At 67.1% G+C, this 82,490-nt stretch carries 85 protein-coding genes; 69 read left to right on the top strand and 16 right to left on the bottom strand.

Annotation, left to right across the window (positions count from 1 at the left end):
• Positions 1-50 precede the first annotated feature (50 nt).
• Both HF877_RS04600 and HF877_RS04595 read left to right on the top strand, forming a co-directional pair.
• Positions 51-6,098 (top strand): non-ribosomal peptide synthetase, encoded by a 6,048-nt coding sequence (locus HF877_RS04600; protein WP_169619978.1) that lies wholly within the window; start codon positions 51-53, stop codon positions 6,096-6,098.
• 254 nt (positions 6,099-6,352) lie between these two features.
• A complete protein-coding gene (locus HF877_RS04595) occupies positions 6,353-7,291 on the top strand; it encodes an alpha/beta hydrolase family protein (RefSeq protein ID WP_240952023.1) in 939 nt (312 codons plus the stop codon).
• 80 nt (positions 7,292-7,371) lie between these two features.
• On the opposite strand, the gene HF877_RS04590 is transcribed toward HF877_RS04595, so the two are convergent.
• From HF877_RS04590 to HF877_RS04580, 3 genes are all read right to left on the bottom strand, one after another.
• A complete protein-coding gene (locus HF877_RS04590) occupies positions 7,372-8,217 on the bottom strand; it encodes an ABC transporter permease (protein ID WP_169619976.1) in 846 nt (281 codons plus the stop codon).
• Between the two features lie 4 nt (positions 8,218-8,221).
• Positions 8,222-8,980: an ABC transporter permease gene (locus tag HF877_RS04585; protein ID WP_296551777.1), complete on the bottom strand. Its 759-nt coding sequence runs from the start codon at positions 8,978-8,980 to the stop codon at positions 8,222-8,224.
• A gap of 95 nt (positions 8,981-9,075) precedes the next feature.
• Positions 9,076-10,122 (bottom strand): ATP-binding cassette domain-containing protein, encoded by a 1,047-nt coding sequence (locus HF877_RS04580; RefSeq protein ID WP_169619974.1) that lies wholly within the window; start codon positions 10,120-10,122, stop codon positions 9,076-9,078.
• 264 nt (positions 10,123-10,386) lie between these two features.
• On the opposite strand from HF877_RS04580, the gene HF877_RS04575 reads away from it, so the two are divergent.
• The 25 genes from HF877_RS04575 (at position 10,387) to map (ending at position 25,232) form a co-directional block, all read left to right on the top strand.
• Entirely contained in the window at positions 10,387-12,042 is a 1,656-nt protein-coding gene (locus tag HF877_RS04575; protein WP_346765058.1) for an amidase, read from the top strand.
• A gap of 463 nt (positions 12,043-12,505) precedes the next feature.
• Positions 12,506-12,811 carry a 30S ribosomal protein S10 gene (gene rpsJ / locus HF877_RS04570; protein ID WP_003938093.1) on the top strand — a complete coding sequence of 102 codons (306 nt, stop codon included), beginning with the start codon at positions 12,506-12,508 and terminating at the stop codon, positions 12,809-12,811.
• A gap of 28 nt (positions 12,812-12,839) precedes the next feature.
• On the top strand, positions 12,840-13,493 hold the full coding sequence (gene rplC / locus HF877_RS04565; RefSeq protein WP_169619973.1) for a 50S ribosomal protein L3: 654 nt from the start codon (positions 12,840-12,842) through the stop codon (positions 13,491-13,493).
• Positions 13,490-14,170: a 50S ribosomal protein L4 gene (gene rplD / locus HF877_RS04560; RefSeq protein WP_169619972.1), complete on the top strand. Its 681-nt coding sequence runs from the start codon at positions 13,490-13,492 to the stop codon at positions 14,168-14,170. Before rplC ends, rplD begins: the two co-directional genes overlap by 4 nt.
• Entirely contained in the window at positions 14,167-14,472 is a 306-nt protein-coding gene (gene rplW, locus HF877_RS04555; protein ID WP_072813738.1) for a 50S ribosomal protein L23, read from the top strand. The genes rplD and rplW overlap by 4 nt, the downstream gene beginning before the upstream one ends.
• A 38-nt stretch (positions 14,473-14,510) precedes the next feature.
• Positions 14,511-15,344, top strand: a complete 834-nt coding sequence (rplB, locus tag HF877_RS04550) for a 50S ribosomal protein L2 (RefSeq protein ID WP_169619971.1) — start codon at positions 14,511-14,513, stop codon at positions 15,342-15,344.
• Between the two features lie 19 nt (positions 15,345-15,363).
• Complete coding sequence (gene rpsS / locus HF877_RS04545) at positions 15,364-15,645, top strand: 30S ribosomal protein S19 (RefSeq protein WP_072699610.1); 282 nt, start codon at positions 15,364-15,366, stop codon at positions 15,643-15,645.
• Positions 15,642-16,040: a 50S ribosomal protein L22 gene (gene rplV, locus HF877_RS04540; protein ID WP_169619970.1), complete on the top strand. Its 399-nt coding sequence runs from the start codon at positions 15,642-15,644 to the stop codon at positions 16,038-16,040. Before rpsS ends, rplV begins: the two co-directional genes overlap by 4 nt.
• Entirely contained in the window at positions 16,040-16,837 is a 798-nt protein-coding gene (gene rpsC / locus HF877_RS04535) for a 30S ribosomal protein S3 (protein WP_072699608.1), read from the top strand. Before rplV ends, rpsC begins: the two co-directional genes overlap by 1 nt.
• 3 nt (positions 16,838-16,840) lie before the next feature.
• Complete coding sequence (rplP, locus tag HF877_RS04530; RefSeq protein WP_072699607.1) at positions 16,841-17,257, top strand: 50S ribosomal protein L16; 417 nt, start codon at positions 16,841-16,843, stop codon at positions 17,255-17,257.
• Positions 17,257-17,493 (top strand): 50S ribosomal protein L29, encoded by a 237-nt coding sequence (gene rpmC, locus HF877_RS04525; protein ID WP_072699606.1) that lies wholly within the window; start codon positions 17,257-17,259, stop codon positions 17,491-17,493. Before rplP ends, rpmC begins: the two co-directional genes overlap by 1 nt.
• Positions 17,490-17,774: a 30S ribosomal protein S17 gene (gene rpsQ / locus HF877_RS04520; protein WP_169619969.1), complete on the top strand. Its 285-nt coding sequence runs from the start codon at positions 17,490-17,492 to the stop codon at positions 17,772-17,774. Before rpmC ends, rpsQ begins: the two co-directional genes overlap by 4 nt.
• Positions 17,775-18,072: 298 nt before the next feature.
• Positions 18,073-18,441, top strand: coding sequence for a 50S ribosomal protein L14 (rplN, locus tag HF877_RS04515; RefSeq protein ID WP_072699604.1), 369 nt, complete (start codon positions 18,073-18,075; stop codon positions 18,439-18,441).
• Entirely contained in the window at positions 18,441-18,758 is a 318-nt protein-coding gene (rplX, locus tag HF877_RS04510; RefSeq protein WP_072699603.1) for a 50S ribosomal protein L24, read from the top strand. The genes rplN and rplX overlap by 1 nt, the downstream gene beginning before the upstream one ends.
• A 1-nt stretch (position 18,759) precedes the next feature.
• The gene (rplE, locus tag HF877_RS04505; RefSeq protein WP_169619968.1) at positions 18,760-19,326 is read left to right on the top strand and encodes a 50S ribosomal protein L5; all 567 of its coding nucleotides are present in this window, start codon (positions 18,760-18,762) and stop codon (positions 19,324-19,326) included.
• 4 nt (positions 19,327-19,330) lie between these two features.
• Positions 19,331-19,516, top strand: coding sequence for a type Z 30S ribosomal protein S14 (locus HF877_RS04500; RefSeq protein WP_006554598.1), 186 nt, complete (start codon positions 19,331-19,333; stop codon positions 19,514-19,516).
• A gap of 165 nt (positions 19,517-19,681) precedes the next feature.
• The gene (rpsH, locus tag HF877_RS04495) at positions 19,682-20,080 is read left to right on the top strand and encodes a 30S ribosomal protein S8 (protein WP_169619967.1); all 399 of its coding nucleotides are present in this window, start codon (positions 19,682-19,684) and stop codon (positions 20,078-20,080) included.
• A 14-nt stretch (positions 20,081-20,094) separates the two neighbouring features.
• Positions 20,095-20,634, top strand: a complete 540-nt coding sequence (gene rplF, locus HF877_RS04490; RefSeq protein ID WP_169619966.1) for a 50S ribosomal protein L6 — start codon at positions 20,095-20,097, stop codon at positions 20,632-20,634.
• A gap of 2 nt (positions 20,635-20,636) precedes the next feature.
• On the top strand, positions 20,637-21,044 hold the full coding sequence (gene rplR / locus HF877_RS04485; RefSeq protein ID WP_169619965.1) for a 50S ribosomal protein L18: 408 nt from the start codon (positions 20,637-20,639) through the stop codon (positions 21,042-21,044).
• A 31-nt stretch (positions 21,045-21,075) separates the two neighbouring features.
• Complete coding sequence (rpsE, locus tag HF877_RS04480; protein WP_169619964.1) at positions 21,076-21,732, top strand: 30S ribosomal protein S5; 657 nt, start codon at positions 21,076-21,078, stop codon at positions 21,730-21,732.
• Entirely contained in the window at positions 21,732-21,911 is a 180-nt protein-coding gene (gene rpmD / locus HF877_RS04475) for a 50S ribosomal protein L30 (protein ID WP_006554593.1), read from the top strand. Before rpsE ends, rpmD begins: the two co-directional genes overlap by 1 nt.
• Positions 21,912-21,913: 2 nt before the next feature.
• Entirely contained in the window at positions 21,914-22,357 is a 444-nt protein-coding gene (rplO, locus tag HF877_RS04470; RefSeq protein WP_169619963.1) for a 50S ribosomal protein L15, read from the top strand.
• A gap of 203 nt (positions 22,358-22,560) precedes the next feature.
• Positions 22,561-23,874 carry a preprotein translocase subunit SecY gene (gene secY / locus HF877_RS04465; protein ID WP_169619962.1) on the top strand — a complete coding sequence of 438 codons (1,314 nt, stop codon included), beginning with the start codon at positions 22,561-22,563 and terminating at the stop codon, positions 23,872-23,874.
• On the top strand, positions 23,871-24,416 hold the full coding sequence (locus tag HF877_RS04460) for an adenylate kinase (RefSeq protein ID WP_169619961.1): 546 nt from the start codon (positions 23,871-23,873) through the stop codon (positions 24,414-24,416). The genes secY and HF877_RS04460 overlap by 4 nt, the downstream gene beginning before the upstream one ends.
• Positions 24,417-24,434: 18 nt before the next feature.
• Positions 24,435-25,232, top strand: coding sequence for a type I methionyl aminopeptidase (gene map, locus HF877_RS04455; protein ID WP_169619960.1), 798 nt, complete (start codon positions 24,435-24,437; stop codon positions 25,230-25,232).
• Between the two features lie 9 nt (positions 25,233-25,241).
• On the opposite strand, the gene dtd is transcribed toward map, so the two are convergent.
• Positions 25,242-25,679 carry a D-aminoacyl-tRNA deacylase gene (gene dtd / locus HF877_RS04450; protein ID WP_169619959.1) on the bottom strand — a complete coding sequence of 146 codons (438 nt, stop codon included), beginning with the start codon at positions 25,677-25,679 and terminating at the stop codon, positions 25,242-25,244.
• A 184-nt stretch (positions 25,680-25,863) separates the two neighbouring features.
• On the opposite strand from dtd, the gene infA reads away from it, so the two are divergent.
• From infA to HF877_RS04400, 10 genes are all read left to right on the top strand, one after another.
• Positions 25,864-26,085, top strand: coding sequence for a translation initiation factor IF-1 (gene infA, locus HF877_RS04445; protein WP_005140011.1), 222 nt, complete (start codon positions 25,864-25,866; stop codon positions 26,083-26,085).
• A 90-nt stretch (positions 26,086-26,175) separates the two neighbouring features.
• Entirely contained in the window at positions 26,176-26,289 is a 114-nt protein-coding gene (rpmJ, locus tag HF877_RS04440) for a 50S ribosomal protein L36 (RefSeq protein ID WP_003938068.1), read from the top strand.
• A 212-nt stretch (positions 26,290-26,501) separates the two neighbouring features.
• Positions 26,502-26,870, top strand: coding sequence for a 30S ribosomal protein S13 (rpsM, locus tag HF877_RS04435; protein ID WP_072699592.1), 369 nt, complete (start codon positions 26,502-26,504; stop codon positions 26,868-26,870).
• Positions 26,870-27,283: a 30S ribosomal protein S11 gene (gene rpsK, locus HF877_RS04430; protein WP_072699591.1), complete on the top strand. Its 414-nt coding sequence runs from the start codon at positions 26,870-26,872 to the stop codon at positions 27,281-27,283. The genes rpsM and rpsK overlap by 1 nt, the downstream gene beginning before the upstream one ends.
• A gap of 26 nt (positions 27,284-27,309) precedes the next feature.
• A complete protein-coding gene (rpsD, locus tag HF877_RS04425; RefSeq protein ID WP_169619958.1) occupies positions 27,310-27,915 on the top strand; it encodes a 30S ribosomal protein S4 in 606 nt (201 codons plus the stop codon).
• A 99-nt stretch (positions 27,916-28,014) separates the two neighbouring features.
• On the top strand, positions 28,015-29,076 hold the full coding sequence (locus tag HF877_RS04420) for a DNA-directed RNA polymerase subunit alpha (protein ID WP_169619957.1): 1,062 nt from the start codon (positions 28,015-28,017) through the stop codon (positions 29,074-29,076).
• A gap of 30 nt (positions 29,077-29,106) precedes the next feature.
• The gene (gene rplQ, locus HF877_RS04415; protein ID WP_169619956.1) at positions 29,107-29,658 is read left to right on the top strand and encodes a 50S ribosomal protein L17; all 552 of its coding nucleotides are present in this window, start codon (positions 29,107-29,109) and stop codon (positions 29,656-29,658) included.
• 5 nt (positions 29,659-29,663) lie between these two features.
• On the top strand, positions 29,664-30,581 hold the full coding sequence (gene truA, locus HF877_RS04410) for a tRNA pseudouridine(38-40) synthase TruA (protein WP_169619955.1): 918 nt from the start codon (positions 29,664-29,666) through the stop codon (positions 30,579-30,581).
• Positions 30,582-30,714: 133 nt separating this feature from the next.
• Positions 30,715-31,296, top strand: a complete 582-nt coding sequence (locus HF877_RS04405) for a hypothetical protein (protein WP_169619954.1) — start codon at positions 30,715-30,717, stop codon at positions 31,294-31,296.
• Positions 31,289-31,609 carry a transcriptional regulator gene (locus HF877_RS04400; protein ID WP_169619953.1) on the top strand — a complete coding sequence of 107 codons (321 nt, stop codon included), beginning with the start codon at positions 31,289-31,291 and terminating at the stop codon, positions 31,607-31,609. The genes HF877_RS04405 and HF877_RS04400 overlap by 8 nt, the downstream gene beginning before the upstream one ends.
• Positions 31,610-31,646: 37 nt before the next feature.
• Here the strand turns inward: HF877_RS04400 and HF877_RS04395 are convergent, their stop codons facing one another.
• Positions 31,647-32,789, bottom strand: coding sequence for an acyl-CoA dehydrogenase family protein (locus HF877_RS04395; protein ID WP_169619952.1), 1,143 nt, complete (start codon positions 32,787-32,789; stop codon positions 31,647-31,649).
• Between the two features lie 56 nt (positions 32,790-32,845).
• Between HF877_RS04395 and HF877_RS04390 the strand changes: the two genes are divergently transcribed.
• Positions 32,846-33,427 carry a TetR/AcrR family transcriptional regulator gene (locus HF877_RS04390; protein ID WP_169619951.1) on the top strand — a complete coding sequence of 194 codons (582 nt, stop codon included), beginning with the start codon at positions 32,846-32,848 and terminating at the stop codon, positions 33,425-33,427.
• Between the two features lie 20 nt (positions 33,428-33,447).
• Positions 33,448-34,023 carry an NAD(P)H-dependent oxidoreductase gene (locus HF877_RS04385; protein ID WP_169619950.1) on the top strand — a complete coding sequence of 192 codons (576 nt, stop codon included), beginning with the start codon at positions 33,448-33,450 and terminating at the stop codon, positions 34,021-34,023.
• 9 nt (positions 34,024-34,032) lie between these two features.
• Here HF877_RS04385 and eccE read toward each other — a convergent pair whose 3' ends face one another.
• Complete coding sequence (gene eccE / locus HF877_RS04380; RefSeq protein ID WP_169619949.1) at positions 34,033-35,661, bottom strand: type VII secretion protein EccE; 1,629 nt, start codon at positions 35,659-35,661, stop codon at positions 34,033-34,035.
• A 104-nt stretch (positions 35,662-35,765) separates the two neighbouring features.
• Here eccE and eccB point away from each other — a divergent pair, with 104 nt between their 5' ends.
• On the top strand, positions 35,766-37,217 hold the full coding sequence (gene eccB / locus HF877_RS04375) for a type VII secretion protein EccB (RefSeq protein WP_169619948.1): 1,452 nt from the start codon (positions 35,766-35,768) through the stop codon (positions 37,215-37,217).
• A 4-nt stretch (positions 37,218-37,221) separates the two neighbouring features.
• Here the strand turns inward: eccB and mycP are convergent, their stop codons facing one another.
• Both mycP and eccD read right to left on the bottom strand, forming a co-directional pair.
• On the bottom strand, positions 37,222-38,595 hold the full coding sequence (gene mycP / locus HF877_RS04370) for a type VII secretion-associated serine protease mycosin (RefSeq protein ID WP_169619947.1): 1,374 nt from the start codon (positions 38,593-38,595) through the stop codon (positions 37,222-37,224).
• A gap of 4 nt (positions 38,596-38,599) precedes the next feature.
• Positions 38,600-40,057, bottom strand: coding sequence for a type VII secretion integral membrane protein EccD (eccD, locus tag HF877_RS04365; RefSeq protein WP_169619946.1), 1,458 nt, complete (start codon positions 40,055-40,057; stop codon positions 38,600-38,602).
• Between the two features lie 250 nt (positions 40,058-40,307).
• On the opposite strand from eccD, the gene eccCa reads away from it, so the two are divergent.
• From eccCa to HF877_RS04320, 9 genes are all read left to right on the top strand, one after another.
• Positions 40,308-44,294, top strand: coding sequence for a type VII secretion protein EccCa (eccCa, locus tag HF877_RS04360; protein ID WP_169619945.1), 3,987 nt, complete (start codon positions 40,308-40,310; stop codon positions 44,292-44,294).
• Complete coding sequence (locus HF877_RS04355; RefSeq protein ID WP_169619944.1) at positions 44,276-45,772, top strand: type VII secretion-associated protein; 1,497 nt, start codon at positions 44,276-44,278, stop codon at positions 45,770-45,772. The genes eccCa and HF877_RS04355 overlap by 19 nt, the downstream gene beginning before the upstream one ends.
• Before the next feature lie 139 nt (positions 45,773-45,911).
• Complete coding sequence (locus tag HF877_RS04350; protein WP_296551762.1) at positions 45,912-46,277, top strand: WXG100 family type VII secretion target; 366 nt, start codon at positions 45,912-45,914, stop codon at positions 46,275-46,277.
• Between the two features lie 36 nt (positions 46,278-46,313).
• On the top strand, positions 46,314-46,619 hold the full coding sequence (locus HF877_RS04345) for a WXG100 family type VII secretion target (protein ID WP_169619943.1): 306 nt from the start codon (positions 46,314-46,316) through the stop codon (positions 46,617-46,619).
• 258 nt (positions 46,620-46,877) lie between these two features.
• On the top strand, positions 46,878-47,321 hold the full coding sequence (gene rplM, locus HF877_RS04340; RefSeq protein WP_169619942.1) for a 50S ribosomal protein L13: 444 nt from the start codon (positions 46,878-46,880) through the stop codon (positions 47,319-47,321).
• Complete coding sequence (rpsI, locus tag HF877_RS21255) at positions 47,318-47,833, top strand: 30S ribosomal protein S9 (protein ID WP_169619941.1); 516 nt, start codon at positions 47,318-47,320, stop codon at positions 47,831-47,833. The genes rplM and rpsI overlap by 4 nt, the downstream gene beginning before the upstream one ends.
• 193 nt (positions 47,834-48,026) lie before the next feature.
• Entirely contained in the window at positions 48,027-49,370 is a 1,344-nt protein-coding gene (gene glmM, locus HF877_RS04330; RefSeq protein ID WP_169619940.1) for a phosphoglucosamine mutase, read from the top strand.
• 139 nt (positions 49,371-49,509) lie between these two features.
• Positions 49,510-49,869, top strand: a complete 360-nt coding sequence (locus HF877_RS04325; protein ID WP_169619939.1) for a hypothetical protein — start codon at positions 49,510-49,512, stop codon at positions 49,867-49,869.
• A complete protein-coding gene (locus HF877_RS04320) occupies positions 49,866-51,242 on the top strand; it encodes a hypothetical protein (RefSeq protein WP_169619938.1) in 1,377 nt (458 codons plus the stop codon). Before HF877_RS04325 ends, HF877_RS04320 begins: the two co-directional genes overlap by 4 nt.
• A gap of 49 nt (positions 51,243-51,291) precedes the next feature.
• Here the strand turns inward: HF877_RS04320 and HF877_RS04315 are convergent, their stop codons facing one another.
• Positions 51,292-52,137 (bottom strand): dienelactone hydrolase family protein, encoded by an 846-nt coding sequence (locus HF877_RS04315; protein WP_169619937.1) that lies wholly within the window; start codon positions 52,135-52,137, stop codon positions 51,292-51,294.
• Positions 52,138-52,298: 161 nt separating this feature from the next.
• Between HF877_RS04315 and glmS the strand changes: the two genes are divergently transcribed.
• Genes glmS through tsaD form a run of 8 tightly spaced genes read left to right on the top strand, consistent with a single transcriptional unit; the run spans position 52,299 to position 60,688 of the window.
• Positions 52,299-54,164, top strand: a complete 1,866-nt coding sequence (glmS, locus tag HF877_RS04310; protein WP_169619936.1) for a glutamine--fructose-6-phosphate transaminase (isomerizing) — start codon at positions 52,299-52,301, stop codon at positions 54,162-54,164.
• A gap of 44 nt (positions 54,165-54,208) precedes the next feature.
• Entirely contained in the window at positions 54,209-55,678 is a 1,470-nt protein-coding gene (locus HF877_RS04305; protein WP_169619935.1) for a bifunctional ADP-dependent NAD(P)H-hydrate dehydratase/NAD(P)H-hydrate epimerase, read from the top strand.
• A gap of 58 nt (positions 55,679-55,736) precedes the next feature.
• Complete coding sequence (alr, locus tag HF877_RS04300; RefSeq protein ID WP_169619934.1) at positions 55,737-56,918, top strand: alanine racemase; 1,182 nt, start codon at positions 55,737-55,739, stop codon at positions 56,916-56,918.
• The gene (locus HF877_RS04295) at positions 56,915-57,973 is read left to right on the top strand and encodes an alpha/beta hydrolase (protein WP_169619933.1); all 1,059 of its coding nucleotides are present in this window, start codon (positions 56,915-56,917) and stop codon (positions 57,971-57,973) included. Before alr ends, HF877_RS04295 begins: the two co-directional genes overlap by 4 nt.
• Entirely contained in the window at positions 57,966-58,448 is a 483-nt protein-coding gene (gene tsaE / locus HF877_RS04290; RefSeq protein WP_169619932.1) for a tRNA (adenosine(37)-N6)-threonylcarbamoyltransferase complex ATPase subunit type 1 TsaE, read from the top strand. Before HF877_RS04295 ends, tsaE begins: the two co-directional genes overlap by 8 nt.
• Positions 58,449-58,479: 31 nt before the next feature.
• A complete protein-coding gene (gene tsaB / locus HF877_RS04285; RefSeq protein ID WP_169619931.1) occupies positions 58,480-59,145 on the top strand; it encodes a tRNA (adenosine(37)-N6)-threonylcarbamoyltransferase complex dimerization subunit type 1 TsaB in 666 nt (221 codons plus the stop codon).
• Positions 59,142-59,624, top strand: a complete 483-nt coding sequence (gene rimI, locus HF877_RS04280) for a ribosomal protein S18-alanine N-acetyltransferase (protein ID WP_169619930.1) — start codon at positions 59,142-59,144, stop codon at positions 59,622-59,624. The genes tsaB and rimI overlap by 4 nt, the downstream gene beginning before the upstream one ends.
• A 35-nt stretch (positions 59,625-59,659) precedes the next feature.
• Positions 59,660-60,688 carry a tRNA (adenosine(37)-N6)-threonylcarbamoyltransferase complex transferase subunit TsaD gene (gene tsaD, locus HF877_RS04275; protein ID WP_169620011.1) on the top strand — a complete coding sequence of 343 codons (1,029 nt, stop codon included), beginning with the start codon at positions 59,660-59,662 and terminating at the stop codon, positions 60,686-60,688.
• Positions 60,689-60,704: 16 nt separating this feature from the next.
• Here the strand turns inward: tsaD and HF877_RS04270 are convergent, their stop codons facing one another.
• On the bottom strand, positions 60,705-62,294 hold the full coding sequence (locus HF877_RS04270; protein ID WP_169619929.1) for an Hsp70 family protein: 1,590 nt from the start codon (positions 62,292-62,294) through the stop codon (positions 60,705-60,707).
• 317 nt (positions 62,295-62,611) lie between these two features.
• Between HF877_RS04270 and groES the strand changes: the two genes are divergently transcribed.
• Positions 62,612-62,914, top strand: coding sequence for a co-chaperone GroES (groES, locus tag HF877_RS04265; protein WP_006550071.1), 303 nt, complete (start codon positions 62,612-62,614; stop codon positions 62,912-62,914).
• An 87-nt stretch (positions 62,915-63,001) separates the two neighbouring features.
• On the top strand, positions 63,002-64,618 hold the full coding sequence (groL, locus tag HF877_RS04260) for a chaperonin GroEL (protein ID WP_169619928.1): 1,617 nt from the start codon (positions 63,002-63,004) through the stop codon (positions 64,616-64,618).
• Positions 64,619-64,775: 157 nt separating this feature from the next.
• On the opposite strand, the gene HF877_RS04255 is transcribed toward groL, so the two are convergent.
• The gene (locus tag HF877_RS04255) at positions 64,776-65,069 is read right to left on the bottom strand and encodes a WhiB family transcriptional regulator (protein ID WP_072699558.1); all 294 of its coding nucleotides are present in this window, start codon (positions 65,067-65,069) and stop codon (positions 64,776-64,778) included.
• 534 nt (positions 65,070-65,603) lie between these two features.
• Between HF877_RS04255 and HF877_RS04250 the strand changes: the two genes are divergently transcribed.
• The 3 genes from HF877_RS04250 to HF877_RS04240 all read left to right on the top strand — a co-directional run bounded on the left by HF877_RS04250 (position 65,604) and on the right by HF877_RS04240 (position 68,229).
• The gene (locus HF877_RS04250) at positions 65,604-66,521 is read left to right on the top strand and encodes a hypothetical protein (protein ID WP_240951972.1); all 918 of its coding nucleotides are present in this window, start codon (positions 65,604-65,606) and stop codon (positions 66,519-66,521) included.
• A gap of 120 nt (positions 66,522-66,641) precedes the next feature.
• The gene (locus tag HF877_RS04245; protein ID WP_169619927.1) at positions 66,642-67,220 is read left to right on the top strand and encodes a sigma-70 family RNA polymerase sigma factor; all 579 of its coding nucleotides are present in this window, start codon (positions 66,642-66,644) and stop codon (positions 67,218-67,220) included.
• Positions 67,213-68,229: an anti-sigma-D factor RsdA gene (locus HF877_RS04240; RefSeq protein ID WP_169619926.1), complete on the top strand. Its 1,017-nt coding sequence runs from the start codon at positions 67,213-67,215 to the stop codon at positions 68,227-68,229. The genes HF877_RS04245 and HF877_RS04240 overlap by 8 nt, the downstream gene beginning before the upstream one ends.
• Positions 68,230-68,311: 82 nt before the next feature.
• Here the strand turns inward: HF877_RS04240 and HF877_RS04235 are convergent, their stop codons facing one another.
• Entirely contained in the window at positions 68,312-68,722 is a 411-nt protein-coding gene (locus HF877_RS04235) for a DUF5319 domain-containing protein (protein WP_169619925.1), read from the bottom strand.
• A 297-nt stretch (positions 68,723-69,019) separates the two neighbouring features.
• Between HF877_RS04235 and guaB the strand changes: the two genes are divergently transcribed.
• The 5 genes from guaB (at position 69,020) to HF877_RS04210 (ending at position 76,809) form a co-directional block, all read left to right on the top strand.
• Positions 69,020-70,543, top strand: a complete 1,524-nt coding sequence (guaB, locus tag HF877_RS04230; protein WP_169619924.1) for an IMP dehydrogenase — start codon at positions 69,020-69,022, stop codon at positions 70,541-70,543.
• 72 nt (positions 70,544-70,615) lie between these two features.
• Positions 70,616-71,755, top strand: coding sequence for a GuaB3 family IMP dehydrogenase-related protein (locus HF877_RS04225; RefSeq protein WP_169619923.1), 1,140 nt, complete (start codon positions 70,616-70,618; stop codon positions 71,753-71,755).
• Between the two features lie 204 nt (positions 71,756-71,959).
• Positions 71,960-73,690 carry a GMC family oxidoreductase gene (locus HF877_RS04220; protein ID WP_169619922.1) on the top strand — a complete coding sequence of 577 codons (1,731 nt, stop codon included), beginning with the start codon at positions 71,960-71,962 and terminating at the stop codon, positions 73,688-73,690.
• Between the two features lie 57 nt (positions 73,691-73,747).
• Complete coding sequence (guaA, locus tag HF877_RS04215) at positions 73,748-75,319, top strand: glutamine-hydrolyzing GMP synthase (RefSeq protein WP_169619921.1); 1,572 nt, start codon at positions 73,748-73,750, stop codon at positions 75,317-75,319.
• Between the two features lie 161 nt (positions 75,320-75,480).
• Entirely contained in the window at positions 75,481-76,809 is a 1,329-nt protein-coding gene (locus tag HF877_RS04210; protein ID WP_169619920.1) for a hemolysin family protein, read from the top strand.
• 30 nt (positions 76,810-76,839) lie between these two features.
• Here the strand turns inward: HF877_RS04210 and HF877_RS04205 are convergent, their stop codons facing one another.
• Both HF877_RS04205 and HF877_RS04200 read right to left on the bottom strand, forming a co-directional pair.
• The gene (locus tag HF877_RS04205; RefSeq protein WP_169619919.1) at positions 76,840-77,079 is read right to left on the bottom strand and encodes a hypothetical protein; all 240 of its coding nucleotides are present in this window, start codon (positions 77,077-77,079) and stop codon (positions 76,840-76,842) included.
• Positions 77,072-78,493: a PspC domain-containing protein gene (locus HF877_RS04200; RefSeq protein WP_169619918.1), complete on the bottom strand. Its 1,422-nt coding sequence runs from the start codon at positions 78,491-78,493 to the stop codon at positions 77,072-77,074. The genes HF877_RS04205 and HF877_RS04200 overlap by 8 nt, the downstream gene beginning before the upstream one ends.
• Before the next feature lie 130 nt (positions 78,494-78,623).
• Here HF877_RS04200 and HF877_RS04195 point away from each other — a divergent pair, with 130 nt between their 5' ends.
• Together HF877_RS04195 and HF877_RS04190 are read left to right on the top strand one after the other, a co-directional pair.
• Positions 78,624-79,892, top strand: coding sequence for an ATP-binding protein (locus tag HF877_RS04195; RefSeq protein WP_296551772.1), 1,269 nt, complete (start codon positions 78,624-78,626; stop codon positions 79,890-79,892).
• Positions 79,889-80,575, top strand: coding sequence for a response regulator transcription factor (locus HF877_RS04190; RefSeq protein WP_169619916.1), 687 nt, complete (start codon positions 79,889-79,891; stop codon positions 80,573-80,575). The genes HF877_RS04195 and HF877_RS04190 overlap by 4 nt, the downstream gene beginning before the upstream one ends.
• Positions 80,576-80,582: 7 nt before the next feature.
• Here HF877_RS04190 and HF877_RS04185 read toward each other — a convergent pair whose 3' ends face one another.
• On the bottom strand, positions 80,583-81,071 hold the full coding sequence (locus HF877_RS04185; protein WP_346765057.1) for a hypothetical protein: 489 nt from the start codon (positions 81,069-81,071) through the stop codon (positions 80,583-80,585).
• Between the two features lie 100 nt (positions 81,072-81,171).
• A complete protein-coding gene (locus HF877_RS04180; protein WP_169619915.1) occupies positions 81,172-82,377 on the bottom strand; it encodes a serine/threonine-protein kinase in 1,206 nt (401 codons plus the stop codon).
• Positions 82,378-82,490: the final 113 nt, after the last annotated feature.

Genomic DNA, 82,490 nt, shown 5'->3' with positions numbered 1-82,490 from the left:
CGACGAGCCTGGAGCTGCCGGGTCTGACGGTGTCGGGGTTGGATGCGCAAGTGCAGACCTCGCAGTTCGACCTGCATCTGGTCGCCGCGGACCGTTACCACGAGGACGGGTCTCCGGCGGGGATCGGTAGCGTGTTGACGTTCGCGACGGATCTGTTCGACAGGTCGACGGTGGCGGGGATCGCGGAGCGGTTCGTGCGAGTGCTCGAGCAGATCGTCGCCGAGCCGGGGCTTCCGGTGGGAGACCTCGATATTCTCGGGGTCGAGGAGCGGAACCTGGTGCTGGAGGAGCACAACCGCACGAGCTGCCCGCTCGGGGCGCCGGTGACGTTGGTGGACTTGTTCGACACTCAGGTACGGCGTGATCCTGCGGCGACCGCGATTGTGTTCGAGGGCTTGTCGCTGTCCTATCAGGAGTTCGATGCTCGGGTGAACCGGCTTGCCCGTCATTTGATTTCGGTGGGGGTTGGGCCGGAATCGACTGTGGCGCTGGCGATGCGGCGGTCGGTCGAGCTGCTGGTGGGTATGTATGCGGTGGCCAAGACCGGTGGTGCGTACGTGCCGCTGGATCCGGACCAGCCGGCCGAGCGCACGCATTACATTGTGTCGGTGGCGGCTCCTGCGGTGGTCTTGACCACCGCGCGTGACGAGTTCGATGTTCCCGAGGGCGTGGGTTCGGGGATCGTCGTCGTTCGGCTCGATACCGCTAGCCTCGATGGGTACTCGGGTTTGCCGGTGAGGGACGTCGATCGGCTTGCGCCGTTGCGGCCGGAGAACACGGCGTATGTCATTTTCACGTCGGGTTCGACCGGTCGGCCCAAGGGTGTGGCGGTGTCCCATGCGGCGATTGTCAACCAAATGCTGTGGATGCGGGACGAATACGATCTCGGGCCCGATGATGCGCTGTTGCTGAAGACCGCTGCGACGTTCGATCTGTCGGTGTGGGAGTTCTGGTCGGCGCTTGTATCCGGTGGCCGTGTCGTTGTTGCGGCGCCGGACGGTCATCGTGATCCGGCGTATCTCAACGATCTTGTCGCGTCGGAGGGTGTGACGACTCTGCATGTGGTGCCGTCGATGCTGACGGCGTTGATGACGGACAGGGACGGTGTTCTGCCGTCTTCTTTGCGCCGGGTGCTCGCTATCGGTGAGGCGTTGCCTGCGTCTACAGCGCAGCGGTTCCTTGCCGGCAATGAGGCCCGGTTGGACAATCTTTACGGTCCGACCGAGGCTGCGGTGTCGGTTACCGATCACACTGTCGAGGTGTCCGATGTGGTGTCTGTGCCGATCGGGTCGCCGCAGTGGAACACCCGGTTGTATGTGCTCGATGCGCGCTTGCAGCCGGTGCCGGTGGGTGTTCCGGGTGAGTTGTATCTTGCGGGTGCGCAGCTTGCTCGTGGGTATTTCGCCCGGCCTGATCTGACGGCGGAGCGGTTTGTGGCGTCGCCGTGGGGTGACGGCGAAAGGTTGTACCGCACGGGTGATCTGGTGGCGTGGACGAGTGACGGTGAGCTCGAGTATTTGGGTCGTACGGATTTCCAGGTGAAGGTTCGTGGTTTCCGGATCGAGCTCGGTGAGATCGAGTCGGCGCTGCGGCGGATGGATGGCATTCGTGATGTGGCTGTGGTTGCTCGTGGCAGCGAGCGTGTGGGTACTCGTGTGGTTGCGTATCTGGTGCCTGGGCCTGATGTGGTCCTCGATACCGGGGAGGTTGCATTCGCGCTGGGCCGAAGTGTGCCGGCTTATATGGTGCCGTCGGCTTTTGTGGTGCTCGAGGGGTTGCCTCTCAACGCTAATGGCAAGCTGGATCGTAGGGCGTTGCCGGATCCGGTGTTCGAGGTCACGGAGTTCCGGGCTCCGGCTACCTCTGCCGAGCAGGTCGTGGCGTCGGTGTTTTCCGAGGTATTGGGCGTCGAGCGGGTCGGGCTCGATGATGATTTCTTCGCTTTGGGTGGTAACTCGCTGATTGCGACCCAGGTGGTCGCGCGCCTGGGTGCGGCACTCGATACTCGGGTGCCGGTGCGCGTGCTGTTCGAGGCGTCCACCGTCGGGGAACTGGCGGTGCGGGTGGAGCAGGTGTCCGGTGGGGGTGCCGGGGTTCCGTTGGTTGCGCGGGTGCGTCCGGCACAGATTCCCCTGTCGTTGGCGCAGCAGCGGATGTGGTTCCTCAACCGGCTGGATCCAGAATCTGCAGTCAACAATATTCCGGTGGCGATCAGGTTGTCGGGCTCGTTGGATGTCGATGCGTTGCAGGCGGCGGTGTCGGATGTGGTCGCGCGACACGAGTCGTTGCGGACGGTGTATCCGGAGATCGACGGGGTCGGATTCCAAGAGGTCCTGCCCGCATCGGACTCGATCGTCGAGGTACGTCCGGAAACTGTCGCGGCCGACGAGGTCCCGGCACGTGTCACGGAGGTTGTGGCTGCCGGTTTCGATGTGACGCAGCAGGTTCCGATCAGGGTGCGGCTGCTGCGAATCACGCCGGAAGAGCATGTGCTGGTGGTCGTGGTCCATCACATCTCCGGCGACGGGTTCTCTATGGCGCCCCTGACCCGGGATGTGGTCGCCGCGTACGTGACACGGGTGGAGGGCAAGGAACCCGCTTGGGCCGAACTCGAGGTGCAGTACGCGGATTACACGTTGTGGCAGCGTGAGGTCCTCGGCGACGAGTCCGATCCGGAGTCGTTGCTCGCGCGGGAAACCGAGTTCTGGCGCACTGCTTTGGCGGACCTGCCGGAGGAGTCGACGTTGCCGTCCGACCGGCCCCGCCCGGCGGTGTCGAGTTACCGGGGTGCCTCGCACGGATTCACGATCGATCGGCGCGTCCGTTCCGATCTAACTGATCTCGCACGCCGCAGTGGTGCAACGGAATTCATGGTCGTGCATGCAGCTCTAGCGGTGCTGCTGTCACGGTTGAGCGCCCAGTCCGATATTGCGATCGGGACGCCCGTCGCGGGTCGTGGTGAGGCTGCGCTCGATGATCTCGTGGGTATGTTCGTCAACACGCTCGTATTGCGGACGTCGGTTGATGGTGGGGTGTCGTTCGGGGACTTCCTCGATGAGGTCCGCCGGGTGGATCTCGATGCGTTCGCGCATGCGGATGTGCCGTTCGAGCGGTTGGTGGAGGTGCTCGATCCTGCGCGTTCGCAGGCGCGTCATCCGCTGTTCCAGGTGATGCTGACTTTCCAGAATTTGGCGGCTGCGGAGCTCGAGCTGCCCGGTCTGAGTGTCTCGGGTGTGGACTTCGATGCGCAGATCGCCAAGTTCGATCTGCAGTTGACGTTGTCGGAGGGGTTTGCGGAGGACGGTTCGCCGGCCGGTTTCCGTGCGGAGTTCACCTATGCCACCGAGCTGTTCGATGCTTCGACGGTGGAGACGTTCGCGGATCGGTTCGTGCGGATCCTCGAGGCGGTGGTGGCCGATCCGGCGCTGCGGGTCGGCGATATCGATTTGCTGGGCGCCGATGAGCGTATTGCGGTGCTCGAGCGGTGGAACGATACGTCGCATCCGGTGCCGGAGTCGACGTTGCTGGACCGGTTCGATGCGCAGGTCCTTTCGAATCCCGACGCGATTGCGGTGGTGTTCGAAGACGAGTCGTTGACGTATGCGCAGTTCGATGCGCGGGTCAATCGGCTTGCGCGGTATCTGATCTCGCGGGGTGTGGGTCCGGAGACGACGGTGGGGCTGGCGGTGCGCCGGTCGTTGGATCTGCTGGTGGGGATGTATGCGATCGTGCGGGCGGGCGGCGCCTATGTGCCGATCGATCCGGATCAGCCTGCCGAGCGGAATGGTTTCATTGTGGAGTCGGTGTCGCCGGTGTTGGTGGTGTCGACGTCGCGGGACGGGTTCGAGCTTCCCGGTTCCGATTCCGGGTCCGGGTCGGTGCCGGTGGTGTCGATCGACACGCTGGATCTTTCGAGCGTTGCGGCCGGTCCGGTGTCCGATGAGGAGCGGATTGCGCCGGTGCGGCCGTCGAATACGGCGTATGTGATTTTCACGTCGGGGTCGACGGGCCGGCCGAAGGGTGTGGCGGTCTCGCATGGGGCGATTGTCAATCGTCTCGAGTGGATGCAGCACGAATACTCGCTCACCCGAGATGATGTGGTGTTGCAGAAGACGCCGTTTACGTTCGATGTGTCGGTGTGGGAGTTTTTCTGGCCGTTGGGTGTGGGTGCGCGGTTGGTGATGGCTGCTCCGGACGGTCATCGGGATCCGGCCTATCTGGCGACGGTGATGGCCGAGCGTTCGGTGTCGGTGGCGCATTTTGTGCCGTCGATGTTGGCGGTGTTCGTAACCGAGGCCGGGGTCTCGGATCTGTCGGGTCTGCGCTACGTGTTTGCTTCGGGTGAGGCGTTGTCGCCGTCGTTGGCGGCGCGGACGCGTGCGATGCTTCCGGATGCTGCTGTGCACAATTTGTATGGTCCGACCGAGGCTGCGGTGGATGTGACGTTCCACGAGGTGTCCGATGCCGATGTGGTGTCGGTGCCGATCGGTGTGCCGGTGTGGAATACGCAGGTGTTTGTGCTCGACGGTCGACTGGCGCCGGTGCCGGTGGGTGTGGCGGGTGAGTTGTATCTGTCGGGTGTGCAGTTGGCTCGGGGGTATGTGGGTCGGCCGGATTTGTCGGCGGAGCGTTTTGTGGCGTCGCCGTTCGGTGTGGGTGAGCGGTTGTATCGCACGGGTGATCTGGTGCGGTGGTCTGCTGATGGGGAGTTGGAGTACATCGGTCGTACCGATTTTCAGGTGAAGTTGCGGGGGTTGCGGATCGAGCTCGGTGAGATCGAGGCGGCGTTGGTGTCGCACGAGTCGATCAGCCAGGCTGCGGTGGTGGTGTCGGCCTCTGATCTCGGGGATCAGCTGGTGGGTTATGTGGTTCCTGTTGCGGGCGAGACTGTGGATCGTGACGAGTTGGCGGGGTTCGTCTCGGGGTTGTTGCCCGCGTATATGGTGCCGTCGGTCTTGATGGTGCTCGATGAGTTGCCGGTGGGTTCGTCGGGCAAGTTGGACCGCAAGGCGTTGCCTTCCCCTACCTTCGAAGCTCGCGAGTTCCGGGCGCCGCAGACAACCGTCGAACAGAGTGTGGCGTCGACGTTTGCGGATGTGTTGGGTCTCGAGCGGGTCGGTCTCGACGACAACTTCTTCGAGCTCGGTGGCAACTCCCTGGTCGCGACGCAGGTCGCCAGCCGGCTGCAGAAGGAGACGGGGGTCGAAGTTCGGGTCCAGTGGTTGTTCACCGACTCCTCGGTAGCTGCACTCGCGCACCGCATCGAAACCGATGCCGGGAGCGAGGAGGACTTCGATCCGCTCACGGACGGCGCCGTACAGGTTCTGCTGCCGTTCCGTACGCACGGTTCCGGAAACCCGTTGTTCTGCATCCATTCGATGTACGGACTCGCGTGGACCTACTCGGGCCTGACCGGATTCGTGGACGATCGGCCCCTGTACGGGATACAGACGCGCGCACTGTCGGACAACGACTACCTTCCCGGAACCATCGCGGAGATGGCGGACGACTATCTCCGGGAGATCAGGACGGCGCAGCCCGAGGGACCGTACAACCTGATGGGATGGTCGCTCGGAGGAGTGGTGGCACACGAAGTCGCCGTGAAGTTGCAGAAGCAGGGCGAGTTCGTGGAAAGCCTCGTGATGCTGGACAGCCACTGGGATCTCGAGGCAGCGGAGTTCCGCCGTGCCATTCGCGCCAACCTCGCACAGATCGGCGTGATGCTCGAGGACTCGGACGATGTGGCTGCCCTGTCCGACGAACACATCCGAAGACTCTGGGACACGATGGCACAGGACGTGACTGCGCTCAGCGCGCTCACCCTCGAGCGTTTCCGCAACTTGTACCGAAGCGCCGTCCGATCGGGACAACTGATCGCATCGCATCTCCCGGGAACGTTCGACGGTGACATCCTGTATTTCAGTGCAGCCAACCATCCGCCCGCCCGGCACGGAGCGGCGAAGCGGTGGGCTCACCTCGTGACCGGACATGTCACCGATGTACCGATCGACTTCAGCCACGACGACATGACCTCGACGGAGGCGCTCGCGGAGATCGGCCCCGTGCTCGACCACTACCTCAAACGGAATGTGGTGTAACAAGTTGCCGCTGGAATGCGACGCATGTAACTGTACGTAGGCTGCGATCGGGTACGTTCCGTTCGTACTCGCCTCGGACGAGGCGCCGTTGATGTCGACCACGCTGTCCAACCCGAAAAAGGTGAAAGAACCGTATGAAGCATCCGAGACGAGGATCCGGACGACTTCGCGTCCTGACTGCAGGCGCAGCATGCGCGTTGTTCTCTTCCGCTCTGCTGGTCTCCCCGGCAGCGGCTGATCCGGTCGCGGACACCCTGCAGCCGCTCGAGTCGGTGACGAGCGAGAACGGATCGCACATCAGCCGCATCGAAAAGTACGACGAGCAGCAGTTGCTGGTCTACGTTTACTCGGCCTCGATGGACAAGGAAATCCTGCTCGACGTATGGCGTCCGGCAGACATCAGTGAACCGCGCCCCACGCTGTACCTGCTCAACGGTGCCGGTGGCGGAGAAGACAGCGCGACGTGGCGTTACCGTACCGACGCCATCGACTTCTTCAAGGACAAGAATCTCAACGTCGTCTCGCCGGTCGGTGGTAAGTGGAGCTACTACACCGACTGGAATCAGGAGGACCCGGCCCTCGGCGTGAACAAATGGGAGACCTTCCTGACCAAGGAGGTTCCTCCGCTGATCGATGCGGCGCTGGGAACCAACGGTGTGAACGCGATCGCCGGTTTGTCCTCATCGGGTACCTCGGTGCTCCAGCTCGCGATCGCGGGCGGGGGTCTCTACAAGGGTGTGGCCGCCTACAGCGGATGTGCGCAGACCTCCGATCCGATCGGGCAGGAGTTCGTCAAGATCACCACCGAGGTGTGGGGCGGGGGCGACACTCGCAATATGTGGGGTGAAACCGACGATCCGACCTGGGTGGAGAAGGACCCGTACGTCAACGCCGAGAAACTTCGGGGTCTCGAGCTCTATATCTCCAACGGCAACGGACTGCCCGGACAGTACGACACCCTCTACGGCCCGGAGATCGACGGCAAGGTGGAGATTCTCGCCAATCAGGTGGTCGTGGGCGGTGTCATCGAAGCCGCGACGAATTACTGCACTCACAATCTTCGCGACCGGCTCGACGAGCTGGACATCCCCGCGACCTACAACTTCCGTGACTCCGGCACTCATTCGTGGAAGTACTGGCAGGACGACCTGAAGGATTCGTGGCCTGTGCTGCAGAAGGCCCTCGGCATCTGACATCGGCTGTGAACGCGTGAAGCCTCTCCCACCTGTGGGAGAGGCTTCACTGCTTTCTGCCGCCTGGACTGCCCGGTTCGTCAGCCGTTCTGCGCCGCGCGCCGGTACCCTCTGATCGCCGGAACGAGGAACACCGCCACGGTTCCGAGCGACCACGCAAGCGTTTTCACGAACGGTTCGGCCACCGGCCCGCCGATCGCCAGCGCGCGCATCGTGTCGATTGCGCACGACATCGGCTGGTTGGCCACGATCGGCTGGAGCCAGGTCGGGTAGGCCATCACCGGCACGAATCCCGAGTTGAAGAACATGAGCATCGTGCAGACGATCGACACCAGTTCCACCAGGGGAATTCGTCCGGGAACGGTTGCCAGCACCGTCACCATCATCGCGAAGCCGATACCGAAGATCAGCGGCACCACGAAAAGCAGGACGGAAGCGCCGAGGCCCTGGGTGAACCGGAAACCCATCACCATCCCCGCGGCGACGATCACGAGCGAGGTCACGAAGACTCGTATCGTCTCTGCCATGAGGCGGCCCACGAGGCCGGCCGAACGATGGATCGGCAGGGTGTAGAAGCGTCCCAGCAGTCCGGAGTCGCGCTCGGCGCGCAGCCCGACCGCGCTCACCACCGACCCGAACATCGCGCCCACCAGCACGATCATGGGAACGGTACCGAAGATCGACGATTGCCCGGTCGCGGCGGTGATGCTGTCCCCGAGCACGATCCGGAACATCACCAGCGTCAGCGCCGGGTAGATCAACGCCTGGATCAGAGTTACCGGATCGCGCGCCCACCGCAGCAGGAGGCGCCCGCACTGCAACCGGCTGTGCTCCCACAACGCGGGGAGAGAGTTCTCGTCCCGCGCATGGTCGGCTGCCGGGTACACAACCGTGCCGTTCGGGCGTGATTCGACGGTGTCGCTCATCCGCTCACCCCCTCCTCGTCGTGGCCCAGAGAGCTGCCGGAAGACAGACCACAGCGAGCCCGATCATCCAGAACGCACTCGGCCTGAAGACTTCCCATGTCACGCCGTCCTGCGCCATGTCGCGCATCGCGAAGGAGAACTGCGAGATGGGCTGGTTGCGGACGAACGGCCTGATCCATTCGGGAAAGCCGCTCTCGGGCACGAATCCGCACGAGAGCATCCCGAGGATCAGTTGTGGGAGTGTCAGCGCCTGAGACGTCGCCTCCGGGCTCTTGGACAGGCTTCCGATCGCGTCGGCGCCCAGGCACAGCAGAACACTGATGGCGAGTGCGGTCGCGCAGAACAAGGCCGCCTGGCCGAATCCCGCCGAGAACCGGAAACCGATCGCATAGCCGAATCCGATGGCCGCAATCAGCGACACGATCGACCGGACCGTCCCGGCCGCCAATCTGGCCAGCATCGGTATCCCAGCCACCACCGGCATCGTCTGCATTCGTGTCGTCAGTCCGGTCGATGCCTCCGACGCAGCAAGCTGAGCCGCGGAGATCGCGGTGAACGCCATGGACTGCAACACGATGATCGGCATCAGGAACTGCGCGTAGTCGATGCCCTGGAGCTGCATCACGAACTTGAGAGGTAGGTAGAACCCGAGTCCGAAGACGACCGGCGCTATCACCGCGACCACGAGTTCGCCGTTGCGCGCCATCGTCCGCAGCGCGCGCGTGGTCAGCACCCACCATTGCTTCGAGGCGGCGGGCGCGATCCGGCGATGGTCTCCTCCGGGGCTGTCGCCCGAACCCGGAGTGGACGAGCCGGTCGACGGAGGGTCGGGGAGCGGCGCCCGATCGGTGCGTGTCGTCACGGTAGTTCCCCCGCCACCGCCGCCTCCGGTCGTTCTCCGGCGGACGGGTCCGCTGGCGACTCACCCGGTACGGGCGTCGCGGTGTGTCCGGTGAGACGCAGGAACACATCGTCGAGCGACGGCCTCCGAAGCCCGATATCTGCGAGGTCCACGTCGAGCGGTTCGAGGCGCCGAAGAGCCTCGGTGAGGGTCGCGGCGCCGTCGGGTGCCGGGATCGAGATCCTGTCCTCGTCTCCTTCGGTCCCGAGGGGGAACGCCGCGCGAGCGTCCGGCGGCACCATGTCACCGAGCGCCTGCGCGATGGCCGGGAGGGCGCGGGGCTCGACCGGCACGATCTCGCAGAAGCTGCCTCCTGCCGATGCCTTGAGCTGGTTGGCTGTGCCCTCGGCGATGACGGTGCCCTTGTCGATCACGATGATGTTGTCGCTCAGTACATCCGCCTCTTCGAGGTACTGGGTCGTCAGGAGCACCGTGATCCCCTGGTCCTTGAGCGCCGACACCAGCGCCCACACGCCCTGCCGGCTCCGCGGATCGAGTCCCGTGGTCGGCTCGTCGAGAAAGACCACCTCCGGGCGGACCACCAGTCCGCAGGCGATGTCGACGCGGCGTCGCATGCCGCCGGAGTAGCCTTTCACCGGGCGGCGAGCGGCTTCGACCAGATCGAACTGGCGGAGGAGGTCGTCGGCGCGCCGCTTCGCCGATGCGTTGTCGAGACCCATCAGCCGGCCGAAGAGCACGAGGTTCTCCCGGCCCGTGAGCGTGTCGTCGAGCGCCGCGAACTGGCCGGTCATCATGATGGATCGGCGCACCGCCGCAGCGTCGGTGACGACGTCGTGTCCCGCAACGACCGCTCGCCCGGAAGTGGGGCGCAACAACGTCGACAGGACCTTGACCATCGTGGTCTTTCCGGCTCCGTTGGGTCCCAGAATGGCGAGGACACGCCCCGCAGCGGCAGTGAAACCGATCCCGTCGAGGGCCTCGACATCGCCGAAAGACTTGTGCACGTCCTCCACGAGGACTGCCTGATCATGACTGTTCAGCATCACACTCCACCGTCGAACTCGGTCCCGCCCTGCATCGGGACTTCGTCTTCCCGCCGGCGGCGGTGCCGCCGACCATGACGGATGCGCTGCCGTCGAGAGGCGATGTTACCGGCGTCACTGCAACGAGGCGGGTCCAATGGTGTATCGGCGGGCCTCTGGCAACGGATGGTGGGAGGAATCGAGCCGCCGCGCCGTTTTCGAGACAAGATCACAACGGGACACCCCCGACCGGCGAATCCGGCCGATCCGTGGTCTTCTGGGGGCGTGGCAGTCCCAGTAACGCGTCGGCAGTTGATCGGGGGAGCGGCGGGCGGACTGGTCGCCTGGGGTTCGGTCTCGGCCGCTACCTCTCGGGCAGCTCGGCACAGACTGCCGGAGCCGGAGACGGTCACCGCCGGCGATCCGGCGCTGATGAGCGCCGTGGACGCCGCTGCACTTCTGCGCGCCGGCCTGTTGCATCCCCGCGAGTTGCTCGAGTCGTGCCTCAGCCGCACCCGCGCCTTCGACGGTGACGTCGGTGCCTGGGTGCGGCTCTATCCCGAACTCGCGTACGAGGCGGCCGATGCGGCGGGGGAGCGTCTCGCCCGCGCGCGACGCGAGCAGACGCACATCTCCCCGTTGTGCGGGCTGCCGATCGCGCTCAAGGACATCTTCGCGGTATCCGGTCTGCCGTTGACCGCGTCGAGCCGGGTGCTCGAGGGCAACATCGCAGCCGGTCACTCGGGGGTGTGGCGGAGGCTCGACGCGGCCGGCGCGGTACTCATGGGTCACACGCACACCGACGAGTTCGCGATGGGGGTCACGACCCCACAGGTCGGCAACCCCTGGAACACGAGATTCTCGCCCGGGGGCTCTTCGGGAGGCAGTGCAGCCGCTCTCGCGGCGCGCTTCGTGCCCCTCGCTCTGGGCAGTGACACCGGAGGCTCGGCACGACTGCCCGCCAGTGCCTGCGGAGTCTCGTCGATCAAACCCACCTACGGGGCGATCACGTCGTACGGCATGATCCCGCTCACCTGGACCCGAGACCATGTCGGGCCGATGGCGCGCAGTCTCGGAGACGCGGCCCTGCTCATGTCCGTGCTCGCGGGATCGGACGCCGACGATCCGATCACGTCCCTCGGGCGCCCGGTTCCGGAGGGCGGATACCCGCTCGCTGCTCGCGGCGGAGCGGCGCCTCTCTCCGGAATCAGGATCGGGGTACCGGTCGATTCCCGTCCCGCACCCGTGGCCGCGGTGCAGCGGGTCGTCGACGGATTCCTCGACGTCGTACGTTCGCTCGGCGCTGTGACCGTGCCGGTGACCATGCCGCCTCTGCCGTCGTCGCTCGCGACGGGCGATCAGGTGGAGATGGGCTCCTACCATCAGCAGTTCGCAGATCGGCTCGGGCTGTACCGGCCGGACAAGGCGGTGCTGGTGTCCGCGGCCGTCGCGTCGCTGGGGGTGCCCGTCGGTGACTACTTCCAGTTCGAACGCGACCGGCTTCGCTACCAATCGGAGTACAACCGGATGTTCGCCGATCAGGATCTCGATGCCATTGCGGTGGCGGGGTCGGCGGTCGACGGTGCGCGTCGCGACGAGTTCCTCGGCGTCAGCGTCACGGCGGGTGTGGTGGGCGACGTGCGGTGGGCGAACTACGCGGGCGCGCCCGTGGTGACGCTTCCGGCGGGGCGGTCGGGGGACACGGGGATGCCGGTGGGGGTGCAACTCGGCGCGCGCCCCTGGCAGGATGCCGAACTCATCGCGCTCGGCCTGGAAGTGCAAGCAGCACTGCCGGTTTGGCGTGACGAACCGGTACTCGTACCGGCGATCGCTCGTGTTCCCGAGGTGGGGAGGGTGCAGCCGGGGCGAGGGCCCGATCCCACCAACACCGTCGGCGCGGCGGCGCCGTTGCGCACGCCCGCGATGAATCCGGTGGGGTAGCCGGCACCGGTTGCCGGGTGAGCGAGACCACGAAGGGCGCCGAGTTGAACTCTCGCGTGGACTCCTGCATACTGGTCGGGTTGCCTTGACCGGGCCATGGGTTGTTTCGCGGCTCGGATCGGGAAATCGTGACAGTCGCTGATCGGCCCGAGGGTTGGTTGCGGCCACAATGCAAGACGGAAGCAGTACCAGCGTGCGCTCGTATGAGTGCATTCGGTCCCGTTCTTTGCGGTGTCGAAGCCCAGAGCTTCGTCGCCGGGGAATGAGCGACTGGGCGACACGCCCGACCGCGTGGACCGGAGAACAATGACAGATGAACAGCGGCAGCGGATCGGGTGACCCCGGCTCGCAATGTGTATTCCAGTGCTGTTCTCTGTCGCCGTTCCCCTGGGGAACTGTGCAGACGAGGTGGTTCCCGGCTTGATCGGGTGCTACGAAACGCGGCAAGAAAAGGACACTAAGCGTGGCGGGACAGAAGATCCGCATCAGGCTCAAGGCCTATGACCACGAGGCGATCGACGCATCTGCGCGCAAGATCGTCGAGACGGTCACCCGTACGGGTGCCCGCGTGGTCGGCCCGGTGCCGTTGCCTACAGAAAAGAACGTGTACTGCGTCATTCGTTCGCCGCACAAGTACAAGGACTCGCGCGAGCACTTCGAGATGCGTACCCACAAGCGGCTGATCGACATCCTCGACCCGACGCCGAAGACTGTCGACGCGCTCATGCGCATCGACCTTCCGGCGAGCGTCGATGTCAACATTCAGTGAGCTTCGGAAGACGCAGCGGAGATAACACATGACTAACCAGATCAAGGGAATCCTGGGCACCAAGCTCGGCATGACCCAGGTCTTCGACGAGAACAACCGGGTCGTTCCGGTGACCGTCGTCAAGGCCGGACCGAACGTGGTCACGCAGGTTCGCACCGAGGAGCGCGACGGTTACAACGCCGTGCAGCTCGCGTTCGGTGCCATCGCGCCTCGCAAGGTCAACAAGCCCGTCCGCGGCCAGTTCGACAAGGCCGGCGTGACCCCGCGCCGCCACCTCGTCGAGCTTCGCGTCGAGGACACCTCGGACTACGAGGTCGGCCAGGAGCTCACCGCAGAGGTTTTCGAGGACGGCGCATTCGTCGACGTCACCGGCACCTCCAAGGGCAAGGGCTTCGCCGGCACCATGAAGCGTCACGGCTTCGCGGGCCAGGGTGCCTCGCACGGTGCGCAGGCTGTGCACCGTCGTCCGGGTTCCATCGGTGGCTGCGCCACCCCGGGCCGCGTGTTCAAGGGCACGCGCATGTCCGGCCGGATGGGCTCCGACCGCATCACGACGCAGAACCTCTCGGTCCACAAGGTGGATGCCGAGAACGGTCTGCTCCTGATCAAGGGCGCGATCCCCGGCCGTAAGGGCGGCCTCGTGATCGTCAAGACTGCAGTGAAGGGTGGTGCACGGGCATGAGCACCGAGACCGCAACCAAGCTGACACTGGACGTCAAGGCGCCCGGTGGCCAGTCCAACGGCACCGTCGATCTCCCCTCGGAGATCTTCGACGCTCCCGCGAACATCGCGTTGCTGCACCAGGTCGTCGTCGCACAGCTTGCGGCGGCTCGCCAGGGCACGCACTCCACGAAGACTCGTGGCGAGGTCCGCGGCGGCGGCAAGAAGCCGTACCGCCAGAAGGGCACCGGCCGCGCCCGCCAGGGTTCGACCCGTGCACCGCAGTTCGTCGGTGGCGGCGTCGTCCACGGCCCGCAGCCGCGCGACTACTCGCAGCGCACCCCCAAGAAGATGAAGGCTGCCGCTCTCCGCGGTGCCCTCTCCGACCGGGCACGCAACGAGCGCATCCACGTGATCACCGAACTCGTCGCGGGTCAGACCCCGTCGACGAAGAGTGCTCGCACGTTCCTCGGCGAAATCAGCGACCGCAAGAAGGTCCTGCTCGTCGTCGGCCGTGAAGACGTGGCGGCGTGGAAGTCGGTGCAGAACCTTCCGAACGTCCACGCGCTCGCGCCGGATCAGCTGAACACCTACGACGTGCTCTACAGCGACGACGTCGTGTTCAGCGTCGAAGCGCTGAACGCGTTCATCCACGGCCCGGCAGAGTCCGGCCAGGAATTCAAGGAGGAGACCAAGTGAGCACGATCGCCGATCCGCGCGACATCCTGCTGGCTCCCGTCATCTCCGAGAAGTCCTATGGACTGATGGAAGACGGCACGTACACCTTCCTGGTTCACCCGGACTCGAACAAGACGCAGATCAAGATTGCCGTCGAGAAGGTCTTCGGCGTCAAGGTGACCAGCGTCAACACCGCGAACCGTCAGGGCAAGCGCAAGCGGACCCGCTCCGGTTACGGCAAGCGCAAGGACACCAAGCGCGCGCTCGTGACCCTGGCCGCCGACAGCAAGCCCATCGAGATCTTCGGAGGCCCGGTCGCGTAGCGATCGGAACTCTCGAGAGATAGAGGACGAGAAGACTCATGGCAATCCGTAAGTACAAGCCGACTACGCCGGGCCGTCGTGGCGCCAGCGTGTCGGACTTCGCCGAGATCACTCGGTCGACGCCCGAAAAGTCGCTGGTTCGCCCGCTTCACGGTCGTGGTGGACGTAATGCGCACGGTCGCATCACCACCCGGCACAAGGGTGGCGGCCACAAGCGCGCCTACCGCCTGATCGATTTCCGTCGCAACGACAAGGACGGAATCCCGGCGAAGGTCGCTCACATCGAGTACGACCCCAACCGCACCGCTCGCATCGCGCTGCTCCACTACGTGGACGGCGAGAAGCGCTACATCATCGCCCCCAAGGGCCTGATGCAGGGTGCTCCGGTCGAGTCCGGCCCCACGGCCGACATCAAGCCGGGTAACAACCTGCCGCTGCGCAACATCCCGACCGGTACCACCATCCACGCAGTCGAGCTGCGTCCGGGTGGCGGCGCCAAGATGGCACGTTCCGCCGGCGCGAGCATCCAGCTCCTCGGTAAGGAAGGCACCTACGCCACGCTGCGTATGCCGTCCGGTGAAATCCGTCGCGTCGACGTGCGCTGCCGCGCCACCGTCGGCGAGGTCGGCAACGCCGAGCAGTCGAACATCAACTGGGGTAAGGCCGGCCGTATGCGGTGGAAGGGCAAGCGCCCGACCGTCCGTGGTGTCGTGATGAACCCGGTCGACCACCCGCACGGTGGTGGCGAGGGCAAGACCTCGGGTGGTCGCCACCCGGTCAGCCCCTGGGGTAAGCCGGAAGGCCGTACCCGCAAGAACAAGGCGTCCGACAAGCTCATCGTCCGTCGCCGCCGTACCGGTAAAAAGCGCTAGTCAAGGAGGGAGTTAGAGAATGCCACGCAGCCTCAAGAAGGGCCCGTTCGTCGACGACCACCTCCTGGCGAAGGTCGACGTCCAGAACGAGAAGGGCACCAAGCAGGTCATCAAGACCTGGTCGCGCCGTTCCACGATTCTGCCGGACTTCATCGGTCACACGTTTGCCGTCCATGACGGACGCAAGCACGTGCCGGTGTTCATCTCGGATTCGATGGTCGGCCACAAGCTCGGTGAATTCGCACCGACCCGTACGTTCAAGGGCCACATCAAGGACGACCGGAAGAGCAAGCGTCGATGAGCACTGAAACCACAACCAACAGCGCTCGGGCTGTTGCGCGCCACGTGCGCGTAACCCCGATGAAGGCGCGCCGCGTCGTCGACATCGTTCGCGGTAAGTCCGTCGAGGAAGCCCTCGCAATCCTCAAGTTCGCGCCGCAGGCCGCGGCCGAGCCGGTCGCCAAGGTGATCGCCTCTGCTGCTGCGAACGCGCAGAACAATTACAACCTCGACCCCAGCACGCTCGTCGTCGCGACGGCGTATGTGGACGAGGGTGCGACCCTGAAGCGGTTCCAGCCGCGTGCCCAGGGCCGTGCGTTCCGAATCCGCAAGCGGTCGAGCCACATCACCGTGATCGTGGAAAGCGTCGCATCTCGGTCGGGTTCGACTCGCAACCGCCGGAAGGGAGCTCAGTAGTGGGCCAGAAGATCAACCCGCACGGCTTCCGTCTGGGCATCACCACCGACTGGAAGTCGCGTTGGTACGCAGACAAGCAGTACGCGGAATACGTCAAGGAAGACGTCGCGATCCGTAAGTTCCTGGCCTCCGGCCTCGAGCGTGCAGGCATCGCGAAGGTCGAAATCGAGCGCACCCGTGACCGTGTGCGTGTGGACATCCACACCGCACGCCCGGGCATCGTCATCGGTCGCCGCGGCGCCGAGGCCGATCGCATTCGCGCCGAGCTCGAGAAGCTGACCGGTAAGCAGGTTCAGCTGAACATCCTCGAGGTCAAGAACTCGGAGTCCGAGGCTCAGCTGGTGGCGCAGGGCGTCGCCGAGCAGCTCTCGAACCGTGTTGCCTTCCGTCGGGCGATGCGCAAGGCCATTCAGTCGGCCATGCGTCAGCCCAACGTCAAGGGCATCCGCGTGCAGTGCTCGGGCCGCCTCGGTGGCGCCGAGATGTCGCGCTCGGAGTTCTACCGTGAGGGTCGGGTTCCGCTGCACACGCTGCGTGCGGACATCGACTACGGCCTGTACGAGGCCAAGACCACCTTCGGTCGTATCGGCGTGAAGGTCTGGATCTACAAGGGCGACATCGTTGGTGGCCGTCGTGAGCTCGCTGCTGCTGCAGCTGCTCCCGCCGACCGTCCGCGTCGTGAGCGTCCCAGCCGCCCGCGTCGTTCCGGCGCGTCGGGCACCACGGCGACGAGCACCGACGCCGGCCGCGCAGCCTCGGCCGACGCCCCCGCTTCGACTGAGAACAAGGAGGGCTGACGCATGTTGATCCCACGGCGGGTCAAACACCGCAAGCAGCACCATCCGAGCCGTACGGGTGCCGCCAAGGGCGGAACCCAGGTGACCTTCGGTGAGTGGGGCATCCAGGCTCTCGAGCCGGCCTACATCACCAACCGGCAGATCGAGTCCGCTCGTATCGCCATGACCCGGCACATCAAGCGTGGCGGCAAGATCTGGATCAACATCTTCCCGGATCGCCCCCTCACGAAGAAGCCGGCCGAAACCCGCATGGGTTCCGGTAAGGGTTCCCCCGAGTGGTGGGTCGCGAACGTCAAGCCCGGTCGGGTCCTGTTCGAGATGAGCTACCCGAACGAGGAGATTGCTCGCGAGGCCCTGCGTCGCGCGATGCACAAGCTCCCCTGCAAGTGCCGCATCGTGACGAGGGAGGAGCAGTTCTGATGGCTACCGGTACCCCCGCCGCGGAACTCCGCGAGCTGAGCGACGCAGAGCTGGCCGACAAGGTCCGTGAGTTCAAGGAAGAGCTGTTCAACCTGCGCTTCCAGATGGCCACCGGACAGTTGGACAACAACCGTCGGCTGCGTGTCGTTCGCAACGAGATCGCACGTATCTACACGGTGCTGCGCGAGCGTGAGCTCGGACTGGCCACCGGCCCGAACACGGGTGATGTGGCATGAGTGAGGAAAAGACAGTGAGCACAAACGAAGACCGCGCGAGCCGCAAGGTTCGCATCGGCTATGTCGTCTCGGACAAGATGGAAAAGACCATCGTTGTCGAGCTCGAGGATCGTGTGAAGCACCCGCTGTACGGCAAGATCATCCGCCGTACCACCCGGGTGAAGGCACACGACGAGAACAGCCTCGCCGGCGTCGGCGACCGCGTGCAGCTGATGGAGACCCGTCCGCTGTCCGCGTCGAAGCGGTGGCGTCTGGTCGAGGTGCTCGAGAAGGCCAAGTAGGCTTCCGGCATCGTCGGTGAAGTACCTCGACAGCACCCCCGGCACCCGATCACTCGGGTGGTGGGGGTGCTGTTCTTCGCCGTAGTGACGTACGGAACGGGCCGGCACAGCCGGACCCGGGGCATGGGACCGAGCACACGGTTCGCTAATTTGCCCTGGGTACGGTATATGGCCTACTCTGGACGGGTTGCTCACGGGACCCGTGCGCCCAGCGTATGTGCGCCGCGAGCAAACGACGACCGCGTACGTCCAGGTCGGAAATCTGACGTACATACCAATCCAGGTCAAGGAGAAGTAAGTGATCCAGCAGGAGTCGCGACTGCGCGTCGCCGACAACACGGGTGCCAAGGAGATTCTCTGCATCCGCGTTCTCGGTGGCTCGTCCCGTCGCTACGCCGGTATCGGTGACATCATCGTCGGCACCGTCAAGGAGGCGATCCCCGGCGGCAACGTCAAGCGTGGTGAGGTCGTCAAGGCCGTTATCGTGCGCACCACCAAGGAGCGCCGCCGGCCGGACGGCTCGTACATCAAGTTCGACGAGAACGCTGCCGTCCTCATCAAGGGCGACAACGATCCTCGCGGAACCCGCATCTTCGGACCCGTCGGTCGCGAGCTTCGCGACAAGCGCTTCATGAAGATCGTCTCGCTTGCTCCGGAGGTGCTGTGATGAAGGTGCACAAGGGCGACACCGTTCTCGTCATCTCGGGTAAGGACAAGGGCGCCAAGGGCAAGGTCATCGAGGCCTACCCGAAGCAGAACCGTGTCCTCGTCGAGGGCGTGAACCGCATCAAGAAGCACACCGCAGTCTCGGCCAACGAGCGTGGTGCCTCCACCGGCGGCATCGTCACGCAAGAGGCCCCGATCCACGTTTCCAACGTTGCGGTCATCGACTCGGACGGCAACGCCACGCGCGTGGGCTACCGCGTCGACGAGGAGACCGGCAAGCGCGTTCGGATTTCCCGGAAGAACGGGAAGGACATCTGACATGACCACCACTGAGACCAAGACCATGCCGCGCCTGAAGGTGCGGTACCGCGAGGAGATCCGCGACGCGCTGCAGTCGGAATACGGCTACGCGAACGTCATGCAGATCCCCGGCGTCGTGAAGGTCGTCGTCAACATGGGTGTCGGCGACGCCGCCCGCGACGCGAAGCTGATCAACGGCGCGGTCAACGACCTCGCACTGATCACCGGCCAGAAGCCCGAGATCCGCAAGGCACGTAAGTCCATCGCACAGTTCAAGCTGCGCGAAGGCATGCCGATCGGTGCCCGCGTCACGCTTCGTGGCGACCGCATGTGGGAGTTCCTGGACCGTCTCGTGTCCATCGCGCTGCCCCGTATCCGGGACTTCCGCGGCCTCAACGGCAACCAGTTCGACGGAAACGGCAACTACACGTTCGGCCTGAACGAGCAGTCGATGTTCCACGAGATCGACGTGGACAAGATCGATCGCCCGCGCGGCATGGACATCACCGTCGTCACGACCGCCACCAACAACGAAGAAGGCCGTGCCCTGCTCAAGCACCTCGGCTTCCCGTTCAAGGAGAACTGAGCCCATGGCTAAGAAGGCACTGGTCAACAAGGCCAACAAGAAGCCGAAGTTCGCGGTGCGCGCCTACACCCGCTGCCAGCGCTGCGGGCGCCCGCACTCGGTCTTCCGCAAGTTCGGACTCTGCCGCATCTGCCTTCGCGAGATGGCACACCGCGGTGAGCTTCCGGGAGTTCACAAGAGCTCCTGGTGACGTGAACGGTGGGCGGAGCGCCGACGGCCTCCGCCCACCGCCACGCTGTCATGGGTTCGCGGCACCGCCGCGAACCCGCATCGAAACCGAGTTCGATGTAGGCCCACGGCCGGGATATCCCGGTGTTGCATGGGAACCGCACCGAGAAAGGTGTACAGGTCAGCCATGACCATGACCGACCCCATCGCAGACTTCTTGACGCGTCTGCGTAACGCCAATACGGCGTACCACGACGAGGTCAAGCTCCCGTCCTCGAAGATCAAGGTGAACATCGCCGAGATCCTCAAGCGCGAGGGCTACATCTCCGACTACCGCACCGAGGACGCCGAGGTGGGCACGACCCTCATCGTCGACCTCAAGTACGGCCCTTCCCGTGAGCGCAGCCTTGCAGGCGTGCGCCGCGTGTCGAAGCCCGGCCTGCGCGTGTACGCGAAATCCACCAACCTGCCCAAGGTCCTGGGCGGCCTCGGCGTGGCGATTATCTCCACGTCTTCCGGCCTGCTCACCGATCGCCAGGCGGCCAAGCAGAAGGTGGGCGGGGAAGTCCTCGCCTACGTCTGGTAAGGGAGGCCACCACAATGTCGCGAATCGGAAAACTCCCCGTAGTCGTCCCCTCGGGTGTCGAGGTGAACATCGATGGCCAGGCCGTCGCAGTGAAGGGCCCCAAGGGCAACCTCTCGCTGACGGTCGCCGAGCCCATCGTCGTCACCAAGGGTGATGACGGAGCAATCAACGTCACGCGTCCGAACGACGAGCGTCGCAGCCGTGCGCTGCACGGTCTGTCCCGGACCCTGGTGCAGAACCTCATCGTCGGCGTGACCGAGGGCTACACCACGAAGATGGAAATCTTCGGTGTCGGCTACCGCGTGGCCCTCAAGGGTAAGGACCTCGAGTTCTCCCTGGGCTACAGCCACCCGGTGCTGATCGAAGCGCCCGAGGGCATCACGTTTGCCGTCGAGACCCCGACGAAGTTCTCGATCACGGGGATCGACAAGCAGAAGGTCGGCCAGATCGCTGCCAACATCCGCCGGCTGCGCAAGTCCGACCCGTACAAGGGCAAGGGCATCCGCTACGAGGGTGAACAGGTCCGTCGCAAGGTCGGAAAGACGGGTAAGTGATCATGAGCCAGACCGAGAACCAGAAGGCAAAGCGCATTCCGCGCGGCAAGGACGTGTCCACCACGCGTCGCCTCTCGAAGACGCGTCGTCACTTCCGCCTCCGCAAGAAGATCTCCGGCACCACCGAGCGTCCGCGTCTCGTCGTGAACCGGTCGTCGCGTCACATGCATGTGCAGTTGATCGACGACCTGACGGGTACGACCCTCGCCGCAGCTTCGACCATCGAACCCGATGTGCGTGCTGTCGAGGGCGACAAGAAGGCTCGTGGCGCGAAGGTCGGTCAGCTGATCGCCGAGCGCGCCAAGGCTGCCGGCGTGGAGGCCGTGGTCTTCGACCGCGGTGGCCACACCTACAGCGGCCGCATCGCGGCCCTCGCGGACGCGGCTCGCGAAAGCGGGTTGAAGTTCTGATGATGACTTTTTCGAACGGAAGGAACGCCTGATGCCGGGACGTCAGCGGCGTGACGGCGGCAGCGGCCCTGCCGGCCAGAACCCCAACAGCAGCAGCAGCGGTGACAACCGCGGCGGTCGTGACCGCCGTGACCGCGACTCGCGTGGCGGCAACGCTGCCGAGAAGTCGAACTACATCGAGCGTGTCGTCTCGATCAACCGTGTGTCGAAGGTCGTCAAGGGCGGCCGTCGCTTCAGCTTCACCGCTCTGGTGATCGTGGGCGACGGTAACGGCTTGGTCGGCGTCGGCTACGGCAAGGCCAAGGAAGTTCCCGCGGCCATCCAGAAGGGCGTCGAAGAGGCTCGCAAGGGCTTCTTCCGCGTGCCGATGATCGCCACCACCATCACTCACCCGGTTCAGGGTGAGGCCGCAGCAGGCATCGTCATGCTGCGTCCGGCTTCGCCGGGTACCGGTGTTATCGCCGGTGGCGCGGTGCGTGCCGTGCTGGAGTGCGCGGGCATCTCCGACATCCTGTCGAAGTCCCTGGGCTCCGACAACGCCATCAATGTGGTGCACGCGACGGTTGCGGCTCTCAAGAGCCTGCAGCGTCCGGAAGAGGTTGCGGCTCGCCGTGGTCTCTCCCTCGAGGAAGTTGCCCCCGCCGGCATGCTTCGCGCCCGTGCACAGGCTGCTGGGAGCGTGAAGTAATGGCAGAGCTGAAGATCACCCAGATCAAGAGCACCATCGGCGCCAAGTCGAATCAGCGGGACAGCCTGCGCACCCTCGGTCTGCGGAAGATCCGTCAGTCCGTCGTCCGCGAGGACAATGCGCAGAACCGTGGCTTGATCAACGTGGTGCGTCACCTCGTGACCGTTGAGGAGGTCTGAAAATGACCATCAAGCTGCATCACCTGCGCCCGGCTCCGGGCGCGAAGACCGAAAAGACCCGCGTCGGACGTGGCGAGGGTTCCAAGGGCAAGACCGCTGGTCGCGGTACGAAGGGTACGAAGGCACGTAAGAACGTGTCGGCAGCCTTCGAAGGTGGCCAGATGCCGATTCACATGCGTCTCCCGAAGCTCAAGGGCTTCAAGAACGCATTCCGCACCGAGTACCAGATCGTCAATGTCGGCGACATCGCACGGGTGTTCCCCGAGGGTGGCCAGATCGGCATCGACGAGCTCGTCTCGAACGGACTGGTCCGCAAGAACCAGCTCGTGAAGGTGCTCGGCGAGGGCGAGCTGTCGGTGGCCGTGCAGGTCACCGCCAACAAGTTCTCGGGCTCCGCCAAGGAAAAGATCGCCGCTGCCGGCGGCACCACGACCGAACTGGTCTGACCTGTTCGATCATGTGAGCCAAGGCTCGCGAACGGCCGCGTTGCAGAACCCTGCATCGCGGCCGTTCGTGCTTTCACCGAGTTGAAGTACGCTACCGGCGTACTCGCCCGCTGAGGGCACACTGTTAGAGTTTTAGAGTTGTCTACTTTTCCGACGGGTCCGAAGTCGACCCGCCGTCCCCGATCGGCCTGCCAGGAGGATCTTTGCTTTCCGCCTTCGTTTCGGCCCTCAGGACACCGGACCTGAGGCGGAAGATTCTCATCGCCCTCGGTCTCGTGGCCCTGTATCGCCTCGGTGCGACCGTGCCGTCCCCGGGCGTCGACTACGGCAACGTCCAGGCCTGTGTCGATCAGCTTGCCGGTGGCGATCAAGCCGGCATCTACTCGTTGATCAATCTCTTCTCCGGTGGTGCGCTGCTGCAGCTGTCGGTGTTCGCGATCGGCATCATGCCGTTCATTACCGCGAGCATCATCGTCCAGTTGCTCACCGTCGTCATCCCTCGCTTCGAGGAGTTGCGCAAGGAAGGCCAGTCCGGCCAGGCCAAGATGACGCAGTACACGCGTTATCTGGCCGTCGCACTCGCTGTTCTCCAAGCCACCGGCATCGTGGCCCTCGCTGCCCGTGGGCAGCTGCTCCAGGGCTGTTCCGAGCCGATCCTCGCCGATGACAGCATCTTCGCGATGGTCATCATCGTCCTGGTCATGACCGCCGGTGCCGCCGTCGTCATGTGGTTCGGCGAACTCATCACCGAGCGCGGTGTCGGCAACGGTATGTCGCTGCTGATCTTCTCGGGTATCGCTGCGGCGCTCCCGACCGAGGGTCGCACCATCCTCGAGTCGCGCGGCGGCCTCGTCTTCGCGATCGTCTGCGTGGTGGCCCTGGTCATCATCACCGGCGTCGTGTTCGTCGAGCAGGGCCAGCGCCGTATCCCGGTCCAGTACGCCAAGCGCATGGTGGGCCGGCGCATGTACGGCGGTTCGTCGACGTACCTGCCGCTCAAGGTCAACCAGGCCGGCATCATCCCGGTCATCTTCGCGTCGTCGCTGCTGTACCTGCCGAACCTCATCGGGCAGCTCACCGGCGCGACGTCGGCGGTCGAGCCGAACTGGTGGCAGCGCATCGTCAACACGTACCTGATCGATCCGAGCAACCCCGTCTACATCTCGATCTACTTCGCGTTGATCGTCTTCTTCGTGTTCTTCTACGTCGCGATCACCTTCAATCCGGAGGAACGCGCCGACGAGATGAAGAAGTACGGCGGCTTCATTCCGGGCATCCGTCCGGGCCGGCCCACCGCCGAGTACCTCAGCTTCGTGCTCAACCGCATCACGGTCCCGGGCTCGATCTACCTCGGTCTCATCGCAACCCTGCCGAACTTCTTCTTGTCCGGGGGCCAGACCGCCTCGAGCATTTTCGGTGGCGCCGCGGTGCTCATTCTTGTCAGTGTCGCGCTGGACACCGTCAAGCAGATCGAAAGTCAATTGATGCAGCGTAACTACGAAGGGTTCCTCAAGTGAGACTTGTACTCCTCGGTCCTCCCGGTGCCGGAAAGGGCACGCAGGCCGCGATCCTGTCCGACAAGCTCGGTGTCCCCGCGATCTCGACCGGCGATCTGTTCCGCGCCAACATCGGGCAGGGAACGCCGCTCGGCGTCGAGGCCAAGAAGTACATCGACGCGGGAGACCTCGTACCCGCGGAGATCACGAACAACATGGTGCGTGACCGTCTCGGCGAGCCCGACGCGGCACACGGCTTCCTTCTCGACGGCTTCCCGCGCAGCGTCGAGCAGGCCAAGGAACTCGAGAACATCCTGCAGGACCTGGGCGTGGCCCTCGACGGCGTGCTGTCCTTCGTCATCGACGAGGACGTCGTCGTCGGGCGCATGCTCGCCCGCGGCCGCGCCGACGACACCGAGGACGTCATCCGCAATCGCCTCCGGGTCTACCGCGAGGAGACAGCTCCGCTGCTCGACTACTACCGCGACGCGATCATCACGGTCGACGCCATCGGTGACGTCGAGGAGATCAACGCCCGGGCGCTCGCAGCGCTCGGCAAGTAACACGTAGGAAGTTTCGACATGGGTTTCGGGCGCAAGCGCAAGGTGGTTCCGTTCCGGACGGCCGGTGAACTCGACGCGATGGCGGCTGCCGGCGCGATCGTCGGCGCCGCACTCGTTGCGGTGAGGGATGCGGCGAAGCCGGGCGTGAGCACCCTGGAACTCGACCGGGTGGCGGAAGCGGTGATCCGTGATGCGGGCGCCGTTCCGTCCTTCCTGGGATACCACGGTTTCACCGGGTCGATCTGCTCGTCGGTCAACGACCGCGTGGTCCACGGCATCCCGTCGGCGGACGACATCCTCGCCGAAGGCGATCTGGTCTCCATCGACTGCGGCGCGATCCTCGACGGCTGGCACGGCGACTCGGCATGGACATTCGGGGTCGGTGAACTCGCACAGGACGACGCCGATCTGAGCGAGGCGACGCGGCTGTCGATGGAAGCCGGTATCGCGGCGATGCTTCCGGGCAACCGTCTCACCGACGTCTCGCACGCGATCGAGAACGGCACGCACGCCGCCGAGAAGCTGTTCGGCCGTTCCTTCGGGATCGTGGACGGCTACGGCGGCCACGGCATCGGCCGCGAAATGCACATGGAGCCCTTCCTGGCGAACGAAGGCGCGCCTGGCAAGGGACCGCAGCTGGTGGTCGGATCGGTGCTCGCGATCGAGCCGATGCTCACTCTCGGCACGTACGAGACCGAGGTGCTCGAGGACGACTGGACCGTGGTCACGTCGGACGGCAGCCGCGCCGCGCATTGGGAGCACACCGTCGCGGTCACCGAGTCGGGCCCGCGCATCCTCACGCTGCGCCCCGAGTAGCGGCGTTCGTCACACCTCGACGATCAGGGTCACCGGCCCGTCGTTGACGAGGCTCACCTCCATGTGTGCGCCGAACACTCCCGTTTCGACGTGTGCGCCGAGCGCACGCAACGCGGACGTGAACTCCTCGACGAGAGGTTCCGCCACACTGCGCGGTGCCGCCGCCGACCAGGACGGCCGCCGGCTCTTCCGGGTGTCGGCCATCAGCGTGAACTGGCTGACGACCAGCACCGGAGCGCCCACATCGGACGCAGATCTCTCGTCGTCGAGGATGCGCATCGTCCACACCTTGCGGGCGAGTGTCGCCGCTTTCGCCGCGTCGTCGTCGTGGGTCACCCCCACGAGCACGAGCAGACCGTGCCCGCCGGGTGGGGGAGTGATCCGGGCAACCTCGTCGCCCTCCACCGCAACCGACGCGGTCGTCACCCGCTGAATCAGCGCCCGCAACTCGTGTCCTCCTCGTCCGTCTCCATTTGGCCTGGTGGGAAAACTCCCGTAGCATTGACCGGTGGTGCGCGCTGCGCTCCGGGTCGGTACGTGTCGAATCTCGATTCGCGCGACTTCCGGAGGCCGAGCGTCACGGTATCGGATGCCGATGCAACCACACATCGAACGACGGATCGCGGAGGATATGGCTAAGAAAGACGGGGCAATCGAGGTCGAGGGCCGGGTTGTCGAACCACTGCCCAATGCGATGTTCCGCATCGAGCTGGAGAACGGTCATAAAGTTCTGGCCCATATCAGCGGCAAGATGCGCCAGCACTACATTCGTATCCTTCCCGAGGACCGCGTGGTCGTGGAGCTTTCGCCCTACGACTTGACGCGTGGACGCATCGTCTACCGGTACAAGTAGAAGCTTCCCCGGCTATACGGTCGGGGGGAACCCTGTCTTCGGTCGCGGTCAGCCGTGTCCGGGGGCGCACATACAGGAGATCGGACGCACGTGAAGGTTCAGCCTAGCGTCAAGAAGATCTGCGAGAAGTGCAAGGTGATCCGTCGTAACGGACGGGTCATGGTGATCTGCGAGAACCTGCGTCACAAGCAGCGTCAGGGCTAGATCGGACCTTCGTCTCGAAGATCTGCTTGGCAACAAGCAAAGAAGACCTTCCAGCACCAGTCGCACGGTTACGATCCTCGATCAGTCGAGGAGCTGTGCGATCAACCCCCGGTTCGGAGGCCGGGGCCCCACTGTGTTTATCGACTTACACAGTTTTTCGACGCAGGGGACGGGCTGGGAGAAGACCTCCGCACACCGAATAGGAATGCCACATGGCACGTCTCGCAGGTGTCGATCTACCCCGTGAAAAGCGGATGGAGATCGCACTCACTTACATCTACGGCATCGGCCGTACGCGCTCCCAGGAAATCCTTGCGGCAACCGGCGTGAACCCGGATCTGCGCAGCAAGGATCTGTCCGACGAGGATCTCGCCAAGCTCCGCGAGCACATCGAGGAAAGCTACAAGGTCGAGGGTGACCTCCGCCGCGAGGTCCAGGCGGATATCCGCCGCAAGATCGAGATCGGCTGCTACCAGGGCCTGCGGCATCGTCGTGGTCTGCCCGTGCGTGGACAGCGCACCAAGACCAACGCCCGTACCCGCAAGGGTCCGAAGCGCACCGTCGCAGGAAAGAAGAAGTAATGCCTCCCAAGTCACGCACCGCCGGTCCGAAGAAGACCCAGAAGGCACGGCGCAGGGACAAGAAGAATGTTCCGCACGGCGCCGCTCACATCAAGAGCACCTTCAACAACACCATCGTGTCCATCACCGATCCCCAGGGCAACGTGATCTCCTGGGCGTCGTCGGGCCACGTCGGCTTCAAGGGTTCGCGCAAGTCGACCCCGTTCGCCGCCCAGCTCGCCGCCGAGAGCGCTGCCCGCAAGGCGCAGGAGCACGGTGTCAAGAAGGTCGACGTTTTCGTGAAGGGCCCCGGTTCGGGCCGCGAAACCGCGATCCGCTCCCTCCAGGCCGCAGGCCTCGAGGTCGGCACCATCTCCGACGTCACGCCCCAGCCGCACAATGGTTGCCGTCCGCCCAAGCGGCGTCGCGTCTAATACGGGAAAGGAAAAGGTTCTAAGTCATGGCACGTTATACCGGTCCCGTTACACGTAAGTCGCGTCGTCTCCGCGTCGACCTGGTCGGAGGCGATCAGGCCTTCGAGCGCCGCCCCTACCCGCCCGGCCAGCACGGCCGCGCGCGGATCAAGGAGAGCGAGTACCTGCTCCAGCTGCAGGAGAAGCAGAAGGCTCGCTTCTCCTACGGAATCATGGAGAAGCAGTTCCGTCGTTACTACGAGGAAGCCGCCAGCCGTCCCGGTAAGACCGGTGAGGTGCTGCTGACCATCCTCGAGTCGCGTCTGGACAACGTCGTCTACCGTGCCGGCCTCGCCCGCACGCGTCGTCAGGCTCGTCAGCTCGTCAGCCACGGCCACTTCCTGGTCAACGGCAAGAAGGTCGACGTTCCCAGCTACCGCGTCTCGCAGTACGACATCATCGATGTCCGCGAGAAGTCGCTGAGCACGCTGCCCTTCCAGGTGGCCCGTGAGACCCAGGGCGATCGCCCGATCCCGGGTTGGCTGCAGGTCGTCGGTTCGCGTCTGCGGGTGCTGGTTCACCAGCTGCCCGAGCGCGCACAGATCGACGTCCCGCTGCAGGAACAGCTCATCGTCGAGTACTACTCGAAGTAAGGCACTTCGTGCCGTGTGTTTCTCCGGTCCTTCGGGCCGGAGAAACACACACCCATCCACCAGGGCGTCAAATAGCGGACGCCCACAAGGAGGCAACAGATGCTCATTTCGCAGCGACCCACCCTGACCGAAGAGGTCATCGCTGACAACCGTTCGAAGTTCGTCATCGAACCCCTCGAGCCTGGCTTCGGGTACACACTCGGCAACTCGCTTCGTCGCACCCTGCTCTCCTCGATCCCGGGCGCAGCCGTCACCAGCATTCGCATCGACGGCGTGCTCCACGAGTTCACCACGGTTCCGGGGGTGAAGGAGGATGTCACCGACATCATCCTGAACCTCAAGGGCCTCGTGGTCGGCTCGGAAGAGGACGAGCCGGTCACCATGTACGTCCGCAAGCAGGGTCCCGGCACCGTTACGGCCGGCGACATCGTCCCCCCGGCCGGTGTCACCATCCATAACCCGGACCTGCACATCGCCACCCTGAACGACAAGGGAAAGCTGGAGATCGAGCTCGTCGTCGAGCGCGGTCGCGGCTACGTCCCCGCCGTCCAGAACAAGGCGTCCGGCGCCGAGATCGGCCGTATCCCGGTCGACTCGATCTACTCGCCGGTGCTCAAGGTGACGTACAAGGTGGAAGCGACCCGCGTCGAGCAGCGCACCGACTTCGATCGGCTGATTCTCGACGTGGAGACCAAGAACTCCATCACGGCGCGGGACGCGCTCGCTTCGGCGGGCAAGACTCTCGTGGAGCTCTTCGGTCTGGCTCGTGAGCTGAATGTCGAAGCAGAAGGTATCGAGATCGGTCCCTCCCCCGCCGAGGCCGACCACATCGCCTCCTTCGGACTTCCGATCGAGGACCTCGACCTCACGGTCCGGTCCTACAACTGCCTCAAGCGCGAAGGCGTTCACACCGTCGGTGAGCTCGTGGCACGCACGGAGTCCGATCTGCTCGACATCCGCAACTTCGGTCAGAAGTCCATCGATGAGGTCAAGGTCAAGCTGCACTCGCTCGGCCTGTCGCTCAAGGACAGCCCCGCTTCGTTCGACCCCAGCACCGTCGCCGGCTACGACGCCGCGACCGGTACCTGGAGCGACACCGAGCCCGGCTCCTTCAGTGAGCCCGACGGCAACGAGGACTACGCCGAGACCGAGCAGCTGTAGCAGCTCACGGTCCGTTACTAGGAGAAAATCATGCCCAAGCCCAAGAAGGGCGCCCGCTTCGGCGGGTCGGCCTCGCACCAGAAGGCGATCTTCGCCAACCTGGCCACCGCGCTCTTCGAGCACGGCCGCATCACCACCACCGAGTCCAAGGCCAAGGCCCTGCGCCCCTACGCCGAGAAGCTCGTCACGCACGCAAAGGCCAACACCTTGGCTTCGCGTCGTGAGGTGCTGAAGGTCCTCCGCAACAAGGACGTCGTCCACACGCTCTTCGCGGAGATCGGTCCTTCCTTCGAGGATCGCAACGGTGGCTACACCCGCATCATCAAGACGATGCCGCGCAAGGGCGACAACGCCCCCATGGCGGTCATCGAGCTCGTCCGTGAGAAGACGGTCAGCAACGAGGCGGATCGCGCTCGCCGCGTCGCCGCGTCGCAGTCTGCTCCGGCTGCCGAGGACAACGTGGTGGAGGCCGTCGAGGCCGACGCCACCGATGCCCAGGTCGAGAACGCGGATGCCGTTATCGAGTCGATCGAGGACGACACCGCTACGGCCGCCGATGCCGACGAGGCCAAGAAGGACTAGTTCCCTTGGTTTCGGCATCTGCTGAAGCACACGAGCCCGCCGACCCTTCCGAGGGCGGCGGGCTCGTCGCTTCCCACGACCCCGCTGTTGCGGACGGGCCCGAGCTCACCCGGCTCCGGCTCGACATCGCGTACGACGGCACCGATTTCTCCGGATGGGCACGACAGCCCGGCCGCCGCACCGTGTGCGGCGAGATCGAGGAGAAACTCGGCGCGATCGTGCGTACCCCTGTGCTGCTCACCGTCGCGGGCCGGACCGACGCCGGGGTGCACGCCTCCGGTCAGGTCGCGCACGTCGACGTTCCCACCGCGGCACTGCCCGATGACCCTTCGCGCTGGATCCGGCGACTGGCACGGTTCCTTCCGCGCGATATCCGGGTGACCGGAATCTCCGTGGCGCCGGAGCATTTCGATGCGCGGTTCTCCGCGATCCGCCGCCACTACGAATACCGATTGACGACGGCGCCGTACGGTGCGGAGCCGTTGCGTGCGCGCGACACCGTGGCGTGGCCGAAGACCGTCGACCTCGAGGCGATGCAGCGCGCATCCCGATCGCTTCTCGGATTGCACGATTTCGCCGCGTTCTGCAAACGCCGCGACGGTGCCACGACGGTCCGTGAACTCCAGCGCTACGACTGGTCGCGGGACGGTGACATTCTCACCGCCTATGTCAGCGCCGACGCGTTCTGCTGGTCGATGGTGCGAAGCCTCGTCGGTGCTGCCCTCGCCGTCGGTGAGGGCCGGCGCAGCGTCGAATGGATGACCGCGTTGCTGCAGGAGCGCGAGCGCGCCGCATCGGTGGCCGTCGCGCCCGCGCACGGACTCTCGCTCGTGCGCGTCGATTATCCGGCGGACGACGAACTCGCCGCACGCAATGTCGCGACCCGCGAAGTCCGCGGGCCCATCGTGCCGGGTTGCTGCTGACGGTCTCGTCCCGTCCCATGTCGTGGCGCGCCGGCCGGCGCAGCGGGAGTCCTGCCGTCTTCTGCTGCAGCGTTACCGGATTGTCGGCGCCGACCCATTGACACTGCTCACTTTGCGTTGCAAAGTGAACGGCATGAACCCTCCCTCGCACAGTGAACGCGACGCCGACCAGGCGCGGGATCTCATCACCGACATCGACCAGTGGTCGCGGCAGGGGAGAAGGCTGTCGTCGCCCGCGTGGTTCCCACTTCTCGTCGTGTCCGTCGCGGTGTTTGCGGCACTACCGGCCGCGCTTCTGCTCGGCGGCAACGCGACGGGTTACTGGGCTGTCGTGGCTCCGCTTTCCGCGGTGGTCACGGGGTGGTACTTCGCCACCCGTCGCGTGCAGTTACCGATGATGCGCGGCACGATCGTGTTCGCAACCGGCGTCGTGATGCTCCTCGTCGTCGCCGGCTTCCTGCTGTGGTTCGCCGGGGACAGCGCAGACTTCCTGCCCTGGCTCGTGATCGCCTGCGGTTTCGGGATATTCGCTCTGATGTGGCGATCGGCGCCGACCGGTTTCTTCGCCGCAGCGACCGCGGTGGCGATCGTGGTCGTCGCGCTCGGTGGCTGGGGGAACGTAGGGGTGATCATGACGCTCGTCGTCGGAACGGGAGCGGTCGCGGCGGCCATGGTCGAACTCGCGCAGGCGGATCCGGGACGTGCACATGCCTGACACGTCTTCTCCGGACGAGCATCCGACGCTCGGCCTCGACGACGTCGTCCACCAACGCACCCGCCTCGGAATTCTCTCGCTTCTCCGAGACGGTGCGTCGATGCAATTCGGGGTGCTCCGAGAAACGCTGCGCCTGACGGACGGAAATCTGAACCGTCATCTCAAAGTGCTCGTCGACGCGGGACTGCTCGAGAGCACGCGTGAAGAAGGCAAAGGACGCACACGTACCTGGGTCACGATCACCCCGGCCGGTCGCGCCGCGCTCGACGCGGAGATCGCCGCGCTCCGCGCGCTGATCGGCGCGCACGACTAGACGGAGACTCGCCCGGTGTCGGGGACTGCCGGTCGGCTCAGCCGGCGAGGGACCGTGCGATCACCAGACGCTGAATCTGATTGGTGCCCTCGAAGATCTGCGTGATCTTGGCGTCGCGCATGAACCGTTCGACGGGGAAGTCGCGCGTGTACCCGTAGCCGCCGAGCACCTGCACGGCATCGGTGGTGACCTTCATGGCGGCGTCCGTCGCGACGAGTTTCGCAACCGAGGCCTGGCGCGAGTAGGGGAGACCCGCGTCCTTGCGGCGCGCGGCGTCGAGGTAGGTGGCGCGGGCGGAGTCCACTGCCGCCGCCATGTCGGCGAGGACGAATCCGAGACCCTGGTGGTCGATGATGCGCTTGCCGAACGCCTTGCGTTCCTTGGCGTAGGCGGTGGCCTCGTCGAGCGCTGCCTGTGCGATACCGGTGGCAACGGCGGCGATGCCGAGGCGGCCCGAATCCAGCGCGCTGAACGCGATGGGCAACCCCTGGCCTTCGGCGCCGATACGGCGGTCGGTGGGGACGAACGCGTCGTCGTAATGTGCTGCGGTGGTGGGAATCGCGTGCAGGCCCATCTTCTCCTCGGGTTTGCCGAAGCTCAGGCCCTCGGTTCCGTCGGGCACGAGGAAGCACGAGATGCCCTTCGAACCGGTGTCCGCGGTACGCGCGAACAGCGTGTAGAAATCGGCCTTGCCACCGTTGGTGATCCACGCCTTCGATCCGGTGATGCGGTATCCACCGTCGACCGCGGTCGCCCGGCACGCGAGGGCGGCGGCATCCGATCCGGCCTGCGGCTCGGACAGGCTGTACGCGCCGATGGTGTTGCCGCCGAGCATGTCCGGAAGCCACGCGTTCTTCTGTTCGTCGGTGCCGTGGGTGGCCAGGGCGAAACAGGAGAGGCCGTGCACACTCACCGCGACCGCGACCGCAGCCCACCGGGCTCCGAGTTCTTCGAGGACCTGGAGGTAGACCTCGTAGGGCTGGTCGCCGCCGCCGAACTCTTCGGGGTACGGCAGGCTCAGCAGTCCGGCCGCACCGAGTGCCGGGAACACACCCTCCGGGAACGTCTCGGCGCGCTCGTGCTCGTCGACGCGCGGGGCCAAGACCTTGTCGGCGACGTCGCGGGTCAGCTCGATCAGGTCGTAGGCCTCTTGGGTGGGCAGAAGACGCTCGACAGCCACAGGATTCCTCCCTCAGAAAACAGTACTGAGAACGATACTGCAGTACTGTCCTAAGTATGACAAGAGCGGAGACGCGCCGGACGACAGCGCGCCGGGCCCAACTGTTCGACCAGCTCGTCGCGATGTTTCTGGCCGAGGGCTTCACGCACCTCACCCTCGACGACATAGCCGCCCGCCTCCACTGCTCGAAGTCCACGCTCTACGCGCTCGCGGAGAACAAGGACCGGCTCGTCTACGCCGTCACGGTGCACTTCTTCCGGGGTGCCACCGAGCGCGTCGAAGCAGAACTCGCACGCAGTACAGGAGCGGAAGCGCGGATCCGCACCTACCTCGAGGCGGTCGGACGGCAACTCGAACCGGCATCCGCGCGCTTCATGGAGGACATCGCCCGAACTCCCGTCGCCCGCGAGGTGTACGAGCGCAACACCCGGATGGCGGCAGATCGGGTGCGCACGCTGATCTCCGAGGGTGTCGACGCGGGCGATCTCCGCGACGTGCACGCGGCCTTCGTCGCCGACGTCGTCGCGTCCGTCATGGTTCGAATCCAGCAACGGCAGGTCGCCGAGGCGACGGGACTGGCCGACGCCCAGGCCTACCGCGAACTGGCGGCGCTCCTGACGCACGGTCTCACCACCTGACCGAGCCTAGGATCGCAGGCATGGACCCACAGATCGGGACCGGGCCGGTCCGCCTCGAGATCGTCGTGGCCAGCGTGCGCGCCGGACGCGTCGCACCGGTGGTCGCCCACTGGTTCGCCGAGACCGCTCGGCGCCGAGCAGAATTCGATGTGGGAATCATCGACCTCGCGGACACTCCCTTACCGCAGGATCTGTCGGGAGGGCCCGAAGCCGACGCGTTCACCCGCCGGGTGGGCGCGGCCGAAGCGTTCGTCGTGGTCACCTCGGAGTACAACCACGGTTATCCGGCCGCGCTCAAGACCGCGATCGACACCGTGAAACACGAATGGCGCACCAAACCGATCGGATTCGTCTCCTACGGCGGGCTGTCCGGCGGTCTGCGCGCCGTCGAGCAACTCCGGCAGGTCGTCGTCGAGGTGCACATGGTGCCGGTCCGCGAATCGGTGAGCTTCCACCGCGTCAAGCACGCGTTCGCGCAGGACGGCACCACCACCGACGGGGCGGCGATCGATGCGGCGGAGCGCATGCTCGACCAGATCGATTGGTGGGCGCGGACTGTGCGGGCGGGGCAGGCTCGCACGGAATATCCCGGCTGAGCGGGGCAGTCAGGACACCGGAACAGGTTCGGGACTCCGCGGCCGTCCGATGTGGGTGGTCTCGGCGGCAATGGTCACGAGCGTGAGGCGCACGCGGGTGCCGGCTGTCGTGAGCAGGATCCGGTCTCCCGATGCGCCCGGTTGGTGAAGCAAGACCGTGGGGCGTTCTCCGGGCAGGCTGTCCGGGTGCATCTGCACGTGAATCGCGCTGACCTGCGGCGGAACCGTCGTGGGCCGCACGCCGTCGTAGACCACGGTGTCGAACTTCCGGTCGTCGGCGTACTCACCTGCCACGCGAAGCCGATCCGGTCCGGCAGCACCGTCGAGCAGTGGTCGCCACGCACCGACCCGGTCGGTGTACAGGAGAACCCGCGCTCCCACGGCCACCGCTCTGAACACGACCTGCTGTGCCAGGTACAACTCACCCGCGACATGCACAGAGCGGATCCCGGGGCCGAAGAGTCGCACGGTGACCGCACGCCCGGCATCGTCCGAACCGATGAGCTGACCGCAACCGCCCGGTGGCAGTGCGAGCCCATCCAGTTCGCCGGCACTCACATCACGCAACGGCGCCACGTGCTCGAGCCGCGGAGCCGCGACCGGCAAGGCGGCGGTCAACGACTCCCGGTCGAGCCCGTACGGGCAGCGGAGTCCGGGCAGCGCGGGAACGACAGGTGATCTCGTGGTGAACCGAGCCGATCCCGCGACCCGGACGGCGCCATGATCTCCCGGCCGCAGCCGGACCACGAGTGTCGAGGAGAGGGCGGGATAGGTCCACACGCTGGTCGCTGCTCGCCGACCGAATCGGCGGGGGTCGAAGTAGCCACCGCTGTTGAAGCCCATCGGGAGGGGGACGTGATGTGGGTGCCGCGCGAATTCGGCGGGCGCGACACCGTGCGCGACGCGACGCGACGCGTTCTCGATGTCGGAGGCGCTGAGAATGATTCCCGCACAACCTCCTTCGTCGAGCACTCGCACGACGCGCCGCGCCGCCGCCGCGACGGTGCGTGCCGCCCCTTCCGCTCCGCCGCCGCGCCGGGCGATCGCCTCACCACAGGTCGACACGTCGAGACGGAGAGCGAGCCAGACCGTTCGCTCGGCTGCAGCGGGCAGCGGACCCAGCAGGTGTGCGTAGACCTGCCCTGCCGGGCTCGAATCGCGTACCCGCCATCCGTGCGTCACCACATCGATCCCGTCGAGGGTGACGTCGTGCCGGCGCAGGCACGATGCGATCGCGTCGAGCGGCAGCGTGACCTCGGCCTCGACGCTGTCGCGCCCCAGTCGCATGACCTGCCCGGGCCGCGACACGACTTCGACGACCGCCGTCACGTATGGAGCGTCCCAGCTCAGACCGATCGGGCGCCCGGCCGGCTGCGGGAAGTCGCGCAGGACCGCTTCGTGTCCGCGTCGTCCGAACCGGTAGCGCACCAGTGTGGAGGCGAACGTGATCGCATCGACTCCGCGAACGGGGATGATCAGGGCCGCCGCGACGAGCGCGCCCGCCGCTACCGCCGGCCACATCCGCCCGGTGGCACCGTGCACTGCGGCCCACACCGCCACCGCAGAGATCTGTGCGATCACCAGACGAGTGACGGCAACGGATTTCGTCCGTCCCGCCGCCGCCGAAGCCCCAGCCATGTCTCCCCCCGATCCCGCCCGGCCGCGCCCCCTGCGCTCCACCGGACTTCCCGGCGGAACTGTACTGTGTTGCGGCAGAGAGCGTGCCGCACAGGGGGAGATGCATGGCAGCACAGCCGACCACGCGATGGCAGGTCAGCGGATACAGATTTCTCATGCGGCGCATGGGACACGCATTGGTGCGACGCGATGTGCGGATGATCCACGACCCGCTTCGCTCCCAATCCCGCGCGCTCGCCGTGGGAACGGTCGTGGCCTGCCTCGGACTCGCCGGCTGCGCCGCGCTGGCGCTGTTCCGGCCTCAGGACCGGATCGGGGATGCCACCGTCGTCGTCGGACGCGAGTCCGGCGCGCTGTATGTCGCCATCGACGGGACCTTCCACCCCGCCCTCAACCTCGCGTCCGCACGCCTCGTGCTCGGCTCGCCTGTCGAACCGGTCGTTGTGGCCGACGACCAGCTGGCGGATCGCCCCCGTGGCCCTCTTGTGGGGATCCCGGGGGCGCCGTCGTCGCTGGCACACGGTGCGGACGATCGGCCGTGGACCGTGTGCGACACCGTCGAACCTCACGGAATGCTCGCCGTGACGACCGCCGTCGTCGTCGGCGAGCCGGAGAGTGGCAGAAATACACCCCTGCGCGACGACGAAGCGTTTCTCGTCTCGTCCGACGATCGTTTCTACTTGGTGTACAACGGGGTTCGAGCCGAGATCGATCCGGACGACCGTGCGTTGACGCGCGTGCTCGGTCTCGATGTGACGCGGGCTCGTCCGGTGAGTCCCGGCCTCCTGGGCGCGATTCCCGAAGTGCCTGCTCTCGCCGCTCCGGTGATTCCCGGTGCGGGCGGTGCTCCGAGCGTGCACGTTCGCGGGTTGCCCGTCGGATCTGTGGTGGCGCTGACCGAACCCGATGGGCAGAGTTTCCATGTCGTGCTGCGTGACGGCGTTCAAGAGGTGTCGCGCGCGACCGCGCAGATCCTGCACGCGTCGGATTCCCAGGGGGCGGCGGAGATCCCGGTCGTACCGCCGGACGTCCTCAAGGATGCGCCCGCCGTGCGGGAGCTTGCGGTGGCGACCTTCCCCGCCGTGATTCCCGACATCGTGGAGCCGGCTGACGCTCCCGTGGCGTGTCTGACCTGGGACCCGACGGGACCCGGGGACGACCGGAACCGCTCCACGCTGGGGTTGTCGGCCGGCACCGGGCTCCCCCTCGCCGAGGACGCCGTCCCGGTGGTACCGGCGCAAGCGGACGGCGCCGGCCCGAATGCCGACGCCGTGTACGTTCCGCCGGGGCGGGGCGTGTACCTCGGCACGACGGCCGTGACACCCGGTAGCGATCGCGCCGGCCCGTTGTTCTATGTCGCGGACACCGGGGTCCGGTACGGCATCGTGGACGGTGAATCCGCGGCAGCCCTGGGTCTGTCGGACCCGGTCCGCGCTCCGTGGCCGATGGTGGAACTCCTCGCACCCGGTCCCGCCCTCGGCAGGGCAGAGGCGCTGCTCGCACACGACGGTGTTGCACCGGACCCGAGCCCCGCACCCCTACGCGCGGGAGGCTGACAGCTCAGGTCCGCGCGCCGAGACGGCGCCGCGGGATCGACAGCAACACGACGGGCACCAGCGCGATACACACAGCGGCCGCAGCGATCAGCGCGATGGTGCGCGACCGGTTGTCCGGCGGGGGAGTGTCTGCGGGGGCAGCGAGCGGGTGCGGTTCGGGTGGACGCGCCTCTACCGGATATGAACGGTTCGCCGACAGTGGGGCAGTGACGGCTGCGTACGGATCCACGATCCCGTGGCCGACCCGCGGATTCCAGCCCTCGGCAGGGGCGTGCGCGGTCGCCTCGATCCGGGCCATCACCTCACGTGCGGTCAGGTGCGGGTGCCGGGCACGCACGAGAGCCGCAGTCGCCGCGACCAGTGGCGCTGCGAAACTGGTACCGGAAATCGATTGCGGCCCGTTCGATCCCCAGACCTGGTCCACGAGACCCGCCGTGCCGGGATTCAAGGAGACCAGTCCGCTGCCCGGTGCCGCGACATCCACCCACGGGCCGGGCAGGCTGTATTCGGACGGGGTGCCGTCGGGTTCGACAGCGCCGACGGCGAGCACGTAGTCGTCGTACCAAGCCGGCGACGCCAGAGTCGTTACAGAATTCCACGGATCGTCCTCGGGCGCAGCAGGATCGAGCGATCCAGGATTGCCGGGGCGGCAGGTATCGGTGTTCCCGGCCGCCACGACCACGACGACGTCTTCGACATCGGTGGCGTACTGCACCGCCGCACCCAAGGGGCCGTCGAACAGCCCTTCGGCAGTGGTCCGGCATGCCACCTCCGAGATGTTCACGACGGTCGCACCCAGATCCACCGCTCGACGGAGCGCGAGGGCGAGTGTGCGCACGTCGCCGTAACCGGTGGCATTGCGGGCGGTGTCGTCGTCTGCGCGTGCCCGATCAGAGTACCGTCCGCTCGACTGGCGAATCGTGATCAGCTGGACATCGGGCGCACCACCGGCGAACCCGGATCCGGGAACCTGGGCAGCCGCGATGAGACCTGCGACGAGTGTGCCGTGTGCGTCGCAGTCGTCCGTGCCGTCCCCTGTCGACACGTAATCGCCACCCGGTTGCAGTGCGGGTAGCCGGGGATGGGGTTGCACCCCGGTGTCGATGACCGCGACGACTTGCCCCGCGCCCCGGGTGAGCGGCCAGACGGACTCGAAATCGAGAATCCGCTGGGCAACGGGCATCTGGGGCCCGTCCGGTGCCTCCTCCGGTTCGGAGCACACGATGCGTTGTTCCGTGGCGTCCGGCGGCGCCGGAGTGCCACCGGACGGCAGAAGGGCGGGATCCGGAACGGGTGGTCTCGCCGCTGCCGGACTGCCGCCGCCTGCGATCACAGCCGCGATGACGACAACGCAGGCGGACGCCGCAGGCCGTCGCATCCCTTCACAGCCCCCGCACCGCGGAGTACAAGCCCGCGACCCAGCACGCGAGCGGAACGATGAGCGCGATCACGGTGTATTCGGTCAGTTCCGCGATCCGGCGCTGCACCGGCGTGAACTGACGGCGGGGCGCCACCACACCGAACACGATCGCGCCGGCGAACATTGCCAGGGCAGCGGCGGAGACGAACCACGGCGGAACCGGGGCGAGTACCGCCGCTCCGGTGATCAGCCCGATCAGGATGGTCGCGCCGCCCACCACCAGCGGCACCGCTTCGGTCACGGACGTGTAGGAGCGGCCCCGGAACATCAGCACGACCGCGGTGGTGACGGCCAGACCGACCCCCGGCCACGACACCGCCCCGGCCACCGGATAGGCCGCGCACCACGCGCCGCCGACAGCCAGGGCGGCCGCGGCGTAGACCAGCCCCGTCAGATGCGCGCGGGCGCGTCCTATCCGCGCCTCGAGTTCCCCGAACGACGGGAGCGGAGCGGCTGCCTCCGGATCGGGCGATACCGGGTCGAGTGACGTTCCGGGTACGGGTACCGGAGGTACGGGCAGGCGGCCGAGAACCGCTGCGAGACGTGGCGCGGAAGCCACGAGAAGCAAGGCTGCGATCACCGTGCCCGCCCCGACCGCGTGCGGCCCCGCACCGGCCGTCGACGCAAGGACCAGTGCGACCGCCGCACCTGCCGCAGCGGCGGCGACACCGGTGAACGTCGCAGTACCGACCATGGCCGTTCGCAAGGCGATCACCGCGGCCGCACCGACCAGCACTGCCCCGAGCAGTAGTTGTGGAGGCCCCACATTGCCCGGCACGAGCAGCACTCCCGCGGCGAACACCGGCGGTACCGCGCAGACGGCGGGCAGGAGCCCTGTCCGCGGGTCGCCGTAGCCGCGTGAGACGACCGCTGCCGCGACCAGGAGCAGAACGCCCAGCACCGCCGCGATCGCGCCCGCCACGAGTCGGTGAGGACCCGCCGGCAGTTGCAGCAGGGAAAAACAGCCCGCAGCGAGCGCCGCCGGAGCGAGCACCGTTGCCAGCACACCCGCGGGAGCGGCACCCCACCGGCGCAAGCTGTCCTTGCCCTCCACCGCCACCGCATACATCACGTCGTCGAACAGCGGGGGAGGTGCAGGAGATCCGGCATCGGCCAGGACGAGCAACTCGCCGTCGCGTACCCCGTGTTCGTCGAGGCTCAGCGCACCCGCAAGCGGCGCATGACCGATCCGGGCGAGCGTCCACGCCCCCGGCTCCACCTGCTCGGGCGTGAGATCGAACCGGTTCGCAGCCCGGTGCGATGCGACGAGGTCCACGATGCCGGGAATCAGCAGCGCCACAGGAACTCCGAGGGGAAGAGCGAGATCCACCTCGGTGTGCTGCGCGAGCACCGTGATCCGGCACAGGTCCGGAGCCTGGACAGCGCCGTGATGCTCGGATCCGGTCTGCGCGGACGTCATCGCTCTTCTTCCCCCGTCGTTCACTCGGTCGCCGGCCGCTGCGCGCGGCTCCCCTCGGATGTGCACCGCGCCGACCGGGACGACGCAGACCATACGACACGCGCCGGTCGGTGTCTCGTGACGGAGTCGCCGGCAGGACCCGATCACGAGGTGCCCTGTATGTCTGCGTCGTGCGCTACCCTTCCTCGGACCGTGGGGGTCGGCCGTCGGGGGACGGTTGTGGGATGCGGTGTTCCGGGGGTGGCGAACGTTGAGTACCGAGCGCTTCGTGCGCGCAGCGCGCAAGGAGGCTCCGCGGGCTCCGAGCGGCGAGTTGAGTGTGCAAGCGCCGCCCGATATTCCGCGTCCGACGCCAGGGAATCTGCTGGTGAGGTTACTGCCGCTCGTGATGGTGGCGGCCATGATCGGCATGATGGCGCTGATGTTCACCTCCGGCATGGCCCGGAGTCCGATGGCGATGATCTTCCCGATCATGATGGTCGTCTCGATGGTCGGCATGCTCGCGAACGGCGGGCGCGGAGGAACGAAGACCTCCGAGGTGGACGAAGACCGCAAAGACTATCTCCGGTATCTCGACCAGGTCCGGCGCGAGGTCACCGAAACCAGTGGCGAACAGCGCAAGTCGCTCGAATGGGCACACCCCGACCCCGCCCTGCTCTGGACTCTCGTCGGCACCGCGCGGATGTGGGAACGGCGGTGCACCGACGCGGATTTCTGCCACGTGCGGGTCGGACGGGGCGGGCAGCGACTCGCCACCCGCCTCGTCGCACCGGACACCGGTCCGCTCGAAGATCTCGAGCCGGTCGCGGCGGTCTCCCTCCGGCGATTTGTGCGCGCCCACTCGGTGGTACCCGCGCTGCCCACGGCGGTCGCACTGCGAGGCTTTGCGGCGATCGGACTCGACGGAGACAGGCAGGCCGCCCGGTCTCTGGTGCGCGCGATGCTCATTCAGTTGTGCACCTTTCACGGGCCGGACGTCCTTCGGGTAGCGGTCGTCTGCGGACCGGACACCGCCGCGGAATGGGAGTGGGCCAAATGGCTCCCGCACGTTCAGCACCCCGATGCCCGCGACGGTGCGGGGAGCGCGCGAATGGTCTTCGGCTCGGTCCTCGAACTGGAGACGGACCTCGCTCCGGTCCTCTCGACCCGAGGACGCTTCACACGCAATGCCCCGGCCTTCGAGGGAGTTCCGCAGCTCGTCGTCGTGGTCGACGGTGGTGTGTCGGGGTCCGGGTCGGGACTGCTCGAGGACGGGCTGGATTCGCTGACGATCCTCGACCTGTCGGGGTTCGCGCCGCGACTCGCGTCGGCTCGCGGTCTCCAACTCGTGGTGGAGGACGGCTCTGTCGGCGCACGATCCGGCGTGGAGGTCGAATCGTTCGCCGACGCCGATTCCGTCAGCGCGCCACGGGCTCAGACGGTCGCGCGCCGTCTGGCTCCGTATCGCGTGGTCGCGCAGGCTTCGGCAGGCGACAACTCCGACGAAGGTCCGGCCACCTGGCAGGACCTTGTGGGGGTCGGCGACGTGCTGCGCTTCGATCCCGGCCGAGCATGGGTCCCACGCCGGGGGCGCGACCGTCTGCGGGTTCCCATCGGTGTCGATCCCGACGGCAGACCTGTGGAGATCGACCTGAAGGAAGCCGCCGAGAACGGGATGGGCCCACACGGTCTGTGCATCGGAGCGACCGGATCAGGGAAGTCGGAGTTACTGCGCACACTTGTCCTCGGGCTCGTCGCCACTCATTCGCCCGACGATCTCAATCTCGTTCTGGTCGACTTCAAGGGCGGTGCAACCTTTCTGGGGTTGGAAGGCCTTCCCCATGTAGCGGCGATCATTACCAATCTCGCGGATGAACTCGCAATGGTCGACCGGATGAAGGACGCACTCGAGGGTGAAATGAACCGCAGGCAGGAGTTGCTCCGGGCGTCCGGAAACTTCGCCAACGTCGGAGACTACGAAAAGGCACGTGCGGCGGGTGCTCCCCTCGATCCGCTCCCGGCGTTGTTCATCGTCGTGGACGAGTTCTCCGAACTACTTTCGCAGCAACCGGAATTCGCCGACCTGTTCGCGGCGATCGGACGGCTGGGGCGCTCGCTGCACATGCATCTTCTGCTCGCCAGCCAGCGACTCGACGAGGGACGACTGCGAGGGCTCGACAGTCACCTGTCCTACCGCATCGGCCTCAAGACGTTCTCTGCGAACGAATCGCGCAGCGTCCTCGGCGTTCCCGATGCCTACCATCTGCCGTCGGCGCCGGGTGCGGGTTACCTCAAGTCGGATTCGGCGGAGATCGTCCGGTTCGCTGCGGCGTACGTTTCCGGGCCCTCGGTGTCCGGACGCCCGTCCCGGCGGACTGCGGTGCACGGCGTCACCGGTGCACTGCGGCCCCGGGTGTTCACCGCGCGCGCCGTTCCGCTCGACGATCCTGTTCCGCAGGCGGTCCCGGCACCGGACATTACGGACGACACGGCGGCCGCAGGAGGCCGTAGCCTCCTCGACCTCGTCGTGGACCGGATCCGCGGACACGGAACACCCGCGCACGAAGTGTGGCTTCCTCCCCTCGAGGAGTCTCCGACTCTCGATGCGCTGGTGCCGCGCTCGGTCCTCACGGGCGAGGTACCCCAGCTCGCCCCGCTGCGGACTCCTGTCGGCATCGTCGACCGGCCGTTCGATCAGCGCCGCGACCTTCTCGTGGTGGATCTTGCGGGTGCGGCCGGCAACGTCGTGATCGTGGGCGGTCCCCAGGCGGGAAAGTCGACGTTGCTGCGCACTCTCGTCGTGTCGACGGCCCTGACGCATACCGCGGAGCAGGTGCAGTTCTACTGTCTCGACTTCGGAGGCGGTGCGCTCGCAGGTCTGGCAGCGCTGCCTCACGTCGGATCGGTCGCAACCCGTCTCGATGCCGATCGGGTGCGGCGTACCGTGGCGGAACTCGTGTCGTTGTTGCGGAGCCGAGAGCGACTGTTCGCCGAGCAGGGTATCGAGTCGATGGCGGAGTTTCGCCGCCGCCGGGCCGGCGGCGCACCCGGCACGTCCACCGATCCGTTCGGCGATGTCTTCCTCGTGATCGACGGATGGCCGAGTATCCGACAGGACTTCGAGGCTCTCGAGCAGGTCGTGAGTGTGTTGGCATCCCAAGGGCTTTCGTACGGCATCCACGTGGTGCTCAGTGCGCCCCGCTGGGGGGATGTCCGTCCGGCGATGCGGGATCAGTTCGGCACGCGACTCGAACTGCGCCTCGGAGATCCGTCCGATTCGGAGTACGGACGGAAGAAGGCGGCGACGGTGCCGGAGGGGAAACCGGGCCGTGGGATCGACCGCGACGGGCTGCACATCCTCGTGGCGCTGCCGCGCGTGGACGGCGTCACGGACACCACCGATCTCGGCGCCGGAGTGTCGGGAGCGGTCGCCGCGATCGCCGCCGCGACGCCCGGCGGACGCGCACCGAGGGTCCGGATGCTGCCCGACACCATCGATCGCACCGATCTGCTCGCGGCGCTGCCCCGCGGATGGCCGAGTGCCCCGGATGCGCCGCCCGCGGTGCGGCTGACGATCCCGATCGGCATCGACGAGTCGGAACTCGCGCCGGTCGCCGTGGACTTCACCGACAGCCCGCATCTCCTCGTATTCGGTGATTCCGGCTGCGGGAAGACAGCCGTGCTCCGTGGCATCTGCCGAGGATTGATGGAGTCGAACACCTCCGACCAGGTGCGCATCATCGTCGGTGACTACCGCCGCACCCTGCTCGGCGTGGTCGAGGGCGACCACCTCGGCGGCTACGCACCGGCCGCGAGTGTGCTGGCCACGATGGCCCAGGAACTCGCCGGGATCTTCGAGCGGCGACTGCCCGGGCCGGGGACGACTCAACAGCAATTGCGGGACCGTTCGTGGTGGTCCGGGCCGGAGGTCTTCGTGATCGTCGACGACTACGACATGGTTGCGGCGAGCGGCCAGAATCCGTTGGCCCCGCTGCTCGAGTATCTGCCGCAAGCCAAGGACCTGGGTCTGCACCTCGTGGTGGCGCGCCGAGCCGGAGGCGCGGGCAGGGCACTGTTCGAACCGGTGCTGGCCCGATTGCGCGAACTTTCCAGTCCCGGGCTGGTGATGAGCGGCAATCGGGACGAAGGTGCGCTGGTGGGCTCGGCTCGCCCGTCGCCCATGCCGGCCGGAAGAGGACTGCTCGTGCGCCGCGACGGCGCGTCGCTCGTGCAGACCGCATGGTCACCGCTGCCGTGACGTCGCCGGAAGTGCTGGTCCTGGCCGTGCTGCCGGGGTGGGTGCGGGGGAAATGGGGTGAGACGTCACGATCGGTACCCGCGGTCGCGGCTCGGTTCGGCGGCGGCTGGGTGTTCGGCGACTCGGCTCTCGACTCTCCGGACGCGATCGACGTCACCGACACGGTCGACGACCCCGCTGCGGTTGCCTCGCCGCGAACGGACGGCCACGAGCCAGGACCCGTGCTGACCGGACTCGTGTGCTATGCCGCCGCGGCCGTGGGTGCCCCATCGATGGTCGCGACAGCCGTCGTGGTGCACCCGACCTGGTGGAACGAGCGTCGCCGCCGCCTACTGGACACGGCCGCGCGTCAGGTCGCGCACAACGTGCTGCTGGTTCCGGTCTCCGTTGCGGCATGTCGTGCCGCGCACCAAGGCGATGCCGAGCGGTACGTCGTGCTCGAGTTCGCCGAGCGAGGCGTCACCGCTGTATCGGTCATGCCGGGGTCGCGCGATGACGGTCCGGCGGTCGACCGGGTCGCCCGGAATCCGGAGATCCTGGTCGACGACCTCGTGGCGGCGGATGCAGGCGACACCGTGTCTGCGGAAGGGGCGGTCAGGTCGCTGATCGCAGCGGTGAACGACGGCCGGGAAGACTCTTGTGTGCTGGTCGTGACCGGTGCGCCGGGCGAACCGGCGGGAGGGTCGGCGTGCGAGCAGATAGCGAACCGGATCGCCGGCACCGTCCCGACCGTGCCGGTCGCTGCCGCGGAGATGGTGGCGGCAGTGTCCGGCCGCCGCGTCCAGGAGACCGCCCCCGCCGAGACCGCCTCGACGGTGCCGTGGCTACACGAGGTACGGACACCGGGAACTCCTGCCACCCGCAACGGGCGAACCGCCAAAGTGATCCTCGCGGTGGTGAGCGTCGGTCTGCTCGCCGCGGTATCCCTGTGGGTCGGCGCCCCCGCGCCCTCCGGATCCGTGGCGGGTGCCGGGACGACCGGCGACGGCGCCGGTGCCACCGACAGCCCCGCCTCGGCCGCAGACCCGGATCTCTCACAGCCCCGCACGGATCGGCCGGCTCGCTTCGAGATCGGGCCGGTGCGCCTCGACCTGCCCGGTTCCTGGCGCCTGCGAACGCCGGAATCGGCGGACTCGGGGCGTGCGGAACTCGTCCCGGCGTCGGGCACCGACCGGAGAATCGTGATCGTGCACAGCGTCCTGGCCGACGGCATGGACGAGCATGCCGTGGCCGCGGTGCTCGGGACACGGGCGGAGGAACGCGGCCGAGTGATTCGAAATATGGACGCCGACACCACATTCGCGGACCGGAGTGTGATCGCCTACACCGAAGTGCCCGACGAATTCTCCGAGGTCCGGTGGTCGGTCGTGGTCTTCCCGGGGTTGCAGGTCGCGGTGGGTTGCCAGTTCCTCGACGGTGAGTGGGCAGGGATCCGGCGCGAGTGCGAGCAGGCGGTGCACACCCTCCGGACCGGGTGAAGACACGCTGGAAAACGAATTCCGGATCCGAGGGAACCGCTCGGCCGGTTGCGGCGTCCAACCTTGTGTAGGCGCAATCCGGCTCAGACCAACTGGGGGGCTGAGACAGCCGGTGCGCGGAACGATCGAAGGAGCACTCGTGACCGAACCGTCGGCCGGAGCAGGGTCCGGCCACTCGAATGGCTTGAGCACAGATGTCGCAACCATGGAGGTGGTCGCGGGGCAACTTCAGGATTCTCGCAACGAACTCGTGGGGATTCTCCGAGTGCTCGGCGACGTCGTGCAGTCCGCACCGTCCGTGTGGCGAGGTGTGTCCGCCACGCGCTTCGCCGGAATCATGGAGCGCTGGAATGTCAACAACACCAACCTGACCGCCGCGCTCGACGAACTCGCGGAAGCGGTGCGGACCAGCGGCCGGTCCTACGACGCGACCGAACAGGAGAACGCACGGGCGCTCGGTGCCGTCGACCCCGGTGCCGGTTCTCTTCTCCGCGGTTCGTTCTGATCCCCGGTCCCGAATCCAGCTGAAGGAGAACGAACAGTGACAGTCGACGGTGGATCCGAGATCTTCCAGAATTTCGCGGGCGTCGCAGATCTGCACGCGCGTCTCGTCTCGGGCGAGAAGGCGATCAGGGACACGCTCGACCGGATTGAATCGCAGGTAGCGCCGCTGGTGGCCACGTGGAGCGGTGAGGCGCAGGCCGACTACGTCGCGACCCAGCAGCGGTGGAACCGGGCCGAAGCGGGCCTGATCCAGGTGCTGCAGGACATCGGCCGCATCGTGTCGAGCGGCAACGACGACATGCTGGCAACCGAACGGAGGAACCAGGCACGCTTCCCGGGGTGATACCCGGTGCGTCCGGTGGGTGCAGGGGGAGAACCCACGGCACTGCGTCCCGGTGGTGGAGAGGCCGCCGGGACGTTGTGCTGTCCGGGTGCGTTTTGACCTACCGGGCGCTGCGCCGGTAAAGTGGTTCCTCGGCGTGTCGTCCGTCGCCGTTGCCTTGTGCGCGGCGAACATCTCATCCCGGGTCTCAACTGGCCGCCGGGTGTGACCATCGGCGGCACGCGGGCCAGCAGCGAAAACGATAGACGAGGAAATTCTGTGTCTACGTACACACCGAAGGCCAGCGAGCTGACCCACGAGTGGCACGTCATCGACGCCACCGACGTGGTCCTCGGCCGCCTCGCGGTGCAGGCGGCAAACCTGCTCCGTGGCAAGCACAAGCCCACCTTTGCTCCGCACATGGACGGCGGTGATTTCGTCGTCATCATCAACGCCGACAAGGTCGCCATCTCCGGCAACAAGCGGACCGACAAGTTCCTGTACCACCACTCCGGTTACCCGGGTGGCCTGCGGGGTCGTTCGGTCGGCGAGGTTCTCGACAAGAACCCCGATCGTCTCGTGGAGAAGGCCGTCACCGGCATGCTCCCGAAGAACAAGCTCGGCCGCGCCATCGCCAAGAAGCTGAAGGTCTACGCGGGCCCGAACCATCCCCACGCCGCGCAGCAGCCGGTGCCGTTCGAGATCAAGCAGGTGGCACAGTGACGACGCCCGAGGAACAGAACGAGAACGTGACGAACGTCGAAGAGTTCGCCGACAACGTCGAGGTCGCTGCAGACGAGTACGTGGCCGAAGAGGCTGTTGCGGAGCCCGTGGCTCCGATCGTGCTCGACCGTCCGATCCAGACCGTCGGTCGCCGTAAGGAGGCCGTGGTCCGCGTGCGTCTGGTGCCCGGCTCCGGCAACTTCGTCCTCAACGGTCGCACCATCGAGGATTACTTCCCGAACAAGGTGCACCAGCAGCTCGTGAAGTCGCCGCTGGTGACCGTCGAGCGCCCCGAGGGCTTCGACATCCACGCTCGCCTGCATGGTGGCGGCCCGTCCGGCCAGGCCGGCGCGCTGCGTCTCGCCATCGCACGTGCACTCATCGAGGTCACTCCCGAGGATCGCCCCGCGCTCAAGCGCGCCGGCTTCCTCACGCGTGACCCGCGTGCCGTCGAGCGTAAGAAGTACGGCCTGAAGAAGGCCCGTAAGGCATCTCAGTACTCCAAGCGCTGATGTGTCGCCGACGCTGACCTGGTCAGCCTCGGCACTTGTTCGACCACGAGAGCAGGCGTCGGTAGAGATTCGCTACCGGCGCCTGCTTTCGTGCATTCTGTCTTCCGTCAGATTCCGGGGCCGGGTACGCCGTGCCGCGGAACAGGGGAGCATTGCGCGGTAGTGACCGCAGTGAATGGTGAGGGGCGTGTCTATGGGTCGGTTGTTCGGCACCGACGGAGTTCGAGGCTTGGCAAATGCCGAGCTGACGGTGGAGTTGGCATTGCGTCTGGCCGGTGGTGCTGCCGCGGTGCTGGCGCCGGTGGATTCCGGCCGACGACGGCCGGTGGCCGTCGTCGGCCGGGACCCACGCGCGAGCGGTGAGATGCTCGAGGCCGCCGTCACCGCCGGGCTCACCGCAGCCGGCGTCGATGTGCTGTCGGTGGGCGTGCAGCCTACTCCCGCAGTCGCGTACCTCACCGCCGCGTACGGCGCCGACCTCGGAGTGATGATCTCCGCGTCGCACAATCCCATGCCGGACAACGGCATCAAGATCTTCGCGGCGGGTGGGCACAAGCTCGAGGACTCGGTCGAAGACCGCATCGAAGCGGTACTCCAGGGCGAGAACGGATCACCGGCACGCCCCACCGGAGCAGGGATCGGACGCGTCCGGGTCGCCGAAGACGCTGTGGACCGTTATCTCGCGCACCTCGCGTCGACGATTCATCATCCCCTCACGGGTCTGACGGTTGTCGTCGACTGTGCGCACGGTGCGGCGTCACGCGTCGGCCCCGAAGCCTACGAGGCCGCCGGCGCGACGGTGATCGCAATCGGTGCGGAGCCCGACGGGCTCAACATCAATCTCGATTGCGGCTCGACACATCTCGAAGGCTTGCAGAAAGCTGTGCTGGAACACGGCGCGGATCTGGGTCTCGCTCACGACGGGGATGCCGACCGTTGCCTCGCGGTGGACGCGTCCGGTGCCGTCGTCGACGGCGACGCCATCATGGCGATCCTGGCGCTGAGCATGCACGAGTCGGGTGAACTGCGCGACGGCACGCTGGTCACGACGGTGATGAGCAACCTCGGCCTCCACCTCGCGATGAAGGACGCCGGAATTGCCGTCCGGACCGTCGGGGTCGGGGACCGCTACGTGCTCGAGGAACTGCGCCGCGGGGGATTCAGCCTCGGTGGCGAACAGTCCGGGCACATTGTTCTCCCCGCTCACGGCACGACCGGCGACGGCGTGCTGACGGGACTGCGGCTCATGGAACGGATCGCCGCGACCGGACGCTCGCTCACCGAACTGGCGTCGGTGATGACCATCCTCCCGCAGGTGCTCGTCAACGTCCGGGTGAGCGACAAGGCGGCGGTGTCGAACGATCCCGCTGTCGCGAGCGCCGTCGCCGAAGTGGAGCGTGAACTCGGCGAGACCGGACGCGTGCTGCTGCGGCCCTCCGGGACAGAGCAACTCGTCCGCGTCATGGTCGAGGCCGCCGACGACAGCCATGCCCGCGCTCTCGCCGACCGGCTGGCCGGAGTCGTGGCGGGCGTCTGACGCCAGGACAGCCCCTCATCCGGTCCCCGCTGGGACCGTATCGGCACCACGCCCCCTCCCGACCCCTCCACGATGAGGGAACCGGAGGGGGCGTCGCTGCGTCCAACCCTGCGAACGCAGTGCGGGGGAGGGGCGGGACATGGCAGCACCACGGGATCGTGTGCGATTCGACGAGCAGGGCGTCACGTCGATAGCGGGTCGATTGGCGAGATCCGCGGACGACAGCGATCACGAATGCCGTCATGTGCTGGGAAACCTCGAGTTCGGTCCACGCACAGCCGGCGAGCACTACCGCAACTGCGGCGCCGTCGTCGAAGACGGATACCGGCGAGTGCGCCGGGCCTGTGACGAGTGGGTGGCGACGGTGAACGCACACGTGGATGCGCTGCGCACGGCAGCCGACCATTACACCGAGCGCGATGCGGCGACAGCGGACGATCTGGCCCGTGTGCCGGGTCCGGATACCCTCCGGGGCGATCCCGGCCGCTGGTCACGATGACGCCGGCACCGGACCCGGCCCGCATCCTCGACATGGGTGCCGGCGGTCTGACGTTCTTCGCCGACTACCTCCCCTGTGCGCATCAGCTGGGCATCGCGTCTTCCGTCACGGCCGAGTCGCTGCGGGAGAGGTACGACGAGCAGCGCGGCCTCGATCTCGCCACGCTCGTCGCCGACGCCTCAGATCTTGCTCGGCTCGCCTGTCTGCTCGGCGGGCATGTCGAGGATCAGAGCGGTCACGTGCGTGGCCTGCCGCGAGTCTGGCAGGGACGTGCCGCCGACACCGCCCGGTCGCGCCTGGACGCTGTCGTCGCCCAGGGGTGGGCACTGCAGAGCGGGGTGGACGCGCTCTCGCGTGCTCTCGCCACCGCTGCGGCGGACATCGCTGTGATCGTCGGCGACAAGGCGCGCGTCGTCGGCGCGTTCGAGGGACGCCTCGTCGGCGGACGTACTGCCGACGAAGTCCGGGTGATTGTTGCCGGCGCGTCGGGTGGATCCGGCGGTCCCACTCCGGATCAGGTGGCGGGCTGGTTTCCTCCCGTCGATCGCGTGTCAGGCGACCCGGCTGCCACGGCGGAGTCGTGCTCGCGATGGCTACGCGAGACGTTCACCCCGGAGTTCGGCGCTGCGATCGACGGTGTGCTGCGAGTCTGTGACGATACCGATCGAACGATCAGATCTGTATTCGACTCTCTGGCAGCATCATTCGCCAGTATCGAAGACCTCGGTGGGGTGGGAGCCGCGTTCGGCGGGTCGGTGCCGGGCAGTATCCGATCGGGCTTCGCTCCGAACGTGCCGCCGTCGGGGGATGACGGGAGCGACCCGGTACGAGCAGGAGTAGATCTCGTCGTCGCGGCAGCGGGTCTCGCCGGTGCCGTACTCGACCTGGCCGGATCGGGAGTGCGGGCCGCGACCGCGATGCTCGACGCCGCCACGGATGCCGCGATGTCGCCCGGCGCCACACCCCCCGCCGCGCCTCCCGATGCGGAGCCGTCCGCGCCAGGCTCAGCAACGCCGACGACCCGATCCGACGGGGAAACAGAGCCGTCCGGCAAATCCGAGGAACCGTCGGCGTCGAACCTGGTGCCGGTGGAACCAGTGGTGGACAGGCCCCCCGATCGATTGCCGACCGAGAACCCGAGCGCGGTCGCCACACCTGTGGGCAGTTCGCCACCGGAGCCGGTGGGTGACGAGATCCATCCATCCGGGACGCCCGCAAGTGGCATCCCCCCGGTGGCCGTTCCGCGCGCGTCCGGCCGCCGCGACACCTCGACATCTCCCCCTGCGCCGGCCGTTGCCGAGACGGATCGGGCGAGCCGGCAACCCGGTGACCCCCACGGTGGGGTGGTACTTGCCGAAGCCGGGCCGCTCTGACACCCGGGGAAAGGCGCAGTCGCCGTGGGCGATCGCGCGTCGAGCAGGATCAGCGTCCGAGAAGAAGATTGATCTGGCTGCCGAGTTCGCGGTCGATGGAGTTGGGGTCGGTGAGCGCGATGGAGCCCGGAATCTCGGCGGTCGGGTCGGAGAAGGCCGCGTAGGTCTTGTCCCCGTTCAGCCGGTGGAGCAGGAAACCGGTGAGCAGCGAGCGGGTGTGCTGCTGTGTGCGTCGCTCGTTCCCACCGATGCCGAGAGCGGCGAGCATGCGACGGCCCTCGGCGAGACCGTTGTCGTCGGACTTCTCCACGACGCGCAGTTGCACGTCGCCGCCCCACGATGCGGCCACCGCTGCCGCGTCGCTGGTCATCGACCCGACGCTCTTCTCGCCGACGAGGACCAGACCGGGAGCGGTGACCTGCGCCGCGGCGTCCGACGCACGCGGTGAGGTCGGTGCCGGGTAGAGCGATGCGACCGCAGCCACCTCGCGGCGCGCGGCAGCCAGCACTGCGGCGCCCGCACCGAACCCGTGGCCGACGAACGCGAGACGGTCCGGATGGACGCTGATGCGTCCCGTGCCGAGTCGCACGCCGAGGCAGATGTCGAGTGTGGTGTGCAGGTCGGTGGCGAGCCCCACAGCCGACGGGACCGGGCCGCGTTCGGTGCTGGGAGCCCCGACGACGATGCCCCACGACGCGAGATGCTCGAACAGTGCTGTGTACTTGCCTACATTCGTGAGCCAGCCGTGCCCGAACGCCACTGCTGGAAGGTTGAACCCTTCGGCGGGGGTATAGACCACGCCGGGTTGTCCCGCGAGCGCCAGGTCGCCGCGCAGCACCGAGTGCGGACCGCGCTTGGACAGTTCCTTAGCCAGGGATTTCGGGTTCGCCGCCACGGCGTGAACGTTAGCGGATACGCCGCGGAGGCGGGTCCGGTGTGCCCGTGACGTGCGTGTCGCGCGAAGTCGGTGCGCGTCGTGCCCGGGTAGCTGCCCGCGGGCGGCCGAGTTCCCGATGAGTTGCGGTCGTCCAGCCCGCGACCAGTACCCTGCTAACCATGTGCGGAATCGTGGGGTATGTCGGGCACCGTCGTGCTCTCGACGTCGTAGTCGAAGCGCTGCGGCGGATGGAGTACCGGGGTTACGACTCGGCCGGAATCGCCATTCTCGACGGTCGAGGCGGATTGGCAGTGGAGAGAAAGGCCGGGCGTCTGGCCAACCTCGAGGCCGAACTCGCCGAGATCGGGGAGGACCACTTCGCAGGCACCGCCGGAATGGGCCACACCCGATGGGCGACACACGGCCGCCCCACCGACCGCAACGCGCACCCGCACCGGGACGTGACCGGCAAGGTCGCCGTCGTGCACAACGGCATCATCGAGAACTTCGCACCGCTGCGCGAAGAACTCGAGAAGGACGGCGTGGAGCTGGCCAGCGACACCGACACCGAGGTCACCGTGCACCTCGTGGCCCGTGCCTACGCCGAAGGCCCGACCGCCGGGGACTTCGTGGAAAGTGCGCGCAGCGTGCTGCGCCGCCTCGAAGGTGCGTTCACACTCGTCTTCACCCATGCCGACCATCCCGGCACGATCGTCGCCGCTCGACGCTCGACACCGCTGGTCGTCGGCGTCGGGGACGGCGAGATGTTCGTCGCCTCCGATGTCGCCGCGTTCATCGAGTTCACCCGCGACGCCGTCGAACTGGGCCAGGACCAGGTCGTCGTCATCACCGCGGACTCGTACGAGGTCACCGACTTCGACGGCAACACCGGTGTACGCACCCAGCCGTTCACCATCGACTGGGATCTCGCCGCCGCCGAGAAGGGCGGCCACGACTACTTCATGCTCAAGGAGATCGAGGAACAGCCCGGCGCGGTGGCCGACACCCTGCGCGGGCACTTCGTCGACAACCGCATCGTGCTCGACGAGCAGCGGCTCTCCGATCAGGAACTGCGCGACATCGACAAGGTGTTCGTCGTCGCGTGCGGCAGTTCCTACCATTCCGGTCTCGTCGCGAAGTATGCGATCGAGCACTGGACCCGCCTGCCCGTCGAGGTGGAACTGGCTTCCGAGTTCCGGTACCGCGACCCGGTGCTGGACCGTTCGACGCTGGTGGTCGCCATTTCGCAGTCCGGGGAGACCGCCGACACCCTCGAAGCGGTGCGGCACGCCAAGGACCAGAAGGCTCGTGTGCTCGCGGTGTGCAACACCAACGGCGCGCAGATCCCGCGTGAGGCCGACGCGGTGTTGTACACCCGTACCGGTCCGGAGATCGGGGTGGCGTCGACGAAGGCGTTCCTGGCGCAGATGGCCGCGAACTACCTGGTCGGCTTGGCTTTGGCGCAGGCCCGGGGCACGAAGTATCCCGACGAGGTGGCACGCGAGTACGAGGATCTGGCGGCGATGCCGGAGAAGATCGCACAGGTGCTCGAGGGTATGGATTCGGTCCGGCAACTCGCGCGGGACCTGTCGGCCTCGCCGGCGGTGCTGTTCCTGGGCCGGCACGTCGGGTATCCGGTGGCGCTCGAAGGCGCTCTCAAACTCAAGGAACTGGCGTACATGCACGCCGAGGGGTTCGCGGCCGGTGAACTCAAGCACGGTCCGATCGCGCTGATCGAGGACGGTCTGCCCGTGATCGTGGTGATGCCGTCGCCGAAGGGCCGCGCGGTGCTGCACAGCAAGTTGCTCAGCAACATCCGGGAGATCCAGGCGCGTGGCGCGGTGACCGTGGTGATCGCGGAGGAGGGCGACGAGACCGTGCGCCCGTTCGCCGATCATCTCGTCGAGATCCCGTCGGCGCCGTCGTTGCTGCAGCCGTTGTTGTCGACGGTGCCGTTGCAGGTGTTCGCGGCCGAGGTCGCGCAGGCGCGCGGGTACGACGTCGACAAGCCCCGTAACCTCGCGAAATCCGTCACGGTCGAATAACCCGGACCACGCCGCCGGGCGGCACGAGGCTCCCAGGAGGGGCGATGCGCAGCTACTACCCGTGTGAGGCGGTGCGAGCCGCGGAGGCGCCGCTGCTGGCCTCGCTGCCGGAGGGCACGCTGATGCGCCGGGCGGCGCACGGTCTGGCGACCGTCGCCGCGGCGGAACTGCGTGCCGTCACCGGGGGAGTCGCCGGGAGGCGGGTTGTTCTGCTCGTCGGGTCCGGCGACAACGGCGGGGACGCCCTGTGGGCCGGGTCGTTCCTCCGCCGGCGTGGCTGCGCGGTGACCGCACTGCTCCTCGATCCGGACCGTGCGCACCCCGCCGGTCTCGCCGCACTGAAGGCCGCCGGGGGTCGTGCCGTGCCGGCCCGGCCCGAGCATCTCGGTGACCCCGACCTGGTGCTCGACGGCATCGTCGGAATCTCCGGTCGCGGCCCACTGCGTCCCGCCGCCGCCGACATCGTCGACGCGATCACCGCGCCGATCGTCGCGGTGGACACGCCGAGCGGCGTCGACCCCGACACCGGCGCCGTGGACGGCCCGGCGGTGAGCGCAACCGTGACCGTCGCGTTCGGGGCCCTCAAACCGGTCCACGCACTCGCGTCACCCCGGTGCGGCCGGGTCGAACTCGTCGACATCGGACTCGAACTCCCCGAATCCCGCCTGATCGCTGCCGAGGCCGCCGAGGTGGGAGCCATCTGGCCGGTACCGGGCCCGGACGACGACAAGTACAGCCAGGGCGTAGTCGGTGTCTCCGCGGGCAGCGCGAAGTACCCCGGGGCAGCGGTCCTGTGTGCGGGGGCAGCCGTCGCCGCGACCTCCGGCATGGTCCGCTACGCCGGTTCCGCGTCGGCCGAAGTTCTTGCCCATCGCCCCGAAGTGGTGGCCGCACCCTCGGTCGCGGAGGCCGGTCGCGTGCAGGCCTGGGTCGTGGGCCCGGGCGGCGGCACGGGCACCGAGGCCGCCGAGACCCTCCGGGCAATTCTGGCCACCGATCTGCCGGTCCTGGTCGACGCCGACGGTCTGACCGTGCTCGCGCGCAACCCGGACCTGGTTCGGGGACGTGCCGCCCCGACCCTGCTCACTCCTCACGCGGGTGAGTTCGCACGGCTCACCGGGGCACGACCCGAACCGGACCGGGTCGCAGCGGTACGCACACTCGCCGCGGAGTGGGGCGTCCATGTCCTGCTCAAGGGGCACGTGACACTGATCGCACGGCCCGACGGCCTGGTGTTCGTCAACGACGCCGGAGGGTCCTGGGCCTCGACGGCGGGCGCCGGCGACGTGCTGTCCGGAACGATCGGCGCGCTGCTGTCGTCGGGGATGCCCGTCGATCTCGCCGCTGCCGCCGGTGCTCGGGCACATGCGTTGGCCGCCAACCTCGCTGCTTCCGGCGGCACGCCCGGGGAAGGCCTGCAAGCAGCGTCGGCGGCGCCGGTGTCGGCGAGTGCGATCCTCGCCTCGCTGCACGACGCCGTGCGGTTGCTCCGTACCTATATGCCCGAATCGTGACCGGACGCGCCGGACCACGGCGTCCGTACAAAAACGGGCAGTGGCAGGATCGAGAGACGTGACCACGACCCAGCACACCCTGCCTTCAGCCCGAAACGCCCGCCCTCAAGCCGAGGCGGTCATCGATCTGGACGCGGTCGCCGAGAACGTTCGGCGGCTCCGGGAGTTCGCCGGGGACGCTGCCGTCATGGCGGTGGTCAAGGCCGACGCCTACAACCACGGAGCCGTGCCCGTCGCGAAGGCTGCGCTCGCCGCCGGCGCCCGTGAACTCGGGGTCACCACACTCGGTGAAGCCATCGAACTGCGTGCCGCCGGAATCGAGGCGCCGGTGCTGTCCTGGCTCCACGCCTCCGACGCGGACTTCGCACCCGCCATCGTGGCGAACGTCGAACTCGGCGTCTCCTCGCCCCGCCACCTCGAGTCGATCGTCGCAGCGGCGCATTCCACCGGGACGACGGCGTCGATCGCGGTGAAGGTCGACACCGGACTCAACCGCAACGGCGTCGCCCCCGACGAGTGGGACGTGTTCGTCGACGATCTTGCGCGCGCCCAGGCCGAGGGGTCGGTGCGGCTGCGCGGTGTGTTCTCCCACCTCGCGCACGGGGACGAACCCGAGCACCGCGTCAACGACGAGCAGCGTGACCGTCTGAAGGAGGCGGTCGCAGATCTGCGACGCCGGTCGTTGTCTCCGGAGGTAGTGCACCTGGCGAACTCCGCTGCCACGCTCACCCGCCCTGACCTGCGATTCGATATGGTTCGGCCCGGAATTGCGATGTACGGTCTGACACCCATTCCGGAACGCGGCGACTTCGGGTTCCGTCCGGTGATGACAGTACGGACGAAGGTGATTCTGGTGAAGAAGGTTCGAGCAGGGACGGGCGTGTCGTACGGGCACAGCTGGATCGCTCCCACCGACACGACGGTGGCACTTCTGCCGATGGGATACGCCGACGGCATCCGCCGCAATCTCAGCGGGCGGATCGAGGTGCAGCTCGGCGGCCGGCGGCGGCCGCAGATCGGCCGGATCTGCATGGACCAGGTCGTCGTCGACCTCGGCCCGGACGGTGCCGGAGTAAACGAAGGCGACGAGGCGTTCTTCTTCGGTGACGGTCGTCACGGTGAGCCCGGAGCCCAGGATTGGGCCGAGAAGCTCGACACGATCAACTACGAGATCGTCACGGGCATCGGCGGGCGCACCGTGCGAACCTACGTCGGGGGCGAAGGGAGCGTGACGCCATGACGGTCTTGGGCCGAATGGGCATGCTCGGGTCCAGCCTGATCACACTCGCCTCCTCGGCCGGCCTCTACGCGGTCCGTACCGCGGGAATGCCCGCCCACGAACTCTACGAGGACGAAGATTTCGACGCGATCCTGCGGCTGCCGAAACGGGTGATCCACACCGAAGACGACGTCTCGCTCGTCGTCCGGGAGGCCGGATCGCCGTTCGCGCCGCTCACCGTGGTTTTCGTGCACGGCTACTGCCTGCGCATGCAGTCGTGGCACTTGCAGTACCGGCACATCGCCGAGCGCTGGGGCCGCGACGTGCGGATGGTCTTCGTCGACCAGCGGGGGCACGGCGAGTCGGGTGCGTCGGGGTCGAAGACGTGCACCATCGCTCAACTGGGCCGCGACCTCGGACGTGTCATCGACGCCACAGCCCCGGCCGGGCCCGTGGTCGTGGTGGGACATTCGATGGGTGGGATGACCACCATCGCGCTGGCGGCGCAGCGCCCCGAACTGTTCGGGCCGCGGGTCGTGGCAGTGGGATTGCTCGCCACCACCGCAGCCGGGCTCAGCAAGACCGGGATCGGGCGCAACCTCGACAACCCGGTCATCGACGCCTTCCGGTACGCCGCACGCACGGCGCCGGGTTTCGTGCAGCAGGCGCGAGGCATGGCGCGGGCGATCGTGTCACCGATCCTGCGGGCCGCGTCGTACGGCACCGTGGTCAGCCCGCGTCTGGTGCGGTTCTCCGACCGGATGCTCGACGAGACGCCCGTCCTCACCATCGTGAACTTCCTGCGCACACTCGAGCGGCACGACGAGTCCGCAGCGCTGCCGGTGCTCGGCACCGTGCCGGTTCTGGTGCTGTCGGGGGACGCCGACATGGTGATTCCCTATGCGAGTTCCGAGGATCTCGCCGAGGTGCTGCCCGACGTCGAACTCAAGCGGGTGCGCGGTGCAGGCCACCTGGTGCAGCTCGAATTCCCCGAAGTTGTCAACCGGGCGGTGGACCGCCTGATCCAGCGCGGTTTCGCGCACGACGTATCGACCAGGCGGTCCGCAATTGTCTGACGACCAGACCCGGGACACCGGGTCACGAAGCATCGAACTCGAGACCGTCGAGGACACGGAAGCGTTCGGCAGGCGGCTCGCCGCCGACCTGCACGCCGGGGATCTCGTGGTCCTCGACGGCCCTCTCGGCGCGGGGAAGACCGCGCTCACCCGCGGAATCGCCGCCGGTCTCGGGGTTCAGGGACGCGTGACGTCGCCGACCTTCGTGATCGCCCGCGAACACCGCCCCGGCAGCGCCGACGGCCGGCCGCCGGTCGGCCTGGTGCACGTCGACGCGTACCGGCTCGGCAACGGTCCCGGGGCACTCGACGAACTCGATGCGCTCGACCTGGACACCGATCTGGCGGATGCGGTGGTGGTCGTGGAATGGGGCGAGGGACTCGTCGAGAAGCTCACCGACCGGCATCTGCGTGTGCGTCTGCGCAGGGATCCCGACAGCGATGTCCGCCGGGCGGAGTGGGCCTGGGTGGGCTGACGGACTCGAACGGCGGGTACGCTGGTACATCGTGCTCGTGCTCGCCGTCGATACCGCAACCCCCGCCGTGACCTCCGGACTCGTCCGTCTCGGCGGCGGCGCCCGTCCCGAGACTCTGGCGTCGCGCGTCACGGACAACCCTCGCGCGCACGCGGAGGTACTCACTCCCCAGATTCTCGAATGCCTCGCCGACGCGGGACACACACCGGCAGAACTCGACGCGATCGTCGTCGGCGTCGGGCCCGGCCCGTTCACCGGGCTGCGCGTCGGCATGGTGACAGCCGCCGCGTTCGGCGACGCCCTGGGCATTCCCGTGTACGGAGTGTGCACACTCGACGCGATCGCCGCCGATGTCCGTCGTCTCGACGGTGACGTCGACGGCGGAGACCTGCTCGTCGTCACCGACGCCCGTCGCCGGGAGATCTATTGGGCGCGGTACAAGCAGGATCAGCGTGTCGAGGGCCCCGAAGTTCGTAAACCGGCCGAGGTCACCCCGGAGCCGTCGGTGCGAGTCGCCGGTTCGGCGCCGCACGCCGCGCTGTTCGACGTGCCCACGGTGGACGTGCAGACACCGTCCCCGGCCGGTCTGGTGGCAGTGGCCGCGGAGGCGATCGGCTCCGGCGCGACCCCCGATCCGCTGGTGCCGATGTATCTGCGCCGTCCCGACGCGGTGGAGACTGCGGACCGGCGAGCATGACTCGCACGACGATCGACGCATTGCGGCCCGAGGACGCCGACCGTTGTGCGGAACTCGAAACGATCTTGTTTCCCGGTGACGGTCCGTGGAGTGCGGCCGCGTTCCGGTCCGCACTGGCGTCGCCGAACAATCATTACGTCGCCGCTCGGGACGCCGACGGACGAGTCCTGGGGTATGCCGGACTCGCCCGCCTGGGTCCGGCCGTCTTCCCCGAATCCGAAGTCCACACCATCGGCGTGGATCCCGCTGCGCGCCGGCAGGGCATCGGCGGCGCACTGCTCGCGAACCTGCTCGCGGCCGCCGATCGGTGGGGCGGCCCGGTGTTCCTCGAAGTGCGTACCGACAACGACGCCGCGATCGCCCTGTACCGGCGTGAGGGCTTCGAGATCGTCGGAACCCGAAAGAACTACTACCAGCCGAGCGGCGCCGACGCGTACACCATGAAGCGTCCGGATCCGCGAGAGGAGCGACAACCGTGACCACGGTGAGCGCACTGCCGAAGAATCCCATCGTGATGGGTATCGAGAGTTCGTGCGACGAGACCGGTGTCGGAATCGTGCGGTGGACCGGTGACGGCACCCTCGAACTTCTCGCCGACGAAGTCGCCTCGAGCGTGGACGAGCATGCCCGGTTCGGGGGAGTGGTTCCGGAGATCGCGTCCAGGGCGCATCTCGAAGCGATGGTGCCGACGATGCGACGTGCGCTCGCCGCGGCCGGGATCGACAGGCCCGACGCGGTGTGCGTCACCATCGGACCTGGTCTCGCCGGTGCGCTGCTCGTCGGAGTGGCCGCCGCCAAGGCATACGCGGCAGCGTGGGACGTGCCCTTCTACGCGATCAACCATCTCGGTGGCCACGTCGCGGTGGACACCCTCGAGCACGGACCGATGCCGCCGTGCATTGCTCTGCTCGTCTCGGGCGGGCACACGCACCTGCTCCATGTCGAGGACATCGGCAAGCCCATCGTGGAACTCGGCACGACTGTAGACGACGCAGCAGGTGAAGCGTTCGACAAGGTGGCCCGGTTGCTCGGTCTCGGTTATCCCGGCGGACCCGAAGTGGATCGGCTCGCCAGAGAAGGCGATCGCACGGCGGTGGTGTTCCCCCGCGGGATGACCGGGTCTCGCGACTCCCGCCACGACTTCTCGTTCTCCGGGCTGAAGACGGCCGTCGCGCGCTTCGTCGAGGCGAAACAGCGTGCGGGTGAACCTGTTCCGGTCGCCGACGTCGCCGCGGGTTTCCAGGAGGCGGTGGCCGATGTGCTCACCATGAAGGCCGTCCGGGCCGCGAAGGATCTCGGTGTCGACACCCTCGTGCTCGGTGGCGGGGCGACAGCGAACAGCCGACTGCGGGAACTGGCCGAAGAGCGTTGCGCGGCAGCAGGTATGACGCTGCGGGTGCCCCGGCCGAAACTCTGCACGGACAACGGTGTGATGATCGCAGCGCTCGGCGCGCACTTGATCGCCGGCGGTGCGGCACCGTCCTCGCTGGGTGCGGCCACCGATCCCGGCCTGCCGGTATCCGTGTCGCAGGTCTCCGCCTGACCGTCCCCGCGCGGCGTCAGCCGCCGGTGTCGGCGTTCTCCGGAGGGATGACAACGGTGCCGGTCTCGCCCGAGAGCGGCGTCCCGGGCGCGACGGCCGGTGCGCCCTCTGTCGTCGTAGGCGCCGGCGACGGAGCGATCCCCGGGTCGGACGGTTCCGTACCCGGTTGATCGCTCGGTTCCGGTGACACCGGAATCGGACTCGTGGTGTCCGGAAGTGTGGTGTCGTCGGGCCCCGGTGTGGTCGACGGGTCCGGTGTGGTGCTCGACGGCGGCGCAGTGGTGGTGTCGCGATCGGGGAAGGTCTCGTCGGGCGAGACCTCGGGGGTGGGCACCTGGTCGATCGGGGTGGGGGTCACCGTGGTTCCACCGGACCGGGGATTCGACGTGCTCGATCCGGGGATGTCCGTGTCGAGGATGGCCGGAGGGAGCATGTCGGCGGTCGGTGCGGGCGGGAACTGTGCGTCCGAGGTGAGAGTCGAGATCGGCAGGGAATCCGGGTCCTGGGACGGGATCGCGGTCTCGGTGGGCGCCCGGGGTGCGTCCTCGTTCGCCGGGGGTACCGCTCCGCTCGTCATCAACGGCGAGACCGGCCCGCCGGCGGTGTCGCGGCCGGCGAAATGCTCGGTGGCGAAACCCGCGAGGATCGCGCTCAGCACGAGTACACTGGCAAGCGTGCCCGAGAGTCGTCCGCTCGTTTTGCCGCGACGCGTCCTCGACGACCCGACCAAGGGATAGGCCGCTGCCTCGGCCGACTCGCCGATCAGGGCGGCGCCCTGAGCCGCAGCGGATGCAGGCTCGGCCACGCGCATGGTGTCGCCGTCGAACGCGCCCGCAATTGCGTCGGCCAGGGCGGGAACGCCGGCCGCGCCACCGACCAGTGCGAGTGTCCGTGGGTGCGGTGTCGATCCGGTGCAGATGCGCCGCGTGAATGCGGCAGCCGTGTCGGCGAGGTCGGCGCTCAGTTCGTGGAGGTCGGCGCGGGTGAGGGTGACGGACGCGTCGGGTCCCGCTTCCGCGATGTCGATCCGCGCGACGTCGGCGGTGGTGAGTACCTCCTGGGCGCCCTGGCACCGGGCGGCGAGCAACTCGGAGTCGATCCGGCGGCGGGTGCGCATCGTGCTCGTGGAGCGGAGGACCCGTTCGTAGATCCGTGTTCCGAGCGCGTTGCCGCTGACTTCTTCGGTGCGTGCAGAGCGAAGGACGGTGCCGGTGGACTGGTCCAGGACGGACACCGTGGTGCCCGTGGCACCGAGATCGGCGATCGCGACCGTTCCCGCTTCGGAGCGAAGGCCCACGGTGCGGAGGAATGCGAGCGTCGCAGCGGTTTCGGGGACGAGTCGTACGTGTCGTCCCTCGCGTTCGGCAGCGAGACGTACGGTCTCGGCTTGTTCGTCGGTGCGGTAGGCGACGTTGACAACAGGACGATCCGCCAGGTGCGCGCACATCAGGGAGACGGCGTCGAACACAAGATCACCGAGTTCACGGCTTCGGTCGGAATCGGCAGCCAGTCGGCGGTACTCGGTGGTGGATCCGGTCTCCGTGTCGACCCGTAGGGCCGAACCGACACCTGACGTTCCCACGGAGATGCCTAGCGACGTGGGCATAAGTTCACCTCTCGTGCATGACCGGTGCTCGGGCGGGGTTCTTTTCCCTCTCTGGGGTCACCGTATGGTCACGCTCTCGATTTCGTTATGCAACCGTAACATAATTCTGTATGTGGTTACTCGGCTCGGCGCGTCGGCCCCGGCCCCTCTTGAGTGGCTGGCACTCTCATGTATAGAGTGCTAGTGACACCGAGCGTTGATCCGGCACCCGCGACGACGGGTCTGCGTACGGCGTCACCCGTGGTGACTGAACAACCCCGCGTCCGAGGACATCGAGAGCTTCGGACCCAAAAACCCCTGAAAGTGGAGGGCTCATCGTGGCGAGCGTGAACATCAAGCCGCTCGAGGACAAGATCCTCGTCCAGGCCAATGAGGCCGAGACGACGACTGCCTCCGGCCTCGTCATCCCGGATACGGCGAAGGAGAAGCCCCAGGAGGGCACCGTCGTCGCTGTAGGCCCCGGCCGCTGGGACGAAGATGGCGACAAGCGCATCCCGCTCGACGTCAAGGAAGGCGACGTCGTCATCTACAGCAAGTACGGCGGAACCGAGATCAAGTACGCCGGCGAGGAGTACCTGATCCTGTCTGCGCGCGACGTCCTGGCTGTCGTCGCCAAGTAGGCCGCACACATTCCGCCCCGGAGTTCCGTCATGGACCCGGGGCGGAATCCGTTGCGGATCACCCGAGTCCAGGAGTAGCCGGAGAACATGTCCAAACAAATCGAGTTCAACGAGACCGCGCGCCGAGCACTCGAACGCGGTGTCGACCAGCTCGCCGACGCCGTCAAGGTCACCCTCGGCCCGCGTGGGCGGCACGTCGTGCTCGCCAAGGCTTTCGGTGGCCCCACCGTCACCAATGACGGTGTCAGCATCGCCCGGGAGATCGAACTGGCAGACCCGTTCGAGAATCTCGGCGCTCAGCTCGTCAAGAGCGTTGCCACCAAGACCAACGACGTCGCGGGTGACGGCACCACCACCGCGACGGTTCTCGCGCAGGCGCTCGTCAAGGCCGGCCTGAGAAACATCGCCGCGGGAGCAAACCCGATGGCCATGGGTTCGGGCATCTCCAAGGGTGCCGACCGCGTCTGCGAAGCTCTGCTCGCGGCCGCCACCCCGGTCGAGGGCAAGAACGCCATCGCGCAGGTCGCCACGGTCTCGTGCCGTGACGCGGAAATCGGCGAGATGGTCGGCGAGGCCCTCACGCGGGTCGGCGAAAACGGTGTCGTCACGATCGAGGAATCCTCGACCATGCACACCGAACTCGTCGTCACCGAGGGTGTCCAGTTCGACAAGGGCTTCCTGTCCCCGTACTTCATCACCGACGTAGACACCCAGGAAGCCGTCCTCGAGGACGCGCTGATCCTGCTCTACCGCGAGAAGATCACCTCGCTTCCCGACTTCCTCCCGCTCCTCGAGAAGATCGCTGAATCGGGTAAGCCCGTTCTGCTCATCGCCGAGGACATCGAAGGCGAACCGCTGTCGACCCTCGTGGTCAACGCGATCCGCAAAACCCTCAAGGCTGTCGCGGTCAAGGCGCCGTACTTCGGCGATCGCCGCAAGGCGTTCCTCGACGACCTCGCGGTCGTCACCGCGGGTACGGTCATCAACTCCGATCTGGGCCTGTCCCTGAAGGAGGCCGGACTCGACCTGCTCGGCAAGGCACGTCGTGTCGTCGTCACGAAGGACAGCACCACGATCGTCGACGGCGCAGGCACGGCCGACGAGATCGAAGCACGCGCGGCGCAGTTGCGGCGTGAGATCGAGGCGACCGAGTCCGACTGGGACCGCGAGAAGCTCGAAGAGCGTCTGGCGAAGCTCGCGGGCGGCGTGGCGGTCATCAAGGTCGGCGCGGCCACCGAAACCGATCTCAAGGAACGCAAGTTCCGGGTCGAGGACGCCGTGAACGCGGCCAAGGCCGCCGTCGAAGAGGGCATCGTCCCCGGTGGCGGTTCGGCTCTGGTCCAGGCGTCGCTCTCGCTGCGTGAACTCGAAGACTCGCTCTCGGGCGACGAGGCGCTCGGTGTCGCGGTCCTGCGTACCGCGCTGACCGCGCCGTTGTACTGGATCGCCTCCAACGCCGGCCTCGACGGAGCCGTCGTGGTGAACAAGGTGACCGAAGCGGAGAAAGGCCACGGCTTCAACGCCGCGACCCTCACCTACGGCGACCTGCTCGCCGACGGTGTCGTCGATCCGGTGAAGGTGACGCGCTCGGCGGTTGTCAACGCGGCCTCGGTCGCGCGGATGATCCTCACCACCGAGAGTGCCATCGTCGAGAAGCCCGAAGAGGCTGCGGACGACAACCACGGTCACGGGCACGCTCACTAGGAGCGAACCGAGACACGAAACACGAAGCCCCGCGCAGAGTTCCATGCGCGGGGCTTCGTCGTGTCGGAGGGCGGTGCCGGCTCGGGCCGTCGGGCGCTCGGCGGACGACGCTCGGACGTGCAGCCTGTAGGGCGGGGTCATCCGCACCGGGGCCGCATCACACGGCGACCTTGCGCCGGCGATGACGGGCGTACATCTCACGTTCGGTCTCCGACATTCCGCCCCAGATGCCGTACGGCTCGGCAACGGTGAGTGCGTGCTCGCGGCACTGCTCGAGCACGGGGCAACTACGGCACAGATCCTTCGCACGGCTCTCGCGCTGGGCGCGCGCACGTCCCCGTTCCCCGTCCGGATGGAAGAACATCGAGGAGTCCACTCCGCGACACTTGCCGTCCATCTGCCAATCCCACAGGTCCGCGTTGGGCCCGGGCAGGTGATTCGGTGCAGGCATGTGGCACTCCTTCGCAGCGTTGCTCGCATCAAGGACGAGCGGACCGTAGTTCGGTGATGGGGTACCCCCCATGCAGCCGAGCGAATCTTTGTTTCGAGCGAACTCACCGTAAAAGCGTTATCGATTCACCGTCAAGGGTTTCGATCAGTGGCGAAGTCCATAACAACAACGTCAAGAATTAACCCCTGAAATATTTACATTGTGACCGGGTCATGATGCAACCCGGCAGCCGAATGTCTTTCGAAATCCGGCGTTGCGGACATGGCCGGGTTCGCTCATCGCCCTAACCAGTGCAAAGGCAGCGATGTGCCGGTGTACGGGGGTTTCGCGCTCGTCGCGGAGCCTCTTGTGCGCCGCCTTCGTTGGGCATACAAATTGTATGTTCTTAACGCTACGTTAAAGGAAATGTTCGAATTCGGTTCCCTGGACGTTCGTCCTATTCCACTCTTCAAGACTATTTGCGCGCGCGGTGCGTATTTCTTGAAACATTCGGCCCGGATCGGGCGGGCCGAACGTCGGTGCGATGATTGTCCGATGTTCGCCAAAGGCCCCATGAAGGATGACATCGAATCGGCGGGTCCGCAGCGTTCGTTGCCGCCGAGTTCGCCCGGCACGGCGGCCGTGCTGGCCGCTGCGGCATTCGGCGCCGCCCCGGGCGTGCATCCGCTCCCGGCAGCGCACGATGTGGAACAGCGGTGGCACCGCGCCGTGGCCCTGGGCGGCCAGGGGCGCTATGCCGCGGCGCGAGCCGAACTCTCGCGGCTCCGCCGGGAGGTCGGACCGACAGGGGCCTGGGCGTCACTCGTCGCAAGTACCGAGGCGTCGCTGCTCCGCCAACTCGGAGGCCATCGGGTGGCTGCGGCGTCGGACGGCCGGGCGCTGGCGGCAGTAGGGACGGAGGCTGCCTCGCACGGGGATCCGGACAACCGCATCCGTTGTGTCCGAGCTCGATGCGACGCACTGACCGGTCTCGCCGCCGACTCGCTGGGGACCGGGGGGCTCGCGGCTTCCCGGGACCTGCTGACGCGGTGCACCGCGGTGCTGGACGAGGCCGAGGACGCCGACGGCGACGCACCCTTTCTGCGCCAGCGGATACGCCTCGCATGGGTGAGTGCCGAAACGGCTCTGGCCGGAGGGGACTTCTCCACCGCTCGTGTGTTCGCGGATCGTGCTGCCGCCCTCGCGTCGGGGTACGGATCGGTGCGGCACACGATCAAATCCGACCTGATCAGGGCCGCGTCGCTGACCGGCGATGCCGATTCGGAGCCGGCGCGTGAGCTCGCGAGAGAAGTGTTCGACCGTTGCGCGGAACACGGCTTGATCCCGCTCCGGTGGGCGGCAGCGATGATGCTCGCGGGCGTCGGTGGCTCCCCCGAGGCGGTAGCAGCGGTGAACGCATGCGCCGCAACGATCGTCCGCCGCGGTGGGCGATTTGTCCCGATGGGCGTCTGACCGGTACTGCCGTACCCGAACTGTCGGCCACTATCGTTACGCTAGGTGGGTTCCACGTCTCCGTGGAAGCACGCCCGGGTGGGGGATCGTGTCTCTGTAACGCCAGGACTTGCGCAATCGATGACTGTTATGGGTGAGGAGTGGGACGCCGCCGTTGTTGCGGCTGCGCAGGGTGATCGTGCTGCTCTCTCCCGAGTTCTCGAAGGTGTTCGACCGCTCGTCGTGCGGTACTGCCGCGCACGAGTGGGATCCGCAGAGCGCGGCCAGCTCTCTGCAGACGACGTAGCGCAGGAGGTGTGCCTGGCTGTGATGACTGCGTTGCCGAGATATCAGGACCAGGGACGCCCCTTCATGGCGTTCGTCTACGGCATTGCGGCCCACAAGGTCGCCGACGCACACCGCAGCGCGGCGCGTAATCGCGCCGAACCCGTTGCGGATGTGCCGGAAGTGATGTCGCTCGACGACAGCCCGGAGGAATTTGCGCTCAACTCGGAAGCCGGCCGGGAGATGAAGAAGCTTTTGGAGATTCTTCCGGAGAAACAACGCGAGATCTTGATCTTGCGTCTGGTGATGGGGTTGTCGGCCGAGGAAACGGCCGTGGCAGTCGGAAGCACAGCGGGAGCGATACGAGTGGCTCAGCACCGAGCCATCGCCAGACTCAAGAAAGAAGTCACGAGAGCAGGTGAAAGGAATGGGTAGGAGGCGCAACTCGGGCGGCAGCTTCTCCGAGGATCTGCCCGACGGCGACGCTACCGTGGACATCTCTGCAGTCCGGCGAGACGACGCCCTCATCGACGCGATCTCGGGAAACGGTCCCGTCGAGACGGAATCGACCGAGGAATACGAACTCGCCACTCTGCTGGCCGGCTGGCGAGCCGAGATCCTGTCCGACCCGGTACCCGCGGAGCCGGACCTCGATCAGGTCGTCGCCGCCGTCCACAGGGAACTCGGTGCTCGTGACGCCCTCGCCTCACGGCGTGCGCGGTCGAAGAGCCAACTTCGCGTGATCCGCCCGATTGCCGGGGCTGCCGCGCTGGTGATGATTGCTCTCGGCGGCGCCACTGCGGTGTCCTACAGCGCAGAGCCCGGCGACCCGCTGTGGAGCGTGAAGCAGGTCGTGTTCAGCGAGCAGGCGCAATCGACAGAAGCCCGCATCGATACCACGTCGACCCTCGAACGCGCCGAGCAATTGATCGCCGACGGAAAGACCGACGAAGCGGAGCAATTGTTGCAGTCCGCCGAAGCGCGGTCGGCGCGGGTCACCGACCAGGGCGACCGCGATGCCCTCGGAGACTGGCTACAACGGTTGTCGGCCGAAATCGACAAACTGGCGCCCGCGCCGTCACCACTGCCACTGCCGCCGCCCTCGGACACTGCGGTGGTGCCCGCGCCCGACGTCGGGCAGATTCCGTCGGACACCCTCCTTCCCGTGGAGCCGGGGCCGCTTCCGACGACGCCCGGTCCCGTCGAGCCGTCGCAACCGGTACCGTCACCGTCCCCGCCGCCGATCGACCCCACCATTCTCGATGCGCCGCCGGCGTCCGACACTCCTTCGCCGACTCCGACTCCGACGCCGTCACCGACCCAGCCCGGGACGACGGAACCGTCGAGCGGGACACCGGGGGATACGTCGCCGCTACCGCCCACCTCGCCTGCGTCTGCGTCGCATTCGCAGACGACGGCGAATTCGGAACCGGGTACTCCCTAAGGGGACGGTCTCGACCTGCTCACAGAAACGAGGGCCCAGCAGCGACGCTGCTGGGCCCTCGTTGTCGTCGAGTCTGGGGGAGTCAGGGCTCTCGTCCGTACGGGTCCACCGGCAACGCGTCGTTCATCGAGGCGTCGGCGTATCCGCGGCAGTAGTCCCACGTCACGTAGGCATCGGGCGCGGGATCGAACGCAGGCTCGTGCGGACGGACGGTGCCGTCGACAAGCAACTGCAGCAGGTTCGCCCGGAGCATGTCCCAGTCGTGGTAGTGGTCCTGGTGGCAATCCTCGCAGCACACAACGAGACCGCGGACTCCACGTGGAGCCAGCAATGCCTCGTAGACCGCGAGGTCGGCGAGGTCTTCTTCCACCGCGAGGCGTTCGGCAGGATCGAGTGGCTGACCCGGCTCGATCGCGTCCAAAGCTGCGGACGGATCGTCGGGATCTCCTGCGAACGGGTCCGGGGGAAGCCCGGGGGGCAACTGATCACGCACGACTCCACGGTACGCAGCCCGAGGGGTTCTGCGCCAGCGGAACGGCCCGGACACGCCGCAACCCGGCCGCATCCCGCGTCGAATCCGCACCGGAACGGCCACGGTGCCAGGGTTGAGCGAGGACAGTTCCGGCCAACGGATATCATGGACATGTGCGCGTAGTCCCGGCTCCGGCGGTGCCGGAACGGGAAGCGCAGGCGGCGGTTCTGCAGGTCGGCATCGCTGCACACCACAATTTTCCGATGCCGGACGGTTGCCGTCCGCACCCATCGATCGTCAACGGAGGGTCCGAACCGCATGAGTAGTACCGGAGGGCATGTGCACACCGGCGGTGACGACCCCGAGAAGGTCGCCATGTTGGGACTGACCTTCGACGACGTGCTGCTGCTGCCGGCGGCGTCCGACGTCGTCCCGAGCAAGGTCGACACCTCGAGTCAGCTGACCCGCGACATCCGCCTGCGTACACCGCTGGTGAGTTCCGCCATGGACACGGTCACCGAGTCGCGCATGGCCATCGCGATGGCCCGTGTCGGCGGTATGGGCGTGCTGCACCGCAATATGCCTGCGGACGTGCAGGCCGCTCAGGTCGAGACCGTGAAGCGGTCCGAGGCGGGCATGGTCACCGATCCCGTGACCTGCAAGCCGACCGACACGCTCGCCGAGGTCGACGCGAAGTGTGCGCGCTTCCGCATCTCGGGTCTTCCCGTCACCGACGACGAAGGCCAGCTCGTCGGCATCATCACGAACCGCGATATGCGGTTCGAGGTGGATCAGAACCGGCCGGTCTACGAGGTGATGACCAAGTCGCCTCTCGTCACCGCGCGCGAAGGCGTCACCGCCGAGGCCGCACTCGGGCTCCTGCGCCGTCACAAGATCGAGAAGCTGCCGATCGTCGACGGTCAGGGCAAGCTCACCGGGCTGATCACCGTCAAGGACTTCGTCAAGACCGAACAGCATCCCAACGCCACCAAGGACCGCGACGGCCGTCTGCTCGTCGGCGCGGCCGTCGGCGTCGGTGACGACGCGTGGACTCGTGCCATGACGCTGGCGGACGCCGGTGTCGACGTCTTCGTCGTGGACAGCGCGCACGGTCACTCGTCGAACGTGTTGTCGATGATCGCCAAGCTCAAGGCCGAGGTGGGCGAGCGCGTGCAGATCATCGGCGGCAACGTCGCGACCCGGCAGGGAACGGCGGCGCTCATCGAAGCGGGCGTCGACGCCGTCAAGGTCGGTATCGGTCCCGGCTCGATCTGCACGACGCGTGTCGTCGCCGGTGTGGGTGCGCCTCAGATCACCGCGATTCTCGAAGCATCGACGGTGGCACGGGCACACGGTGTGCCGGTGATCGCCGACGGTGGCATGCAGTTCTCCGGAGACGTGGCGAAGGCCCTCGCGGCCGGCGCGTCCACTGCGATGCTCGGCTCGCTTCTCGCCGGCACGACCGAGTCGCCCGGACAGCTGATCCTCGTCAACGGCAAGCAGTTCAAGAGCTACCGCGGCATGGGTTCGCTCGGCGCGATGCAGAGCCGGGGCGAAGCCAAGTCGTACTCGAAGGACCGCTACTTCCAGGACGACGTGCTGTCCGAGGACAAGCTCGTGCCGGAGGGGATCGAGGGACGTGTCCCGTTCCGCGGACCTCTGCAGCAGGTCACGCACCAGCTCATCGGTGGCCTTCGGGCGGCCATGGGCTACACGGGGGCGTCGACGATCGAGGAACTGCAGAACGCACAGTTCGTCCAGATCACCGCGGCAGGCCTGAAAGAGAGCCATCCGCACGACATCACGATCACCGCGGAGGCACCGAACTACGCTGCCCGGTAGGGCCACGAGTCCGCAGCATGCCCCGTCTCAGGTGTGACGGGAGCACCGTCAATACAGGAGAAAGGGGCGCGCGTGCGCGACCTCGTTGAAATCGGCATGGGCCGCACGGCTCGCCGCACCTACGAACTGGACGACGTCGATATCGTTCCGTCCCGGCGGACGCGTTCGTCGAAGGAGGTGTCGACGGCGTGGCAGCTCGATGCGTACCGCTTCGACATTCCCGTCCTCGCGCACCCCACCGACGCCCTGGTGTCGCCGTCGTTCGCGGTGGAGCTGGGTAAGGCCGGAGGCCTCGGTGTCATCAACGGTGAGGGCCTGTGGGGTCGTCACGCCGACGTCGACGCGGTGATCACCCGGCTCGCCGAGATCGCCGACTCCGATCCGGACCCCAGTGCCGCGATCCGGTACCTGCAGGAGCTGCATGCGGCCCCGCTGAAGCCCGACCTGCTGGCCGCCGCGGTCGCACAGGTGCGTGACGAGGGCGTCACCACCGCGGTGCGCGTGAGTCCGCAGAACGCGCGCGCCCTCACTCCCGCGCTTGTGAAGGCCGGCATCGACCTGCTCGTCGTGCAGGGCACCATCATCTCCGCCGAGCACGTCGCGCACGGCGAGGGCGAGCCGCTCAACCTGAAGACGTTCATCTCCGAGCTCGACGTGCCGGTGGTTGCCGGCGGCGTGAGCGACCATCGGACGGCCCTGCACCTGATGCGCACGGGTGCCGCGGGCGTCATCGTCGGTTTCGGATCGACAGCGGAGGCGACCACCACGAGTCCTTCGCTCGGGATCGGAATCCCGATGGCGACGGCGATCGCGGATGCGGCTGCCGCTCGTCGCGACTACCTCGACGAGACCGGTGGCCGGTACGTCCACGTGATCGCGGACGGAGATATCGAGACCGCCGGTGATCTGGCGAAGGCGATTGCCTGCGGCGCCGACGCCGCGGTGCTCGGCGCCCCGCTCGCGGTGGCGGCAGAGGCCGCCGGACACGGCTGGTACTGGCCCTCGGTGGCCGCGCACCCGTCGATGCCTCGCGGTGCGGTGCTCCAGGTCGCGTACGACGAGCGGCCCAGTCTGGCGCGCGTCCTGAACGGGCCGTCCGACGATCCGTACGGTTCGCTCAACCTCGTCGGCGGTCTGCGCCGTTCGATGGCCAAGGCCGGGTACTCGGATCTCAAGGAATTCCAGAAGGTGGGCTTGTCGGTGCGCGCCTGACGCAGCACCGCACGAATCTGCTCGGCTGTGGCCGAATGCTCCCCGCGTCGCTTCGGCGGCGTGAAGGCGGCATTCGGCCACAGCCGTATTCGCTGTTCGGGGTCTTGGTGCAACTCCCGGTAACGGTTAGGGTTGCCTCGTGCCGGTAATCACATCTTCGGTGTGCATACTGACCGGTAACAAATGCCGTTCGGTGGAGGTGCCATGGGTCAGCAGCAGCGGGTTACGGACTACGACGTTCTGATCGTCGGATCCGGGTTCGGTGGAAGCGTCACCGCGCTCCGCCTGGTGGAGAAGGGCTACAAGGTCGGAATCCTCGAAGCAGGACGTCGATTTGCCGACGCCGACTTCGCGAAGACCAGCTGGGACCTCCGGCGTTTCCTGTGGGCACCCAAGCTCGGATGCTTCGGTATCCAGCGCGTCCACTTGCTGCGTGACTGCCTGATTCTCGCGGGCGCCGGGGTGGGCGGCGGATCGCTCAACTACGCGAACACCTTGTACAAGCCCCCGGCTCCGTTCTTCGAGGACGCACAGTGGGCCGGCATCACCGATTGGCACGACGAGCTGAGCCCCTTCTACGAGCAGGCACAGCGGATGCTCGGTGTCGTGCAGTACAGCCGGATGACCGCGGCGGACAAGGTCGTCAAGGAGGTCGCGGACGAGATGGGCGTCGGTGAGACGTTCGTCAAGACTCCGGTGGGGGTGTACTTCGGTGAAGCGGGGCGCACCGTGCCCGACCCGTACTTCGGCGGTGCCGGACCCGATCGCGCCGGCTGCATCGAATGTGGCGAGTGCATGACGGGTTGCCGTCACGGCGCGAAGAACACCCTCGTCAAGAACTATCTCGGGCTCGCGGAAACCGCAGGAGCCGAGATCATTCCGCTGACCACCGTCACCGATCTCCGTGAGGCCGGCGACGGCACATGGGACGTGATCACCGAGCGCACCGGCGCGTGGCTGCGCAAGGGCCGCCGTACCTACACGGCCTCGCACGTCGTGCTCGCCGCCGGTACGTGGGGCACCCAGCACCTGCTGCACCACCTCAAGGACACCGGTGCGCTGCCCGCGCTCTCCGATCGCGTGGGCGAACTGACCCGCACCAACTCCGAATCGATCGTCGGCGCGGGCATGTACGAGGTGCATCCCGATCTGGACATCACGCAGGGCGTCGCGATCACGTCGTCGTTCCATCCGACGCCCGACACCCACATCGAGCCCGTGCGTTACGGCAAGGGCTCGAACGCGATGGGGCTGCTGCAGACCCTGATGACCGACGGCGACGGGCCCACCCCGCGCTGGATCAAGTTCCTCGGTCAGGTGGCGAAGAATCCGCGCAAGATGCTGCGGATGCTGTCGGTGCGGAACTGGAGCGAGCGGACGATCATCGCCCTCGTCATGCAGAACCTCGACAACTCGATCTCCACCTACACGAAGAAGGGGCTCTTCGGCAGCCGGAAGGTCACCAGCAAGCAGGGCCACGGCCAGCCCAACCCCACGTGGATCCCCGCCGGAAACGAGGCGACCCGTCGCATCGCGGAGAAGATCGACGGCGTCGCCGGAGGTACGTGGGGTGAGATCTTCAACATTCCGCTCACCGCACACTTCCTCGGCGGCGCAGTCATCGGAACCGATCCCGAGCACGGCGTGATCGACCCGTACCAGCGGGTGCACGGCTACCCCACCCTCAGTGTCGCGGACGGAGCGGCAGTATCGGCGAACCTCGGGGTGAACCCGTCGCTCACCATCGCAGCGCAGGCCGAACGTGCCGCGGCACTCTGGCCCAACAAGGGCGAGCAGGACCAGCGGCCGGCCCAGGGCGAGGCCTACCGCAGGCTGCAGCCGATCGCACCGAAGAACCCCGTGGTCCCCGAGGGTGCCCCCGGGGCGCTGCACCTGCCCATCGTCGGGATCACGGGCTCGACCGGGGCCGCCTGATCCTCCACCGGTCCGGCCGCGTCGGGGGCACCCGGCGCGGCCGCTTAGACTGTTCTGGTGTCGCAAACCCAGCAGTCCAGGCCGGTCCTCGTCGTCGACTTCGGAGCCCAGTACGCGCAGCTGATCGCACGGCGCGTCCGTGAGGCGAACGTGTACTCGGAGGTCGTGCCTCACACCACCGCCGTAGACGAGATCGCAGCGAAGGATCCGCTCGCAGTGGTGCTCTCCGGTGGTCCCTCCAGCGTCTACGAAGACGGCGCGCCCACACTCGACCCGAAGCTGTTCGATCTCGGCGTCCCGGTGTTCGGCATCTGCTACGGCTTCCAGGCGATGGCCCAGGCGCTCGGCGGCACCGTCGGGCACACCGGTGCCCGTGAATACGGCCGCACCGAACTCGAGGTCTCCGGCGGAGTTCTGCACGACGGTCTGCCCGCGACGCAGCCGGTATGGATGAGCCACGGGGACGGCGTCACCGCAGCTCCCGAGGGCTTCGAGGTCACCGCGACGAGCGCGGGTGCCCCGGTTGCCGCCTTCGAGGATCGCGCCCGGCGACTTGCGGGCGTCCAGTACCACCCCGAGGTCCTGCACTCACCGCACGGCCAGCAGGTCCTGAGCCGCTTCCTGCACGACATCGCGGGCATTCCCGGCAGCTGGACGGCAGCCAACATCGCCGAATCCCTCATCGAGCAGGTTCGGGCACAGGTCGGAGACGGACGCGCGATCTGCGGGCTGTCCGGCGGCGTGGACTCGGCAGTCGCGGCGGCGCTCGTGCAGCGCGCGATCGGTGACCGCCTCACCTGCGTTTTCGTCGACCACGGCCTGATGCGGGAGGGTGAGCGTCAGCAGGTGGAGAAGGACTTCGTCGCCGCCACCGGCGCCCGCCTCGTCACCGTGGACGCCTCGGACACCTTCCTCCGGGAGCTCTCCGGTGTGACCGACCCCGAGACCAAGCGCAAGATCATCGGCCGCGAATTCATCCGCAGTTTCGAAGGCGCGGTGTCCGAGGTGCTCGGCGAGGGCGCCGAGAAGGGCGAGACCGTCGAGTTCCTCGTGCAGGGCACGCTGTATCCCGATGTGGTCGAGTCGGGTGGCGGCTCCGGCACCGCCAACATCAAGAGCCACCACAACGTCGGTGGTCTCCCGGAAGACTTACAGTTCGCACTCGTCGAACCGCTGCGCCTGCTGTTCAAGGACGAAGTGCGCGCCGTGGGACGTCAGCTCGGACTGCCCGAGGAGATCGTCGGCCGCCAGCCGTTCCCCGGCCCGGGCCTCGGTATCCGCATCATCGGCGAGGTCACCCGCGAGCGACTCGAGATTCTTCGTCGTGCCGACTCCATCGCGCGCGAGGAACTCACCTCTGCCGGGCTCGACGGCCAGATCTGGCAGTGCCCGGTCGTGCTGCTCGCCGACGTGCGGAGCGTGGGCGTGCAGGGTGACGGCCGCACCTACGGCCACCCCATCGTCCTGCGCCCGGTCTCGAGCGAAGATGCCATGACCGCGGACTGGACGCGACTGCCGTACGAGACGCTCGAGCGCATCTCCACGCGCATCACGAACGAGGTCGCCGAGGTGAACCGCGTCGTGCTCGACGTGACGAGCAAGCCGCCGGGAACCATCGAATGGGAGTGAGTTCCCCGAACTCGTAGGACGCCCCGGGCAGGTCGAGCACCCTCGATCTGCTCCGGGACGCCGCGCCCTCCGCCTAGACTGAGAGGTCACCGGCGAGGAGCGCGGAACATGGACCACGGCCTGAGCTCTCAGTCCCGCCGCACCGGCAGCAGGTCGCCGACGTGACCGGCGGCACGCTCGTCAACGTGGTGGCGGTCCTCGTTTTCGTTCTGGTGGGCGGGGTGTTCGCCGCTACCGAAATGGCTCTGGTGTCGTTGCGTGAGAGCCAGATTCGGGAGTTGGCGCGGCGTGGGGGCCGGGGTCGCCGCACTGCCGCACTCGCGCGTGACCCGAACCGGTTTCTGTCGGCCGTCCAGATCGGCGTTACGGTCGCCGGGTTCTTCTCTGCCGCCTTCGGAGCGTCGACCCTCGCGCCCGATCTGGCACCGGTACTGCGGGGATGGGGTCTCGGGCCTGCCGCAGCCGAGGCTGTCGCCCTGATCGGCACCACCCTGGTGATCGCCTACCTGTCACTGGTTCTCGGCGAACTGGTACCCAAGCGCATCGCGCTGCAGCGGTCGACGGGGATGGCGCTGGCCACGGCACCGGCCCTCGACCGGTTCGCCACCGTCATGCGGCCGGTCATCCGGTTGCTCTCGGTCTCGACCGATGCGCTGGTGCGCCTTCTCGGTTCCGACCCGTCACTCAAGAACGAGCAGATCACGCACGAGGAACTGCGCGACATGCTCGTCGGTCTCGAGGCGCTGTCCGAAGACGAACGCAGCGTGTTCACCGAGGTGTTCGACGTAGGTTCCCGGCATTTGGGGGAGGTGATGCGGCCCCGCACGGAAGTCGATTTCCTGCGGGCCGACACCACGATTCCCGACGCTCGCGCCCTCGCTCTCGGCCTGGGTCATACGAGATATCCCGTCATCGCCGACACTGCCGATCATGTGGTCGGGTTCGTGCACCTGCGCGATCTGCTGCTGATCGATCGGCCCGACGGCACGGTCGCGGACCTGTGCCGGCGGATTGTGGCGTTGCCGGGATCGAAGCCGGCTCTTGCCGCTCTGACGGTGATGCGACGGGGCAATGCGCAGATCGCGTTGGTCGTCGACGAATACGGCGGCACCGCAGGCATCGTCACGGTCGAGGACATCGTGGAGGAGATCGTCGGCGAGATCGGTGACGAGTTCGATCCCGTCGACGGTGCGCCCGGTCCGGACGCGTCGGGCACGGGACGCCCGGCGTTGCGCGAAGACATCGACGGATTACTGCACGTCGAGGACTTCGCTCGGCGGACCGGTATCGCGCTACCCGAGGGCCCGTACGACACGGTCGCCGGCTTTGTCCTCTACCGGCTGGAGCACCTGCCGCAGGTGGGCGAAAGCCTCGCTCTCGACGGAAACCGGTTGACCGTCACCGAACTCGACGGTCGCCGCATCGCGCGCCTGCGCCTGACTCGCCCCCGGCACTCCGACCCGGACGACGCATCCCGGTCTCGAGCCTGAGACCGGGATGCGTCGGTGTCGGTGCCGCGTCTACTTGGAGCGCCTGTTCGGCAGGAACACCAGCACGGCACCGATCACGACGGCTACCCCGACCAGAATCCATCCCCCGTCGAACGTGGTGAGGAAATCCACGGAGAACGGTCCGACGAGTGCCCACGCGCTGACCAGAAGCGCGACGACGCCGGAGAGCAGGAGCAGGATCGAGGGGCCGCGCCGGCACCGGCCTTCCTGCGCGGATCCGGTATCGAATGCGGTGTCGTACTCAGCCACGATGCACCTCCAGGTTTCCGAAGTCGACAGCCGCGTCCAAGGTCAGGACCGGCCCCTTTTCGCCGTCACGCCCTCCGTCGAGGCCGGGCTCGGGGCATTGCGTGATCTCGCCGGCGTCGACCGAACACGTCGTGCGGACATCGAGATTCTCGGGCAGCAGCACCTCGACGTTGCCGAAGCTGCCGTCGACGTCGACCGTGTAGTCCTCGGTGAGCTCGAGGTTTCGCAGATCGAGTGTCATCTCACCGAAATGGGACGCGTAGGCGGGCTGGAGTTCTGCCGCCGAGGTCGGCGCCCAGTGGCGATTGCCCCAATTCGAATGATCCATCGGACCGATGATCGAGGCCAGGACCACGAAGCCGAGCAGCGGTCCGGTGACGACCAGCAGTCCGTGCCCGCGATGCAGGAACGCACCCACGATCATGCCGGCGCCGATGACCGCGAGTGCGATCGCGCCGACCCGGGCCGGTGTCATCCACGCGACATCGCCGGCCACGGCGACCGCTCCTGCGGCTGCCGCAGCGAGCACCGCAAGTCCGAGAACGGTGGTGGTCAGGCGCGAGCGCCTCTTTCCGGTGGGAACGAGATCACGGGCAGGTGCCGGTGCGGGAAGATCCCACGCGAACGGCGCGACGCCGAGGGGATCCCATGCCGGCGGACCCGGCGCAGCCGGCGAGGAGTCCTTCGTCGGCGCTCCGGGGTCCGGTTCCTTACGAAGGTTCGGCGTGCCGGACGGCGTGCTCATCGGCGTGGTTCCCTCCTGCGTCGTGCCGGCCGTCGCCTCCGGCGTGCCTGTCAGATAGCCCGGGTCGCCGGGGGCCAATCCGCTGGGGGGCGGAGTCGAGGTGGTCGTCTGCCCGAACGCGTTCCGCGTGAACATCTGGTGCATGAACATTCCGTGCGAGAAGATGCCCTGCTGGAAGGGCTGCTCCGGAGATGCGGACGGGTCAGCGGTGAATCCTCCTTCCGGCGGGAGGAATCCCACCGGAGGTTCCGGCTGGCGCTGGTACAGCAACCACCAGCCGCCGAGCATCAGGAACGCACCGATGAATCCGGAACCTCCGAAGCCGGCTCCGACCGGGCCTACAGCGCTCGCCGCGATCGCGAGGGCCACCAGGATGACGATCACCTTGGTGGACGAATCCGAACTGTTCCCCCGTCCCATCAGGGATTCGAGTGGCGACACCTGATCGCCGCGGCGCGTGAACAACACCCACGCTGCCAGGTACAGCACGATTCCGGCGCCACCGAAGATCGCCGATACGGTGAAGGCGACGCGGATGAGCACCGGGTCGACGCCGTAGCGCATTCCGATCCCCGTGCACACACCGGCGACATGTCCCTGTTCCGGCAGGCGCACCGGGCGGGTGCGCCACATATCCGACAGTTGCTCGGGGAAGCTCCTCGTGGTCATGGCACCATCCTGTCGTGAAGCAGCATCGGGCACATCGGGGAGAAACCCTGATTTCCGGCGCCGCGGAACACCCTGACATCAGGGTCCGTCCCCGATGCCGTACCGGGTGCAACCGTGTCAGTATCGATATGTGCAGCCTGTAGCCGGATCACCCCTCCCCGTCCCGCGCCTCGAGCGACGGGTGGGCGGACGTGTCGTGGGCGGCGTCGCCGGTGGACTGGCGGATCACCTCGGAATCGACGTCACGAAGGTGCGGGTCGCGTTCACGATCCTGGCCGCCCTCGGCGGCGTCGGCATCGTCGCATACGGATTGTTGTGGATGTTCGTGCCGCCGGGATCGGACAGTACCCGCCCCGAGCCGGGGGAACGTCGCCGCGCGGTGGGGCTGGCGGTCATGGGAATTGCCCTCGCTGTGGGCCTGTCGTGGCTTTTCAGCGGGGGAGCGGCCTCGGTCATCACGCCGGTTCTGGTGGTCGCGGTGGGCGCGGCCCTGGTGTGGCGAGAATTCGACGCGGAAGGACCGAGATCGGTCTTCGGTCTGCCGGCCAGGCCGACGGTGCTCACGTGGGCCCGCGTCCTCGGTGGTCTCACGCTCGTGGTGACGGGACTGGGAGTGATAGTCCTCGCCCAGGTCGACGTGGCGGCATTGCGGTCCTCGCTCCTGGCGGTGGTGGTGACCCTGATCGGTGCCGCGTTGCTGTCCGTACCGCTGTGGATCCGGATGTGGCGGGCGCTCGAATCCGAGCGTGCTGCGCGCGTCCGGAACGAGGAGCGCGAAGAAATTGCGTCCCACCTGCACGATTCCGTATTGCAGACCCTCGCCCTCATCCAGAAGCAGGCTGCCGATCAGCAAGAAGTCCTTCGGCTCGCGCGCAGCCAGGAACGCGAACTACGACGCTGGCTGTTCGGTGGGGACGAGTCGCCGCGGACTTCCCTCGCAGAAGCACTGCGGACGATCGCGGGCGAGGTCGAGGATCAGCACGGAGTGTCGGTCGTGCCCGTCATCGTCGGCGACGTGGCACCGGACGACGACATGTCGCCCGAAGCCGTCACCGCCGTTCTCGGCGCCACGCGCGAAGCACTCGTCAACGCTGCCAAGCACGCGCAGGTCGACAACGTCGATCTGTTCGCGGAAGTCGAACCGGACCAGATCAGTGTGTTCGTCCGCGACCGCGGCGTGGGATTCGATCCCGATGCGGTGCCCGGAGATCGCCAGGGACTTGCTCGTTCGATCCGCACCCGTATCGAACGCCGCGGCGGCCGGACGGTGGTGAAGTCGAACCCGGGCAAAGGCACCGAAATTCGCATCCACATGCCGCGCGCCGGACGCGAGCAGAGCGAGGAGACGACCTTAGAGTGGGAGGTGACCGACCCCCACCCCGAGGAGCAGACGCAGTGATTTCGACCCCGGTGACAGCGTCCGAGGTTTCCGAGCACGTCCGCCGTTTCCGCGTCTTCCTGGTCGACGACCACGCGGTGTTCCGGTCGGGTGTCCGCACCGAGCTGGGGCGCGAACACGACATGGACATCGTGGGGGAGGCCGGCGGTGTCGGTGAGGCCGTCGCCGGTATCGAGACTTCGCGGCCCGACGTCGTGCTCCTCGACGTGCACATGCCCGACGGTGGCGGAGTGGCCGTGCTCAACCGCATCACCGACGGTCCGGTGTGTCTCGCGCTGAGCGTGTCGGACGCAGCCGAAGATGTCATCGCCGTCATCCGTGCCGGCGCGCGCGGATACGTCACCAAGACCATCTCGGGACCCGACCTTGCCGACGCGGTACGCCGGGTGGCAGGGGGAGACGCGGTATTCAGCCCGCGGCTTGCGGGTTTCGTGCTCGACTCGTTCACCGGCAGGTCTTCCGCGCCGGAACCCCCGCTCGATCCCGAGTTGGACTCCCTGACGCCGCGGGAACTCGAAGTACTGCGATTGCTCGCCCGCGGTTACACCTACCGCGAGATCGCCGAAGAACTGGTGATCTCGGTGAAGACGGTCGAAACCCACGCGTCGAACGTGCTTCGCAAGACCCAGCAGTCCAATCGCAATGCGCTGACGCGATGGGCACACCGGCGCCGCATCGATTGACCGGCCCTCAGTGTGTCGCCAGGCGCTCCGTAGTCCTCGCGGCGATCGCTGCGGCCACGTTGTCGATTCCGCCTAGGACACCCGCTCCGTAGCCGTCGTCGGCGAGGGCATCGGCGCAGTCCCGGGCGGCCGCGAGATGACCGGCGGCCGAGTCGAAGTCGCCGAGGCGCCGGTAGTCGTCGGCGAGGTTGAGGTGCAGCGACGGGTAGAAGCCGCGGATGCGGAGGGACTCGTGGTGTTCTCGGACGCGTCGGTCGTCCATATCGTCGGCGGCGGCCAGTGCCCTGATGTCCCATTCCAGTGAGGCTGCCGCGTCGTCGTACAGGTCGGCCAGATAGTGGGCGAGGGTGCAGCGATGGAGCGGGTCGCCTCCGGGGCCGATCCCGGCCCACAGTTCTTCGAGCGCAACACGAGCGTCGGAGGCGCGTCCCGCGCGAGCCAGAGTCACGGCGTCGGTGATCGCTGTCATGGTCGGATCCGCTGGTGGAGTGTTCACGGTCTGCTCCCTCTGCTGTGGGGTGGGAGCCGGATCGTCACATACCCGTCCGACATTGCCGGGCGGACCGCAGATTTCGCCTACGCGGAATCGGGAAAGGTCAGGTCACGAGAAAGCTGATGACGAGGGCGGCCACGAGCGCTGCGACCAGCAGCGCGACCATGGCTGCCATCGCCAGCGGTGCGTAGGCGACAACCTTGTCCTGCAGTGAGTCGGGTACCGGGCCGTTCGGAAGGAGGCGGTCCAGCAGCCCGGAAGGAGGCGAACTTCTCCTGCTCGGCGACGGTCCCTGCGTCTTGTGCCCGGGCGGTATCTCGCCGAGCGGCCGGTCGACGAACGACCCCCGACCGCGGAGAGGCTCCGCGAGAGGGGTCGCGCGCTGCGCCCAGGAGGGAACGGTCCCGTCCTCCGACACGATGGGTCGTCCGCGGAGTTGTGCGGCCGTGCCCCCGGGACCGAGCGTGACCGCGGCGAGCAGGTCGCGGGCCTGGGCCATCGTCGGCCGACGGGCAGGGTCCGGCTCGAGCATCGACAGGAGGATGTCGGTGAGGGGGCCCGTGTTCGTGGGCATGATGATCTCGGCGCGGGCAACCCGGTGCAGCAGAGCGATCGAGTCGGCCTCGAAACCGAACGGCGGCTGCCCCTCGATGGCGGTGTAGAGAGTCGCGCCGAGTGAGAAGACGTCGCTGGCCTCGGTCGGGTCGTTGCCGCGTGCGACCTCTGGGGCAAAATACGCGGGCGTTCCGATGATCACGCCTGCCGGGTCGTTGTCGCCCTTGACCCGCGCGATGCCGAAGTCGCTGATCTTCACGACGCCGGAGATCTCGCCCCGCTCGGCGATCAGGATGTTGCCGGGTTTGACGTCGCGGTGAACGATGCCGGCAGCATGTGCGGCGGTGAGAGCGTCGGCGACGTTCGCCCCGATCTGGGCCACGATGTACGGCGGCAGCGTGTCGACGGCGTTCATCACCTGCGCCAGGCTCCGAGAGGGCAGATGCTCCATGACGAGCCACGGCTCGCCGTAATGCAGAGCGACGTCGTACATGGAGATGGCGTGTTCGTGCGTGAGCTGGGCCGCGACCCGGCCTTCGCGTAGTGCCCGGCGGCGGATCTCCTCGGCTTCGGCGTGGTCGAGGTCGGCGGTGGAGATCACCTGCTTGACAGCTACGTTGCGGCCGAGTCTGGTGTCGCGGGCGAGCCAGACGGCTCCCATGCCGCCACCGCCGAGCTTGGAATCGAGTCGATACCGCCCGGCCACCAAGTGGTCCGGGCCGACGACTCGTCCTGCTCTGTCCTGATCGACCACCTTGCCAAGGGTAATCGATGGGGTCGGGGCCGCCGGAGGCGAGACTGCGAGGTGTGGCCGGTCGCCCACTTGACGGCGAGCGAGCACATCGGGTCTACTGAAATGGTTCGAAT

This window comes from Rhodococcus sp. BL-253-APC-6A1W, from assembly GCF_012843405.1.
Taxonomy (GTDB): Bacteria; Actinomycetota; Actinomycetes; order Mycobacteriales; family Mycobacteriaceae; genus Rhodococcus.
The sequence above is the reverse complement of the archived record's forward strand: the minus strand, read 5'-3'. Positions and strand labels throughout refer to the sequence as shown.

Coding starts and splice junctions, on each gene's coding strand:
- rplR (WP_169619965.1), top strand. CDS start 20,637: ATGAGCCAGACCGAGAACCAGAAGGCAAAGCGCATTCCGCGCGGCAAG.
- rplP (WP_072699607.1), top strand. CDS start 16,841: ATGTTGATCCCACGGCGGGTCAAACACCGCAAGCAGCACCATCCGAGC.
- HF877_RS04500 (WP_006554598.1), top strand. CDS start 19,331: ATGGCTAAGAAGGCACTGGTCAACAAGGCCAACAAGAAGCCGAAGTTC.
- HF877_RS04580 (WP_169619974.1), bottom strand. CDS start 10,122: ATGCTGAACAGTCATGATCAGGCAGTCCTCGTGGAGGACGTGCACAAG.
- glmM (WP_169619940.1), top strand. CDS start 48,027: ATGGGTCGGTTGTTCGGCACCGACGGAGTTCGAGGCTTGGCAAATGCC.
- rplQ (WP_169619956.1), top strand. CDS start 29,107: ATGCCCAAGCCCAAGAAGGGCGCCCGCTTCGGCGGGTCGGCCTCGCAC.
- rpsH (WP_169619967.1), top strand. CDS start 19,682: ATGACCATGACCGACCCCATCGCAGACTTCTTGACGCGTCTGCGTAAC.
- glmS (WP_169619936.1), top strand. CDS start 52,299: ATGTGCGGAATCGTGGGGTATGTCGGGCACCGTCGTGCTCTCGACGTC.
- HF877_RS04400 (WP_169619953.1), top strand. CDS start 31,289: ATGCCTGACACGTCTTCTCCGGACGAGCATCCGACGCTCGGCCTCGAC.
- HF877_RS04270 (WP_169619929.1), bottom strand. CDS start 62,294: ATGCCCACGTCGCTAGGCATCTCCGTGGGAACGTCAGGTGTCGGTTCG.
- eccE (WP_169619949.1), bottom strand. CDS start 35,661: ATGGCTGGGGCTTCGGCGGCGGCGGGACGGACGAAATCCGTTGCCGTC.
- HF877_RS04255 (WP_072699558.1), bottom strand. CDS start 65,069: ATGCCTGCACCGAATCACCTGCCCGGGCCCAACGCGGACCTGTGGGAT.
- groL (WP_169619928.1), top strand. CDS start 63,002: ATGTCCAAACAAATCGAGTTCAACGAGACCGCGCGCCGAGCACTCGAA.
- rplE (WP_169619968.1), top strand. CDS start 18,760: ATGACCACCACTGAGACCAAGACCATGCCGCGCCTGAAGGTGCGGTAC.
- rplO (WP_169619963.1), top strand. CDS start 21,914: ATGACCATCAAGCTGCATCACCTGCGCCCGGCTCCGGGCGCGAAGACC.
- rpsK (WP_072699591.1), top strand. CDS start 26,870: ATGCCTCCCAAGTCACGCACCGCCGGTCCGAAGAAGACCCAGAAGGCA.
- HF877_RS04390 (WP_169619951.1), top strand. CDS start 32,846: ATGACAAGAGCGGAGACGCGCCGGACGACAGCGCGCCGGGCCCAACTG.
- HF877_RS04385 (WP_169619950.1), top strand. CDS start 33,448: ATGGACCCACAGATCGGGACCGGGCCGGTCCGCCTCGAGATCGTCGTG.
- guaB (WP_169619924.1), top strand. CDS start 69,020: ATGAGTAGTACCGGAGGGCATGTGCACACCGGCGGTGACGACCCCGAG.
- rpsM (WP_072699592.1), top strand. CDS start 26,502: ATGGCACGTCTCGCAGGTGTCGATCTACCCCGTGAAAAGCGGATGGAG.
- eccB (WP_169619948.1), top strand. CDS start 35,766: ATGGCAGCACAGCCGACCACGCGATGGCAGGTCAGCGGATACAGATTT.
- mycP (WP_169619947.1), bottom strand. CDS start 38,595: ATGCGACGGCCTGCGGCGTCCGCCTGCGTTGTCGTCATCGCGGCTGTG.
- rplF (WP_169619966.1), top strand. CDS start 20,095: ATGTCGCGAATCGGAAAACTCCCCGTAGTCGTCCCCTCGGGTGTCGAG.
- rpsS (WP_072699610.1), top strand. CDS start 15,364: ATGCCACGCAGCCTCAAGAAGGGCCCGTTCGTCGACGACCACCTCCTG.
- rpmC (WP_072699606.1), top strand. CDS start 17,257: ATGGCTACCGGTACCCCCGCCGCGGAACTCCGCGAGCTGAGCGACGCA.
- rimI (WP_169619930.1), top strand. CDS start 59,142: ATGACTCGCACGACGATCGACGCATTGCGGCCCGAGGACGCCGACCGT.
- rplD (WP_169619972.1), top strand. CDS start 13,490: ATGAGCACCGAGACCGCAACCAAGCTGACACTGGACGTCAAGGCGCCC.
- tsaD (WP_169620011.1), top strand. CDS start 59,660: ATGGGTATCGAGAGTTCGTGCGACGAGACCGGTGTCGGAATCGTGCGG.
- infA (WP_005140011.1), top strand. CDS start 25,864: ATGGCTAAGAAAGACGGGGCAATCGAGGTCGAGGGCCGGGTTGTCGAA.
- HF877_RS04590 (WP_169619976.1), bottom strand. CDS start 8,217: ATGAGCGACACCGTCGAATCACGCCCGAACGGCACGGTTGTGTACCCG.
- HF877_RS04320 (WP_169619938.1), top strand. CDS start 49,866: ATGACGCCGGCACCGGACCCGGCCCGCATCCTCGACATGGGTGCCGGC.
- rpsE (WP_169619964.1), top strand. CDS start 21,076: ATGCCGGGACGTCAGCGGCGTGACGGCGGCAGCGGCCCTGCCGGCCAG.
- HF877_RS04295 (WP_169619933.1), top strand. CDS start 56,915: ATGACGGTCTTGGGCCGAATGGGCATGCTCGGGTCCAGCCTGATCACA.
- HF877_RS04325 (WP_169619939.1), top strand. CDS start 49,510: ATGGCAGCACCACGGGATCGTGTGCGATTCGACGAGCAGGGCGTCACG.
- rpsD (WP_169619958.1), top strand. CDS start 27,310: ATGGCACGTTATACCGGTCCCGTTACACGTAAGTCGCGTCGTCTCCGC.
- HF877_RS04220 (WP_169619922.1), top strand. CDS start 71,960: ATGGGTCAGCAGCAGCGGGTTACGGACTACGACGTTCTGATCGTCGGA.
- HF877_RS04355 (WP_169619944.1), top strand. CDS start 44,276: ATGGTCACCGCTGCCGTGACGTCGCCGGAAGTGCTGGTCCTGGCCGTG.
- rplB (WP_169619971.1), top strand. CDS start 14,511: ATGGCAATCCGTAAGTACAAGCCGACTACGCCGGGCCGTCGTGGCGCC.
- map (WP_169619960.1), top strand. CDS start 24,435: ATGGGTTTCGGGCGCAAGCGCAAGGTGGTTCCGTTCCGGACGGCCGGT.
- rpmD (WP_006554593.1), top strand. CDS start 21,732: ATGGCAGAGCTGAAGATCACCCAGATCAAGAGCACCATCGGCGCCAAG.
- HF877_RS04240 (WP_169619926.1), top strand. CDS start 67,213: ATGGGTAGGAGGCGCAACTCGGGCGGCAGCTTCTCCGAGGATCTGCCC.
- HF877_RS04305 (WP_169619935.1), top strand. CDS start 54,209: ATGCGCAGCTACTACCCGTGTGAGGCGGTGCGAGCCGCGGAGGCGCCG.
- rplC (WP_169619973.1), top strand. CDS start 12,840: ATGACTAACCAGATCAAGGGAATCCTGGGCACCAAGCTCGGCATGACC.
- HF877_RS04405 (WP_169619954.1), top strand. CDS start 30,715: ATGAACCCTCCCTCGCACAGTGAACGCGACGCCGACCAGGCGCGGGAT.
- rpsQ (WP_169619969.1), top strand. CDS start 17,490: ATGAGTGAGGAAAAGACAGTGAGCACAAACGAAGACCGCGCGAGCCGC.
- rplV (WP_169619970.1), top strand. CDS start 15,642: ATGAGCACTGAAACCACAACCAACAGCGCTCGGGCTGTTGCGCGCCAC.
- eccD (WP_169619946.1), bottom strand. CDS start 40,057: ATGACGTCCGCGCAGACCGGATCCGAGCATCACGGCGCTGTCCAGGCT.
- HF877_RS04200 (WP_169619918.1), bottom strand. CDS start 78,493: ATGACCACGAGGAGCTTCCCCGAGCAACTGTCGGATATGTGGCGCACC.
- HF877_RS04245 (WP_169619927.1), top strand. CDS start 66,642: ATGACTGTTATGGGTGAGGAGTGGGACGCCGCCGTTGTTGCGGCTGCG.
- rplX (WP_072699603.1), top strand. CDS start 18,441: ATGAAGGTGCACAAGGGCGACACCGTTCTCGTCATCTCGGGTAAGGAC.
- HF877_RS04250 (WP_240951972.1), top strand. CDS start 65,604: ATGTTCGCCAAAGGCCCCATGAAGGATGACATCGAATCGGCGGGTCCG.
- HF877_RS04420 (WP_169619957.1), top strand. CDS start 28,015: ATGCTCATTTCGCAGCGACCCACCCTGACCGAAGAGGTCATCGCTGAC.